General features: G+C 71.6%; 105 protein-coding genes and 3 tRNA genes (2 of these 108 only partly in view). 59 read left to right on the top strand and 49 right to left on the bottom strand.

Translation table 11 applies throughout. From position 1 onward, the window contains the following. The 5 genes from R2D22_RS18440 to trxA form a co-directional block, all read left to right on the top strand. Nucleotides 1–1673, top strand: partial view of a protein kinase family protein gene (locus tag R2D22_RS18440; RefSeq protein WP_318104903.1) — the 3' portion only. Its footprint begins 28 nt before the window's first position; only the last 1673 of its 1701 coding nucleotides appear in the window; its start codon lies beyond the left edge, outside the window; the stop codon is at nt 1671–1673. 25 nt (nt 1674–1698) lie between these two features. Next, nucleotides 1699–2397, top strand: a complete 699-nt coding sequence (gene sigM / locus R2D22_RS18435) for an RNA polymerase sigma factor SigM (protein ID WP_318104902.1) — start codon at nt 1699–1701, stop codon at nt 2395–2397. Further along, the gene (locus tag R2D22_RS18430; RefSeq protein ID WP_318104901.1) at nt 2394–3326 is read left to right on the top strand and encodes an anti-sigma factor; all 933 of its coding nucleotides are present in this window, start codon (nt 2394–2396) and stop codon (nt 3324–3326) included. Before sigM ends, R2D22_RS18430 begins: the two co-directional genes overlap by 4 nt. 125 nt (nt 3327–3451) lie before the next feature. Beyond that, complete coding sequence (gene trxB / locus R2D22_RS18425; protein WP_318104900.1) at nt 3452–4426, top strand: thioredoxin-disulfide reductase; 975 nt, start codon at nt 3452–3454, stop codon at nt 4424–4426. 46 nt (nt 4427–4472) lie between these two features. Continuing rightward, complete coding sequence (trxA, locus tag R2D22_RS18420; protein WP_318104898.1) at nt 4473–4817, top strand: thioredoxin; 345 nt, start codon at nt 4473–4475, stop codon at nt 4815–4817. Nucleotides 4818–4892: 75 nt separating this feature from the next. On the opposite strand, the gene R2D22_RS18415 is transcribed toward trxA, so the two are convergent. The 9 genes from R2D22_RS18415 to rpmH all read right to left on the bottom strand — a co-directional run bounded on the left by R2D22_RS18415 (nt 4893) and on the right by rpmH (nt 11719). Next, a complete protein-coding gene (locus R2D22_RS18415; protein ID WP_318104897.1) occupies nt 4893–5510 on the bottom strand; it encodes a GNAT family N-acetyltransferase in 618 nt (205 codons plus the stop codon). A 299-nt stretch (nt 5511–5809) separates the two neighbouring features. Further along, nucleotides 5810–6916 (bottom strand): ParB/RepB/Spo0J family partition protein, encoded by a 1107-nt coding sequence (locus R2D22_RS18410; RefSeq protein WP_318104896.1) that lies wholly within the window; start codon nt 6914–6916, stop codon nt 5810–5812. Then, entirely contained in the window at nt 6913–7989 is a 1077-nt protein-coding gene (locus R2D22_RS18405; protein ID WP_318104895.1) for a ParA family protein, read from the bottom strand. The genes R2D22_RS18410 and R2D22_RS18405 overlap by 4 nt, the downstream gene beginning before the upstream one ends. A 267-nt stretch (nt 7990–8256) precedes the next feature. Beyond that, complete coding sequence (rsmG, locus tag R2D22_RS18400) at nt 8257–8973, bottom strand: 16S rRNA (guanine(527)-N(7))-methyltransferase RsmG (RefSeq protein ID WP_318104893.1); 717 nt, start codon at nt 8971–8973, stop codon at nt 8257–8259. A gap of 108 nt (nt 8974–9081) precedes the next feature. Further along, nucleotides 9082–9594, bottom strand: a complete 513-nt coding sequence (locus R2D22_RS18395) for a Jag family protein (RefSeq protein ID WP_318104892.1) — start codon at nt 9592–9594, stop codon at nt 9082–9084. A gap of 14 nt (nt 9595–9608) precedes the next feature. Further along, nucleotides 9609–10862 carry a membrane protein insertase YidC gene (gene yidC / locus R2D22_RS18390; RefSeq protein WP_318104890.1) on the bottom strand — a complete coding sequence of 418 codons (1254 nt, stop codon included), beginning with the start codon at nt 10860–10862 and terminating at the stop codon, nt 9609–9611. A 3-nt stretch (nt 10863–10865) separates the two neighbouring features. Then, on the bottom strand, nt 10866–11192 hold the full coding sequence (gene yidD, locus R2D22_RS18385; protein WP_318104888.1) for a membrane protein insertion efficiency factor YidD: 327 nt from the start codon (nt 11190–11192) through the stop codon (nt 10866–10868). Continuing rightward, a complete protein-coding gene (gene rnpA / locus R2D22_RS18380) occupies nt 11189–11560 on the bottom strand; it encodes a ribonuclease P protein component (RefSeq protein WP_318104887.1) in 372 nt (123 codons plus the stop codon). Before rnpA ends, yidD begins: the two co-directional genes overlap by 4 nt. Before the next feature lie 21 nt (nt 11561–11581). Continuing rightward, complete coding sequence (rpmH, locus tag R2D22_RS18375) at nt 11582–11719, bottom strand: 50S ribosomal protein L34 (protein WP_046908686.1); 138 nt, start codon at nt 11717–11719, stop codon at nt 11582–11584. 392 nt (nt 11720–12111) lie between these two features. Between rpmH and dnaA the strand changes: the two genes are divergently transcribed. From dnaA to R2D22_RS18320, 11 genes are all read left to right on the top strand, one after another. Then, a complete protein-coding gene (dnaA, locus tag R2D22_RS18370) occupies nt 12112–13893 on the top strand; it encodes a chromosomal replication initiator protein DnaA (protein ID WP_318104882.1) in 1782 nt (593 codons plus the stop codon). Nucleotides 13894–14712: 819 nt separating this feature from the next. Beyond that, nucleotides 14713–15843 (top strand): DNA polymerase III subunit beta, encoded by a 1131-nt coding sequence (dnaN, locus tag R2D22_RS18365; RefSeq protein ID WP_318104881.1) that lies wholly within the window; start codon nt 14713–14715, stop codon nt 15841–15843. Nucleotides 15844–15953: 110 nt separating this feature from the next. Next, nucleotides 15954–16832, top strand: coding sequence for a phosphogluconate dehydrogenase (NAD(+)-dependent, decarboxylating) (gene gnd, locus R2D22_RS18360; RefSeq protein WP_318104880.1), 879 nt, complete (start codon nt 15954–15956; stop codon nt 16830–16832). 56 nt (nt 16833–16888) lie between these two features. Beyond that, complete coding sequence (recF, locus tag R2D22_RS18355; protein ID WP_318104879.1) at nt 16889–18010, top strand: DNA replication/repair protein RecF; 1122 nt, start codon at nt 16889–16891, stop codon at nt 18008–18010. A 5-nt stretch (nt 18011–18015) separates the two neighbouring features. Then, nucleotides 18016–18582: a DciA family protein gene (locus tag R2D22_RS18350; protein WP_318104876.1), complete on the top strand. Its 567-nt coding sequence runs from the start codon at nt 18016–18018 to the stop codon at nt 18580–18582. Nucleotides 18583–18995: 413 nt separating this feature from the next. Next, nucleotides 18996–21044, top strand: a complete 2049-nt coding sequence (gyrB, locus tag R2D22_RS18345) for a DNA topoisomerase (ATP-hydrolyzing) subunit B (protein ID WP_318104874.1) — start codon at nt 18996–18998, stop codon at nt 21042–21044. 41 nt (nt 21045–21085) lie between these two features. Then, entirely contained in the window at nt 21086–23704 is a 2619-nt protein-coding gene (gyrA, locus tag R2D22_RS18340) for a DNA gyrase subunit A (RefSeq protein ID WP_318104872.1), read from the top strand. Nucleotides 23705–23719: 15 nt separating this feature from the next. Further along, nucleotides 23720–24352 carry a DUF3566 domain-containing protein gene (locus tag R2D22_RS18335; RefSeq protein ID WP_411977147.1) on the top strand — a complete coding sequence of 211 codons (633 nt, stop codon included), beginning with the start codon at nt 23720–23722 and terminating at the stop codon, nt 24350–24352. A 99-nt stretch (nt 24353–24451) separates the two neighbouring features. After that, a tRNA-Ile gene (locus tag R2D22_RS18330) sits at nt 24452–24525 on the top strand. Nucleotides 24526–24693: 168 nt separating this feature from the next. Further along, complete coding sequence (locus R2D22_RS18325; protein WP_003958712.1) at nt 24694–24828, top strand: DLW-39 family protein; 135 nt, start codon at nt 24694–24696, stop codon at nt 24826–24828. 435 nt (nt 24829–25263) lie between these two features. After that, nucleotides 25264–26574 (top strand): hypothetical protein, encoded by a 1311-nt coding sequence (locus tag R2D22_RS18320; protein WP_318109851.1) that lies wholly within the window; start codon nt 25264–25266, stop codon nt 26572–26574. A gap of 78 nt (nt 26575–26652) precedes the next feature. On the opposite strand, the gene R2D22_RS18315 is transcribed toward R2D22_RS18320, so the two are convergent. Then, the gene (locus R2D22_RS18315; RefSeq protein ID WP_318104870.1) at nt 26653–27981 is read right to left on the bottom strand and encodes a serine/threonine-protein kinase; all 1329 of its coding nucleotides are present in this window, start codon (nt 27979–27981) and stop codon (nt 26653–26655) included. 49 nt (nt 27982–28030) lie between these two features. Beyond that, entirely contained in the window at nt 28031–28579 is a 549-nt protein-coding gene (locus R2D22_RS18310; RefSeq protein WP_318104869.1) for a helix-turn-helix domain-containing protein, read from the bottom strand. A gap of 167 nt (nt 28580–28746) precedes the next feature. On the opposite strand from R2D22_RS18310, the gene R2D22_RS18305 reads away from it, so the two are divergent. After that, nucleotides 28747–28819 (top strand) — tRNA-Ala (locus R2D22_RS18305). A 98-nt stretch (nt 28820–28917) separates the two neighbouring features. Here the strand turns inward: R2D22_RS18305 and R2D22_RS18300 are convergent. Both R2D22_RS18300 and R2D22_RS18295 read right to left on the bottom strand, forming a co-directional pair. Continuing rightward, a complete protein-coding gene (locus R2D22_RS18300; RefSeq protein ID WP_318104866.1) occupies nt 28918–30096 on the bottom strand; it encodes an NAD(P)/FAD-dependent oxidoreductase in 1179 nt (392 codons plus the stop codon). Nucleotides 30097–30316: 220 nt separating this feature from the next. Continuing rightward, on the bottom strand, nt 30317–32785 hold the full coding sequence (locus R2D22_RS18295) for a tetratricopeptide repeat protein (RefSeq protein ID WP_318104865.1): 2469 nt from the start codon (nt 32783–32785) through the stop codon (nt 30317–30319). A 180-nt stretch (nt 32786–32965) separates the two neighbouring features. Between R2D22_RS18295 and R2D22_RS18290 the strand changes: the two genes are divergently transcribed. Both R2D22_RS18290 and R2D22_RS18285 read left to right on the top strand, forming a co-directional pair. After that, the gene (locus R2D22_RS18290) at nt 32966–33421 is read left to right on the top strand and encodes a carboxymuconolactone decarboxylase family protein (protein ID WP_318104864.1); all 456 of its coding nucleotides are present in this window, start codon (nt 32966–32968) and stop codon (nt 33419–33421) included. Nucleotides 33422–33472: 51 nt separating this feature from the next. After that, the gene (locus tag R2D22_RS18285) at nt 33473–33955 is read left to right on the top strand and encodes an iron chaperone (RefSeq protein ID WP_318104862.1); all 483 of its coding nucleotides are present in this window, start codon (nt 33473–33475) and stop codon (nt 33953–33955) included. Between the two features lie 158 nt (nt 33956–34113). Here the strand turns inward: R2D22_RS18285 and R2D22_RS18280 are convergent, their stop codons facing one another. Beyond that, entirely contained in the window at nt 34114–34485 is a 372-nt protein-coding gene (locus R2D22_RS18280; RefSeq protein ID WP_318104861.1) for an STAS domain-containing protein, read from the bottom strand. 297 nt (nt 34486–34782) lie between these two features. Here R2D22_RS18280 and R2D22_RS18275 point away from each other — a divergent pair, with 297 nt between their 5' ends. Further along, on the top strand, nt 34783–35220 hold the full coding sequence (locus R2D22_RS18275; RefSeq protein WP_318104860.1) for a DUF6344 domain-containing protein: 438 nt from the start codon (nt 34783–34785) through the stop codon (nt 35218–35220). Between the two features lie 42 nt (nt 35221–35262). Here R2D22_RS18275 and R2D22_RS18270 read toward each other — a convergent pair whose 3' ends face one another. Then, complete coding sequence (locus R2D22_RS18270; RefSeq protein WP_318104858.1) at nt 35263–35964, bottom strand: DUF5324 family protein; 702 nt, start codon at nt 35962–35964, stop codon at nt 35263–35265. 218 nt (nt 35965–36182) lie between these two features. Here R2D22_RS18270 and R2D22_RS18265 point away from each other — a divergent pair, with 218 nt between their 5' ends. Both R2D22_RS18265 and R2D22_RS18260 read left to right on the top strand, forming a co-directional pair. Continuing rightward, the gene (locus R2D22_RS18265) at nt 36183–36707 is read left to right on the top strand and encodes a peptidylprolyl isomerase (RefSeq protein ID WP_318104857.1); all 525 of its coding nucleotides are present in this window, start codon (nt 36183–36185) and stop codon (nt 36705–36707) included. Nucleotides 36708–36825: 118 nt separating this feature from the next. Beyond that, nucleotides 36826–37686, top strand: a complete 861-nt coding sequence (locus R2D22_RS18260) for a rhomboid family intramembrane serine protease (RefSeq protein WP_318104856.1) — start codon at nt 36826–36828, stop codon at nt 37684–37686. Nucleotides 37687–37972: 286 nt separating this feature from the next. On the opposite strand, the gene crgA is transcribed toward R2D22_RS18260, so the two are convergent. Then, entirely contained in the window at nt 37973–38227 is a 255-nt protein-coding gene (gene crgA / locus R2D22_RS18255) for a cell division protein CrgA (protein WP_318104854.1), read from the bottom strand. A 137-nt stretch (nt 38228–38364) separates the two neighbouring features. On the opposite strand from crgA, the gene R2D22_RS18250 reads away from it, so the two are divergent. The 6 genes from R2D22_RS18250 (at nt 38365) to R2D22_RS18225 (ending at nt 42577) form a co-directional block, all read left to right on the top strand. Then, nucleotides 38365–39132, top strand: a complete 768-nt coding sequence (locus R2D22_RS18250; protein ID WP_318104853.1) for a DUF881 domain-containing protein — start codon at nt 38365–38367, stop codon at nt 39130–39132. Between the two features lie 43 nt (nt 39133–39175). Further along, the gene (locus R2D22_RS18245; protein WP_318109850.1) at nt 39176–39880 is read left to right on the top strand and encodes a class E sortase; all 705 of its coding nucleotides are present in this window, start codon (nt 39176–39178) and stop codon (nt 39878–39880) included. Nucleotides 39881–39972: 92 nt separating this feature from the next. Next, the gene (locus tag R2D22_RS18240; protein WP_318104851.1) at nt 39973–40134 is read left to right on the top strand and encodes a hypothetical protein; all 162 of its coding nucleotides are present in this window, start codon (nt 39973–39975) and stop codon (nt 40132–40134) included. Continuing rightward, entirely contained in the window at nt 40131–40769 is a 639-nt protein-coding gene (locus R2D22_RS18235) for an aminodeoxychorismate/anthranilate synthase component II (RefSeq protein WP_318104849.1), read from the top strand. The genes R2D22_RS18240 and R2D22_RS18235 overlap by 4 nt, the downstream gene beginning before the upstream one ends. After that, entirely contained in the window at nt 40766–41887 is a 1122-nt protein-coding gene (locus tag R2D22_RS18230; protein ID WP_318104847.1) for a class E sortase, read from the top strand. The genes R2D22_RS18235 and R2D22_RS18230 overlap by 4 nt, the downstream gene beginning before the upstream one ends. A 15-nt stretch (nt 41888–41902) precedes the next feature. Further along, nucleotides 41903–42577, top strand: a complete 675-nt coding sequence (locus R2D22_RS18225; RefSeq protein ID WP_318104845.1) for a class E sortase — start codon at nt 41903–41905, stop codon at nt 42575–42577. Nucleotides 42578–42679: 102 nt separating this feature from the next. Here R2D22_RS18225 and pknB read toward each other — a convergent pair whose 3' ends face one another. The 6 genes from pknB to R2D22_RS18195 all read right to left on the bottom strand — a co-directional run bounded on the left by pknB (nt 42680) and on the right by R2D22_RS18195 (nt 50744). Beyond that, nucleotides 42680–44695 carry a Stk1 family PASTA domain-containing Ser/Thr kinase gene (gene pknB / locus R2D22_RS18220; protein ID WP_318104843.1) on the bottom strand — a complete coding sequence of 672 codons (2016 nt, stop codon included), beginning with the start codon at nt 44693–44695 and terminating at the stop codon, nt 42680–42682. A 152-nt stretch (nt 44696–44847) separates the two neighbouring features. Further along, nucleotides 44848–46314 (bottom strand): peptidoglycan D,D-transpeptidase FtsI family protein, encoded by a 1467-nt coding sequence (locus R2D22_RS18215; RefSeq protein WP_318104842.1) that lies wholly within the window; start codon nt 46312–46314, stop codon nt 44848–44850. After that, entirely contained in the window at nt 46311–47741 is a 1431-nt protein-coding gene (locus R2D22_RS18210) for an FtsW/RodA/SpoVE family cell cycle protein (protein WP_318104841.1), read from the bottom strand. The genes R2D22_RS18215 and R2D22_RS18210 overlap by 4 nt, the downstream gene beginning before the upstream one ends. A gap of 27 nt (nt 47742–47768) precedes the next feature. Beyond that, nucleotides 47769–49247: a Stp1/IreP family PP2C-type Ser/Thr phosphatase gene (locus R2D22_RS18205; RefSeq protein WP_318104839.1), complete on the bottom strand. Its 1479-nt coding sequence runs from the start codon at nt 49245–49247 to the stop codon at nt 47769–47771. A gap of 116 nt (nt 49248–49363) precedes the next feature. Further along, on the bottom strand, nt 49364–49876 hold the full coding sequence (locus R2D22_RS18200) for an FHA domain-containing protein FhaB/FipA (protein ID WP_318104838.1): 513 nt from the start codon (nt 49874–49876) through the stop codon (nt 49364–49366). A gap of 10 nt (nt 49877–49886) precedes the next feature. Beyond that, nucleotides 49887–50744 carry an FhaA domain-containing protein gene (locus R2D22_RS18195; protein ID WP_318104837.1) on the bottom strand — a complete coding sequence of 286 codons (858 nt, stop codon included), beginning with the start codon at nt 50742–50744 and terminating at the stop codon, nt 49887–49889. 290 nt (nt 50745–51034) lie between these two features. Between R2D22_RS18195 and R2D22_RS18190 the strand changes: the two genes are divergently transcribed. From R2D22_RS18190 to R2D22_RS18180, 3 genes are all read left to right on the top strand, one after another. Then, nucleotides 51035–51121 (top strand) — tRNA-Leu (locus R2D22_RS18190). 135 nt (nt 51122–51256) lie between these two features. Next, nucleotides 51257–53017: a sensor histidine kinase gene (locus R2D22_RS18185; RefSeq protein WP_318104836.1), complete on the top strand. Its 1761-nt coding sequence runs from the start codon at nt 51257–51259 to the stop codon at nt 53015–53017. Nucleotides 53018–53041: 24 nt separating this feature from the next. Continuing rightward, a complete protein-coding gene (locus R2D22_RS18180) occupies nt 53042–53701 on the top strand; it encodes a response regulator transcription factor (RefSeq protein ID WP_318104834.1) in 660 nt (219 codons plus the stop codon). Nucleotides 53702–53798: 97 nt separating this feature from the next. Here the strand turns inward: R2D22_RS18180 and R2D22_RS18175 are convergent, their stop codons facing one another. Further along, entirely contained in the window at nt 53799–54263 is a 465-nt protein-coding gene (locus R2D22_RS18175; RefSeq protein ID WP_318104832.1) for a MarR family winged helix-turn-helix transcriptional regulator, read from the bottom strand. 188 nt (nt 54264–54451) lie between these two features. On the opposite strand from R2D22_RS18175, the gene R2D22_RS18170 reads away from it, so the two are divergent. The 4 genes from R2D22_RS18170 (at nt 54452) to R2D22_RS18155 (ending at nt 58456) form a co-directional block, all read left to right on the top strand. Beyond that, on the top strand, nt 54452–55567 hold the full coding sequence (locus R2D22_RS18170) for a hypothetical protein (protein ID WP_318104830.1): 1116 nt from the start codon (nt 54452–54454) through the stop codon (nt 55565–55567). Nucleotides 55568–55699: 132 nt separating this feature from the next. Next, the gene (locus R2D22_RS18165) at nt 55700–57160 is read left to right on the top strand and encodes a DUF2252 domain-containing protein (protein ID WP_318104828.1); all 1461 of its coding nucleotides are present in this window, start codon (nt 55700–55702) and stop codon (nt 57158–57160) included. Nucleotides 57161–57245: 85 nt separating this feature from the next. After that, complete coding sequence (locus R2D22_RS18160) at nt 57246–58073, top strand: J domain-containing protein (protein WP_318104826.1); 828 nt, start codon at nt 57246–57248, stop codon at nt 58071–58073. Between the two features lie 38 nt (nt 58074–58111). Further along, entirely contained in the window at nt 58112–58456 is a 345-nt protein-coding gene (locus R2D22_RS18155) for a rhodanese-like domain-containing protein (RefSeq protein WP_318104825.1), read from the top strand. Nucleotides 58457–58490: 34 nt separating this feature from the next. Here R2D22_RS18155 and R2D22_RS18150 read toward each other — a convergent pair whose 3' ends face one another. From R2D22_RS18150 to paaA, 6 genes are all read right to left on the bottom strand, one after another. Next, the gene (locus tag R2D22_RS18150; protein ID WP_318104823.1) at nt 58491–59636 is read right to left on the bottom strand and encodes an acyl-CoA dehydrogenase family protein; all 1146 of its coding nucleotides are present in this window, start codon (nt 59634–59636) and stop codon (nt 58491–58493) included. Nucleotides 59637–59711: 75 nt separating this feature from the next. After that, nucleotides 59712–60800, bottom strand: a complete 1089-nt coding sequence (locus tag R2D22_RS18145; RefSeq protein WP_318104822.1) for a 2Fe-2S iron-sulfur cluster-binding protein — start codon at nt 60798–60800, stop codon at nt 59712–59714. Next, nucleotides 60801–61301: a 1,2-phenylacetyl-CoA epoxidase subunit PaaD gene (gene paaD, locus R2D22_RS18140; RefSeq protein WP_318104820.1), complete on the bottom strand. Its 501-nt coding sequence runs from the start codon at nt 61299–61301 to the stop codon at nt 60801–60803. Further along, the gene (gene paaC / locus R2D22_RS18135; RefSeq protein WP_318109847.1) at nt 61295–62023 is read right to left on the bottom strand and encodes a 1,2-phenylacetyl-CoA epoxidase subunit PaaC; all 729 of its coding nucleotides are present in this window, start codon (nt 62021–62023) and stop codon (nt 61295–61297) included. The genes paaD and paaC overlap by 7 nt, the downstream gene beginning before the upstream one ends. 38 nt (nt 62024–62061) lie before the next feature. Continuing rightward, nucleotides 62062–62349, bottom strand: a complete 288-nt coding sequence (gene paaB / locus R2D22_RS18130; RefSeq protein WP_318104818.1) for a 1,2-phenylacetyl-CoA epoxidase subunit PaaB — start codon at nt 62347–62349, stop codon at nt 62062–62064. Continuing rightward, entirely contained in the window at nt 62346–63332 is a 987-nt protein-coding gene (paaA, locus tag R2D22_RS18125) for a 1,2-phenylacetyl-CoA epoxidase subunit PaaA (protein ID WP_318104816.1), read from the bottom strand. Before paaA ends, paaB begins: the two co-directional genes overlap by 4 nt. 136 nt (nt 63333–63468) lie before the next feature. On the opposite strand from paaA, the gene R2D22_RS18120 reads away from it, so the two are divergent. Genes R2D22_RS18120 through R2D22_RS18110 form a run of 3 tightly spaced genes read left to right on the top strand, consistent with a single transcriptional unit; the run spans nt 63469 to nt 66196 of the window. Beyond that, the gene (locus tag R2D22_RS18120) at nt 63469–64218 is read left to right on the top strand and encodes a DUF5819 family protein (RefSeq protein WP_318104815.1); all 750 of its coding nucleotides are present in this window, start codon (nt 63469–63471) and stop codon (nt 64216–64218) included. After that, entirely contained in the window at nt 64215–65486 is a 1272-nt protein-coding gene (locus R2D22_RS18115) for an HTTM domain-containing protein (RefSeq protein ID WP_318104812.1), read from the top strand. Before R2D22_RS18120 ends, R2D22_RS18115 begins: the two co-directional genes overlap by 4 nt. Next, entirely contained in the window at nt 65483–66196 is a 714-nt protein-coding gene (locus R2D22_RS18110; protein ID WP_318104810.1) for a TrmH family RNA methyltransferase, read from the top strand. Before R2D22_RS18115 ends, R2D22_RS18110 begins: the two co-directional genes overlap by 4 nt. Before the next feature lie 49 nt (nt 66197–66245). Here R2D22_RS18110 and paaN read toward each other — a convergent pair whose 3' ends face one another. Beyond that, complete coding sequence (paaN, locus tag R2D22_RS18105) at nt 66246–67943, bottom strand: phenylacetic acid degradation protein PaaN (RefSeq protein WP_318104809.1); 1698 nt, start codon at nt 67941–67943, stop codon at nt 66246–66248. A 124-nt stretch (nt 67944–68067) separates the two neighbouring features. On the opposite strand from paaN, the gene R2D22_RS18100 reads away from it, so the two are divergent. Continuing rightward, entirely contained in the window at nt 68068–69573 is a 1506-nt protein-coding gene (locus R2D22_RS18100; RefSeq protein WP_318104807.1) for a 3-hydroxyacyl-CoA dehydrogenase, read from the top strand. Between the two features lie 2 nt (nt 69574–69575). Then, a complete protein-coding gene (locus R2D22_RS18095; RefSeq protein ID WP_318109845.1) occupies nt 69576–70169 on the top strand; it encodes a TetR/AcrR family transcriptional regulator in 594 nt (197 codons plus the stop codon). A 25-nt stretch (nt 70170–70194) separates the two neighbouring features. Here R2D22_RS18095 and R2D22_RS18090 read toward each other — a convergent pair whose 3' ends face one another. Further along, complete coding sequence (locus tag R2D22_RS18090) at nt 70195–70704, bottom strand: Lrp/AsnC family transcriptional regulator (RefSeq protein ID WP_411977040.1); 510 nt, start codon at nt 70702–70704, stop codon at nt 70195–70197. 186 nt (nt 70705–70890) lie between these two features. Between R2D22_RS18090 and pdhA (R2D22_RS18085) the strand changes: the two genes are divergently transcribed. The 7 genes from pdhA (R2D22_RS18085) (at nt 70891) to R2D22_RS18055 (ending at nt 78961) form a co-directional block, all read left to right on the top strand. Then, nucleotides 70891–72039, top strand: coding sequence for a pyruvate dehydrogenase (acetyl-transferring) E1 component subunit alpha (gene pdhA / locus R2D22_RS18085; protein WP_411977146.1), 1149 nt, complete (start codon nt 70891–70893; stop codon nt 72037–72039). Then, nucleotides 72039–73070 carry an alpha-ketoacid dehydrogenase subunit beta gene (locus tag R2D22_RS18080; RefSeq protein ID WP_318104806.1) on the top strand — a complete coding sequence of 344 codons (1032 nt, stop codon included), beginning with the start codon at nt 72039–72041 and terminating at the stop codon, nt 73068–73070. Before pdhA (R2D22_RS18085) ends, R2D22_RS18080 begins: the two co-directional genes overlap by 1 nt. Further along, nucleotides 73070–74452, top strand: a complete 1383-nt coding sequence (locus tag R2D22_RS18075) for a dihydrolipoamide acetyltransferase family protein (protein ID WP_318104803.1) — start codon at nt 73070–73072, stop codon at nt 74450–74452. Before R2D22_RS18080 ends, R2D22_RS18075 begins: the two co-directional genes overlap by 1 nt. Before the next feature lie 154 nt (nt 74453–74606). Next, a complete protein-coding gene (locus R2D22_RS18070) occupies nt 74607–75482 on the top strand; it encodes an NTP transferase domain-containing protein (RefSeq protein ID WP_318104802.1) in 876 nt (291 codons plus the stop codon). Beyond that, nucleotides 75479–76888 (top strand): molybdopterin molybdotransferase MoeA, encoded by a 1410-nt coding sequence (locus R2D22_RS18065; RefSeq protein ID WP_318104801.1) that lies wholly within the window; start codon nt 75479–75481, stop codon nt 76886–76888. The genes R2D22_RS18070 and R2D22_RS18065 overlap by 4 nt, the downstream gene beginning before the upstream one ends. Next, nucleotides 76885–77961 carry a potassium channel family protein gene (locus R2D22_RS18060; protein ID WP_318104799.1) on the top strand — a complete coding sequence of 359 codons (1077 nt, stop codon included), beginning with the start codon at nt 76885–76887 and terminating at the stop codon, nt 77959–77961. Before R2D22_RS18065 ends, R2D22_RS18060 begins: the two co-directional genes overlap by 4 nt. 10 nt (nt 77962–77971) lie before the next feature. After that, a complete protein-coding gene (locus tag R2D22_RS18055; protein ID WP_318104798.1) occupies nt 77972–78961 on the top strand; it encodes an NAD(P)H-quinone oxidoreductase in 990 nt (329 codons plus the stop codon). A 56-nt stretch (nt 78962–79017) separates the two neighbouring features. On the opposite strand, the gene R2D22_RS18050 is transcribed toward R2D22_RS18055, so the two are convergent. From R2D22_RS18050 to R2D22_RS18025, 6 genes are all read right to left on the bottom strand, one after another. After that, a complete protein-coding gene (locus R2D22_RS18050) occupies nt 79018–79557 on the bottom strand; it encodes a bacterial proteasome activator family protein (RefSeq protein ID WP_318104796.1) in 540 nt (179 codons plus the stop codon). Between the two features lie 119 nt (nt 79558–79676). Beyond that, nucleotides 79677–82535, bottom strand: coding sequence for an FtsX-like permease family protein (locus R2D22_RS18045; protein WP_318104794.1), 2859 nt, complete (start codon nt 82533–82535; stop codon nt 79677–79679). Next, complete coding sequence (locus R2D22_RS18040) at nt 82532–83284, bottom strand: ABC transporter ATP-binding protein (protein WP_318104793.1); 753 nt, start codon at nt 83282–83284, stop codon at nt 82532–82534. Before R2D22_RS18040 ends, R2D22_RS18045 begins: the two co-directional genes overlap by 4 nt. A 168-nt stretch (nt 83285–83452) precedes the next feature. Further along, the gene (locus R2D22_RS18035) at nt 83453–84145 is read right to left on the bottom strand and encodes a PadR family transcriptional regulator (RefSeq protein WP_318104791.1); all 693 of its coding nucleotides are present in this window, start codon (nt 84143–84145) and stop codon (nt 83453–83455) included. Nucleotides 84146–84253: 108 nt separating this feature from the next. Beyond that, nucleotides 84254–84670 (bottom strand): hypothetical protein, encoded by a 417-nt coding sequence (locus R2D22_RS18030; RefSeq protein WP_318104789.1) that lies wholly within the window; start codon nt 84668–84670, stop codon nt 84254–84256. 575 nt (nt 84671–85245) lie between these two features. After that, the gene (locus R2D22_RS18025; protein ID WP_318104787.1) at nt 85246–86865 is read right to left on the bottom strand and encodes a protein kinase domain-containing protein; all 1620 of its coding nucleotides are present in this window, start codon (nt 86863–86865) and stop codon (nt 85246–85248) included. Between the two features lie 293 nt (nt 86866–87158). Here R2D22_RS18025 and R2D22_RS18020 point away from each other — a divergent pair, with 293 nt between their 5' ends. Next, nucleotides 87159–88775 carry a protein kinase domain-containing protein gene (locus tag R2D22_RS18020; RefSeq protein WP_318104785.1) on the top strand — a complete coding sequence of 539 codons (1617 nt, stop codon included), beginning with the start codon at nt 87159–87161 and terminating at the stop codon, nt 88773–88775. A 52-nt stretch (nt 88776–88827) separates the two neighbouring features. On the opposite strand, the gene R2D22_RS18015 is transcribed toward R2D22_RS18020, so the two are convergent. From R2D22_RS18015 to R2D22_RS18005, 3 genes are all read right to left on the bottom strand, one after another. Next, nucleotides 88828–89844 (bottom strand): phosphotransferase, encoded by a 1017-nt coding sequence (locus tag R2D22_RS18015; RefSeq protein WP_318104783.1) that lies wholly within the window; start codon nt 89842–89844, stop codon nt 88828–88830. Between the two features lie 15 nt (nt 89845–89859). Then, on the bottom strand, nt 89860–90282 hold the full coding sequence (locus tag R2D22_RS18010) for a pyridoxamine 5'-phosphate oxidase family protein (RefSeq protein ID WP_318104782.1): 423 nt from the start codon (nt 90280–90282) through the stop codon (nt 89860–89862). A 130-nt stretch (nt 90283–90412) separates the two neighbouring features. Further along, nucleotides 90413–91072, bottom strand: a complete 660-nt coding sequence (locus R2D22_RS18005) for a response regulator (RefSeq protein ID WP_318104780.1) — start codon at nt 91070–91072, stop codon at nt 90413–90415. A 315-nt stretch (nt 91073–91387) separates the two neighbouring features. On the opposite strand from R2D22_RS18005, the gene pdhA (R2D22_RS18000) reads away from it, so the two are divergent. The 5 genes from pdhA (R2D22_RS18000) to R2D22_RS17980 all read left to right on the top strand — a co-directional run bounded on the left by pdhA (R2D22_RS18000) (nt 91388) and on the right by R2D22_RS17980 (nt 97052). Next, the gene (gene pdhA / locus R2D22_RS18000) at nt 91388–92563 is read left to right on the top strand and encodes a pyruvate dehydrogenase (acetyl-transferring) E1 component subunit alpha (RefSeq protein WP_318104778.1); all 1176 of its coding nucleotides are present in this window, start codon (nt 91388–91390) and stop codon (nt 92561–92563) included. A 2-nt stretch (nt 92564–92565) separates the two neighbouring features. Further along, a complete protein-coding gene (locus R2D22_RS17995) occupies nt 92566–93546 on the top strand; it encodes an alpha-ketoacid dehydrogenase subunit beta (protein WP_318104777.1) in 981 nt (326 codons plus the stop codon). A 32-nt stretch (nt 93547–93578) separates the two neighbouring features. Next, nucleotides 93579–94973 carry a dihydrolipoamide acetyltransferase family protein gene (locus tag R2D22_RS17990; protein WP_318109839.1) on the top strand — a complete coding sequence of 465 codons (1395 nt, stop codon included), beginning with the start codon at nt 93579–93581 and terminating at the stop codon, nt 94971–94973. 100 nt (nt 94974–95073) lie between these two features. Beyond that, nucleotides 95074–95736, top strand: a complete 663-nt coding sequence (locus R2D22_RS17985; protein ID WP_318104776.1) for a GntR family transcriptional regulator — start codon at nt 95074–95076, stop codon at nt 95734–95736. Then, the gene (locus tag R2D22_RS17980) at nt 95733–97052 is read left to right on the top strand and encodes an MFS transporter (RefSeq protein ID WP_318104775.1); all 1320 of its coding nucleotides are present in this window, start codon (nt 95733–95735) and stop codon (nt 97050–97052) included. The genes R2D22_RS17985 and R2D22_RS17980 overlap by 4 nt, the downstream gene beginning before the upstream one ends. 25 nt (nt 97053–97077) lie before the next feature. Here R2D22_RS17980 and R2D22_RS17975 read toward each other — a convergent pair whose 3' ends face one another. After that, nucleotides 97078–97902, bottom strand: a complete 825-nt coding sequence (locus tag R2D22_RS17975; RefSeq protein WP_318104773.1) for a maleylpyruvate isomerase family mycothiol-dependent enzyme — start codon at nt 97900–97902, stop codon at nt 97078–97080. Between the two features lie 154 nt (nt 97903–98056). On the opposite strand from R2D22_RS17975, the gene R2D22_RS17970 reads away from it, so the two are divergent. Next, nucleotides 98057–98848 carry a carbon-nitrogen family hydrolase gene (locus R2D22_RS17970; RefSeq protein ID WP_318104771.1) on the top strand — a complete coding sequence of 264 codons (792 nt, stop codon included), beginning with the start codon at nt 98057–98059 and terminating at the stop codon, nt 98846–98848. Between the two features lie 116 nt (nt 98849–98964). On the opposite strand, the gene R2D22_RS17965 is transcribed toward R2D22_RS17970, so the two are convergent. Continuing rightward, nucleotides 98965–100521, bottom strand: coding sequence for an aminotransferase-like domain-containing protein (locus tag R2D22_RS17965; protein ID WP_318104769.1), 1557 nt, complete (start codon nt 100519–100521; stop codon nt 98965–98967). A 74-nt stretch (nt 100522–100595) separates the two neighbouring features. On the opposite strand from R2D22_RS17965, the gene R2D22_RS17960 reads away from it, so the two are divergent. Further along, nucleotides 100596–101840 carry a trans-sulfuration enzyme family protein gene (locus R2D22_RS17960; protein WP_318104767.1) on the top strand — a complete coding sequence of 415 codons (1245 nt, stop codon included), beginning with the start codon at nt 100596–100598 and terminating at the stop codon, nt 101838–101840. A 110-nt stretch (nt 101841–101950) separates the two neighbouring features. On the opposite strand, the gene R2D22_RS17955 is transcribed toward R2D22_RS17960, so the two are convergent. From R2D22_RS17955 to R2D22_RS17945, 3 genes are read right to left on the bottom strand one after another with little or no spacing between them, the layout of a single operon-like run. Then, nucleotides 101951–102442 (bottom strand): LURP-one-related/scramblase family protein, encoded by a 492-nt coding sequence (locus tag R2D22_RS17955; protein WP_318104766.1) that lies wholly within the window; start codon nt 102440–102442, stop codon nt 101951–101953. Then, nucleotides 102439–103203, bottom strand: a complete 765-nt coding sequence (locus R2D22_RS17950; RefSeq protein ID WP_318104765.1) for a bestrophin-like domain — start codon at nt 103201–103203, stop codon at nt 102439–102441. The genes R2D22_RS17955 and R2D22_RS17950 overlap by 4 nt, the downstream gene beginning before the upstream one ends. A gap of 27 nt (nt 103204–103230) precedes the next feature. Next, nucleotides 103231–104607: a hypothetical protein gene (locus R2D22_RS17945; RefSeq protein ID WP_318104764.1), complete on the bottom strand. Its 1377-nt coding sequence runs from the start codon at nt 104605–104607 to the stop codon at nt 103231–103233. A 177-nt stretch (nt 104608–104784) separates the two neighbouring features. On the opposite strand from R2D22_RS17945, the gene R2D22_RS17940 reads away from it, so the two are divergent. Then, entirely contained in the window at nt 104785–106602 is a 1818-nt protein-coding gene (locus R2D22_RS17940; RefSeq protein ID WP_318104763.1) for an NHL domain-containing thioredoxin family protein, read from the top strand. Nucleotides 106603–106903: 301 nt separating this feature from the next. Here R2D22_RS17940 and R2D22_RS17935 read toward each other — a convergent pair whose 3' ends face one another. Together R2D22_RS17935 and R2D22_RS17930 are read right to left on the bottom strand one after the other, a co-directional pair. Next, entirely contained in the window at nt 106904–108211 is a 1308-nt protein-coding gene (locus tag R2D22_RS17935; RefSeq protein WP_318104761.1) for a M18 family aminopeptidase, read from the bottom strand. Between the two features lie 166 nt (nt 108212–108377). After that, on the bottom strand, nt 108378–110207 hold the full coding sequence (locus R2D22_RS17930) for an acyl-CoA dehydrogenase (protein WP_318104759.1): 1830 nt from the start codon (nt 110205–110207) through the stop codon (nt 108378–108380). A 142-nt stretch (nt 110208–110349) separates the two neighbouring features. On the opposite strand from R2D22_RS17930, the gene R2D22_RS17925 reads away from it, so the two are divergent. From R2D22_RS17925 to R2D22_RS17915, 3 genes are all read left to right on the top strand, one after another. After that, nucleotides 110350–110853: an SseB family protein gene (locus tag R2D22_RS17925; protein ID WP_318104756.1), complete on the top strand. Its 504-nt coding sequence runs from the start codon at nt 110350–110352 to the stop codon at nt 110851–110853. A 114-nt stretch (nt 110854–110967) separates the two neighbouring features. After that, nucleotides 110968–111930, top strand: coding sequence for a pirin family protein (locus R2D22_RS17920; RefSeq protein ID WP_318104755.1), 963 nt, complete (start codon nt 110968–110970; stop codon nt 111928–111930). 142 nt (nt 111931–112072) lie between these two features. Next, nucleotides 112073–113143, top strand: coding sequence for an AI-2E family transporter (locus R2D22_RS17915; protein ID WP_318104752.1), 1071 nt, complete (start codon nt 112073–112075; stop codon nt 113141–113143). Nucleotides 113144–113172: 29 nt separating this feature from the next. Here the strand turns inward: R2D22_RS17915 and R2D22_RS17910 are convergent, their stop codons facing one another. Then, nucleotides 113173–113985 (bottom strand): oxygen-binding di-iron domain-containing protein, encoded by an 813-nt coding sequence (locus R2D22_RS17910; RefSeq protein WP_318104750.1) that lies wholly within the window; start codon nt 113983–113985, stop codon nt 113173–113175. A 103-nt stretch (nt 113986–114088) separates the two neighbouring features. Beyond that, a protein-coding gene (locus tag R2D22_RS17905) for a SpoIIE family protein phosphatase (RefSeq protein WP_318104749.1) crosses the window boundary here: on the bottom strand, nt 114089–115343 show its 3' portion. 830 nt of this gene lie beyond the right edge of the window; only the last 1255 of its 2085 coding nucleotides appear in the window; the start codon falls outside the window, past its right edge; its stop codon occupies nt 114089–114091.

Below are 115343 nucleotides of genomic sequence, written 5' to 3'. Positions count from 1 at the left end.
ACGTGGCCGACAACAGCGGTGATGACCCGCTGACCGCCAAGGCGGACACGGTCGCGACCGACGGGGTGGCGGAAGCGCAGGACACGGCGGAGCAGGGCGCGCCGGAGGCGGACAGCGGCGACGACGGGAAGAAGAGCGAGGCGAAACCCACCGTCGAGACGCCCGAGCTCCACAGCGGCCACAAGTTGGCCAGACGCTACCGGCTGGAGGAGTGCGTCACTCGTCTGGACGGTTTCAGCAGTTGGCGTGCCGTCGACGAGAAGCTCCGCCGAGCCGTCGGGGTGCACCTGCTGCCGGCCGACCACCCGCGCGCCCGGACGGTGCTCGCCGCGGCACGGTCCGCCGCGCTGCTCGGCGACCCCCGGTTCGTGCAGGTCCTCGACGCCGTCGAGGAGAACGACCTCGTCTACGTCGTGCACGAATGGCTGCCGGACTCCACCGAGCTGACCGCCCTGCTGGCAGCGGGCCCGATGGAACCCCACGACGCCTACCAGCTCGTCTCCCAGGTCTCCCAGGCCATGGCCGCCGCCCACCGCGAGGGGCTGGCCCACCTGCGGCTCACCCCCAGCGCCGTACTGCGCAGCTCCACGGGCCAGTACCGGATCCGCGGGCTCGCCGTGAACGCCGCCCTGCGCGGCATCAGCGCCGAACGCCCCCAGCGCACCGACACGGAGGCCATCGGCGCCCTGCTGTACGCCGCGCTCACCCAGCGCTGGCCCTACGACAGCGACGCCTACGGCCTGACCGGACTGCCCAAGGACGTCGGGCTGATCGCCCCCGACCAGGTCCGGGCCGGCGTGCACCGCGGCCTCTCCGAGATCGCCATGCGCGCCCTGGCCAACGACGGCGCCACCGCCTCGCGCCAGGAACCGCCCTGCACCACGCCCGACGAGCTGGCCAAGGCCGTCGCCGCGATGCCCCGGATCCGCCCGCCGGAGCCCGAGTTCCCGACCCCGTCGGAATACCAGCGCACCACCTACCAGCAGGGCACGTACGGCCGTCAGCAGGCACGGCCCGCGGTCACCCAGCCCGTGCCTGCGCCGCCCGCCCCACTGGCGAGCCGTACCGGCAAGGCCCTGAAGTGGGCCGTGTCCGCGCTGCTCATCGCCGCGCTCGGCCTGGGCAGCTGGCAGGTTGCGGACAAGCTCCTGGACAGGAACAAGAAGCAGGAGACCCCCCGGACCACGCAGCCCGAGACCACCGACAACAAGCAGCCGGCCGGCTCCGGCAAGCCGGTCGCCATCGTCGACGCCCACGACTTCGACCCGCTCGGCGACGGGTCGGAGAACGCCTCACAGATAAAGAGCGCCTACGACGGCAACCCCAGCACCTCGTGGCCGACCAGCAACTACCGCGGCTACGCGAAGTTCGGCAACCTCAAGGAGGGCGTGGGCATCGTCCTGGACCTGGGACGAGTCCAGCAGGTCGGCAAGGTGGAGATCGCCTTCCACGGCACGACCTCGGTCCAGCTGCGCACGGCTCCCGAGGACGCCTCGTCCATGCCGGTCGCGCCGGGCGACTACACCACCCAGGCATCGGAAACGGGTTCCCGGGTCGCGCTCTCTCCCGGCAAGCCGGTGAAGACGCGCTACGTCCTCGTCTGGCTGACCGAGCTGCCGAGCGCCGACGGCGGTTACCGGGGCCAGATCTCGGACATCACGATCACAAGCTGACGTCACAGGGGAGGGGGGCTCACCGGTGGACGAACAGAGCGTTCTCAGCGACCAGGAACTCCTGGCACGCCATGTGGCGGGAGATCCGAACGCCTTCGGTGAGCTCGTACGCCGTCACCGGGACCGGCTGTGGGCGGTCGCCCTGCGCACGCTGGGAGACCGCGAGGAGGCCGCGGACGCCGTCCAGGACGCCCTCGTATCCGCCTTCCGGGCCGCCCACACCTTCAGGGGCCAGTCGGCCGTCACGACCTGGCTCCACCGCATCACCGTGAACGCCTGCCTCGACCGGGCCCGCAAGGCCGCCTCGCGCAAGACCTCGCCCGTCGACGACACCACCCGTCTGGAACAGCTCCTCGAACCGCACGAGTCCGCCGAGGCGCCCGCCGAGCGCCAGGACCTGCACCGTGAACTGTTCGCCGCGCTCGCCAAACTTCCCGCCGACCAGCGCGCCGCGCTCGTCCTCGTGGACATGCAGGGATACCCCGTGGCCGAGGCTGCCCGCATCCTCGATGTCCCCTCCGGAACGGTCAAAAGCCGGTGCGCACGCGGCCGGGCCCGCCTGCTGCCGCTGCTCACTCATCTGCGCGCGGACACAGGGGGTAACGAAGGCCCTGGTGGGGGAAGGAACCGGACGCCGGGGACATCCGTCCCACCGGTGTCGAGGCGAACGGATACGGGACCGAACGGTCCAGCTGCTGTGAAGGGCGGAGGTGGGCGCGCGTGACTTCCACGACCGGCAGGGCCGACACGACACAGCACCCGGACGTCTCGGAGATCTCCGACCTCACCGAAGGCCTGCTCCCACCGGCCCGGACCGCCGCCGTACGCAGGCATGTCGACGGCTGCGCCCTCTGCGCGGACGTACGCGCCTCCCTGGAGGAGATCCGCGGACTGCTGGGCACCCTGCCCGGCCCGGTCCGGATGCCCGCCGAGATCGCCGGTCGGATCGACGCCGCGCTCGCCGCCGAAGCCCTCCTCAGCGCCACCACACCCGACGACGCGACGGCTCATGTTTCACGTGAAACACCGTCCGACGCTCCCGAGGCTCTCCCCGCCGCCGAGGACTCCCCCGATCCCGCCGGCGCCGCAGACCGTCCCGCAGGCCGCCCCAGGGCGGCCACCGGTCCGGGACGCCCGACCGGCAGGCGCCGCCGCCGTGTCGCCGTTCTCGGCGGCATCCTCGGTGCCGCGGCCCTCGGCCTGGGTACCTTCCTGCTCCTGCCCGGCACGCTGCAGAACGCCGCCGACAGCAGCGGTGACAAGAAGTCCGACGTCGCCGCGAGCGCCGCGGACACCCCCTTCTCCGACGAGGGCATCGACCAGCGCGTCCAGGAACTCCTGCGCGCCGACGGCACCCGCAAGGCACCCAAGGACGCCCCGGAGTCCCTGACCGCCGAGAACGACGGCAACACACCGCTGCGGAGCGCTGACGCGACACTGCCGAACTGCGTCCGCGCCGGCACCGACCGCACCGACCCCGTCCTCGCCTTCCAGCCCGGCGACTACCAGGGCTCACGGGCGTACCTCGTCGTCCTGCCGCACGCCACGGACCCGTCCAAGGTGCAGGCCTACGTCCTCGACGCCTCCTGCACCGAGGGCGGCGGCAGCGCCAAGGCGGACGTCCTGTTGACCCACGTCTACCCTCGCCCCTGACGCTACGCCGTGCCGCGAGGCGGTTCCGGGAATGCTTCACCCTTAGGATCCGTTGGGTGGGGTGAGAGTCACCGATCGACCGCCCCGTAGGCAGTAGGCAGTCTGCAGAGACGAGGAAGAAACCCGTGAGCGACGTCCGTAACGTGATCATCATCGGCTCCGGGCCCGCGGGGTACACCGCCGCGCTCTACACGGCGCGCGCGTCGCTGAAGCCGCTGGTCTTCGAAGGTGCCGTCACCGCCGGTGGCGCGCTGATGAACACGACCGACGTGGAGAACTTCCCCGGCTTCCGCGACGGCATCATGGGCCCGGACCTGATGGACAACATGCGCGCCCAGGCCGAGCGCTTCGGCGCTGAGCTGATCCCGGACGACGTCGTGGCCGTCGACCTCACCGGTGACATCAAGACCGTCACCGACACCGCCGGCACTGTGCACCGCGCCAAGGCCGTCATCGTGACGACCGGCTCGCAGCACCGCAAGCTGGGCCTGCCCAACGAGGACGCTCTCTCCGGCCGCGGTGTCTCCTGGTGCGCCACCTGCGACGGCTTCTTCTTCAAGGACCAGGACATCGCCGTCATCGGCGGCGGCGACACCGCGATGGAGGAGGCCACCTTCCTCTCGCGCTTCGCCAAGACGGTCACGATCGTCCACCGCCGCGACTCGCTGCGCGCGTCGAAGGCCATGCAGGAGCGCGCCTTCGCCGACCCGAAGATCAAGTTCGCCTGGGACAGTGAGGTCGCCGAGATCCACGGCGAGCAGAAGCTCTCCGGTCTGACCCTGCGCAACACCAAGACCGGCGAGACCAGCGAGCTGCCCGTCACCGGCCTGTTCATCGCCGTCGGCCACGACCCGCGCACCGAGCTGTTCAAGGGTCAGCTGGACCTGGACGAGGAGGGCTACCTCAAGGTGGACGCCCCCTCGACCCGCACCAACCTGACCGGTGTCTTCGGCGCCGGCGACGTCGTCGACCACACCTACCGCCAGGCGATCACCGCCGCGGGCACCGGTTGCTCCGCCGCCCTGGACGCCGAGCGCTTCCTGGCCGCTCTCGCCGACGGCGAGAAGGCCGCGGAGCCGGCGAAGACCTCCGCGGTCTGACTCTCCCCGCCTCACCCCCACACCCCGCGAAGTTAAGGAGGCCGCCGTGGCCGATCTGAAGAACGTGACTGACGCTACCTTCGATGAGGACGTCCTCAAGAGCGACAAGCCCGTCCTGGTGGACTTCTGGGCGGCCTGGTGCGGCCCGTGCCGTCAGATCGCGCCGTCGCTCGAGGCCATCGCCAAGGAGCACGGTGACAAGATCGAGATCGTCAAGCTCAACATCGACGAGAACCCGGCCACGGCTGCCAAGTACGGTGTGATGTCGATCCCGACGCTGAACGTCTACCAGAACGGCGAGGTCGCCAAGACCATCGTCGGCGCCAAGCCGAAGGCCGCCATCGAGCGCGATCTCGCGGACTTCATCGCCGAGGACATCACGAAGGCCTGACGCCTCCGCTGTTTCACGTGAAACACGAACGGCCCGCCCCCACTCGGGGCGGGCCGTTCGTCGTACCCGGCACCGCTACAGCGGCCGCAGGGCGGGCTCCTTCTGCACAGCGCCCAGCAGCCGGTCCAGCGCCAACTCCACGTCTTCCTTCCAGGAGAGCGTCGTCCTCAGCTCCAGCCGCAGCCTCGGATGCACCGGATGCGGGCGCACCGTCTTGAAGCCCACCGCGAGCAGATGGTCCGCCGGCAGCACGCAGGCCGGCTCCTTCCACCGCGCGTCGCCGAACGCCTCGATCGCACGGAAGCCCCGCCGCAGCAGATCCTTCGCGACCGTCTGCACCATCACCCGGCCCAGCCCCTGCCCCTGATAGCCCGGCATGATCCAGGCCGTCATCAGCTGGACCGAGTCCGCCGACACCGGGCTGGTGGGAAAGGCCATCGACCGCGGCACATAGGCGGGGGGAGCGTAGAGAACGAACCCGACCGGGACCTCATCGACGTAGACCACCCGGCCGCACGAGCCCCACTCGAGGAGCACCGCGGAGATCCAGGCCTCCTTCTCCAGCTCAGGCCGCCCGGCCTTTACCGCTGCCTCTCCACTGACCGGATCGAGCTCCCAGAAGACACACGACCGACAGCGCTTGGGAAGGTCCGGAAGGTTGTCCAGGGTGAGCGGTACGAGTCGACGCCCCACGGGTCCTCACTTCCCTCAACTGCCGCACCACGGGCCTGCGCCAGCGCACTGCGCTCCAGGAGCAGGCTGCCGATGAACCCGCCGACCGCGCCCACGCCCAGACCCGCCGTCACCCATCGGCCGCGGCTCACTTCTCGCATGGCTTCCGCCCCTCTCTGAGCCGGATCACGGTGGATGTGCCATACCTGAACGCATCGTATCCATCGGACACTCGGGCGGATACCGCGCTCAAGCAAAGGGCGGACCGTGTTCCGGCCAACGCCGGTACACGGTCCGCCCCGAAGACGGGAACGCGGGCCTCAGCCCTCGCCGTCCTCCTCGCTCGGCTCGGAGTTGGCCCGATCCATCACCTTTCCCTCGCCCGGAGCAAGGGTGCCCAGGATCCGGTCCAGATCCTCCATCGAGGCGAACTCGACGACGATCTTGCCCTTCTTCTGCCCGAGGTCGACCTTTACCCGGGTCTCGAAGCGGTCCGACAGCCGGGACGCCAGATCCGTCAGCGCCGGGGAGACCCGGGCGCCGGCCCGCGGCCCCTTCGGCTTCACCGCCGCCTCCGGCTCCGAACCCATCACATGGACGATCTCCTCGACCGCACGCACCGAGAGGCCCTCGGCCACGATCCGGTACGCCAGCTTGTCCTGGGTCTCCGGGTCGTCCACAGAGAGCAGCGCCCGAGCATGGCCGGCTGACAGCACTCCGGCCGCGACCCGGCGCTGAACCGGCGGCGACAGCCGCAGCAGACGCAGCGTGTTCGACACCTGCGGGCGGGAACGCCCGATCCGGTCGGCCAGCTGATCATGCGTGCAGTTGAAGTCCTTCAGCAGCTGGTCGTACGCCGCGGCCTCCTCCAGCGGGTTCAGCTGAGCCCGGTGCAGGTTCTCCAGGAGGGCGTCCAGCAGGAGCTTCTCGTCGTCCGTCGCACGGACGATCGCAGGGATCCGCTCCAGGCCCGCCTCACGGCAGGCCCGCCAGCGACGCTCACCCATGATGAGCTCGTAGCGCTCGGTCCCCAGCTGACGCACGACGACCGGCTGCAGCAGGCCGACCTCCTTGATGGAGGTGACCAGCTCCGCCAGCGCGTCCTCGTCGAACACCTCACGCGGCTGGCGCGGGTTCGGGGTGATCGCGTCCAGCGGCAGCTCCGCGAAGTGCGCCCCCGCCGGGGACTCCGGCACGGGCACGATCTCGCGCTCGGCCGACGTGATGACCTCGTCCGGCGCAGGAGCGCTCGCCGGCAGCGTCGCCAGCTTCGCAGCGGTCACACCCCGCTCCGCCGTCAGCGAGGGAATCGCTCCGGGCGAAGCCGTCCCCGGGGCCACCCCCACCGGCGGCGCCTGCCGCTCCTGGGGAGCGGCAGGAATCAGCGCACCGAGCCCACGCCCCAACCCCCTACGTCGCTCGCTCACTGGATCCCCTCCGACATGCTTGGCTGGCTGTTCTGGTTGCCCACATGGGCGTGCTGGGGGTCGTAGTGCAGACCGACGCCCCGCATCGCGATCTCACGGGCCGCCTCCAGGTACGACAGCGAGCCACTGGAGCCCGGGTCGTAGGTGAGCACGGTCTGCCCGTAGCTCGGCGCCTCGGAGATACGCACCGATCGCGGAATGCTGGTCCGCAGGACCTCTTCACCGAAGTGACTGCGCACCTCGTCGGCGACCTGCGAGGCGAGCCTCGTCCGGCCGTCGTACATGGTGAGCAGAATCGTCGACACATGCAGCGCGGGGTTCAGGTGCCCGCGCACGAGATCGACGTTCCGCAGGAGCTGGCCCAGGCCCTCCAGCGCGTAGTACTCGCACTGGATAGGGATCAGCACCTCGGCCCCCGCCACGAGGGCGTTGACCGTCAGCAGGCCCAGCGACGGCGGGCAGTCGATCAGGATGTAGTCCAGCGGCTGCTCGTACGCCTGGATCGCCCGCTGCAGCCGGCTCTCACGCGCCACCAGCGACACCAGCTCGATCTCCGCGCCGGCGAGATCGATGGTGGCGGGGGCGCAGAAGAGGCCCTCGACATCCGCGACGGGCTGCACCACATCGGAGAGCGGCTTGCTGTCCACCAGGACGTCGTAGATCGAGGGCACCTCGGCGTGGTGGTCGATCCCCAGCGCCGTGGAGGCGTTGCCCTGCGGGTCGAGGTCGATCACCAGAACACGGGCGCCGTGCAGCGCCAGCGACGCGGCAAGGTTGACCGTCGTGGTCGTCTTGCCCACGCCGCCCTTCTGGTTGGCGACCACCATCACGCGCGTCTGCGCCGGCCGGGGAAGACCTTCTCCGGCACGACCCAGAGCCTCCACTGCCAGTTGGGCAGCACGGCCGATGGGGGTGTCGTCCATAGGGGGCGATGTTTCACGTGAAACATCGGACCCCACCGATTCGGTTCGGGGACCGGGGACCGGATCGGTCATCGGTCCCGCGATGTTGGCGTCGGACCGCAAGGATTCACTCTCCTCGGCTTCAGGCTCGCGATGAACAGAGCCTGCCATGCTTTCGGGGTCGTGAACCAGCGAGGCCCGTGGTTCTGTGGACGAATCCACCTCTGTGGACAACTCCGTAACCCTCACGGGGGGCTTCGTCGGGGGCTTGCGGTCTCGGGGTGAGGCGGCCGCGCGGCCGCGGCTGATGATCCCCTGCAGCAGTGAGCGACGTTTCACGTGAAACACGATGCACGCGCCGCCGAGCCACAACCGCTCGACACTCCGAAATAGGTACGTACAGGTACTTCTGGGACTCGATGGCGCCGAGTCCCAGGCTCAGCGGCGCCGGCGGGTGCGGCTGGGACGGGCTGCCTTGGCGCGCTTCGCGGCGAACCGCACACCGCCGGGGCTCTCACCGACCTCCACCCGCACCACGGTCGACAGCGGGTCCACGATGCCCTCACCGACGTGCAGCACCGAGGTCTCCACCACACCGAGCTTCGACAGCGCCGACCGCGCCCCGTCCAGCTCCTCCTGGGCGGTGTCGCCCTTGAGGGCCAGCATCTCGCCGTAGGGCCGCAGCAGCGGCACGCCCCAGCCCGCCAGCCGGTCCAGCGGCGCCACGGCGCGCGCCGTGACGACGTGCACCGGAGTCAGCTTTCCGAGAACCTCCTCGGCACGGCCACGGACCACCGTCACATGATCCAGACCCAGCAGCTCGACGACCTCCTGCAGGAAGTTCGTCCGCCGCAGCAGCGGCTCCAACAGCGTGATCTTCAGATCCGGCCGCACCAGCGCCAGCGGAATGCCGGGCAGACCCGCACCCGAGCCCACGTCGCAGACCGTGACACCCTCCGGAACCACCTCGGAGAGCACCGCACAGTTCAGCAGATGCCGCTCCCACAGCCGCGGCACCTCGCGCGGGCCGATCAGCCCGCGCTTCACTCCCGCGTCCGCGAGCAGCTCCGCGTACCGGACGGCCTCCGGGAAGTACTCGCCGAAAACCGTCCGCGCCTGCTCCGGCGCCTGGGGGAGCTCCGCTGACTCCGTCACGGGAACCGTCCTTCCGTACCGCGCCACCGCGCTGGGGTTGGCTGACTATCAGGCTGACAAAGATCGGCCCCGCCTGCGAACAGACGGGGCCGACACAACAAGAAGGGATCAGGCAGGGAGAACGACGACGAAGCGCTGCGGCTCCTCGCCCTCGGACTCGCTGCGCAGCCCGGCGGCGGCGACCGCGTCGTGCACGACCTTGCGCTCGAACGGCGTCATCGGGTCCAGCTTCACCGGCTGCTTGGTGGCCTTCACCTGCTCCGCGGCCTTCGCACCCAGCTCGGCGAGCTCGGTGCGCTTCTGGGCGCGGAAGCCGGCGATGTCCAGCATCAGGCGGCTGCGGTCACCAGTTTCGCGGTGCACGGCCAGACGCGTGAGCTCCTGGAGCGCCTCCAGCACCTCGCCGTCGCGGCCCACGAGCTTCTGCAGGTCGCGGCTGCCCGAGTCACTGATGATCGAGACCGCGGCCCGGTCCGCCTCGACGTCCATGTCGATGTCGCCGTCCAGGTCGGCGATGTCGAGCAGACCCTCGAGGTAGTCCGCTGCGATCTCACCCTCCTGCTCCAGGCGGGTCAGGGTGTCGCCACCCTCGGCGGCGGCGGAGGTGGTGCCTTCCGTCACGGATGGACTCCTTCTTACTTCTTGGAGGACGGGTGCTTGGGCCGCTGCTGGCCCTTGCGCTGTCCGGACTTGGCCTGGCGGGTGGTGCCGGAGTTCGCCCGGCTCGGCGCCTGGGGCTTGGACTCCGTGGTCGAGTCCTGCGGCTTCTTCTCCAGCGAGGTGGTCGCCTCGGCGGAGTCCTCGGCCTTGTGCCCGCCCGACTGACGCTGGGCCTTGCTCTGACGCTTCGGCTGCTGCCGCTTCACGGTGGCCGCGCCCTCGGCCTCGGCCGCGACGGTGTCGCTCTTCACCACGGTGCCGTCCGCCTGGGCCGCGAAACCGGCCTTCGACAGACCCGTGAAGAAGCGGCGCTCGTTGTCGTTGCGGTCGCTGCCCTTGGCCACGATCAGCTTGACGATGTTCTTCCGCCGGCGACCGCGGACCTCACCGTGGTGCGTGACGCTCTTCAGCAGGCGCTGCAGGTACGCGTCCTGGGCCTTGCTTCCCGGAGTCGGGTTCTGGTTGATCACGTACATCTGCTGGCCCATGGTCCACACGTTGGTGGTCAGCCAGTAGACGAGGACACCGACGGGGAAGTTGATGCCCATGACGGCGAAGATCAGCGGGAAGATGTACATGAGCATCTTCTGCTGCTGCATGTACGGCGTCTTGACCGAGAGGTCGACGTTCTTCGTCATCAGCTGGCGCTGCGTGAAGAACTGCGAGGCCGACATCAGGACGATCATGATCGCGGTGACGATGCGGACCGAGGTGAGCGACGCGTCGAGCGCGGCGACCTCAGCGGCGCTGTCCGTGAACTTCGAGGCCAGCGGAGCGCCGAAGATGTGCGCCTGACGGGCGCTCGCCAGCAGCGACTCGTTGATGACACCGATGGTCTTGCCCTCGGCGATGTGCGACAGCACCGAGTACAGAGCGAAGAAGAACGGCGACTGCGCCAGGATGGGAAGGCACGAGGAGAGCGGGTTGGTACCCGTCTCCTTGTACAGCTTCATCATCTCTTCGGACTGACGCTGCTTGTCGCTCTTGTAGCGCTCCTGGATCGCCTTCATCTTCGGCTGGAGCGCGGCCATGTTCCGGGTCGACTTGATCTGCTTGACGAACAGCGGGATCAGGCAGATCCGGATCAGCACCACCAGGGACACGATGGACAGGCCCCAGGCCCAACCCGTGTCAGGGCCGAAGATCGCCCCGTACATCGTGTGGAACTGGACGATCACCCATGAGACAGGTGTGGTGATGAAGCTGAACAGATTGGCAATCGTGTCCACTAATCAGGCTCCTTGAGCATTGGGCGAGGTCTCTGCGGCCGGGCTCTTCTCGGCGGAGGACCCGCCCTTGTCGCCGCGCAGGGCGTTCCGCAGCAGTTCGTGCCAGCGCGGACGCTTGCGCGGGGGTACATGGTCCACACCGCCCGGCGACCACGGATTGCACCGCAGGATGCGCCAGGCGGTCAGGGCCGTGCCCTTGATCGCACCGTGCCGGTCGATGGCCGTGAATCCGTAGTGGGAACACGACGGGTAGTACCGGCACACCGGACCCAGCAGCGGGCTGATCGTCCATTGGTACAGCTTGATCAGAGCCAGCAGCGGGTACTTCATCGCGTGCCCCCTCCCAGCAACCGCTGGAGAGCGGCGTCCAGGTCTCGGGCCAGCTGCGTGTGATCGGCGTCGCCCGCTCCGGGCAGCGCCCGTACAACCACCAGGCTACCGGGGGGCAGCTCGGCCAGCCGGGCGCGGACCAGATGGCGAAGACGTCGCTTCACCTGGTTGCGGACGACCGCACCACCCACTGCCTTGCTCACGACGAAACCCGCACGCGTCGGGGGAGCGCTCTCCCCAGGCGCGTGCGGGTCCGTTGCACCGCTGCGTAGATGGACGACGAGGAACGGGCGGCCGGCCCGGCGTCCTCGGCGTACCGCGGTCGCGAAGTCCTCGCGCCGCCTCAGCCGATTCTCGGAAGGCAGCACGTCATGACCTGTTAAGGCAGATCAGGCGGACAGCTCTGCGCGACCCTTGGCACGGCGGTTCGCCAGGATGGCGCGGCCGGCACGGGTACGCATGCGCAGGCGGAAGCCGTGGGTCTTCGCGCGACGACGGTTGTTCGGCTGGAAGGTGCGCTTGCTCACTCGGGGGCTCCAGAAATGATTCGTTGGTGGCGGGACATCGCCTGGCTGTCACCGTGCGCCCACGAGTAGCTCGCAATACGCCCGAGTGCACCGCTACACGATCACTGACCGTGATCTTTGCCCATCGGAGGCAGGCGGCAGCAGCCATCGACAACTCGACCTGGTTACGGTACGCGCGGCTACGCCATCCGGTCAAACCGGCCCCACGGCGGGGCCCGATATGCACAGGCTGTGGACAACAACTTGAACCACGTCAGCCGCCCCGACTACCGTGGCTGAACTCCTGAATCTTTTTCCGTTCTGTCCTTACCTGTCCTGACGGACACCGGACGGACCCCTACCTACCGTCCCGAGAACCACACATTCGTGGGACCAACGAGGAAGCGTGCCCCGTGGCTGACGTACCTGCTGATCTTGCCGCAGTGTGGCCACGCGTGCTCGAGCAGCTCCTCGGAGAAGGCCAGCAGGGCATCGAGCCCAAGGACAAGCAGTGGATCGAGCGGTGCCAGCCTCTCGCACTCGTGGCCGACACCGCACTTCTCGCCGTCCCCAACGAATGGGGCAAGCGAGTTCTCGAGGGCCGGCTCGCGCCGCTGATCAGCGACACCCTGAGCCGTGAATGCGGCCGGCCGATCCGGATCGCGATCACCGTCGACGACTCCGCCGGCGAACCGTCCGGCCCGCCGGCCCCGCCCGTCCAGCAGCCCCAGCACCCCCGCTACGACGACCGCGGGACCACCGAGCCGTACGACAAGTACGACGGCGGCTACGGACACCGGCCCTCCGGCGACGACGGACTGCCGTCCGTGCGCCCGGCCTACCCGGACTACCAGCAGCAGCGCCCCGACCCGGGCTCCTGGCCGCGCACCCAGGAGGACCTCTCCTGGCAGCAGCCGCGGCTCGGCGGCTTCCCGGAGCGCGAGGCCCCGGCGGAGCAGTGGCACGAGCCCTACGGCAGCCGCGCCCCGCAGCCCCAGGCGCCGCGCTACGACGAGCGGCCCGCGCCGTACGAGCAGCCGCGGCCGGAGCGCGCCGACCTGCCCGAGCCGCACGGCCCCGGACAGCCCCAGGCGCAGCCCGGCCAGGGCCCGCGGCACGGCGGCGGATCCGGCGGCGGCCAGCCTGGCCCGGCCGGAGAGCAGCACGCGCGGCTGAACCCCCGGTACCTCTTCGACACCTTCGTCATCGGTTCCTCGAACCGCTTCGCCCACGCCGCCGCGGTCGCGGTCGCCGAGGCGCCGGCGAAGGCGTACAACCCGCTCTTCATCTATGGGGAGTCGGGACTCGGAAAGACCCACCTGCTGCACGCGATCGGGCACTACGCCCGCAGCCTCTACCCGGGCACCCGGGTGCGGTACGTGAGCTCGGAGGAGTTCACGAACGAGTTCATCAACTCGATCCGCGACGGCAAGGGCGACGCCTTCCGCAAGCGCTACCGCGATGTGGACATCCTGCTCGTCGACGACATCCAGTTCCTCGCGAGCAAGGAGTCGACGCAGGAGGAGTTCTTCCACACCTTCAACACGCTCCACAACGCGAACAAGCAGATCGTCCTCTCCTCCGACCGGCCGCCCCGGCAGCTGGTGACCCTGGAGGACCGGCTGCGCAACCGCTTCGAGTGGGGCCTGACCACCGACGTGCAGCCGCCGGAGCTGGAGACGCGGATCGCCATCCTCCGCAAGAAGGCGGTGCAGGAGCAGCTGAACGCCCCGCCGGAGGTGCTGGAGTTCATCGCCTCGCGGATCTCACGGAACATCCGTGAGCTGGAGGGCGCACTGATCCGGGTGACCGCGTTCGCGTCGCTCAACCGGCAGCCGGTGGACCTCGGGCTGACCGAGATCGTCCTCAAGGACCTGATCCCCGGCGGCGAGGACTCGGCACCGGAGATCACCGCGACCGCCATCATGGCGGCGACGGCCGACTACTTCGGGCTGACGGTGGAGGACCTCTGCGGATCCTCGCGCAGCCGGGTGCTGGTGACGGCGCGCCAGATCGCCATGTACCTCTGCCGGGAGCTGACCGACCTCTCGCTGCCGAAGATCGGCGCGCAGTTCGGCGGCCGCGACCACACGACCGTCATGCACGCGGACCGGAAGATCCGGGCTCTGATGGCGGAGCGGCGCTCGATCTACAACCAGGTCACGGAGCTCACCAACCGCATCAAGAACGGCTGACGCCGGCCGTCTGTACGGCTCTCAGGGCGCCTCGGGACACCGTCCCGGGGCGCCCTTCCGTATGCCCGGTCGACGCGTGGCACCTGTGTACGAAACCGGGCTGTTCGAATACGGGGCGCTGGGGCAAGGTTCTCCACAGAAGTGGGGACGATCTTCCGTCCACAGCCTGGGGACTGCCAAGTTGTCCAGATTATGTCCACAGGTCCGGTGGGGGAAAGATCATCGCAGCAGGTCAGGTGGCTGTGGATTTGTGATCAACCAGGTTCCACAGACTGTGGACGAATCTTCCGTCCACAGGAGGCTCGTCGAGTTGTCCACCGGCAGCCCACAGGCCGGGCCAGCTTGTCCCCAGGTTTCCCACACCTCTGTCCACTGTTCGGCAAGGAAACACCCGTCATCACCGGGTCGAGTGAAAGCCGTCACATCGAGGGAGACGGTTTGGCTGTGGGGAACGTGGGGAAAGCTGGGGACAGCGCTGGGGAGAAGTCCATGCCGCCTGTGCATGGGGTGTGCAGAACTTTCGGGTGTCCACAGAACCCCCTAGTTGTCCACCGGTGTCACCCACAGGGGCAGTGGACAAAAAACCGGGTCTGACCTGCGTGGATGGCGTTATCCACGGTTTCCACAGGCCCTACTACTACTCCCACTTAGAGTTACCGGGAAATCCGCTTCGAAGTGGGTGCTGTGCACAACTCGACGCCGGACCGCCGGGTGCCGCTTGTCGCGACTTGACCCCGAGCCGCACCGAGTGTCGGTGGCGTACGTCAGACTGGTTCCCGCCAGTCGACGAAGAGCCAGCAACAGCAGGAGGCGGTTCCGGTGAAGATCCGGGTGGAGCGCGATGTACTCGCGGAGGCGGTGGCCTGGGTGGCCCGGAGCCTCCCGGCCCGTCCGCCGGCGCCCGTACTCGCTGGCCTTCTGCTGAAGGCCGAGGACGGCGCGCTGAGCTTCTCGAGCTTCGACTACGAGGTCTCGGCCCGTGTCTCCGTGGAGGCCGAGGTCGAGGAGGACGGAACCGTCCTGGTCTCCGGCCGCCTGCTCGCCGACATCTGCCGCGCCCTCCCCAACCGTCCCGTGGAGATCTCCACAGACGGTGTACGGGCGACCGTGGTCTGCGGCTCCTCCCGCTTCACCCTCCACACACTGCCTGTGGAGGAGTACCCGGCGCTGCCGCAGATGCCGACGGCCACGGGCACCGTCCCCGGTGAGGTCTTCGCCTCCGCCGCGCAGCAGGTGGCCATCGCCGCCGGCCGCGACGACACGCTGCCCGTCCTGACCGGTGTGCGCATCGAGATCGAGGGCGACACCGTCACGCTGGCCTCCACCGACCGCTACCGCTTCGCGGTCCGCGAGTTCCTGTGGAAGCCGGAGTCCCCGGACGCCTCCGCGGTCGCCCTGGTGCCCGCGAAGACCCTGCTGGACACGGCCAAGGCGCTGACCAGCGGCGACACGGTCACCCTGGCGCTCTCCGGCTCCGGTGCGGGCGAGGGCCTGATCGGCTTCGAGGGCGCGGGCCGGCGCACCACCACCCGCCTCCTGGAGGGCGACCTCCCGAAGTACCGCACGCTCTTCCCGACCGAGTTCAACTCCGTCGCGGTGATCGAGACCGCCCCGTTCGTCGAGGCCGTCAAGCGTGTGGCCCTGGTCGCCGAGCGGAACACGCCGGTGCGGCTGAGCTTCGAGCAGGGCGTGCTGATCCTGGAGGCCGGCTCCAGCGACGACGCACAGGCTGTGGAGCGCGTCGACGCGCAGCTGGAGGGCGACGACATCTCGATCGCCTTCAACCCGACCTTCCTGCTGGACGGCCTGAGCGCGATCGACTCCCCGGTCGCCCAGCTGTCGTTCACCACGTCCACCAAGCCCGCGCTGCTGAGCGGCAAGCCGGCCGTGGACGCGGAGGCGGACGAGGCGTACAAGTACCTGATCATGCCGGTGCGGCTGAGCGGCTGACGCCGCTGACCGGGGCGTCGACTGAGCGGCTGACCCCACAGGTGTGCACGCGGGTCCGGGCGTAGGCTCGGACCCGGGTACAACCGCACACGACGCTTAAGGAATCTCTGATGGAGCTCGGTCTCGTCGGTCTCGGCAAGATGGGCGGCAACATGCGTGAGCGCATTCGCCGCGCAGGTCACACCGTCGTCGGATACGACCGCAATCCGGACCTCGCGGATGTCCACAGCCTGGAAGAGCTTGTGGGCAAGCTCAAGGGTCCGCGCGTCGTGTGGGTCATGGTCCCGGCCGGTGCCGCGACCCAGTCCACCATCGACGAGCTGGCCGAGCTGCTCTCCCCCGGCGACATCGTCGTGGACGGCGGCAACTCCCGCTGGACCGACGACGAGAAGCACGCCGAGGAGCTCGCCGCCAAGGGCATCGGCTTCGTCGACTGCGGCGTGTCCGGCGGCGTCTGGGGCCTGGAGAACGGCTACGCGCTGATGTACGGCGGCGACGCCGAGCATGTGGCGAAGGTCCAGCCGATCTTCGACGCGCTCAAGCCCGAGGGCGAGTTCGGCTCGGTCCACGCGGGCAAGGTCGGCGCGGGCCACTTCGCGAAGATGGTCCACAACGGCATCGAGTACGCGATGATGCAGGCCTACGCCGAGGGCTGGGAGCTCCTGGAGAAGGTCGACTCGGTCACCGACGTGCGCGAGGTCTTCCGGTCCTGGCAGGAGGGCACGGTCATCCGTTCCTGGCTGCTGGACCTGGCGGTCAACGCGCTGGACGAGGACGAGCACCTGGACAAGCTGCGCGGCTACGCGGAGGACTCCGGCGAGGGCCGGTGGACCGTCGAGGCCGCCATCGACAACGCGGTGCCGCTGCCGGCGATCACCGCCTCGCTGTTCGCGCGGTTCGCCTCGCGTCAGGACGACTCCCCGCAGATGAAGATGATCGCCGCGCTGCGCAACCAGTTCGGCGGCCACGCGGTCGAGACGAAGAAGTAGTCCACAGGCTGTGCACCCGGCGGTGCACAGCAGCCGGGGGAAGGTCGGCGCACACCATGCACGTCACGCATCTGTCGCTGGCCGACTTCCGCTCGTACGCCCGGGTCGAGGTTCCGCTCGATCCGGGCGTCACCGCGTTCGTGGGAGCGAACGGGCAGGGCAAGACGAATCTCGTCGAGGCCGTCGGCTATCTCGCCACGCTCGGCAGCCACCGGGTCGCCTCGGACGCGCCGTTGGTGCGGATGGGGGCGGACCGGGCGATCATCCGGGCCGCCGTGACCCAGGGCGAGCGGTCGCAGCTGGTCGAGCTGGAGCTCAACCCGGGGCGCGCCAACCGCGCCCGGATCAACAGGTCCTCGCAGGTCAAGCCGCGTGACGTGCTCGGGATTGTACGGACGGTGCTGTTCGCGCCGGAGGACCTGGCACTGGTGAAGGGCGATCCCGGGGAGCGCCGGCGCTTCCTGGACGAGCTGATCACGGCTCGTTCGCCGCGTATGGCGGGCGTGCGGTCCGACTACGAGCGGGTGCTCAAGCAGCGGAACACGCTGCTGAAGTCCGCGGCGATGGCCCGGCGGCACGGTGGGCGGTCCATGGACCTGTCCACCCTCGACGTGTGGGACCAGCACCTGGCCCGGGCCGGCGCGGAGCTGCTCGCCCAGCGGCTGGACCTGATCGCCACGCTGCAGCCGCTGGCGGACAAGGCGTACGAGCAGCTGGCGCCGGGCGGCGGACCGATCCTGCTGGAGTACCGGCCCTCAGCGCCCGGCTCCGGGCACACCCGCGAGGAGCTGTACGGGCAGCTGATCGCCGCGCTGGCGGACGTGCGCAAGCAGGAGATCGAGCGCGGCGTCACGCTGGCCGGGCCGCACCGCGACGAGCTGCTGCTCAAGCTGGGCGACCTGCCGGCGAAGGGCTACGCGAGCCACGGCGAGTCCTGGTCGTACGCGCTGGCGCTGCGGCTGGCCTCGTACGACCTGCTGCGGGCGGAGGGCAACGAGCCGGTGCTCGTCCTCGACGACGTGTTCGCCGAGCTGGACGCGCGGCGGCGCGAGCGGCTGGCGGAGCTGGTGGCGCCGGGCGAGCAGGTGCTGGTGACGGCGGCGGTGGACGACGACGTGCCGGGGGTACTGGCCGGGACGCGGTACGCCGTGGCCGGCGGAGCCGTGGAACGGGTGTGACGGTCATGACGGGTCCGAACGACGAGACTTCCCCACAGCCTGTGGACAGCCCCGCGGCCCCCGAGCCCTCTGGTGTGGATCTCGCCCGGGTCGCGCTGCGCGCCGCGAAGGAGCAGGCGAGGGCGCGGGGCGCGGCGGCGCAGCAGAAGAAGCAGGCCCGGCGCGGCGGTGGGCTGCGTTCCGGCGCGCACGCGGACGGACGCGACCCGATGGCGCTCGGTTCGGCGATCAACCGGCTGATCACCGAGCGGGGCTGGGAGACGCCGGCGGCGGTCGGCGGGGTCATGGGGCGCTGGCCGCAGATCGTCGGCGAGGACCTCGCGAAGCACTGTGTGCCGCTCCGGTACGACGAGGAGCCGGACGCGCGGGAGCTGACGGTGCAGTGCGACTCGACGGCGTGGGCGACGCAGCTGCGGCTGCTCGCGCCGCGGCTGGTGGCGCGGCTGAACGAGGACCTGGGGCACGGGACGGTGCGGGTGATCAAGGTGCTCGGGCCTTCGGCCGGGCCGCGGCGGGGGTACGGGGCGTTTCGGGCGCCGGGGTCCGTGGGGCCGGGGGACACGTACGGGTAGGGCGCGGTCGGCCGGGCTTTTCAAGTGCGGCGCCGTCATGGTGCCGGTTCTGGCAGCTGGGGCGGAGGCGCCCGCGAAGGCGCCGTTCCGTTGTGCCCACCCTCCCCCAAGCTCTCGGCTTCGCTCGAGCAGGGGCCCCCATCGCCCCAGCGGAACGTATGCCCACAACGGCGGAAGCAACCGCCCACAACGGGGGGTCACGCTCCGAAGCGCTCGGTGGCCGTCAGGGGCCTCTGGAGCCCCTTCCCGTATATGGGGAGTCGTCTCGCTCCCGCTCAGGGCGGCACATGCGCATTCAGGTACCGGCAAACCCCCATGACTGTCCGTGGTACCGGTAGACTGGAAGACAATCCCGCCACCCAGCGGAACATGTCGAACGACGCAGCCGCTCCCGTATGCCCGGAGAACGGCCTGTGCTGTGCCAGAAAGGGCGCTTCGTGGCCGATTCCGGCAACCCCAACGAGAACACTCCGTCCGCCAACGCTGCGTCGTACGACGCCAGCGCGATCACCGTCCTCGAGGGTCTGGACGCAGTCCGCAAGCGCCCCGGCATGTACATCGGCTCGACCGGTGAGCGGGGACTGCACCACATGGTGCAGGAGGTCGTCGACAACTCCGTCGACGAGGCCCTGGCAGGGCACGCGGACACCATCGACGTGACGATCCTCGCCGACGGCGGCGTACGGGTCGTCGACAACGGCCGAGGCATCCCGGTGGGCATCGTCCCGTCCGAGGGCAAGCCGGCCGTCGAGGTCGTGCTGACCGTGCTGCACGCGGGCGGCAAGTTCGGCGGCGGCGGCTACGCGGTCTCCGGTGGTCTGCACGGCGTCGGCGTCTCCGTCGTGAACGCCCTGTCCACCAAGGTCGCCGTCGAGGTGAAGACCGACGGCTACCGCTGGACGCAGGACTACAAGATGGGCGCCCCGACCGCGCCCCTCGCCAAGCACGAGGCCACGGAGGAGACCGGCACCTCGGTCACCTTCTGGTCCGACCCGGACATCTTCGAGACGACCGAGTACTCCTTCGAGACGCTCTCGCGCCGTTTCCAGGAGATGGCCTTCCTCAACAAGGGCCTGACGATCGTCCTCACCGACGAGCGCGAGTCCGCGAAGGCCACGGTCGGCGCCGACGACCCGGACGCCGAGGCGGCCGCCGAGCCCGCCGCCCGCACGGTGAAGTACCACTACGAGGGCGGCATCGTCGACTTCGTGAAGTACCTCAACTCGCGCAAGGGCGACCTGATCCACCCCACCGTCATCGACGTCGAGGCCGAGGACAAGGAGCGCATGCTCTCGGTCGAGATCGCGATGCAGTGGAATTCGTCGTACTCCGAGGGCGTGTACTCGTTCGCGAACACGATCCACACCCACGAGGGCGGTACGCACGAGGAGGGCTTCCGCGCCGCGCTGACGACGCTCGTCAACAAGTACGCGCGCGACAAGAAGCTGCTCCGCGAGAAGGACGACAACCTCACGGGCGACGACATCCGCGAGGGTCTGACGGCGATCATCTCGATCAAGCTCGGCGAGCCGCAGTTCGAGGGTCAGACGAAGACGAAGCTCGGCAACACCGAGGCGAAGACCTTCGTCCAGAAGGTCGTCCACGAGCACCTCACGGACTGGTTCGACCGGAACCCGAACGAGGCCGCGGACATCATCCGCAAGGCCATCACGGCCGCCACCGCGCGCGTCGCGGCCCGCAAGGCCCGTGACCTGACCCGCCGCAAGGGTCTGCTGGAGTCGGCGTCCCTGCCGGGCAAGCTGAGCGACTGCCAGTCGAACGACCCGACGAAGTGCGAGATCTTCATCGTCGAGGGTGACTCCGCCGGCGGCTCGGCCAAGTCGGGCCGGAACCCGATGTACCAGGCCATCCTGCCGATCCGCGGCAAGATCCTGAACGTCGAGAAGGCGCGGATCGACAAGATCCTGCAGAACACCGAGGTCCAGGCGCTGATCTCGGCCTTCGGCACCGGTGTGCACGAGGACTTCGACATCGAGAAGCTCCGCTATCACAAGATCATCCTGATGGCGGACGCCGACGTCGACGGCCAGCACATCAACACCCTGCTGCTGACGTTCCTGTTCCGCTTCATGCGGCCGCTGGTCGAGGCGGGCCACGTCTACCTGTCCCGTCCGCCGCTGTACAAGATCAAGTGGGGCCGGGACGACTTCGAGTACGCGTACTCGGACCGCGAGCGCGACGCGCTGGTCGAGCTGGGCAAGCAGAACGGCAAGCGGATCCGCGAGGACTCGATCCAGCGCTTCAAGGGTCTGGGCGAGATGAACGCCGAGGAGCTGCGCGTCACCACGATGGACGTCGAGCACCGGGTGCTCGGCCAGGTCACCCTGGACGACGCGGCCCAGGCCGACGACCTGTTCTCGGTGCTGATGGGCGAGGACGTCGAGGCGCGTCGCTCGTTCATCCAGCGCAACGCCAAGGACGTTCGCTTCCTCGACATCTGAGTCGGTCTCAGCTGACCGTACGAAAGGACTGACGACCAGCAATGGCCGACGAAAACACCCCGACCGGGACCACCGAAGAAGAAGAGCCGGTGCTGCGGATCGAGCCCGTCGGGCTCGAGACCGAGATGCAGCGCTCGTACCTCGACTACGCGATGTCCGTCATCGTGTCCCGCGCGCTGCCCGACGTACGGGACGGCCTCAAGCCGGTCCACCGGCGCGTGCTGTACGCGATGTACGACGGCGGCTACCGGCCCGAGAAGGGCTTCTACAAGTGCGCCCGCGTCGTCGGCGACGTCATGGGTACGTACCACCCGCACGGCGACTCCTCGATCTACGACGCGCTCGTCCGCCTCGCCCAGCCGTGGTCGATGCGGATGCCGCTGGTCGACTCCAACGGCAACTTCGGCTCCCCGGGCAACGACCCGGCGGCCGCCATGCGCTACACCGAGTGCAAGATGGCGCCGCTGTCGATGGAGATGCTCCGCGACATCGACGAGGAGACCGTCGACTTCACGGACAACTACGACGGCCGGAACCAGGAGCCGACGGTCCTGCCGGCGCGCTTCCCGAACCTGCTGGTGAACGGCTCGGCCGGTATCGCCGTCGGTATGGCCACCAACATCCCGCCGCACAACCTGCGCGAGGTCGCGGCCGGCGCCCAGTGGGCGCTGGAGCACCCGGAGGCCACGCACGAGGAGCTGCTCGACGCGCTCATCGAGCGGATCAAGGGCCCGGACTTCCCGACCGGCGCGCTGGTCGTGGGCCGCAAGGGCATCGAGGAGGCGTACCGCACCGGTCGCGGCTCCATCACGATGCGCGCGGTGGTCGAGGTCGAGGAGATCCAGAACCGCCAGTGCCTGGTGGTCACGGAGCTTCCGTACCAGACCAACCCGGACAACCTGGCGCAGAAGATCGCCGACCTGGTGAAGGACGGCAAGATCGGCGGCATCGCCGACGTCCGTGACGAGACCTCCTCGCGGACCGGTCAGCGCCTGGTCATCGTCCTCAAGCGGGACGCGGTCGCCAAGGTCGTCCTCAACAACCTGTACAAGCACACCGACCTGCAGACGAACTTCGGCGCGAACATGCTGGCGCTCGTCGACGGCGTGCCGCGCACCCTCTCGCTGGACGCGTTCATCCGCCACTGGGTGACGCACCAGATCGAGGTCATCGTCCGCCGGACGAAGTTCCGGCTGCGCAAGGCCGAGGAGCGCGCCCACATCCTGCGCGGTCTGCTCAAGGCGCTGGACGCGATCGACGAGGTCATCGCGCTCATCCGGCGCAGTGACACGGTCGAGGTCGCGCGCGAGGGCCTGATGGGCCTGCTGGAGATCGACGAGATCCAGGCCAACGCGATCCTGGAGATGCAGCTCCGCCGGCTCGCCGCCCTGGAGCGCCAGAAGATCATCGCCGAGCACGACGAGCTCCAGGCGAAGATCAACGAGTACAACGCGATCCTGGCCTCGCCGGAGAAGCAGCGGACCATCGTCAGCGAGGAACTGGCGGCCCTGGTCGACAAGTTCGGCGACGACCGCCGTTCGAAGCTGGTGCCGTTCGACGGCGACATGTCCATCGAGGACCTGATCGCCGAGGAGGACATCGTCGTCACCATCACGCGGGGCGGCTATGTGAAGCGGACGAAGACCGAGGACTACCGCTCGCAGAAGCGCGGCGGCAAGGGCGTGCGCGGGACGAAGCTGAAGCAGGACGACATCGTCGACCACTTCTTCGTCTCGACGACGCACCACTGGCTGCTGTTCTTCACGAACAAGGGCCGGGTCTACCGGGCCAAGGCGTACGAGCTGCCGGACGCCGGCCGGGACGCGCGCGGTCAGCACGTCGCGAACCTGCTGGCATTCCAGCCGGACGAGCAGATCGCCGAGATCCTCGCGATCCGCGACTACGAGGCGGCGCCGTACCTGGTGCTCGCCACGAAGGCCGGTCTGGTGAAGAAGACGGCGCTGAAGGACTACGACTCGCCGCGCTCCGGCGGCGTCATCGCAATCAACCTGCGCGAGCGGGAGGACGGCAGCGACGACGAGCTGATCGGCGCGGAGCTGGTCTCGTCCGAGGACGACCTGCTGCTGGTCAGCCGGAAGGCGCAGTCGATCCGCTTCACCGCCACGGACGACGCGCTGCGGCCGATGGGCCGGGCCACGTCGGGCGTGAAGGGCATGAGTTTCCGCGAGGACGACGAACTGCTCTCGATGAACGTCGTCAGGCCGGGTACTTTCGTCTTCACCGCCACCGACGGCGGGTACGCGAAGCGGACCCCCGTCGACGAGTACCGCGTCCAGGGTCGCGGTGGCCTCGGTATCAAGGCCGCCAAGATCGTGGAGGACCGCGGTTCGCTCGTGGGCGCGCTGGTGGTCGAGGAGACGGACGAGATTCTCGCCATCACGCTGTCGGGCGGTGTCATTCGTACGCGCGTCAATGAAGTCAGGGAGACCGGCCGTGACACCATGGGCGTCCAGCTGATCAACCTGGGCAAGAAGGATGCCGTGGTCGGCATCGCTCGCAATGCCGAGGCGGGCAGCGAGGCCGACGCGGTCGACGGCGAGGACGCCGAGGGCGTCGAGGCCGCGGACGGTGTCGAGACCGCTGGCGCGGTCGAGGCCGCCGAGGGCACGGAGTCCTCGGCCGGGGAGCACGAGGAGTAGAGCGTGAGTGGAGCCATGGGCGCCGGGCCGGCCGCTGCCGGAGCTGCCGCTGGAGCGAACGGCGCCCGTGGCCCCGCCACGGACTCTCAGGGGGTCGGTGTGTCATACGGCAACAACGGGCCGCTGCCCGGTGAGCGGGCGGCCGCGCCGGCGGCGCAGCCGTACCACCCGCCGCAGGCGTACGCGGGCCAGGAGGGCCAGCAGGGCCCGCAGAGCCAGGGCGGTACCTCGGGTTCGGGTGTGCGGGTGCCGCGCACCGGGGCGCGCACGACGCCCCGTACGCGCAAGGCACGGCTGCGGGTGGCCAAGGCCGATCCGTGGTCGGTGATGAAGGTGAGCTTCCTGCTCTCCATCGCGCTGGGCATCTGCACGGTCGTCGCGGCGTCGGTGCTGTGGATGGTCATGGACGCCATGGGCGTCTTCTCCACGGTCGGCGGGACGATCAGCGAGGCGACCGGCTCCAACGAGTCGAACGGCTTCGACCTGCAGTCGTTCCTGTCGCTGCCGCGGGTGCTGGTGTTCACCTCGGTGATCGCCGTGATCGACGTGGTGCTGGCCACGGCGCTGGCGACGCTGGGCGCATTCATCTACAACCTGTCGGCCGGCTTCGTCGGCGGCGTCGAGCTGACGCTGGCGGAGGACGAGTAGTCGCCGGTGGGGGCCCTCCCGGAACCGATTTTGGGACTGGCCCCCACGTGCGCTAATCTTCAGGAGTCAGCGCGCGGGACACACACCGCAAAGCGCGGCGGGGCTATAGCTCAGTTGGTTAGAGCGCATCCCTGATAAGGATGAGGCCACAGGTTCAAATCCTGTTAGCCCCACAGACAATGATCGGCCCGGACGGAACTTACCGTCCGGGCCGATCGTTTTACCGCCGTGAGCCCAACGGGCTCCGCCCGGCTCTCAGGTAGGTCACCGATCGGTATCGGTCGGTGTGTATAGTCGGGCGCCAGAAGTCCTCATACGTCAAGGAAAGACGAGGTCGCGCGGTGAAGAAGCTTCTCCTGGTCGCACTGGCCGCCATCGGCGGGCTCCTCGTGTACCGCCAGATCCAGGCGGATCGCGCCGAGCAGGATCTGTGGACGGAGGCGACCGACTCCGTGCCCGCAGGTTCGGGTGTGTGAGACGCGCACAGTCTGCCGACGGAACCCCGGCCGCTCTTTTCGAGCGGCCGGGGTTCCGCTGTTTCAGGACCGTGACAGCGATCCCCTTGAGTTCGCCTACGCAAATGATTAGCTTGCAGGGGCAAAGTTGCGTGGTCACGGTCAAGGGGGACACGAGTGGGACCGGGGCGGGCAGCTGCGTTCCGAAGCGGAGTTCGCCGACGAGCCGACCCCGACTGATCGGGACGATTCGCCCGGCCGCGCAGACAGCGGAGGGACGGGCGGGGCAGGATGGACCGGCACCGCGGCCGCCGCTGTCGCGGGCGGCGCGGTCTTCCTGATCGCGGGAGCGGTGCTCGTACTGGTACGGCGCAGAACGGCGAACCGGACGACGGCCCGGACGACGATCACGGAGACGACGAGGAGAAGCGCGTGAGGACGCAGCGCACCCGGGGAATGCGCGGCACGGGCCGCACGGCCGTGGCCGCGGTGGCGGCACTGTGCGCGGTCGCCGGGCTGCCCGCCCAGGCCCGGGCGGCCGAGAGCCCGTACACGTACGACAACGCCGCCCAGCGGGTGAAGGGCGCGGCGACGACGACGGACTCGGCGCAGCTGAAGCCGGGGTCGGTGTACCGGGACACCATCAAGAAGGACGGCAAGGTCTACTACCGCGTCGATCTCGACGGCGAGCACAACGCCTACGTGTCGGTCGTCGTGGTGCCGCCGCCCGGCGGCAAGGCCGAGTACGGCGACGGGGTCAAGGTGAGCCTGCAGGACGGCTCCGGCTCCCAGTGCAGTTACGAGGACGCGCAGTTCGGCTCGGCCGGCTACACGCGGCCGATCACCGCGTACGTGGAGCGGGCCATCGACCCCGACGGCGGCAGCAGCTGTCAGTCGCCCGGCGCGTACTACGTGCTGGTCGAGCGGACCAGCAAGTCCACGTCCACGCCCCAGGACTGGGGCCTGGAGATCCGCCATCTCACCGAGCCGCGCCTGAAGGCCGCCGGCCCGACCAAGGCACCCGAGAGCTGGCCGTCCGCCTCGCCCCAGCCGCCCGCCGGCGGCCCGAAGAAGCGTGCCGGCGGCACCAGCTACTACGACGCCCCCGCTCTGCGCGAGGGCGAGTGGCGCGACGACATCAAGCCCGGCCAGACGCTCTTCTACCGGGTGCCGGTCGACTGGGGCCAGCAGATCTTCGCCACCGCCGAGTTGGGCAGCGCCACGGCGGGCGACGAGTACGTCGGCAACGCGCTCGTGCTGTCGCTCGACAACCCGGCCCGCGGGCACGTGTCCGAGCAGACGCTGGGCTACTCCGGGAAGCAGGCGACGCTGGCGCTGGAGCCGCAGCCGCCGGTCACGTACGAGAACCGTTTCGACTCCGACACCAGCACCAGCGCGATGCGGTTCGCCGGCTGGTACTACCTGTCGGCCACGCTCAGCCCGGAGGTGGTGGCGGAGTACGGCGACAAGCCCGTGCCGCTGACGCTGCGGGTGAACGTCACCGGGCAGGCGAACGAAGGCCCCGGGTACGACGGGGACGCCGGGCCGTTCGCGGTGACCGACGACGACCAGGACGCTGCCGCCAGCGGGCAGAGCGGCTCGGACGCGGACGCCACGAGCGGGACGATGAAGCTGGTCGCGGCGGCCGGGATCGGCGTCGGGGTCGTGCTGCTGCTGGGCCTCGGCGGCTGGACGCTCGTCGCGCGGCGGCGGGCGTCGCGGACGCCGGCGGAGCCGGCACAGTACGGGCCGCCGAACTCCTGGTAGCCCAGGGCCGGCCACACGGCAGCCGGCCCGGGCTCGAGCCACCCGGGCTCAGGCCACCCGGGCTCGGGCCACCCGGGCTCAGGCCTGGGTGAGGGCCCAGATGCCGACGGCCAGGCAGACCAGCGCGACGATCAGCACCGGGATCGCCACCTTCGGGGGCGGTCCCGGTCGTGTTGCCGGGGTCGCCGCCGGCACAGGCACGGGGGCCGCGCTCTGGGCGGGCACGACGGGGGCGTGCGCCGTGTACTGGCGCGTCGGGGGCTGCATCGACGGCACGGCGGACGTCGGGGCCTGGGCGAAGTCGGGCGCGGCTGCATGGGGGGAGAGCGGGTGCGCGGGGGACGGCGCCGAGAGCTGGGTGGGGGCGGACGCGGGCGCCGCGTAGGGGGACGTGGGAGCCGTCTGGGCGGAATGGGGCTGAAGCTGCGGCTGCTGCGCGGGCGGCGGCGGCAGGTGGAAGCTGCCCGTCTCGGACGGGTCAGGCGCGGTGTCCGGCGCGGGGGCGGCGTCCGGTACGGGCGCGGCGGCGGCCGGGCCCTCCGGGCCGAAGCCGGCGGGCAGCGGACCGATCTGGTCGAAGACCTCGACCGGCTCCTCGTCCGGACCGGCGTCCGGCAGCATCTCGACCGCCGTGGTCAGCGCCTTGCGGGCGCCGGTGGCGGACCGGAACCTGGCCTGCGGGTCGGGCTGGAGCAACCCCGCGAGCACCTGCCACAGCGGCTCCGGGATGCCCTGCGGGGCGCCGGGCGTGCCGTGCGTCAGGAAGTAGTCGACGAGGGCCTGGGAGTCGGGCTTGGTGCCCTGGAGGAGGTAGAGGGCCACCAGGCCCACCGCGAACAGGTCCGCGGTGAAGTCCGGCTCCGCGCCCATCATCTGCTCGGGAGCGAAGTAACCGGGCGTCCCCACCACGTAGTTCGTCTCGGTGAGCCGCGGCTCGCCCTTGCGCATGGAGATGCCGAAATCGGACAGCCGCAGATGCGGCCGCCCGGTTCCGGTGGCCTCCAGCAGGATGTTCGCCGGCTTGATGTCGCGGTGCACGACCCCCTCCGCGTGCACCGCGGCCAGACCGGACAGCAGCTGGTCGAGCAGGACACAGACGAAGCGCGGCGGCAGCGGGCCGTAGTCGCCGATGACGTGCGCCAGCGACCCGCCGCTCACCAGATCCATGGTGAACAGCACCTTGTCGTCGTCCGCGGCCCAGCTGGCGGGGGCGAGGACGTGCGGGTGGTCGATCCTCAGTGCCTGCTCGCGGACGAAACGCAGTAGCGTGTGCGCGTCGCTCTGCTGGAGCACCTTCGCGGCCACGTAGCGGCGCCGCCGGTGATCCCAGGCACGCCACACCGCGCCGACGCCACCGCGTCCGATCGGGTCGATCAGCTCGTACCGACCAGCGAAGACCTCACCCATTGCGCTGCGCCCGCTCCCGTCGTGCCGTCGTCTCGGTTGTCGTGCCGTCTCAGTTCTGGTGCGACTCGTAGTGCGAGACCGCGTCCGACGTCCGGCCGGCCCCGTACACCCGGAGGAACTCTGCCAGCTCGGGGTGTGTCGGGGCGAGGGAGTCCGCGGCATCGATGATGTCGCCGGCCGCCGCGACGGAGCGGAGCAGCGACTGGATCTCGCGGACCACGCGGCGCACGGTCGGCGCGCCTGAGCTGTTCGTCGTCTGGCTGGTGCCGGTCAGGACCGAGCCGCCCTGCGACTTCTTGATCTCGTCCATCCGGTCGGTGGCCTCGGCGGCGCTCACGCTGCCGTCGGCGACCTGGCCGGCGAGCTCCTGCAGGGCCTGGACCCGCTGGACGACGGCAGGGTTGCCGATCTTCGCCCGCTGGCCGCTCATGAGCTGGGACAGCATGGGCGCGGAGAGTCCGAGTACGGCCGCCAGCCGGGCCTGGTTCAGCCCGAGGTCGTCGATCAGCCGGCGGAAGAGCGCCCCCAGCGGCTCTCCGTACCAACTGCGCTGAAGCTCTCTGGCTCTTGCCGTGGCTTCCTGCTGCGCTGCATCCATTGCTTCTCCCCATCCCTGCGGTTCGCCACTGCGAACCTCGCAAGCATCTTACGGAGAGTGGTCGCACACCGGGAGCCCCAATCCTTTTGCGGGATACCGGGGGTGACCCGGTACTCTGGTCTGCGGCGCCGCCCGGTACACCTGACCGAGCGGACGTCATCCCTTTCGGGGCCTTAGCTCAGTTGGTAGAGCGCTGTCTTTGCATGGCAGATGTCAGGGGTTCGACTCCCCTAGGCTCCACTTCTTACACCCCTCCCGACCTGCGGAAACGCGGTCCGGAGGGGTGTTTTCGTGTGGCTGCGCCACCCCCCGGCCCACCGCGCGGCGGGCAGGGGCCTTCACGCGGCGGGCCGGGGGGTGGCGCTGCCGCGCTTGGAGACGAACGTGGTCATGTTCATGCGCTTGCTGTAGCGGTAGGTCGTCAGGGGGCTGCCGCTGACCAGCTCCTTGTACCAGGCGGCGCTGCGGCCGGTGAGGCGCAGGCGGGACGGGGTGAAGTCGGCCTTGGTGAACTGGATGACGGCGTCCTTGCGGCCGAGGCTGAGCGGCTGGTGGAAGTAGCCGAAGCGGAACGGTTTGACGTTCTTGCCGTGCACGAGGCGTGCGATGGTGTCGGCGGTGTACTGGGCGGTGGGCAGTCCGCTCTGGCAGGAGCCGTGGAGCTGTCCGAAGTCCATGGTGATCGCGGCGGCGTCGCCGACGGCGTGGATGTCCGGGTGGGACACCGAGCGGAGCGTGGTGTCGGTGAGGATGAGGCCGCGCTGGTCGGTGGCGATGCCGGCGTCGGCGGCGAGGGGGGAGACCCGGACGCCGGTGGTCCACAGGCAGGCGTCGGAGCGCAGTACCCGGCCGTCGGCGAGTTCGACGGCGTCGGGGAGCACCTTCGCGACCCGGACGCCGGTCTCCCGTGTGATGCGGAGGCGGTCCAGTACCCGGTGCAGGTACGCGCGGGCCTTGTCGCCCATCATCGCGCCGGGCTCCTGCGTGCTGATCAGGGTGATGTCCAGGCCCGGGTGGGCCTCGGCGATCTCGGTGGCCGCCTCGATGCCGGTCAGGCCGCCGCCGCAGACGGTGACCGTGCCGCCGGCCGCGGCGAGCTCGGTGAGCCGTGCGGCGAACCGGCCGGCGGTCTCCGGGCTGTTCAGGGTGAAGGCGTGCGCGTCGGCGCCGGGGGCGTTGCCGGTGTCGGTCGAGCTGCCGAGCGCGTAGACGAGGGTGTCGTAGGCGAGGGGTGTGGTGCCGTCGACGGTGATGCGCCGGGCCTCGGGGTCGATGGCGGTGGCGGCGCCCTGGACGAACGTGACGCCGGTGCCGTCGAGCAGGTCGGCGATCCGGTGGCGGGGCAGCTCCTGCCCGGCGGCGATCTGGTGCATCCGCAGCCGCTCGACGAACCGGCCGGACGGGTTGACCAGGGTGATCTCCACGCCGGTCCGGCGGGTGCGGTGGGCCAGTCGGATCGCGCTGAACATCCCCGTGTAGCCGGCGCCGAGAACGACGATGCGGTGGCCGGTGCTCATATCGGTCTCCCTGGGTCGGGCACCGGCCTCGGTGCCGGTGACGCCCATGGGACAAGCGACCCCCGCCGGACGTGACATGCCCTGATGTGTCCTGCGTCACATCGGGGCGGGTCGCGTTCTCCGCGGCTCGTCCGTCCCACGCCTCAGGGCGCCGGCCGCGAGGACCCTTCCACGGACCGTCTGAGGCCCATGGCACCGGCCGGTCGGTGGCCTGCGGGGATCACCGGCCCGCGCCGACGAGTTCCCGGCGGGCGGCCCGGCCCGCCTCGCGGTGCTCGGCGGCCGTGGCGGGGTCCGTGGCGTCCAGCACGGTCGCGATGCCCTCGTGGGCCAGCGCCTCCTCGTACCGGTAGCCGAGACCGGGGGCCAGCTCCAGCGCCTGCCGGTGCAGCCGCAGCGCCTCCTCCGGCAGGCCCGCGAGCCGACAGGTCTCGCCGTAGCCGTTGAGGAAACGGATCTTCCAGTGCTCCTCGAACAGCTCGTCGAGGAGCGCGAACGCCTCCCGGTGGCTGGCCAGGGCCTCTTCGTACCGGCCCATCCGGCGCAGCGCGACCCCCTGGCAGTTGAGGCCCCACGCCTGGTTGTGCAGGTGACCGTCGTCGCGGGACAGCTCCAGCGCCTGCCGCAGGTGCTCCGCCGCCTCTTCCGGCTCCTCGTCGGCCACGGCCACGCCGAGGGTGATCCGGGCCGTCAGCCGGGGCGGCCAGGCCGGGTCGGCGTGCGGGACGGCGAGGACCTCGCGGGCCAGCCGCGCCGCCTCCTCGCGCTGCCCCAGCTGGAGCAGCGCCCAGGCCTCCGCCGCGGCCGCGTACGCCGCGCCCGTGGGGCTCCCGGCCTCCCCGTACAGCTCCCCCGCGCGCCGGAACAGCGCGAGGGGCTCGTCGACGTGACCCGTGTCCCAGCTCAGATAGCCGCGGCGCAGGGCCAGTTCGGCCTCCGCCTGCCGGTCGCCCGCCTCGGAAACCCCTACGCCGGCCGCCTCGTACAGCGCCGCGGCCTCCTCGGTCCGGCCCGCGTTGTAGCGCGCGAAGCCCAGGTCGCTGTGCGCCTCGGCCAGTTGCAGCGGATCGCCCAGCCGCTCGGCGGCGGCCAGCGACCGCTCGAACAGGAAGTTGAGATGGGTCGTGCCGCAGCGCCGCGCGAAGTACGCCCGCAGGAAACGCGGCAGTTCGCACACGTGCGCGTCCGCGCCGACCGCCGCCGCCGTCTCGAACGCGGCGATCAGGTTCCCGTACTCGGCGACGAACCAGGACAGCGCCGCGTTCTTGTCCGCGAACCGCGGCAGCGCGGCCGGTACCGGACCCGCGGACGCCGCCCGGCCGGGCGAGACGAACGGCATCGCCGCGTCGGCGGCCGACGCCGCGTGCACGTAGTAGTCGAGCACCCGGACCAGGGCCCGCTCCCGCTCGGCCGCCGAGTCCTGCTCCGCCGCGGCCCGGCGCGCGTGCTGGTGCACCAGGTCGTGCAGCCGGTAGCGGTCAGGCGTCGGCTGCTGGACGAGGTGCGCGTCGAGCAGGTCCTCCAGCATCTCCTGGGCGGTGTGCAGCGGTACGTCCGCCAGCGCCGCCACCACGTACTCGTCGAACGACGCGCCGGGCAGCAGGCCCAGCATCCGGAACAGGCGGGCCTGGGCGCGGTTCAGCTGCCGGACCGACATGGCCAGCGCCGCGCCGAACTCGGCGTCGAACGCGGCCCCGCCCTGCGTCATCCGCTCGACGAGGATGCCCACCGTCCAGCCCGGCCGGTGCCGCAGCCGGGCCGCCGCGAGCCGCAGGGCCAGCGGCAGCCGGCCGCACAGGCGCAGCACCTCGGCGGCGGACTCCGGCTCGCGGCCCAGCCGGCCGTCCGGGCCGCCGGGGTCGCCGCTGGCCCGGGCCAGCAGTTCCGCGCTCTCCTCGGGGCCGAGGACGTCCAGTGAGACCGGAGGCACCTCGTCCAGGCCGAGGAGCCGGTTGCGGCTGGTGATCAGGGCGACGGACGGGCCGGCGCCGGGCAGCAGCGGCCTGACCTGTTCGGCGTCCGCGGCGTTGTCGAGGACCACGACGACCTTGCGGCGGGCCAGCTCCGACCGCCAGCAGGCGGCCAGTTGCTCCACCCCCTCCTGCGGGACCCGCTCGGACGGGACGCCGAGCGCCCCGAGCAGCATCCGCAGCGCGGAATCGGGGTCGAGCGGGGGCCTGCCGTCGGTGAACCCGTGCAGGTCCACATAGAGCCGGCCGTCCGGGTAGGCGTCGGCGAGCCGGTGCGCGGCGTGCACCGCCAGACAGGTCTTGCCGACGCCCGCCATGCCGTCCACCGACACCGCGCCGTGGGTCTCGACCGTGGCGAGGACGGCCGCGAGCTCGGCCTCGCGGCCGGTGAAGTCGGCCGCGTCCCGCGGCAGGTCGTTGCGCGGCACCGGCGGGACCACCCGGCTGCTCTTCGGGGGCGCCGGCAGCGGGTTCGAGGTCCGCTCCCACAGGGGGCGCAGCGGGCGCGGGTCCCGCTTGACCAGGCGGCACAGGGCGATCACCGCGGGCCACGGCGGCACGGTCTGCCCGCCGAGGTAGCGCGAGAGCGACGAGGAGCTGAGTCCCGTCTCCCGCGCGAGGGCCCGGACCCCGAGCCCGGACAGTTCCTGGAGCAGACGCAGCCGTGCCGCGAGCTCCTCCTGAGGGCCGCTCCGCGGCGCCCGTTCCTCGTTCCCCACTGTTCCCCCGTCTCCCCGTCCCGCTCTCGCGGAAATCTTGCGAGCCAAGTAGCCACTGGTCAAGGCCTGTTCAGCTGTCCCACGGTGTCCCACGGCCGTGGTCCGGGGGCGCCGGTGCGGCTGTTATGGAGTCACGCCCCGACGGAACGGGGCACCGAACAGACAGAGGAGAAAATCGAGATGCAGTCCCGTATGCAGAACCCCGCCGTTGTCCTGTCCGACGCCATGCAGCCCATCCAGCAGCTCTTCAAGGCCGTGCACTCCGGCGGCGTGGACGCCCAGACGCTCGAGCTGGTGCACCTGCGGGTCAGCCAGATCAACGGCTGCAGCGCCTGCGTCGACGGCGGCGCCAAGTCGGCCCGCAAGGCCGGCGTGAGCGACGAGCGGCTGCACGCGGTCGCCGCCTGGCGGGAGGCCCCGTACTTCACCGAGGAGGAGCGGGCCGCCCTGGCGCTGGCCGAGGCCGCGACCCGGCTGGCCGACCGTCCCGACCCGGTGACCGACGAGGTCTGGGACACGGCCGCCACCTACTTCGACGAGAAGCAGCTCGCCGCGATCGTCCTGATGACCGGCGTCACCAACCTGTTCAACCGGCTCAACGCCGCCACCCGCCAGATCGCCGGCGCCTGGGGCTGACAGGCGACCACGCCCGATCGTTCGTAGATTCGTAGCCGAGGAGGAACCACCATGACGGACGCACAGAAGACCACGCAGGCCGGCCGGACCACCGAGAGCACTTCCTCTGCCGCCTTCACCGCCGAGGAGCGCGCCGCGATGAAGGAGCGCGCCAAGGAGGTCAAGGCGTCCCGCACCCGGGCGACACGGGCCGAGAAGGCGGCGGCGGAAGAGGCCGCCGTGCTCGAGAAGATCGCCGAGATGCAGGACTCGGACCGGGTCATGGCCGAACGCATCCACGCCGTGATCAGGGACAACGCCCCGCACCTCGCGCCCAAGCTCTGGTACGGCATGCCTGCCTACGCCAAGGACGGCAAGGTCCTCTGTTTCTTCCAGAGCGCGGAGAAGTTCAACGCGCGGTACGCGACCTTCGGCTTCAACGACATCGCGAGTCTGGACGACGGCACCATGTGGCCGACGGCCTTCGCCCTGACGCGGCTGACGGCCGCCGACGAGACGCGGATCGGCGCGCTGGTGAAGCAGGCGGCGAGCTGAGGGGGGCCGGACGGGCGGGGCGAAGGGCCCCGCCGCCCCTCAGTGATCCGGCGGCGCGGCCGCATCCTGGACCGCCTCCTCGGGGGCGGCCCCGGATGCGGCCGCGCCGCGTTGTCGCGCGGTGACCGGCAGCAGCTCCGGGGCCAGGGCCCGCTACCTCAGGATTCCGTGCCGGGCCATTCGTCGCTGCGCCATTCGCGCTGCTCAGCGCCTCCGCCGCGGTGCGCGGCGAGCGCGGCCGGCAGATCGGTGTGCACCGGGATCGGCGGGCAGTCGTCGTCGGGGGCCGCGGCCAGTTCCAGGCTCCGCCCCTCCGCCGTCAGCCGGGCCGCCGCCTCGGATATCGCCGCGCGGCCGCCGTCCGACCAGCCCCGCAGGCTCGTCAGGTCGAGGATGACCGGCCCGGTGCCGCGGGCCACCGCCCAGCCCACCGCGCCCGCGAAGCGGCCCACGGCGTCCGCGCCGAGGTACCCGGCCAGGGACAGCACGCCCAGATCCGGCTGGATGGTGTATCGCCACTCGATGGTCATGGCCACTCTCTCGTCGGGGGACGGTCCGTGGGGGACCGACATTATGCAATTCCCCTTGTGAGAGGCCCTGTGATCGTCCACACCCTGGTCCGGGGGACCACGGTCGACTGAGCCGCACGGGTGGTGTTCATCGGAATAACTGCGCGCGAGCGGCGTCGCTCCTGGGATTCCTCCCGGGCGTACACATCATGAGAAAGGTATGTAGATCGCGCAACCCGAAATGCATCACCACAGAGCCGGACGAACGACCCGCAGAGCCGGACGAACGACCCGCAGTACTACCGAAAGCGAGGAGCCATGGCCGCCGTCAAGGTCAAGCAGTTCTGGACCGCCTTCATCTCCGTACTCGTCGCCCTCCTGGGCGCCCTCGGTCTGGCGACCCCCGCCTCGGCCGCCCAGCAGCCCGCCGTGAGCCGTCCGGAGGAGCCGGCCGCCGACGCCGCCGCCGCGCGTGTGCTCGCGACGGTGCCCGCGCAGGCGAACCGGAGGTCACCGGCACGGGACCGGTCCCTGCCGCCCACCATCAAGCAGCGCATCCGCGCCGAGGCGCACGGCGCCACGCCCTCCGTACGCCACCTGCCCGCCGCCGGCACTCCTGAGGCCGACCCGGCCGACCTGACCGAGCGCACGGACCGGACCGTCCCGGCCGACTCCGCCGCCCCGGCCGAGCGCGCCGAGAGCACCGCTCCGGCCGACCGCGCCCTCGCCGGAGCCGTGACGGCCGCAGCGGCCTAGACGCCGGGAGCGACAAGTCTCCCGGCGTCCGGACCACGATCCTCAACGGCGCTCGTCACGATCGGCATCGGCATCGGCCTGCTTGGCCTCCACCTCGGCATCGAGGGAGCCACTGCCGTCGACGGACGACAACGGGGAACGGCCGGAGTCCTCGGAACCCTCCGAGACCTCGGTAGGAGCGGGCGGCTCGACCAGCCAGTCGGGATTGGCCTGCTTGTCCCACCACTTCCACGCGGCGAAGGCCACACCGGCCAGCACGACCACGAGGGCGAGCCCCTTCGCGGCGCGCCCGGCCCTGGCCCGACGCTCGTGCTTCTTGACGATCTTCTGGATTTCCTTCGGCGTCACCTGACCGCGCAGCGCGGCCCAGGCGGCGGTGGAACGCGACCCGGCCTCCTCCAGGACGGGACCGGTCGCGGCAACCGCGTGTTCGACACGCGGCACGGTGTAGTCGGTCGCCGCACGGGCGGCCTTGCGGGTACGGTCCGCCGCGAGCTGCGCGGCCGCGTCCACCCGCGGCGGTACATGCGGTGCGACATGGGCGTCGTACTGCACACGAGCTTGAACACGGGCCTGCTGTGCGGCCTTCGAGACCTTCGGTCCGAGTTTGACGCGTGCCTCATGCGCATAGAGCGCGGCATGCTCCTTGGCCGAGCTCGCGTAAGGCGCCACCACTTCCGCGGCGTGCTGCACGCTGTCCTTCGCCGAACCGGTCGCGGCGCGCACGCTGTCCATGCGGGTCACGGGATCCTCCTCCTCGGTGGCGTTTGCGGTTCGGGACGTACCGGCGGACGGCAGCTCCCGAACAGGGCACAGAGTTCGCATATCCGCCCTTCGCGAAATCATGCCCGCAGTTCCGCGGTCCGGCATGCGGGGGCGGGCATCCGGGTCGTGCTTCTGCCTGCCCACCGCTTCCATGACAGGATCGGTGGACGTCAGCGAAGACTTACGGAAGGCAGATCGTGGCCGAGCAGCTTTACGCCACCCTGAAGACCAACCACGGCGACATCACGGTGAAGCTCCTGCCGAACCACGCCCCGAAGACGGTCAAGAACTTCGTCGAGCTCGCCCGGGGCGAGCGCGAGTGGACCCACCCCGCGACCGGCAAGCGATCCACCGACAAGCTGTACGACGGTACGGTCTTCCACCGGGTGATCAGCGGCTTCATGATCCAGGGCGGTGACCCGCTGGGCAACGGCATGGGCGGCCCCGGGTACGAGTTCGCGGACGAGTTCCACCCGGAGCTCTCCTTCAACAAGCCGTACCTGCTCGCCATGGCGAACGCCGGCCCGGGCACCAACGGCTCCCAGTTCTTCATCACCGTGTCGCCGACCCCGCACCTGAACCGCCGCCACACCATCTTCGGCGAGGTCGAGGACGCGGCGAGCCAGAAGGTCGTCGACTCCATCGCGACCACGGCCACCGGCCGCAACGACCGCCCGGCCCAGGACGTGGTCATCGAGTCCGTCGTGATCGAGAAGCGCTAGCGCCGGCCGTACGGCTCCTCCCCCGCAGGGGGAACCTTTTCGCCCCGCCCGTCCGTATGGATGGGCGGGGCGGTGCGTTGCGCTCCCCACACCAGCCATGTCCTCGGGAGGGACCTCCATGGAGTCCGGTCTTTCGCGCTGCTACCGCCACCCGGACGTGGAGACCGGCATCCGCTGCACCCGGTGCGAGAAGCCGATCTGCCCCGAGTGCATGATCAGCGCCTCCGTCGGCTTCCAGTGCCCCGACTGTGTCCGAACCGGCTCCGGCACCGGGCACGCCGCCGGGGCCAACCAGCCGCGCACGATCGCCGGCGGCAGGGTCGCGGCCGACGGCCGCTTCGTCACCAAGATCCTCATCGGGATCAACCTGGCGCTGTTCATCGCCGTGCTGGTGGCCGGGGACCGGCTGGTCGACGAGCTGGCACTGATCGGGTACGCGTACAGCCCGGCGCTCGGCGAGGTCGTCGGTGTCGCGGACGGCGAGTACTACCGGCTGCTCACCTCCACGGTGCTGCACCAGGAGATCCCCCACTTCGTCTTCAACATGCTGGGCCTGTGGATCATCGGCGGGCAGGTCGAGCCCGAGCTGGGCCGCCGCCGCTTCGCCTTCCTCTGCCTGATCTCCGGCCTGTCCGGCTCCACGCTGGCCTATCTGGTCGCCGCGCCGAACCAGCCCTCGCTGGGCGCGTCCGGCATCGTCTTCGGCCTGATCGGCGCGTTCGCGGTGCTGGCCCGGCGGCGCAGGTACGACATGCGGCCGGTGGCGCTCTTCGTGGGCCTGGCGCTGCTGCTGACCTTCACCCGGGAGGGGATCTCCTGGGAAGCGCACGTGGGCGGTCTGGTCGGCGGTGCGCTGGTGACCTTCGCCCTGGTGCACGCGCCGAGGGAGCGGCGCCGGCTGGTGCAGTACGGGTCGTGCGTCCTGATCCTGGCGCTGGACCTGGGGATCGTGCTGGCCCGGTCCGCCGCGCTCGTCTGAGAACCGGGGCCTTCCGGTGAGCCCCGTGGAAAGCTTTCCCCAGAGTTGTCCACAGCGTGTACCGGATCTTGTGCACGGGGTGGGAAAAAGCCGCGCCCCTCGCCTCTGACCTGGTGTTTCCAGGTCCGGGCGAGGGGCGTGCGAGGTATCCGGCGGCGTATCCCCAGTCACATCGGCGTCAACCCGATGTGAGTTATCCACAGATGGTCGTAACTTTGTCCCCAGCAGTGTGGACAACTCTGTGGATAAGTTCAGGGCTGAGGTTGACGCCGCTGTGGGCGAACCGCTACTTCCACTGCGTCGAGACGCCGAACCCGGCCGCGATGAACCCGAAGCCCACCACGATGTTCCAGTTCCTGAGGGACTTGATGGGCAGGGTGCCGTCGGTGACGTAGAAGACGACGATCCACACCAGGCCGATCAGGAAGAGGGCCAGCATCACCGGCGCCACCCAGCTGCTGCTGGTCAGCTTGATGCTGGTCGCCTGCTTCGCCGGCGGCGGCGTGAAGTCGGCCTTCTTGCGGATACGTGACTTCGGCACGAGGGACTCTCCTGTCGATGCGCTGCGTGACCGCGCAGGGAACGGGGGCTGGCGCCGGGAGGGGTGGGAGGCCCACCGGCCCCCCGGGGCGTCAGTTAGCGTAGTGGTTCCGCGGCACCGAAGGGGATCAGGGTACGTTGAGCAATTCCGCCGACTCTTCCGGCGGACCGGGGCGCAGCCCACGCTGGAGCCCGGTCCGCGTGCTGACGGCTGCCGTCTTCGCGCTCGCCGGTCTGATCTTCGTCACGAGTTTCAACACCGCCAAGGGCACCAACATCCGCACGGACGCCTCGCTGCTGCGCCTGTCCGACCTGATCGAGGAGCGCAGCCACCGCAACGGGGAGCTCGACGAGTCGACCGCCGCCGTACGCGACCAGGTCGACGCCCTCGCCCGCCGCGACGACGGCTCCACCACGGCCGAGGACGCGAAGCTGCACGCCCTGGAGGCCGCGGCCGGCACCACGAAGGTCACCGGCCCGGGCCTGACCGTCACGCTCGACGACGCCCCGCCGAACGCCCAGGCGGCCCCCGGCTACCCGGAACCCCAGGCCAACGACCTGGTCATCCACCAGCAGGACCTCCAGGCCGTCGTGAACGCCCTGTGGAAGGGCGGCGCCACCGGCGTCAAGGTCATGGACCAGCGGCTCATCTCGACCAGCGCCGTGCGCTGCGTCGGCAACACCCTGATCCTCCAGGGCCGCGTCTACTCGCCCCCGTACAAGATCACCGCCGTGGGCGACCGGGCCGCGCTCGACAAGGCGCTGAACGCCTCCCCTGCGCTGCAGAACTACCAGCTGTACGTGAAGGCCTACGGCCTCGGCTGGAAAGTCGACGAGCACGAGACGGTGACTCTGCCGGGCTACTCCGGCACAGTGGATCTCCACTACGCCAAGCCGAGCCGCTGACGCGAGGCCGCTCGGGCGCGCATCCCCTGGGGGTCCGGTGGTGCTGTCGGTACGACTGATCGTGAGGACCTTCAGCGAGCTGTGCATCACCGCCGGGACGGTGATCGTCCTCTTCGTCTGCTACCTGATGTTCTGGACCGGCGTGAAGGCCGAGGCGGCCATGGACGGCCAGATCCGGCTCCTGCAGGACGAATGGGTCGGCCGCGAGGCCGTGCTCCCCCCGGTGCCCACCGCCGGAAGCCCCCGGGCGCCCGCGACCCCGCCGCCGCCCGCGTACCGTGACGGCAAGGGCCTCGCCGTCATGTACGTCCCCCGCTTCGGGGCGGACTGGGACTGGCCGGTCCTGGAGGGCACGAAGGCCGGCACGCTCAAGAAGGGCCTCGGCCACTACACCGGCTCCGCCCGCCTCGGCGACACCGGCAACTTCGCGGTCGCCGGCCACCGCCGCACGTACGGGGACCCCTTCAAGGACGTCCCGAAGCTCCGCACCGGGGACGCGGTCGTCCTGACGGACGGGACGACCTGGTTCACGTACCGGATCACGAAGAAGCCGTACCGCACCGTGCCCACCGACACCGGCGTGATCGACCCGGTGCCGCGCAAGTCCGGATTCGACGGCCCCGGCCGCTACCTGACACTGACGACCTGCGAGCCCGAGTGGGGCAGCAGCCACCGGCTGATCGTCTGGGCCCATCTCGACGCCACCCAGCCTGTGACGAAGGGCAGACCCGCGGCTTTGAACAGCTGACCCAACCGGGCGCCTTCGCCCTTTACCCTGGTGCCGTCGAGGACCATCGGGACCACAGCACCACAGAACTCACGGAAGGACCGGCAGACGTCATGTACGGCTGGATCTGGCGGCATCTGCCGGGCAATGCGTGGGTGCGGGCGATCATCTCGCTCGTACTGATCCTCGCGGCGGTCTACGTGCTCTTCCAGTACGTGTTCCCCTGGGCGGAGCCGCTGCTTCCGTTCAACGATGTGACGGTGGACGGCCAGTGAGCGCACGGATTCTCGTCGTCGACAACTACGACAGCTTCGTCTTCAACCTCGTCCAGTACCTGTACCAGCTCGGCGCGGAGTGCGAGGTTCTCCGCAACGACGAGGTGGCCCTGGAGCACGCCCAGGACGGCTTCGACGGCGTCCTGCTGTCCCCCGGCCCGGGCGCGCCGGAGCAGGCCGGGGTCTGCATCGACATGGTGCGGCACTGCGCCGCGACGGGCGTGCCGGTGTTCGGCGTCTGCCTGGGCATGCAGTCGATGGCGGTCGCGTACGGCGGCGTCGTGGACCGGGCCCCCGAGCTGCTGCACGGCAAGACCTCCCCGGTCACGCACGAGGGCAAGGGCGTCTTCGCGGGCCTGCCGTCGCCGTTCACGGCGACCCGGTACCACTCGCTGGCGGCGGAGCCGGCGGACCTGCCGGCCGAGCTGGAGGTCACGGCGCGCACCGAGGACGGCATCATCATGGGCCTGCGGCACCGCGAATTCGCGGTGGAGGGCGTGCAGTTCCACCCGGAGTCGGTGCTGACCGAGCACGGCCATCTGATGCTCGCCAACTGGCTGGCGCAGTGCGGCGACGAAGGCGCGGTGGGCCGCTCGGCCGGGCTCGCGCCGGTGGTGGGCAAGGCCGTCGCGTGACGACGGGCTCGCCCTGGTTCCGGGCGACGAACCCGTCGGGCCCGGAAGCGGAGCGGGCTCACGAGCAGCCGTACGGGGACGGCGGCGGGTACGCGGACGGCGGCGGGTACGCGGACCCGTACGGGTACCCGCAGGAGCCGGCGCCGCCGGCGGCGCCGTACGAGCCGATACCGGCCGAGGACCCGTACACGTACGAACCGGCGTACGTCCCCGAGCCGGACCCCGCCGCGTACGTCCCCGAGGGCGTGCGGGACGACGAGACCGTCGCGCTGCGGACCGTCGAGCCCCCGCTGCCGCCCCCCTCGGACCCAGGTCCCGGCCGGGCCGAGCGCCGCAGGGCGGCGAAGGGACGCGGCCGGCGGGCCGCAACGGCCGCTCCAGCGGCCGCGCAGGAGCCCGGCCGCCCGATGTCCCGGGTGGAGGCCCGCAGGGCCGCACGCGCCCGCAAGGACAGCGTGGGCGTCGTCGCCAGCCGGGTCGTGGGCGAGCTGTTCATCACCTTCGGCGTCGTGATGCTGCTGTTCGTCACGTACCAGCTGTGGTGGACCAACGTCCGGGCCGGGCAGGAGGCCGACACCGCGAAGAACCGGATCGCGGACGACTGGGCGAAGGGCCGCAAGCCGGACGCGTTCGAACCGGGCCAGGGCTTCGCCATCATGTACATCCCCAAGCTCGACGTCGTCGTGCCGATCGCCGAGGGCATCAGCAAGCCGAAGGTCCTGGACCGCGGCATGGTCGGCCACTACGGCGAGGGCAGGCTCAAGACGGCCATGCCGTCGGACAAGCAGGGCAACTTCGCGGTGGCCGGCCACCGGAACACGCACGGCGAGCCGTTCCGGTACATCAACCGGCTGGAGCCCGGCGATCCGATCGTCGTGGAGACCCAGGACGCGTACTACACGTACGAGATGGCGAGCGTCCTGCCGCAGACCTCGCCGTCGAACGTCTCCGTGATCGAACCCGTTCCGCGGGGGTCGGGGTTCACCAGGCCGGGCCGATACATCACACTGACCACCTGCACCCCCGAGTTCACGAGCACCTACCGGATGATCGTGTGGGGGAAGATGGTCGAGGAACGCCCGCGCAGCAAGGGGAAACCGGACGCGCTCGTAGGCTGAGAGGAAGACGACACAGTGTCACGTGCGCGCGACCGGATTGCCGGCGCCATCAGTGTCTTCGGTGAACTGCTCATCACGGGCGGGGTGTTGCTCGGCCTGTTCGTCGTCTACTCGCTGTGGTGGACGAACGTGCTCGCCGACCAGGCGGCCGACAAGGACGCCTCCCACGTCCGCGACCGCTGGGCCGGCGGCCCTGGCGCGCTGGACACCAAGGACGGCATCGGCTTCCTGCACGTCCCGGCGATGGGCAACGGCGAGATACTCGTCAAGCAGGGCACGGCCACCAAGACCCTGAACAACGGCGTCGCCGGCTACTACACCGACCCGGTCAAGTCGGCCCTCCCGCAGGACAAGCAGGGCAACTTCACGCTCGCCGCGCACCGCGACGGCCACGGCGCGAAGTTCCACAACATCCACAAGCTGAAGACCGGGGACTCGATCGTCTTCGAGTCGAAGGACACCTGGTACGTCTACAAGGTCTTCAAGACCATGCCGCAGACGACCAAGTACAACGTCGAGGTCCTCCAGCCCGTCCCCAAACAGTCCGGCAAGAAGAAGCCCGGCCGCTACATCACCCTGACGACCTGCACCCCGATGTACACCTCGGACTACCGCTTCATCGTCTGGGGCGAACTCGAGCGCACCGAGAAGGTCGACAACACGCGGACACCCCCGGCGGAGCTCCGCTGACGGCACGCGCGAAGCGGAGTTCCGCCGACGGCACGCACGAACGCGTAGGGCCCGCCTCCCGGAGGAGGCGGGCCCTACGCGTGGTGTCCGTGACCGCGGGTGCTAGCCGCGGGCGCCGCCGAAGAAGCCGCCGCCGTCGTCGCCGCCCACCGTGAGGAGGGTGACGGTCTGGCCCGGCGTCACCGGGGAGCCGGCGGGCGGGTTGCTGTTGACGACCGTGGCGTTGTCCTTGTCGGACGAGCCCGGGGCGAGCTGGACGACGAGGCCCATGTCCTCCAGCTGCTTCCTCGCGTCCTTCAGCTTCTTGCCCCCGATGTCACCGGGGATGGTCAGCTGCTGGGCCGGTCCCTTGGAGACCCTCAGGGTGATCTGCGTTCCCTCGGCCGCCTTTGAGTTGCCCTTCGGGTCCTGGTCGACCACCGTGCCGGCCGGCTGGTCCGACTCGACGTCGACCCGGGCGACGGTGAACTTGAGGGTCTCGAGCTGGGCCTTGGCCTGGTCGAACTGGTTGCCCACGACGGGCGGGACCGTCTTCTGGTTCTGCTTCGCGACCGTGATCGTGACCTCGGAGTTCTTCTCCGCCTTGGAGCCGCCGGGCGGGTTCTGCTTGATGACCGTGCCCGGGTCCTCGTCGGACTCCTCCTCCTCGACCTTGACCTTGAAGCCCTTGTTCTCGAGCTGCGTCGTCGCGCTCTCCCGGGACTTCTCGGTGACGTCGGGGACCTCCTGGAGGGGGGAGCCCTCGGAGACCTGGACGGTGATCGTCTCGCCCTTGGTCATCTGCGCGCCGCTCGTCGCCTCGGGGGACTGGCTGCAGATGGAGCCCTTGGGCTGGTCGCAGCGGGCGGTGCCACCCTGCTGGAGTTTCACGCCCACGTTCGTGGCGGAGCCCTCGGCCTCCTGCAGGGTCTTGCCGACCAGCTGCGGCACCGGGATCTTGTCGGATCCGTTGTCGTTGTTGAACAGCGCCTGGCCGATCAGGATCGCGCCGACGAGGACCAGGATGCCCGCCACGACGAGCAGGATCGTCGCGGTGTTCGACTTCTTCTGGCGGTTCTGGCGGCGGCCGCCGGGGCGGTCGTCGTAGCCGTAGCCGCCGTCGTCCGGGTTCATCGGCGGGAGCATGGACGTCTGCCCGGCCGGGTCCGCCTGGCGCAGCGCGGTCGTCGGCTGGTCGTCGGCGCCGCCGTACCCGCCGTAGCCGCCCGCGGCGCCGTACGCCGCCGCGCCCATCGCCGCGGTCGCGGCGACCGGCTGGCCGTCGAGGCAGGCCTCGATGTCCGCGCGCATCTCGTCGGCGGACTGGTAGCGGTAGTCGGGGTCCTTGACCAGGGCCTTGAGGACGATGGCGTCCATCTCGGGCGTGATCTCGGGGTCGTACGTGCTCGGCGGCTGCGGCTCCTCGCGCACGTGCTGGTACGCGACGGCGACCGGGGAGTCGCCGACGAACGGCGGCCGCACGGTCAGCAGCTCGTAGAGCAGGCAGCCGGTGGAGTACAGGTCGGAGCGGGCGTCGACCTGCTCGCCCTTGGCCTGCTCCGGGGAGAGGTACTGGGCCGTGCCGATGACCGCGGCGGTCTGGGTCATGGTCATGCCCGAGTCGCCCATGGCGCGCGCGATGCCGAAGTCCATGACCTTGACCTGGCCGGTGCGCGTCAGCATGACGTTGGCCGGCTTGATGTCGCGGTGCACGATGCCGGCGCGGTGCGAGTACTCCAGCGCCTGCAGGATGCCCACGGTCATCTCGAGCGTGCGCTCCGGCAGCAGCTTGCGGCCGGAGTGAAGAAGCTCACGGAGGGTGGAGCCGTCGACGTACTCCATCACGATGTACGGGATGGAGACCCCGGAGCCCGCGCCGGCGCCGCCGTCGTACACCATGTCCTCGCCGGTGTCGTAGACGGCGACGATCGCCGGGTGGTTCAGCGAGGCGGCGGACTGGGCCTCCCGGCGGAACCGGGCCTGGAAGGACGGGTCACGGGCGAGATCCGCCCGCAGCGTCTTCACGGCGACGGTGCGGCCGAGCCGGGTGTCGTGGGCGAGGTAGACCTCGGCCATGCCACCACGGCCGAGCACCGAGCCCAGCTCGTACCGGCCGCCGAGGCGACGCGGCTCTTCCATAGCTATTCCAGCCCTCTCCGTCTGTCCCGACCGCACCCGTGCGTGGTCCGGCGGTATAGCTGTTCGCGCATACGGTACCGGCCATGGGAAGGCGTTCCGCCCGTGTCCGGCACCTGATACCTGACCGGTATCCGACCGTGCCCGGCCTGCGGTCAGCTTCTGCTCTTCAGAACCGCCTTCATCACATCTCGGGCGATCGGAGCCGCGAGGCCGCCGCCGCTGATGTCCTCACGGTCGGTGCCGGCGTCGTCCTCGACGATGACGGCGACGGCGACCGGGGAGCCGGAGTCGGTCTTCGCGTACGAGATGAACCAGGCGTAGGGACGGGCCTTGTTCTTCTCGCCGTGCTGGGCGGTACCCGTCTTGCCGCCGACCCGCACGCCCGGCATGTTCACGTCGGCCTTGGAGCCGGTGCCGTTCGTGACGACGCTCTCCATCATCGCCTGGAGCAGCTGGGCGTTCTCCGCCGAGACCGGCCGGCTCAGCTCCTCCGGCTCGTTCTGGGTGACGATGTCCACATTCGGGGCGCGCAGCTGGTCGATCATGTACGGCTTCATGAGCTTGCCGTCGTTGGCGATGCCGGCCGCGACCATGGCCATCTGGAGCGGGGTGGTCGCCGTGTTGAACTGACCGATCGACGAGAGCGCGTTTCCGCCGCGGTCCATGTTCTTGTCGTAGACGGAGGAGACTGCGCGGACCGGGATGAACTGCTCCTTGTTGAAGCCGAACTTCTCGGCCATCTCGACCATCTTGTCCCGGCCGACCTCGTCGCCGAGCTTGGCGAACACGGAGTTGCAGGAGACCTCGAGAGCCCGCTTCAGGCTGGCGTCCTTGCAGCCGGAGGCGTGGTTCTTCATGTTCTTCGTGGACAGCGGGATCTTGTACGGCTCGGGGGTTTCTGTGGCCGCGTCGATGTCGGTGACCTTGCCGTTCTCCAGCGCGGCGGCGGCGGTGACGACCTTGAACACGGAGCCGGGCGGGTAGATCTCGCGCAGGGCGCGGTTCAGCTTCGGCTTGTCCGGGTCCTCCTCCAGGTCGTTCCAGGCCTTGGAGTCCTTGTCGTGGTAGCCGGCGAAGGACGACGGGTCGTACGACGGGGTGGAGGCGAGCGCGAGGATCTTGCCGGTCTGCGGGTCGATCGCGGCGACGGCGCCCTTCTTGTCGCCCAGGCCCTCGTAGGCGGCCCGCTGGGCGGCGCCGTTCAGGGTGGTGATGACGTCGCCGCCGGTCTTCTTCTCACCGGTGAACATCGACAGGGTGCGGTCGAAGAACAGCCGGTCGTCGTTGCCGGTGAGGATGCCGTCCTCGATGGACTCGATCTGCGTGGCGCCGAAGGCCTGCGAGGCGTAGCCGGTGACCGGGGCCCACATGGGGCCGTCGGTGTACGTCCGCTTGAACGCGTAGTACGGGTCCTTGGTGTCGACGGAGCCGGTGATCGGCTTGCCGTCGACGATGATGTTGCCGCGCTCGTGCGCGTACCGCTCGATGGTGACCCGCTTGTTCTTCGGGTGCGTGTTCAGCTCTTCGGCGCGGACGTACTGGAGCCAGTTGTCGCGGATGAGCAGCGCGAGGACCAGGAGGCCGCAGAAGATCGCGACCCGGCGCAGGGGCTTGTTCACGGTCGGACCACCTGGGTCATCTCGGCGTCGGGGGACGGGGCGGGGGCGGGCGCCGGGCGGCGGGCGGTGTCGCTGATGCGGATCAGCACACCGATCAGCGCCCAGTTCGCGATCACGGAGGAACCGCCGTACGCGAGGAACGGCATGGTCATACCGGTGAGCGGGATGAGGCCCATGACACCGCCGGCGACGACGAAGATCTGCAGCGCGAAGGCGCCGGACAGGCCCATCGCGAGCAGCTTGCCGAACGGGTCGCGGGCGGCCAGGGCCGTGCGCACGCCGCGCTCGATGATCAGGCCGTAGAGGAGCAGGAAGGCCATCACACCGGCGAGGCCGAGCTCCTCGCCGACGGTGGCGAAGATGAAGTCGGAGTTGGCGGCGAAGCCGATGAGGTCGGAGTTGCCCTGGCCGAGGCCGGTACCGAGGATGCCGCCGGAACCGAAGGACATCAGGACCTGCGTCATCTGGTCGCAGGCGGCCGCCATGTTCGAGCCCTCGGGGGCCGTCTTCAGACAGCCGAAGGGGTCGAGCCAGGCGGCGACACGGGACTGCACGTGGCTGGCCGTGGAGCCGACGACGACCGCGCCCGCGGTGGACATCAGCAGACCCATGACGACCCAGCTGGTCCGCTCGGTGGCCACGTACAGCATGATCACGAACATGCCGAAGAACAGCAGCGAGGTTCCGAGGTCGTTCTCGAAGACCAGGATCAGCAGGCTGACGGCCCAGATGGTCAGGATCGGACCGAGGTCGCGGCCGCGCGGCAGGTAGAGGCCCATGAAGCGGCGGCTGGCCAGCGCCAGCGCGTCCCGTTTCACCATGAGATAGCCGGAGAAGAACACGGCCAGGACGAGTTTGGCGAACTCACCGGGCTGAATGGAGAAGCCGCCGATGTTGATCCAGATCTTGGCGCCGAAGACGTCGGCGCCCAGGCCCGGCACGAGCGGCAGCAGCAGCAGGACCAGGGCCGCCGCCATGGAGATGTACGTGTAGCGCTGCAGGACACGGTGGTCCTTCAGCAGCAGCATCACGCCCACGAACATCGCGACGCCGATCGCCGAGTACATCATCTGCTTGGGCGCGTCCGGCGTGAACGTGTCGTACCGGGCGATGATGCGCGGCGACTGGTCCAGGCGCCAGATCAGCACCAGGCCCAGGCCGTTCAGCAGCGTCGCGAGCGGCAGCAGCAGCGGGTCCGCGTACGGGGCGAACTTGCGCACCACGAGATGGGCCACACCCGCCAGCAGGGCCAGCCCCGCTCCGTAGCCGAGCATGCCCGGCGGCATCTTGCCGTCGATGGCCAGGCCGACGTTGAGGTAGGCGAACACCGGGATGGCGACGGCGAAGCCGAGCAGCCACAGCTCGGTGTTGCGGCGGCTCGGCGCCTCGATGGCGCCGATGGTGGTCGTGTTGGTGACAACGCTCATGGTGGTGAAAGGCCCCCCTACGGGCGCTTACTGCTTGCCGCAGTTCGAGGCCAGCTTCTGCTCCTCCTCCGAGAGGGTGGGGCCCGGGGAGGGAGCTGCTGTGGTGGGCTTGGTTGCGGGGGTGGTGCCGTCGGAGGGCGGCGGGGTGGTCGCCTTGTCGGTCGCCGCGTCGGCGGCCGCCTTGCGCTGTTCCTGCTTCTTGCACGCCGAGGCCTGCGTCGCCAGCTGCTCGATCTTGGCCTGCGCCTTGCCGAGGCTGCCGCCCGCGATGGTCTCCTCGACCTGCTTGCGCTGGTACTGCGGCAGGTACTTGAGTTCGATCTCGGGGTGGTCCTTCTCGACGTCCGAGAGTTTCACCCACGCCAGGTCCTGGCTGATGCCGCGGTACAGCGCCACGTGCTCGTCCTTGGAGCCGACGTAGTACTGCGTCTGCGTCCAGCGGTGGCCGCCGTACAGGGCGCCGCCGACGACGCCGACGGCCAGGATGAGGAAGAACGAGCGCTTGAGCCACTTCCGGCCGGTGCGCGGCTTGGCGAAGTCGTCGTCCGTGTAGGCGCCGAACGAGCCCTGCGGCGGCATGCCGCCGTAGCCGTGGTCGTCGCCGCTGCCGGGCGGGCCGAAGCCCCCGGCGGGCGGCTGGACCTGCGGCGGACGGCCGAGGCTGGACGCACGGCCGGCCGGGGTCTGCATGGCCCCGCCGTCGCCGAGCGGCGCCTGGTTCTCCGCGACCGCGCCCACGACGACCGGGGTGTCGCTCAGCCGGCCGGCGAGGGTGTCGCCGGAGTCGGTGTCGAGGACGTCGGCGACGATGCAGGTGATGTTGTCCGGGCCGCCGCCACGCAGCGCGAGCTGGATCAGCTCCTGCACGGTCTCCTGCGGGCCCTGGTAGCTGGCGAGGGTGTCCTCCAGGGTCTGGTGGGACACCACGCCGGACAGGCCGTCGGAGCAGATCAGGTACCGGTCGCCGGCACGGACCTCGCGGATCGAGAGATCGGGCTCGACGTGGTCGCCACTGCCCAGCGCCCGCATGAGGAGCGACCTCTGCGGGTGGGTGGTGGCCTCCTCCTCGGTGATGCGGCCCTCGTCGACGAGCCGCTGCACCCAGGTGTGGTCCTGCGTGATCTGCGTCAGCACACCGTCGCGCAGCAGGTACGCGCGGGAGTCGCCGACGTGCACGAGGCCGAGGCGCTGACCGGTCCACAGCAGGGCGGTGAGCGTGGTGCCCATGCCCTCCAGCTGCGGGTCCTCCTCGACCATCATGCGCAGCTGGTCGTTGGCCCGCTGCACGGCGGTGCCGAGCGAGGTCAGGGGGTCGGAGCCGGGGACGTCGTCGTCGAGCTGGACGAGCGTCGAGATCACCTCCGAGGAGGCGACCTCACCGGCGGCCTGGCCACCCATGCCGTCGGCGATGGCGAGCAGCCGGGGCCCGGCGTAGCCGGAGTCCTCGTTGCCCTCGCGGATCATGCCCTTGTGCGAGCCCGCGGCGAAGCGCAGTGACAGTGTCATGCCGACCTGCCCTGTCGATGCTGCCTCGGGGTACAGCCGGTCTCGAGCCACACTGCCCACCCTCCGGTCGGGAGCCCGTCCCGCTCGCTCCGCTCGCGCCTATTCATGATGTAGCACTACTTCCGCAGCTCGATGACGGTCTTGCCGATGCGGATCGGCGCGCCCAGCGGAATCGGTGTGGGGGTGGTGAGGCGGGTCCGGTCGAGATACGTGCCGTTGGTGGACCCGAGATCCTCGACGATCCACTGACCGTCCCGGTCCGGGTAGATCCTGGCGTGCCTGCTGGAGGCGTAGTCGTCGTCCAGCACGATCGTGGAGTCGTGCGCACGGCCCAGGGTGATGGTCTGGCCCTGCAGCGCGACGGTGGTGCCGGTGAGCGTGCCCTCGGACACGACCAGCTTCGTGGGGGCGCCACGGCGCTGGCGGCCGCCGGCCTGCTGGCCGCGCTGCTGCGGCGGCGCGGACTGGCGGGCGGCCTGCTGCGGCCGCGCGTTCTCCCTGCGGGAGCCGCGCTGCGTGACACGCGTGCCGAACAGGTCGCTGCGGATGACCTGCACGGCCACGATCACGAACAGCCACAGAACGGCCAGGAAACCCAGCCGCATGACCGTGAGGGTCAGCTCTGACATTGCCCCCGCTTCACCCTTCGGCTTGCCGGTAAACGATGGTGGTGCTGCCCACGACGATCCGCGAGCCGTCGCGGAGCGTAGCGCGGGTGGTGTGCTGCCCGTCTACCACGATGCCGTTGGTAGACCCGAGATCCTGGATCGTCGAGGGCGTTCCGGTCCGGATCTCACAGTGCCGGCGCGAGACGCCGGGGTCGTCGATCCGCACGTCGGCGTCGGTGCTGCGGCCCAGCACCAGCGTCGGGCGGGAGATCTGATGGCGGGTGCCGTTGATCTCGATCCAGCGTCGTACCTGTGCGCCGGGCAGCGGTCCGGGACCGGCCGCGGGCCGGCCCGCGCCGGGCCCGCCGGGCGCCGGGCGGGCGCCCGGCGGCGGACCGGCAGGCATCGGAGGCGCGCCGGCCGGCGGGTAGCCGTAGCCGCCGCGAGCCTGCTGCTGGCCGCCGAGCGGGGCCTGGCCCTGGCCCGGTCCGCCCTGCGGCTGCTGCTGTGACGCACTCGACGCCAGGGTACGGCTGCGCACCCGGTACAGGCCGGTGTCCAGGTCGTCGGCCTTCTCCAGGTGGACCTTGATGGGGCCCATGAAGGTGTACCGCTGCTGCTTGGCGTAGTCGCGGACCAGGCCGGAGAGCTCGTCGCCGAGCTGGCCGGAGTACGGGCTGAGCCGCTCGTAGTCCGGCGTGCTCAGTTCCACGATGAAGTCGTTGGGGACGACCGTCCGCTCGCGGTTCCAGATCGTCGCGTTGTTGTCGCACTCGCGCTGGAGGGCGCCGGCGATCTCGACGGGCTGGACCTCGGACTTGAACACCTTGGCGAAGGTGCCGTTGACCAGACCTTCGAGTCGCTGCTCGAAACGCTTCAGGACTCCCATGGGGCACCTCCTCCGTCGTTGCCGTCCTGGTACTGCTTACTGATCGTATCCACGCGTCGGGAAATCGGCTGGTTCCCCTTCTCTGCCCTGTGGACGAGTGTCACCTCTCACACGGATCGTAGAGGCGGCCTCAGGACAGTGTCCCGCAGCCCCTCCTGAGCCTGGTCCTGTTCGCCGGAGACCGAGTCCAAACAAACGGATGTGAATCCACGGTCTGCGACGTGCTAATCTTCAGATGTCGCCAGGGAGACCGGCCGGAAAAACCCGGAAGCCCAGGAGACACACCCAATGCGCGGGTGGCGGAATAGGCAGACGCGCTGGATTCAGGTTCCAGTGCCCGCAAGGGCGTGGGGGTTCAACTCCCCCCTCGCGCACCAGACGGAAGCCCCGTAGGTCGGAAGACCTACGGGGCTTCCGCGTTTGTGCGTGCTGTGAGATGAGCGACCTTCGTCGCGCCGGAGCGGGACGAAAGTGGGACGCGTCCGGTACGGGCCGCTGCCTATCGTGCGGGCGTGGAAGCGTCATCGAAGATCAGGGGCGGGGCGGGCGCCGCATGGCGGTGGCTCGTGGGCCCGGAGCCGTGGACCCGGCGGCGGACCGCGGGCGAGGCGGTGCTGGCGCTGCTCATGGCCGTGCTCGCTGCCGGCACCGAGGAGATACTCGGCGGGGACGGCTGGCGGCCCGCCGCGGTCGCGGCGAGCGCCACGGTCCTGTCCCTGCTGCGCCGCCGGTTCCCCGCCTCCGTCCTGGTCGTCACCGGATGCCTCGGGCCGCTGCTGCCCGGGTACGTGGTCCTTCTCATGCTGGTCGGCTGGTCGGCGGGACGGCACATCGGCGAGGCGGGGCGGGCGCTTGCCGCGTTCACGGCCTCGTACGTGCTCTACGTCGGCACGACGCTGCTGAACACCTGGGACTGGCAGGCCGCGCTGCGGCTGGCGTTCGTGTCCACCCTCTACTTCCTCGCGACGACCGTCGTCCCGGGCCTCGCCCACCGGTACTGGATCCAGCGGCGGACGCTGCTGCACGCCCTGCAGGACCGCAACAGCCGGCTGCTGCGGGAACGGTCGATGGTCGCGCTGCAGGCCCGGCTGCGGGAACGGCAGCGGATCGCGCAGGACATGCACGACAGCCTCGGCCACCAACTGGCGCTGATCTCCGTGCACACCGGCGCGCTGGAGGTGGACCCCGAGCTGACCGGCCGCCAGCGCGAGGCGGTCGGCGTGCTGCGCAACGCGTCGGTGGCGGCCATGCACGAACTGCGCCAGGTCGTCGGCATCCTGCGCGACGGGACCGAGGCGCCCGTGGCGCCCGGGCCGGCGGGCACCGGCGCCGTGGACGAGTCCCGGCGGGGGACGGCCGGCATCGAGGCGCTGGTGGAGGCCGGGCGGGCCGCCGGGAAGGAAGTGGAGCTGCGGCGGGCCGGGGAGGGCCCGCCGCTGATGGCGGCGGCCGACCACGCGGCGTACCGGATCGTGCAGGAGGCGCTGACCAACGCGTACAAGCACGCGCCGGGTGCGCCGATCGGCGTGGAACTCCGCCACGAGCCCGACGCCTTCGTCGTCGAGATCGTCAACGGGCCCCCCGCGGGGCCCGCCGGGGACGTGGTGAGCGGCGGGCAGGGGCTGACGGGGCTGCACGAGCGGGCCCGGCTGGTCGGCGGAATGGTGCACGCCGGGCCGGTGGACGGCGGCGGGTTCAGGGTCGCCGGGGTGCTGCCGTACGGGGCGGTGGAAGCCGCGCCTTTGGTCGATGCCGCCGACGACTTCCGGCAGCAGTCGACGAGCCTCCCGCCGCGCGAAGGTGATCCCGTCATGAACTGGCAGGCGGACCCGCTGTCCGACCTGAGCCTCACGGAACGGGAGCTGACGATGGCACTGCGCGAGGGTGGGACCCCCAGGAGCAGGACGGGCGGCGTGGCGCTGGGCTGCGGCATAGCCGCCGCGGCGCTGGTGCTGCTGGTGATCGCGGGAGGCTTCGGGATCTTCTTCCTGATGAGCGCGGTGGACAAGGCGATGATCGACCCGCAGCAGTACGAGGCGATCACGGTCGGCACGGCCGAGCAGGACGTCCGGAACCAGCTGCCCAGCGGCGACTCGGTCGCCACCTCGGGGCTGCACGGCAAGGGGCCGGCGGAGCCGGAGGGGTCCCAATGCCTGGTGCTGATGTCCTCGGACGTCCCGGACGACATCACCGTCGAGACGGAGCCGGTTTTCCGGTTCTGCTTCAAGGACGGCAAGCTGATCGAGAAGAAGGCGTACGACGTCAGGCGCTAGCCGGGACGGGGGAAGGGGGTGGCCGTGACAGCGCGCCGCATCAGGGTGGTGGTCGCCGACGACGAGCCGCTGATCAGGGCCGGGATCCGGATGATCCTCACCTCCGACCCGGAGATCGAGGTCGTCGCGGAGGCGGCGAACGGCCGGGAGGCGGTCGAGGCGGCCCGGACGCACGCGGCGGACGTGGTGCTCCTCGACATCCAGATGCCGGTCCTCGACGGGCTCGCGGCGCTGCCGGAGCTGCGGCGGGCGGTGCCGGCGGCGCGGGTCATCGTGCTGACGACGTTCGGCGAGCGGGAGAACGTGCTGCGGGCGCTGGAGCACGGCAGCGTCGGTTTCCTGCTGAAGGACACCGCGCCGGCCGAGCTGATCCGCGCCGTGCGGGCGACGGCGGCGGGGGACGCGTACCTCTCGCCGGCGGCGACCCGGCACGTCGTGGACCGGCTGGCGTCCGGGCGGGAGGCGGCACGGGCCGAGGAGGCGCGGGGGCGGGTCGCCGGGCTGAGCGACCGGGAGCGGGCGGTGCTCGCGCTCCTCGGCGAGGGCCTGTCCAACGCGGACGCGGGCAGACGGCTGCACATGAGCGAGGGCACCGTGAAGACGTACGTGAGCCGCATCCTGGCCAAACTCGACTGCGAGAACCGGGTGCAGGCTGCGCTGCTCGCGCGGGACGCGGGGCTCTGAGGAAGGGCACGGGACGCGGTGCTCTGAGGAAGCGCACGGGACGCGGTGCTCCGCGGCGGCGGCCCGCGGGGGCCGAGCCGGTTGCTTCGCCCGGGCTTCAGCGGGTGGAGGGGCCGCCGGGGGTGGGGAGGCCGGCGGTACCGGCGGCGTTGTAGCGGAGCAGCAGGGCGGCGAAACGGTCGAGGTCGTCGGAGGACCAGTCCTTGAGCCGTTCCTGGTAGGCGGCCAGGCGGCTGGCCTGCGCGGCGGCGAGCATCGCGCTGCCCGCTTCGGTGGGGTGCAGGACCTGCACACGGTGGTCGTCCGGGTCGGGGCGGCGCTCGACCAGGCCCATCTTCTCCAGGGCGGCGATCTGGCGGCTGACGGTGGACTTGTCCAGGAGGTAGTGCGCGGCGAGGTCCGTCGCCCGGCAGCCCTGCTGGTCCTCGATGTGGGAGAGCAGCGTGTAGGAGACGAGCGACAGCTCCGGGTGGACCCGCGCGGCGGCCGCGCGGGCGCGGCGGGCGAACGCCGTCAGCTCACGCTGGATGATGTCGACGGATGCGTCGCGCGCGCCTGGCATGGTGCGCTCCTTCTGTCTGCGGCTGTCCCTCTATTACTTCTACCTCGCCCGTTGTACCCCGCCCGCCGCTTCCGGGCAGGGGCGGGGCGGGCTCCGCGTTCAGTTGTATAACACAACATTTTGAGTGTATAGTGCAACGGTTATTCGGTTGTAAAAGCCAACCATCGATCCTCGTGGAGGTCCTCCCCATGCCCGCAGGGACACCAACGGCATCCGCAACGCCCGGCGCGCCCGGCACCGCCGGGGCACTGCGGCACGTGCTCGGACACCTGATCACCCCGCTGCTGATGTGCGTCGGCATGGGCCTGGCCTACCTCGGCGCCTTCCACGCCCCCCAGCCGCACGACCTGCGCGTCGACGTCGTCGGCTCCGGCCCCAGCGCCCAGGTCCTCGCCCAGACCCTGCACGACAAGGGCGCCGGCGCCCTCGACGTACGGACCGTCCCGGACCGCGACCGGGCGGTCGACGCACTGCGGGACCGGACCAGCTTCGGCGCCTACATACCCGGGGACCGCCCCGAGCTGCTGGTCGCCTCGGCCTCCTCCGACACCAGCGCGATGGCCGTGGAGAAGGTGTTCACCAAGGTCGCCGCCGGCCAGGGCGAACCACTGAAGGTGACCGACGTCGCCCCCGTCTCCGAAGGCGACCCCACCGGCCAGGGCATCTTCTTCCTGCTGGTCGCGGTGAGCATCGGCTCGTACGCCTCCGTCGCCGTGATCGGCGGCGCCGGCGCCGTCCTGCCGCTGAGGATCAGGGCCCTGCTGGCCGCCGGCATGTCCCTCGTCGTCAGCCTGATCGGAGCGGCCTTCGCCGGGCCCGTGTTCCACCTCGTCGACCAGGGCCTCGCCGGACTGTGGGCGATCTCCTGGCTGTACGCGGCCGGCATCCTGTTCATCGGCGTCGGACTGCACACCTTCCTGAAGCGATGGACGACGCTCGGCGTGATGGTGCTGTTCGTGATGCTCAACTTCACCAGCTCCGGCGGGATCTACCGGCCCGAACTGCAGCCCGGCTTCTTCGGCTCGCTGCACGCCTTTTGGAACGGCGCCGGATTCGTCGAGGGCCTGCGCGGCCACGTGTACTTCGACGGGCAGGGGCTCGGCCGGAACGTGGCCGTCCTCGCCGCCTGGCTGCTCGTCGGTGTGGCGGTCATGGCCGTCGCGGGCCGGGCCGAGGTCGCCCGTCGCACCCGAGCCGCAGTCCCGGCTGTCGTCCCGACCGTCGACGCCGCTCCGGCCGCCGCCTCGGCGCCCCCGTCGGCCGCCGAGGCGGAGGAGGAGATGGAGGAGACCGTCGCCGTGTGAGTGACGGAGATGTCCCCAACGGACCCGCTGTCCACAGGGGGAGACGGGTGATCGACACCGCCGGTACGGTCTGGGCAGTTGATGTTGCGCGGCGTCTTCGCGCGACCTGTACGAGAGCGGGGAGGGCGTCCCATGGGCGAGATCCGGGCGGCGGTGCCGGAGCAGCGAAGTGCCGCGGGAGGCGGGCGCGTTCCCGTCGTCCCCGGCTTCGCGCGGCGGGACGACGCGGCGGCGGGAGCGGGCGACTCCCCCAAGGAGCGCGGCAAGCGGCTGCGCGAGCGCGTACCGCGCTCCACGCACGACGCGCTGGTCCTCGCCGACGACCGGCCGGACGCCGTGCGGGCCGTCGAGGAGTCGAGCCGCGGCCGGGTCCCCGAACTCGCGCCGATACGCGTCGGCCGGATGGCCGCCACCCCGTTCGCGTTCCTGCGCGGCGCCGCCGGGCTGATGGGCCACGACCTCGCCGGCTCGCCCGTCACCGGTGTCCCCGCGCAGATATGCGGCGACGCGCACGCCGCGAACTTCGGGCTCTACGGCGACGCCCGCGGCCGGCTCGTCATCGACCTCAACGACTTCGACGAGACCGTCGTCGGGCCCTGGGAGTGGGACGTGAAGCGGCTCGCCGCCTCCCTCGTCCTCGCCGGACGGGTGGCCGGCGCCGACGAGGACACCTGCCGCGCCGCCGCGTTCGACACCGTCGGCGCGTACCGGAGGACGATGCGGCTGCTGGCCAAGCTGCCCGCCCTGGACGCCTGGAACGCCATCGCGGACGAGGAACTCGTCTCCCACACCGACGCCCGGGACCTGCTCGGCACCCTGGAACGGGTCTCGGAGAAGGCCCGCAACAACACCAGCGCCCGGTTCGCCGCCAAGTCGACCGAGGCCGTCACGGACGCCGACGGCACGAAGGGCCGCCGCTTCGTCGACGCCCCGCCCGTGCTGCGCCGGGTCTCCGACGAGGAGGCGTCCGCCGTCGCCGCCTCGCTCGGCGAGTACCTCGGCACCGTCTCGGAGGACCGACTGCCGCTGCTCGCCCGGTACGCGATACACGACGTGGCGTTCCGTGTCGTCGGCACCGGCAGCGTCGGCACCCGCTCGTACGTGGTGCTGCTCCTCGACCACCGGGGCGAGCCGCTCGTGCTCCAGGTGAAGGAGGCCCGGCCGTCGGCGCTGCTGCCGTACCTGCCCGCCGCCGGGTTCGCCGTCACCGACGCCGGCCACGAGGGACGGCGCGTGGTGCTGGGGCAGAAGCGGATGCAGGTGGTCAGCGACATCCTGCTCGGCTGGACGACCGTGGAGGGCCGGCCGTACCAGGTCCGGCAGTTCCGGAACCGGAAGGGCAGCGTCGATCCGGCCGCGCTCGCCGCGGACCAGGTCGACGACTACGGCCGCATGACCGGCGCGCTGCTGGCCCGGGCGCACGCGCACAGCGTCGACCCGCGGCTGCTCGCCGGCTACTGCGGAAAGAGCGAGGAGCTCGACGAGGCCGTGGCCTCCTTCGCGGTCGCCTATGCCGACCGCACGGAGGCCGACCACGCCGACCTCCTGACGGCTGTCCGCAACGGCCGCATAGCGGCCGAACTGGGCGTTTAGCCGACCGGGGGCGGGAGGGCAGGGGGAGGGGGCGGGGGGAGGGAGGGGGGAGCCCCCCTCCCCGGATCGCCCGTAGGCTGGGTGGGTGACGAGTCGGAGCGACGGCGTGGACGTGAGCGACGTGAACGAGGAACGGCCCGAGGCCAGGCTGGAGCGGGCCGTGCGCGCCGCCGAGCAGGCGCTCATCGAGTTCGAGATCGCGGTCGAGACCTTCCGCGTCGAGGTCGAGAACTTCTCCCGGCTGCACCACCAGAAGCTCGGCCCGATGTACGCGCGGCTCGACGAGCTGGATGCGCTGATCGCCGAGGCCCGGGCCGCCCGGAGCGGCGACCCGGAGGACCTGCGCAGGGCCCGGGAGGCGCGGGCGGCCGTGATGCCGATGCCCGGCGTCGACGAGCTCTTCCACGACTGGCTCGACTCCGACGGGCTGTCCCCCGAGGCCGCCGCGATGCTGACCGGCCGGCCCGTGCAGCCGCCGAAGCGCGTCCGGCCCAGCGAGGAGGCCCGGAAGCTGTACCGCGAGCTCGCCAGGCAGGTGCACCCCGACCTTGCCCGGGACGAGACGGAACGGGTCCGGCGCGAGGAGTTCATCACGCGGGTCAACGCCGCCTACGGGCGCGGTGACGTGGCGCTGCTGCGCGAGCTGTCGGAGGAATGGGCCGCAGGGCCCGTGACGGAGAGCGAGCGGCCGAGCGAGAGCGAGGAGCTGTACGCGCGCCTCGACTGGCTGGCCCGGCGCAAGGAGCTGCTGACCGTGGTCGCCCGGGAACTGGAGGAGAGCGCCATCGGCGCGATGCTCAAGATGGCCCCGGACGACCCGGACCGGCTCCTGGAGGAGATCGCCGAGCAGCTGCTCGCGCAGGTCGCGGAGCGCGAGGTGGAGCTTTCCGCGCTGACCCCGCCGGTGCAGTAGGTTTTCCGTACCCGTACCGACGAGAGAAGGCCTGACCCATGAACTTCGCCCCGCTGCCCTCGGTGGACGTCGCCTCCGTGCCGGCGGACGCCCTGGTGGTCGACGTCCGTGAGGACGACGAGTGGGCGGCCGGTCATGTCGAGGGCGCGCTGCACGTGCCGATGAGCGACTTCGTGGCGCGGTTCGGCGAGGTGACCGAGGCGGTGGCCGAAGGACGTCGCGCCTATGTGATGTGCCGGGTCGGCGGCCGCTCGGCGCAGGTCACCCAGTACCTCGTGCAGCAGGGCATCGACGCGGTGAACGTCGACGGCGGCATGCTCGCCTGGGACGGCGCGAACCGTCCCATGGTCAGCGACGCCGGCGGCGCCGCGTACGTCCTCTGACGGCCGCGACTGCCCGGCTTCCGGCTCCTGCGGCTCAGCCGAGGGGGTGTGCGGCCAGCAGGTCGCCCAGGGTCTGCTCGTGCGCCGCGGCGGGGCCGAGCGACAGCTCCAGGTGCTTGGCCCAGGCGTGGAAGCGGTGCAGCGGGTAGTCCGTGTCCGCGCCGAAGCCGCCGTGGAGGTGCTGCGCGGTCTGCACGACCCGGCGGACGCCTTCCGAGGCCCAGATCTTCGCCACCGCGATGTCTCCGTCGACGGGCAGTGCTCCGCCCGCCCCGGTGCTGATCCGCCAGGCCGCCTGCCACAGGGTGACCTCCATGGCGCGCAGGTCGATGTAGCGGTCGGCGGCCTGCACGGCGACGGCCTGGAAGGTGGCCACGGGGTGGCCGAACTGTTCCCGCTTCCCGGTGTACTGGCTGGTCATCGCGAGCACGCTCTCGCCGAGGCCGAGGGCGAGCGCGCAGGTTCCGGTGGCGAGGACGCCCCGGAGCCATTCCCAGGCGCCGTCGGCGTCGATGACCCGGTCGCCGTCGAGCCGTACCGCGTCGAGGCGTGCCTCGGCGAGCAGTTCGCCGTTGGTGGAGTACTGCTCGGCGAGGGTGAGCCCGTCCTGGTCGCGGGGGACGAGGGCGAGGACGGCGCGGCCGTCGGGGGTGTGCGCGGGTAGGGCGAGCAGGTCGGCGGAGTGGGCCCAGGGGACGGCGGAGTGCAGTCCGTCGAGGATCCAGGCGGCGCTGTCGCCGTCGCCGTCGCGGCGGGCGGTGACGGCGAGTTCGGCGGGGTCGTGGCCGGTGCGGCCCTGGGAGCCGCAGGTGAGGACGAGTTCGCCGCGGCCGGCGCGGGGAAGGAGTTCGGCGGCGAGCGCGGGGCTGCCGTACCGGTCGATGGCCATGGCGACGGCGGAGTGTTCCAGCAGGGGTACGCGGGCCAGGACGCGCGCGGACTCCCGCAGGACGAGGCAGAGCGCGAGCACGTCCAGTCCGGCGCCGCCGTGCCGCGGGTCGAGGACGAGGCCGAGCAGGTCGGTGTCGGCGAGGCCGGCCCAGAGCGGCCGGTCGAACTCGTCGGACACCGCGCCCGGCGTGAGGGCCGGGCTCGGCACCCGGTCGGGTGTGACGTCCGTGAAGACGCCCCGGGCCGCCTCGACGGCCGCCTGCTGCTCCTCGGTGAAGGTGAAGTCCACAGCCCTGCCCTCCTGTCACTGCCCTGACGGAGCGTCAAGATAGAACAGGTTCTAGGGGAAGGGAATGGCCGCGCGTCAGCGGTCGAAGTCCAACTCCACTTCGGCCGTGGCCGGATGGGACTGGCAGGCCAGTACATAACCGGCGTCGGTCTCCTCGGGCTCCAGCGCGAAGTTGCGGTCCATCCGTACCTCGCCCTGCACCAGGAACGCCCGGCACGTGCCGCACACCCCGCCCTTGCAGGCGTACGGGGCGTCGGCGCGGGCCCGCAGCACCGTCTCCAGGAGCGTCTCGCCCTCCTGGACCGGCCAGTTGCCGGACCGGCCGTGCAGCGTGGCGGTCAGCGTCGCGTGCACGGGGGTGCCGGCCGCCGGGGTGGGTGCGGGCGCCGAGCCGTCGTCGACGTGGAAGATTTCCTGGTGGATCCGGCCGCGCTGGACGCCGAGTCCGCGCAGCGCCCGCTCCGCGCCCTGGACCAGGCCGAACGGGCCGCACAGGAACCAGCCGTCGATCTCGCCGACCGGCAGCAGCGCGGGCAGCAGGGTCGCGAGCCGCTCCTCGTCGAGTCGACCGGACGGCAGGCCGGCCTGCTGCTCCTCCCGGGACAGCGCGGTGACCAGCTGGAACCGGTCGGGGAAGCGGTCCTTCAGGTCCGCGACCTCGTCCAGGAACATCGTGGAGGCGGCGGTGCGGTCGCTGCGTATCAGGCAGAACCGGGCCTCGGGCTCCCGGGCGAGCAGGGTGGCCGCCATGGAGAGCACGGGGGTGATGCCGCTGCCGCCGACGACGGCCGCGAAGTGTCCGGGCCGCGGTTCGAGGACGAAGCGGCCCATCGGCTCCATGACCTCGACCGTGTCGCCCACGGTCAGTTCCTTCAGCGCGTACGTGGAGAACTCGCCGCCGTCCACGAGCCGGATGCCCACCCGCAGCACCGGGGCCTCGCCGGCCGGTACGGCCGGGGCGCAGATGGAGTACGTGCGCCGGATCTCCTCGCCGTTCTGCGCGGTGCGGCGCAGGGCGAGGTGCTGGCCGGGGGTGTGCCGGTAGGTGTCGTGCAGCTCGGGCGGGACGGCGAAGGTGACGGCCACCGCGTCGTCCGTGAGCTGCTCGACCGCGCTCACCCGGAGCGGACGGAATCCGGCCCGGCCGGCACCTGAGGTCAGCATCTACAGCTCCTTGAAGTGGTCGAACGGTTCGCGGCAGGCCGCGCAGCGGCGCAGTGCCTTGCACGCGGTGGAGGAGAACCGGCTGAGCAGCTCGGTGTCGGTCGAGCCGCAGTTCGGGCAGCGGATCGCGAGCGTCAGCGGAACGGGTCCGCCGGCCGTCGCCGTCTGCGGGCGCGGCGGGGCTATGCCGAATTCGGCGAGCTTGCGCCTGCCCTCCTCGCTGATGTCGTCCGTCGACCAGGCGGGGGAGAGGACGGTCACCACGGAGACCTCGGGGACGCCGTGCGCGTGCAGGGCCTGCTCGATGTCCGAGGACATCGCCTCGATCGCCGGGCAGCCGGTGTACGTGGGGGTGAGCTCGACCTCGACCTTGCCGGGCGCGAGGTAGTGCACGCCGCGCAGGACGCCGAGCTCCTCCAGGGTCAGTACCGGCAGCTCGGGGTCGGGAACGGCGCCGGCGATCCGGCTCAGTTCCTCCTCGAGGGCCGTCATGGTCACCACGACGCCCCCGGGTGGCTGCGATGCAGGTGCTGCATCTCGGCGAGCATCCGGCCGAACGGTTCGGTGTGCAGGCCCTGGCGGCCCGCGCCCGCGCTCCACGCGCCGGTGCGGGGGCCTTCGGGAACGGTCAGCGTCGCGCGGCGCAGCACGGCGGTGACGGAGTCCAGCCAGGCGGCCTCCATCGCCTCCCGGTCCAGGTCCAGGCCGTCGACCGGCTGGAACAGCTCGCCGGTGTACTTCCACAGCGCGTCGCAGGCGCGCTGCATCCGCTCGTGGCTCTCGGTGGTGCCGTCGCCGAGCCGGAGCGTCCAGTGCTCGGCGTGGTCCTGGTGGTACGCGACCTCCTTGACGGCCTTGGCGGCGAGGCCGGCCAGCGGGCTGTCGGAGGCGGCCAGCTGTGCGTACAGCAGGCGCTGGTAGGTGGAGAAGTACAGCTGGCGGGCGATGGTGTGCGCGAAGTCGCCGTTGGGCTGCTCGACCAGCTGTGCGTTGCGGAAGGCACGCTCCTCGCGGAGGTACGCCAGTTCGTCCTCGTCGCCGGCCATGGAGAGCAGGACGCGGGCCTGGCCGAGCAGGTCGAGCGCGATGTTCGCGAGGGCGACCTCCTCCTCCAGGACCGGGGCGCTGCCCGCCCACTCCCCCAGCCGGTGGGAGAGCACGAGGGCGTCGTCGCCGAGGGCGAGCACGGCCGCGACGGGCACGGCGGCGGGTGCGGCGGACACGGCGGTTTCGGTGGTGCCGGCGGTGTCGGTGTGGGCGGTCACAGGTGCTTCACCCCCTCAGGGATCTCGTAGAAGGTCGGGTGGCGGTAGGGCTTGTCGGCCGACGGCTCGAAGAACGGGTCCTTCTCGTCGGGCGAGGACGCGGTGATCGAGGCGGACGGGACCACCCAGATCGAGACGCCCTCGTTGCGCCGGGTGTACAGGTCGCGGGCGTTGCGCAGGGCCATCTCGGCGTCCGGCGCGTGCAGGCTGCCCGCGTGGGTGTGGGACAGTCCGCGGCGCGAGCGCACGAACACCTCCCACAGCGGCCATCCGTCGGTGCTCATCCCTGCGCCTCCCCGTGGTTCCCGTGCTTCTCGTGCTTCCCGGCGTACGCCGCCGCTGCTTCCCTGACCCAGGCGCCGTCCTCGTGGGCCTGGCGCCGCTTGCTCAGCCGCTGCTCGTTGCAGGGGCCGTTGCCCTTCAGGACCTCCCAGAACTCCGTCCAGTCGATCGCCCCGAAGTCGTAGTGCCCGCGCTCCTCGTTCCACCGGAGGTCCGGGTCGGGGAGGCTCAGGCCGAGGGCCTCGGCCTGCGGGACGGCGATGTCGACGAAGCGCTGGCGCAGCTCGTCGTTCGAGTGGCGCTTGATCTTCCAGGCCATCGACTGGGCGGAGTGGGCCGACTCGTCGTCCGGCGGGCCGAACATCATGAGCGAGGGCCACCACCAGCGGTCCACCGCGTCCTGCGCCATGGCGTGCTGCTCGTCGGTGCCCTTCGACAGGGCGAGCAGTGCCTCGTAGCCCTGGCGCTGGTGGAAGGACTCCTCCTTGCAGACCCGGACCATGGCGCGTGCGTACGGACCGTACGAGCAGCGGCACAGCGGGACCTGGTTGGTGATCGCGGCGCCGTCCACGAGCCAGCCGATGGCGCCGACGTCGGCCCAGGTCAGCGTGGGGTAGTTGAAGATCGAGGAGTACTTCTGGCGGCCGGAGTGGAGCTTGTCGAGCAGTTCGTCCCGGCTGGTTCCGAGGGTCTCGGCGGCGCTGTAGAGGTACAGGCCGTGGCCCGCCTCGTCCTGCACCTTGGCCATGAGGATCGCCTTGCGCCGCAGCGAGGGGGCGCGGGTGATCCAGTTGGCCTCGGGCTGCATGCCGATGATCTCGGAGTGGGCGTGCTGCGCGATCTGGCGGACCAGCGAGGCGCGGTAGGCGTCCGGCATCCAGTCCCGCGGCTCGATGCGCTCGTCTGCCGCGACCGCGGCGTCGAACACCGCCTCGTGGGCGGCGTCGTCCACTGTCACTGCTGTCGCTGACGTCCCTGCGGTCATCGGACCCCCTACCGACCGATCGTTCGGTTGAATGACTTCAATGGTGGGTCGGCGGCCCGTAAGGTGTCAACCCTGTGGATAACTGACGGGGCCGAACGGGCAGCCGAATCGTGCTGCCGAACGGGATCGGGGCGGGATGGACTCGTACGACGAGGAGGGCGTGCGCGCCGGGCGCGCCGGGCCGCCTCCCGCGCCCGGTGAGGGCCCGGCGGAACCGTCCGCGCCCGGTGGCATAGCCGGCCTGTCCCTGCCCGGCCAGGTCGTGGCCGCCGTGGCCCTGGCCGTGATCGCGGTCCTGGCCTGCGTCCATCTGGCCATGGTCTTCCTGCACGTCGCGCCGTCCAACACGCTGACGAAGCAGAACGGCGCGGCGGTGGACGAATGGATCTACCCCGAGTTCGAGCAGAACTGGAAGCTCTTCGCTCCCAATCCGCTGCAGCAGAACATCGCCGTCCAGGTCCGCGCCGTCGTCGTCTCGCGGGACGGCGACCGGCGGACCACCGACTGGATCGACCTCTCCGCGCAGGACGCCGAGCAGATCCGAGGCAACCCGCTGCCCAGCCACGCGTTCCAGAACGAGCTCCGCCGGGGCTGGGACTTCTTTGTGAACTCGCACAACGCCGACAACGAGCCGAACGGCATGCGCGGTGAGCTCTCCGAGCGCTACGTCCGTCGCATGGTGATGCTCCGCCTCGGCGAGGACCGGGTCGGCGGCCGGGTCGAGCGGATCCAGGTCCGCTCCGAGACCCGCTGGGTCGCGGCCCCGCCGTGGAGTGCTGAGAAGAACTCCAAGGACATCGTGCACCGCACCCTGCCGTGGTGGACGGTGACCGCCGCCGACCTGCCCCGGGGCGCGCGCGACGACCGTACGGAGGCAGCGCGGTGACCGGCGACCAGCCCGTCGAGAACGTCCGGTCCGTCGAGCCGGCCCAGCCTGCCAAGCCCGCTCAGCCGCTCGACCGGCGCCTCGCGCGCGCCGTCCAGCGCGTCACGAGCACCGCCCTCGGCCCGTACCAGACCGCGGTCGTCCGCATCGGCTTCTCGCTGACCTGGCTGCTCTTCCTGCTGCGCGAGCTGCCCCATCGCCACGAGCTGTACGGTCCGGACGGCCCCTGGGCCTGGGACATGGGCCGGCGGCTCATCGCCGACAACGGATCGTTCACGGCCCTGATGTGGTCCGACAGCGGCCTCTGGTTCGAGATCGTCTACGGCCTCGCCGTGCTCTCCAGCGCCCTGCTGCTGCTCGGCTGGCGTACCCGCGCCACGTCCGTGGTCTTCATGGCCGGTGTGCTGTCGCTGCAGAATCGCTCCGTCTTCATGGGTGACGGTGGCGACAACGTCGTGCACATCATGGCGATCTACCTGGTCCTGACCCGCTGCTCGCAGGTCTGGTCCCTGGACGCCCGGCGGGCCGCCCGCGCCGAGGACGCGCTGCGGCGCGGAGACCTGCCGCGCGGGGACGTCGTCGGGCCGCTGCTGTGGACGGTGCTCGGCGGGTTCCTGCTCGCCGCCACGTACTACTCCGGCCGCACCGGCGAGGGCTGGCTGCTGGGGCTGCTGTGGCTGCTCTGGTCGGCCCAGGCGCTGTGGTGGATGGTGTGCCGGTACGGCCCGGGCGAGCCGCGCACGCTGCTCGACGTGCTGGCGAACCTCGTGCACAACGCGACGCTGCTCGTGATCATGGTCGAGGTGTGTCTGATCTACGCCACGGCCGGCTGGTACAAGATCCAGGGCTCGCGCTGGCAGGACGGCACCGCCCTGTACTACCCGCTCAAGCTGGACTACTTCACTCCGTGGCCCGCGCTGTCCGACCTGCTGGCCTCGGGCGGCGTGATGGTGATGCTGCTGACCTACGGCACCGTCCTGGTACAGGTCGCGTTCCCCTTCACGCTCTTCAACCGCAAGGTCAAGAACGTGCTTCTGGCCGCCATGATGCTGGAGCACGCGGGGATCGCGGTGCTGCTCGGACTGCCGTTCTTCTCGCTCGCGATGATCGCGGCGGACGCGGTGTTCCTGCCGACCGTGTTCCTGGTGTGGCTGGGCGCGCGGGCGGCGGGCGGCCGGGACCGGGCCCTTGCGCGGCTGGGCCGCGGCGCGGTGCCCGGGCAGCGGCCCGCCGAGACCGAGGGCGCCCCCCGTACCCTCGTCGGGTGAGCACCAGCACCGCCGAAGCGCCGAACGGGCCCGAAGAGCCGAGCCGGCCCGACGAGCCGATCCAGTACGACGAGGGGTACGCCCCCGAGGTCGGCGTGGGGCCGCACCCCGAGCCGTGGCCGCGGGGCGAGCGGTACGACCCGGAGCTGCTGGCCGGCGGCGACCGGCGCAACGTCGTCGACGAGTACCGCTACTGGACGCGGGAGGCGATCGTCGCCGACCTGGACACCCGGCGGCACGACTTCCACGTGGCGGTGGAGAACTGGGGCCACGACTTCAACATCGGATCGGTGGTGCGGACCGCGAACGCGTTCCTGGCCAAGGAGGTCCACATCGTGGGGCGGCGGCGCTGGAACCGGCGCGGGGCGATGGTCACCGACCGGTACCAGCATGTGCGCCATCACCCCGACACGGAGTCGCTGACCGCCTGGGCGGCGGCCGAGGACCTGCCGGTGATCGGGATCGACAACCTGCCGGGCGCGGTGCCGCTGGAGCGGACCGTGCTGCCGCGCCGTTGTGTGCTGCTGTTCGGCCAGGAGGGGCCGGGCCTCACCGAGGAGGCCCGGAAGCACGCGGCGATGGTGTGCTCGATCGCCCAGTTCGGCTCCACGCGGTCGATCAACGCGGGCGCGGCGGCTGCGATAGCGATGCACGCGTGGGTCCAGCGATACGCCGAGATCGCCGGGACCACGGACGGCCCCCGGGCCTAGGGGCCGCCCGTACGTCGCCCGGATGCCGGGCCGTGCGTCGGGTCCTGCGTCAGGCCTGGCGGCGGACCTCGACGACGCGGAAGCGGTTGGCGACGAACGCGCCGTCGCACAGCGCCGCGTTGGCCGCCGGGTTGCCGCCGGAGCCGTGGAAGTCGGAGAACGCCGCCGTCTGGTTGACGTAGACGCCGCCGGTCAGGTTCAGCGAGAGCTGCGCCGACTCCTCCAGGCAGACCTCCTCGACGGCCCGCTCGACGTCCGGGGACGTCGTGTACGCGCCGACGGTCATCGCGCCCTTCTCCCGCACGGTGCGGCGCAGCAGCTCCACCGCGTCGTCCGTGGAGTCGACCCGGACGGCGAAGGAGACCGGGCCGAAGCACTCGGAGAAGTACGCGGCCTGCGCCTCGGGCTTGGAGCCGTCCAGCTTCACGATGACCGGGGTGCGGACGACCGCGCCGGGGAAGTCCGGGTTCGCGACCTCGCGCGACTCCAGGGCGACCTCGCCGAGCCCGGCGGCCGCCTCCAGGCGGGCCTTCACATCCGGGTTGACCAGGGCGCCGAGCAGCGCGTTGGCCCGGGCGTCGTCACCGAGCAGACCGCCGACGGCCGCCGCGAGATCGGTGACGACCTCGTCGTACGACTTGGGGCCCGCGTCGGTGGCGATGCCGTCGCGCGGGATCAGCAGGTTCTGCGGGGTGGTGCACATCTGGCCGCTGTAGAGGGAGAGCGAGAAGGCCAGGTTGGAGAGCATGCCCTTGTAGTTGTCGGTGGAGTCGACGACGACCGTGTTGACGCCGGCCTTCTCCGTGTAGACCTGGGCCTGCCGGGCGTTCTCCTCCAGCCAGTCACCGAAGGCGGTGGAGCCGGTGTAGTCGATGATCTTGATCTCGGGGCGGACCGCGAGGGTCTTCGCGATGCCCTCGCCGGGCCGCTCGACGGCCAGCGCGACCAGGTTCGGGTCGAACCCGGCCTCGGCGAGCACCTCGCGGGCGACCCGCACGGTGAGCGCCAGCGGGAGGACGGCCCGCGGGTGCGGCTTGACCAGGACCGGGTTGCCGGTGGCGAGGGAGGCGAACAGGCCCGGGTAGCCGTTCCAGGTCGGGAAGGTGTTGCAGCCGATCATCAGCGCGATGCCGCGGGCGACCGGGGTGAAGGACTTGGTCAGCTCCAGCGGGTCCCGCTTGCCCTGCGGCTTGGACCACGCGGCCTCGCCGGCCGGGGTGCGGGTCTGCTCGGCGTACGCGTACGCGACGGCCTCCAGGCCGCGGTCCTGGGCGTGCGGGCCGCCGGCCTGGAACGCCATCATGAACGCCTGGCCGCTGGTGTGCATGACGGCGTGGGCGAACTCGTGGGTGCGGGCGGAGATCCGGGCGAGGATCTCCAGGCAGACCAGCGCGCGGGTCTCGGCGCCGGCCTCGCGCCAGGCGGCCGTCCCGGCGCGCATCGCGGGCAGCAGCACGTCGATGTCGGCGTGCGGGTACTCGACGCCGAGCACCGGGCCGTACGGCGAGATCTCGCCGCCGGTCCAGCCGTCGGTGCCGGGCTGGTCGAGCTCGAAGCGGCCGTCCAGCAGTCCCTGGTACGCGGCGAGGCCCTCGGCGGCGCCCAGCGAGCCGTGCTCCCCGTACGCCTTGGGGTGCTCGGGGTGCGGGGACCAGTAGGCGCGGGTGCGGATGGTGTCGAGTGCCTGGTCGAGCGTCGGCCGGTGCCTCTCGGCCAGGGTGTCGGTGGTCAGCTGAGCGGCGGCCATCAAGGACCAACTCCTCGGTGAGCTGGGCAGGAAGGGGCGGACAGAGCTAGAGTAACCGAACGATCGGTCGGTACAAGGGGGTCCGCAGAACCTGTGGATAACCGAGTAGGGGAGGATCACCGGCATGACCGCCATCGAGCACAGCCGAACCGTCTCCGTCGTCGGCACCGGCACCATGGGCCAGGGAATCGCCCAGGTCGCGCTGGTCGCGGGCCACCCGGTCCGGCTCCACGACACCGTTCCCGGTCGGGCCGAGGCAGCCGCCGCGGCGATCGCCGCCCGTCTGGACCGTCTGGTCGAGAAGGGCAAGCTGGACGCGGACGCGCGCGCCGCCGCCGTCGCCCGCCTGCACCCGGCCGAGCGGCTCGACGAGCTCGCCGACAGCGCGCTCGTCGTCGAGGCAGTCGTCGAGCGCCTGGACGTCAAGCAGGAGCTCTTCACGGAGCTGGAGAAGGTCGTCGACGACACCTGCCTGCTCGCGACGAACACCTCCTCGCTCTCCGTCACGGCCGTCGCCGGAGCGCTGCGGGTGCCGGAGCGATTCGTCGGCCTGCACTTCTTCAACCCGGCGCCGCTGCTGCCGCTGGTCGAGGTGGTCAGCGGGCACGCCACCGCCGACACGGTGGCCACCGCCGCCTACGAGACGGCGAAGGCCTGGGGGAAGACCCCGGTGCGCTGCGCCGACACCCCCGGCTTCATCGTCAACCGGATCGCTCGCCCCTTCTACGCCGAGGCGCTGAGGGTGTACGAGGAGCGCGGTGCGGACCCGGCCACCATCGACGCCGTGCTGCGCGAGTGCGGCGGCTTCCGGATGGGCCCGTTCGAGCTGACCGACCTGATCGGCCAGGACGTGAACGAGGCGGTCACCCGGTCCGTCTGGGAGTCCTTCTACCAGGACCCGAAGTTCACTCCTTCGCTCGCCCAGCGCCGGCTGGTCGAGTCCGGCCGCCTGGGCCGCAAGTCGGGCCGGGGCTGGTACGCGTACGAGGACGGCGCGACCGCCCCCGAGCCGCACACCGCGCCGCCGACCGAGCCGCCGGCCGAGATCACCGTCGAGGGTGGTGATCTGGGTCCGGCGCAGGAGCTGCTCGCGATGGTCCGCGAGGCCGGGATCACGGTCCACGAGGTCGAGGAGGACCGCGGCACCCGCATCGTGCTGCCGAGCGGCGGGCAGCTGGCGCTCGCGGACGGCCAGACCTCGATCGAGTTCCGCGACGTCGTCTTCTACGACCTGGCGCTCGACTACCGCAAGGCCACCCGGATCGCGCTGTCGGCCTCGGAGGACACCTCGGGGGAGACGCTGCGCGAGGCGATAGGCCTGTTCCAGGCGCTCGGCAAGAAGGTCAGCGTCATAGCCGACGTCCCCGGCATGATCGTCGCGCGGACCGTGGCGATGCTGATCGACCTCGCCACCGACGCCGTCGCCAAGGGGGTCGCCTCCGCCGAGGACGTCGACACCGCCATGCGGCTGGGCGTCAACTACCCGCTCGGGCCCGTCGAATGGGGCCGCCGCCTCGGCGCCGGCTGGGCGCACGAGCTGCTCGAGGAGCTGGACAAGCGGACCCCCGGCAGCCGCTACGCGCCCTCTCTGGCGCTGTACCGCAAGGCGTACGCCGAGGGGGGCGAGTGACCGTGACGACGGCGAAGCGTGACACGTACACCCCGGAGACGCTGCTCTCGGTCGCGGTGCGGGTCTTCAACGAGCGCGGTTACGACGGCACGTCCATGGAGCACCTGTCCAAGGCGGCCGGCATCTCCAAGTCCTCGATCTACCACCATGTGGCCGGCAAGGAGGAGCTGCTGCGGCGCGCGGTGAGCCGGGCGCTCGACGGGCTCTTCGGGATCCTGGAGGAGCCCGGGGCGCAGCGCGGCCGGGCCGTCGAGCGGGTCGAGTACGTGACGCGGCGGACGGTCGAGGTGCTGACGGCGGAGCTGCCGTACGTGACGCTGCTGCTGCGGGTGCGCGGCAACACCAAGACCGAGCGGTGGGCGCTGGAGCGGCGCCGCGAGTTCGACCACCGGGTGGCGGAGCTGCTGAAGGCGGCCGTCGCCGACGGGGACCTGCGGGCGGACGTGGACATCCGGCTCGCGACCCGTCTGCTGTTCGGCATGGTGAACTCGCTGGTGGAGTGGTACCGCCCGCATCCGGGCGCCGACACGGACCGCGAGCAGCTGGCGGACACCGTCGTGCACCTCGCGTTCGACGGGCTGCGCACCGCGCGCTGAGCCGTGTTTCCGCCCCCGGCCGCCCTCAGGGCCGGTCGGGGGCGGCCCGGTCCGGATCCAGATCCGTCTCCTCGAAGACCAGCAGGGTGCGGGTGGACAGCACCTCGGGGATCGACTGGATCTTCGTCAGGACGAGCTCGCGCAGCGTCCTGTTGTCCGGCGTGTGCACCAGCAGCAGCACGTCGAAATCGCCGCTGACCAGGGCGATGTGCGCGGCTCCCGGCAGGGCCTGGAGCTGTTCGCGAACCGTGCGCCAGGAGTTCTGGACGATCTTGAGAGTGATGTACGCGGACGCGCCGTGCCCGGCCCGTTCGTGGTTCAGGCGTGCGCTGAAACCGCGGATCACGCCGTCGTCGATCAGCCGGTTGATCCGAGCGTAGGCGTTGGCCCGCGAGACGTGGACCCGTTCGGCCACGGAGCGTATCGAGGCGCGCCCGTCCGTCTGCAGGATGCGCAGAATGGCCTTGTCGATGGCGTCGAGCGGGCGCGGCGCGAGCGCGTGCTCCCCGCCCTCGGCCATTTGTTCATCCGCCATGTCCCCCCGCCTCTCTCCCATGGACGACCTGCTTCCATCCCAAGCCGTGGAGAACCGATTGTCCACAGGCTGAGGGTGCCTGTAGCCAAAATGCGTCCACGACCGAACAATCGGTAGGTGAGGCGCGCCACACCCGCGCCACCCGCCTTCGGGTCTTATGCCCGCTCCCACGAGGAGGTGGACTCGTTGCAACAGCGCAGTTCGACAGTCCAAGCGCCGCCCGCCGCCGTCGCCAACCGGCCCGCCCCGCCGCCGGCGTGGCAGCCGCGCGTCGACCCGGCGCCGCTGCTCCCCGACGCCACGCCCTTCCGGGTGATCGGCACGGACGCCATGGCCGACGCCGACCCCGAGCTGCTGCTCCGGCTGTACGCCGAGCTGGTGCGCGGCCGGCGGTACAACGCACAGGCCACCGCCCTGACCAAGCAGGGCCGGCTCGCCGTCTACCCCTCCACCACCGGCCAGGAGGCGTGCGAGGTCGCCGCCGCGATGGCCCTGGAGGAGCGCGACTGGCTCTTCCCGTCGTACCGGGACACCCTCGCCGCCGTGGCCCGCGGGCTCGACCCCGTGCAGGCCCTGACGCTGCTGCGCGGCGACTGGCACACCGGGTACGACCCGCACGAGCACCGCATAGCCCCGCTGAGCACCCCGCTGGCCACCCAGCTGCCGCACGCCGTGGGTCTGGCGCACGCCGCCCGGCTCAAGGGTGACGACGTGGTCGCGCTGGCCATGGTCGGCGACGGCGGCACCAGCGAGGGCGACTTCCACGAGGCGCTGAACTTCGCGGCCGTGTGGCAGGCCCCCGTGGTCTTCCTGGTGCAGAACAACGGCTTCGCCATCTCCGTGCCGCTCGCCAAGCAGACCGCCGCCCCGTCCCTGGCCCACAAGGCCGTCGGCTACGGGATGCCGGGCCGGCTGGTCGACGGCAACGACGCGGTGGCCGTGCACCAGGTCCTCACCGAGGCGGTGGCCCGTGCCCGGCGCGGCGGCGGCCCGACCCTCGTCGAGGCGATCACCTACCGGATCGATGCCCACACCAACGCCGACGACGCCACCCGCTACCGCGGGGAGAGCGAGGTCGAGGCGTGGCGCGAGCACGATCCCATCCGGATTCTGGAGCGGGACCTGACGGAGCGCGGAGTGCTCGGCGAGGACGGCGTACGGGAGGCGGCCGAGGCCGCGGAGACGATGGCGGCGGCGCTGCGCGAGCGGATGAACGCCGACCCGGTGCTCGACCCGATGGACCTGTTCGCGCACGTGTACGCGGAACAGACGGCACAGCTGCGTGAGCAGGCGGCGCAGCTGCGGGCCGAGCTCGACGCCGAGAGCGAGGCGTGATGACGAGGGCGACGACGGTGGCGAAGACGGTGGCGGCGAAGCCGCGCCCGGCCACCATGGCGCAGGCGCTGCAGCGCGCCATGCGGGACGCGATGGCCGAGGACCCGACGGTCCACGTGCTCGGCGAGGACGTCGGCACGCTCGGCGGCGTCTTCCGCGTCACCGACGGGCTGCAGAAGGAGTTCGGCGAGGACCGTGTCACGGACACGCCGCTCGCGGAGGCCGGCATCCTCGGCACCGCGGTCGGCATGGCGATGTACGGGCTGCGGCCGGTCGTCGAGATGCAGTTCGACGCCTTCGCCTACCCGGCGTTCGAGCAGCTGATCAGCCATGTGTCCCGGATGCGCAACCGCACGCGCGGCGCCATGCCGATGCCGCTGGTGGTGCGGGTGCCGTACGGCGGTGGAATCGGCGGGGTCGAGCACCACAGCGACTCCTCCGAGGCGTACTACATCGCCACCCCGGGCCTGCATGTCGTCGCCCCGTCGACGGTGGAGGACGCGTACGGGTTGCTGCGGGCGGCGATCGCCTCCGACGACCCGGTGATCTTCCTGGAGCCCAAGCGGCTCTACTGGTCGAAGGCGGACTGGTCGCCCGAGTCGCCGGCGGCGGTCGAGCCGATCGGCAAGGCCGTCGTACGCCGCCGGGGCACCAGCGCCACGCTCATCACGTACGGCCCCTCGGTGCCGGTCTGCCTGGAGGCCGCCGAGGCCGCGCAGGCCGAGGGCTGGGACCTGGAGGTCGTCGACCTGCGCTCCCTGGTGCCGTTCGACGACGAGACGGTCTGCGCGTCGGTGCGGCGCACCGGCCGGGCGGTCGTCGTCCACGAGTCGACCGGCTTCGGCGGTCCCGGCGGTGAGATCGCGGCCCGGGTCTCCGAGCGCTGCTTCCACCACCTGGAGGCGCCGGTGCTGCGCGTCGCCGGGTTCGACATCCCGTACCCGCCGCCCATGCTGGAGCGGCACCACCTGCCGGGCGTCGACCGGATCCTCGACGCGGTGGCGCGGCTGCAGTGGGAGGCGGGGAGCTGATGGCTCAGGTGCTCGAGTTCAAGCTGCCCGACCTCGGTGAGGGACTGACCGAGGCGGAGATCGTGCGCTGGCTGGTCGCGGTCGGCGACGTGGTCGCCATCGACCAGCCGGTCGTCGAGGTCGAGACGGCCAAGGCGATGGTCGAGGTGCCGTGCCCGTACGGGGGCGTGGTCACCGCTCGCTTCGGCGAGGAGGGGACCGAACTTCCGGTCGGCGCGCCGCTGCTGACGGTCGCCGTGGGGGAGCCGGCCGACGGGGCCGTCGCTCCGGCCGCCCCGCAGAAGGCCGAGGCGAAGGACGCGGAGTCCTCGGAGTACTCCGGGAACGTGCTGGTCGGCTACGGCACGGCGGGCCCCGCGGCCCGGCGACGCCGTGTCCGCCGGGACGGTCCGGTGACCGCTCCGGCGACCGCGGCCGTTGCCGCGCCTGCCGCCGCCCCGGTCTCCGCGCCCGCCCCGGCCGTGGTCGACGGACCGGTTCCGGTCATCTCGCCGCTGGTGCGCAAGCTCGCCCGTGAGAAGGGCCTGGACCTGCGGACGCTGCGCGGATCGGGACCCGACGGCCTGATCCTGCGGGCCGATGTCGAGAACGCGGTACGGGCCGCGGAGGCGCCGGCCCCCGCTCCTGCTCCCCAGCCCGTCACGGCCCCCGCAGGGGCCGAGCGAAGCGAGATGGGGGCGCCCCCGGCCGAAGGCTGGGGGAGAGTCCCGCTGCGCGGGATCCGGGGCGCGGTCGCGGACAAGCTGTCCCGCAGCCGTACCGAGATCCCGGACGCGACCTGCTGGGTCGACGCGGACGCGACGGAGTTGATGGCGGCGCGCGCCGCGATGAACGCGGCGGGCGGCCCGAAGATCTCCGTGCTCGCGCTGCTCGCCCGGATCTGCACGGCCGGGCTCGCGCGGTTCCCGGAGCTGAACTCGACCGTGGACACGGCCGCGCGGGAGATCGTGCGGCTGCCGTCGGTGCACCTCGGCTTCGCCGCGCAGACCGACCGCGGGCTCGTCGTCCCGGTGGTCCGCGACGCGCACACCCGCACGGCGGAGTCCCTCACCGCCGAGTTCGCGCGGCTGACGGAATCCGCCCGGCAGGGCACGCTGACGCCGGCGGACCTGACCGGCGGCACGTTCACGCTGAACAACTACGGGGTGTTCGGGGTCGACGGCTCCACGCCGATCATCAACCACCCCGAGGCGGCCATGCTGGGCGTGGGCCGGATCATCCCCAAGCCCTGGGTCCACCAGGGCGAGTTGGCGGTCCGTCAGGTCGTGCAGCTCTCCCTCACGTTCGACCACCGGGTCTGCGACGGCGGCACGGCGGGCGGCTTCCTGCGCTACGTGGCGGACTGTGTGGAGAACCCGGCCGTGCTGCTCCGCACCCTCTGACCGGACACGACTCACGGGACCCGACGCCCGGACCGAGGCTCTTCCCCTGCCTCGGTCCGGGCGCTCTCGTGCGCGGGCGGTGTCCACGTCTTCGTCCGTGAGACGTGCCGCACGAAAAGGCCTGGCAGGCGGGCCGGCGGATCATACTGCTGGGGTGACGACCTCGTATGACGCCATCGTGCTCGCCGGGGGCGCCGCGCGGCGGCTCGGCGGTGTGGACAAGCCCGCGGTGACCGTGGGCGGGCGCCCGCTGCTCGACCGGGTCCTGGGGGCGTGCAGGCACGCCGGCCGGACCGTCGTCGTCGGCGACCCGCGGAGCACCTCGCGGCCCGTGCGGTGGACGCGGGAGGAGCAGCCCGGTGGCGGCCCGCTGCCGGGCATCGACGCCGGCCTCCGGCACGTCGAGGCCGAAGTCGTGCTCGTCCTCTCCGCGGACCTGCCGTTCCTCGGGGAGGCCACCGTGCGGCGGCTCGTCGAGGCCGTGGACGTCGGGGACGCCGCCGACGGGACGGACCGCGAGGCCGCTGTCGTCGTCGACGCCGAGGGGCGCGAGCAGTTGCTCGTGGCCGCGTACCGGACGGCGTCCCTGCGGCGCGAGCTGTCCCGCATGCTGCACGACCGTCGCGATCTCGCGCACCTGCCGGTGCGCCTTCTCACCAAGGGGCTTCGGACCGCCCGGATCGACGCGGACCCCTTGGACTCCTTCGACTGCGACACCTGGGAGGACATCGCCGCGGCCCGGGCACGGATCAGGGAGCATGGGAACGTGCTGGACGAATGGATCACCGCAGTCAAGGACGAGCTGGGCATCGAACTCGACGTCGACACCGGCGTCCTGCTCGACCTGGCGCGCGACGCCGCGCACGGGGTCGCCCGCCCCGCCGCCCCCCTGACCACCTTCCTGGTCGGATACGCGGCGGCACGGGCCGGCGCGGACGGCGGCCCCGAGGCCGTCGCCGAAGCGGCCCGCAAGGCCGCCGCGCTCGCCAACCGCTGGGCGGCGGAGTCGGAGCAGGGCGACGCCGGATGACGCCGCAGGACACCGCGGCCGGCGGGCCGCCCGCCGAGGACCCGGACGGTCTCGCGGACGCCCTCGCCCTCCAGGCCCCGCCCCCACGCGGGCACGACGCCGAGAACCGCACCGAGCACCCCTCCGAACACCACGGAGGGCGCCACGGCGGACACCACGGCAAGGACCGCGAGCGGCATCGCGCGACCCCCTGGCCGGAGGCCCGGGAGACGGCCCGGAAGGCCGGTGCGGCGCTCCGCCCGGAGCCCCGCCGGGTCCCGCTCGCGGACGCGATCGGCCGGGTGCTCGCCGAGCCGCTCGCCGCGCTCACCGACCTGCCGTCCTTCGACAGCTCCGCCATGGACGGCTGGGCCGTCGCCGGCCCCGGTCCCTGGCGGATCGCCGAGGAGGCCGCCGTACTTGCCGGGCATGCCCCGTCCGCCACGCTGGCCGACGGCACGGCCGTACGGATCGCCACCGGCGCCCGGGTCCCGTCCGGGGCCACCGCCGTGATCCGCAGCGAGCACGCACGTACCGACGCCGGCGGGCGGCTGCACGCCGAGCGCGCGGTCGTCCCGGGCCAGGACATCCGCCCCCGCGCCCAGGAGTGCCGCACCGGCGAGCCGCTGCTGCCCGCCGGCACGCCGGTCACGCCGGTCGTCCTCGGCCTCGCCGCCGCCGCCGGGTACGACGACCTGCTCGTCCTGCCCCGTCCCCGGGTCGAGGTCCTGATCCTCGGCGACGAGCTGTTGACCGAGGGTCTCCCTCACGAGGGTCTGATCCGCGACGCCCTCGGCCCCATGCTCGGCCCCTGGCTGCAGGCGCTCGGCGTCGATGTCCTCGCCACCCGGAGGGTCGGCGACGACGCCGACGCCCTCCACGCCGCCGTCACCGCGTCCGCCGCGGACCTGGTGATCACCACGGGCGGCACTGCCGCCGGGCCTGTCGACCACGTCCACCCCGTGCTCGCCAAGGCTGACGCCGACCTCCTGGTGGACGGCGTGAAGGTGCGTCCGGGGCACCCGATGCTGCTGGCCCGGCTCGGCCCGGGCCGTCACCTCGTCGGCCTCCCCGGCAATCCGCTCGCGGCCGTCTCCGGCCTGCTCACGCTCGCCGAGCCGCTGCTGCGCGCCCTTGCCGGCCGGCCGGCGGCGGAGCCGTACCGGGCGGCCGTACGCGACGAGGTGCACGGCCATCCGTACGACACCCGGCTCGTCCCCGTGGTCCACCGGGGCGACCGCGCCGTGCCGCTGCACTACAACGGCCCGGCCATGCTCCGCGGCATCGCCGCCGCGGACGGGATGGCCGTCGTGCCGCCGGGCGGCGCACGGCCCGGCGACACCCTGGACATCCTCGATCTGCCCTGGTCGGCGCCCGCGGCGCAGTCGGTGACGGCAGCCGCGGCCCAAGGAGCGTGTTTCACGTGAAACTTCCCGGACAGGACGCCATGGCCCGCAAGGCCGACGAGAACGCGCGGGTGAAACTGCCCCGCAGGGTCGTCGAGAAGCCTCTGCGCCAGGTCGGCAAGCGACTCCTGATGGCCCTCGGGGTGCTCGTGCTGACCGTGCTCATCGTCTACATCGACCGGGCCGGCTACCACGACAACGCCGACGACACGGTCGACCTGCTCGACGCCGCCTACTACTCGACGGTGACCCTCTCCACCACGGGGTACGGCGACATCGTCCCGCACAGCGACAGCGCGCGGCTCACCAACATCCTGCTGATCACGCCGCTGCGCGTGCTGTTCCTGATCATCCTGGTCGGCACCACTCTCGAGGTCCTCACCACGCGGACCCGGGAGGAGTGGCGACTGAACCGCTGGAGGAGCGCCTTGCGCGACCACACCGTCATCGTCGGATTCGGTACCAAGGGGCGGTCGGCGATCCAGACGCTCTGCGCGACCGGGCTGCGCAAGGAGCAGATCGTCGTCGTCGACCCCTCCAGCAAGGTGATCGAGGCGGCGAACGCGGACGGGTTCGTCGGCGTGATAGGCGACGCGACCCGCAGCGACGTGCTGCTCCGGGCCGAGCTGCAGAAGGCCCGGCAGGTCGTCATCGCCACCCAGAGGGACGACACCGCCGTGCTCGTCGCGCTGACGGCCCGGCAGCTCAACCGGGGCGCCAAGATCGTGGCGGCGGTCCGCGAGGAGGAGAACGCTCCCCTGCTGCGTCAGTCCGGTGCCGACGCGGTGATCACCAGCGCCAGTGCCGCCGGACGGCTGCTCGGCCTGTCCGTGCTCAGCCCCAGCGCGGGCGCGGTCATGGAGGACCTGATCCAGCAGGGCTCGGGCCTCGATCTGGTCGAACGCCCCGTCACCAAGGCCGAGGCGGGCAGGAACGTCCGCGACACCGACGACCTGGTGGTGAGCGTGCTGCGCGGCCACCGGCTGCTCGGGTACGACGATCCGCAGGCCAGCCCGCTGCAGTTGACGGACCGTCTGATCACCATCGTGCGGGCGGCTCCCGTCGCCCCGTTGACCACCCCGACGCCGGAGTAGCCTCGCCGACATGCATGCGATCACGATTCCGGAACCCGGCGGACCCGAGGCCCTCGTCTGGGCCGAGGTGCCCGATCCCGTGCCGGCCGAGGGCGAGGTCCTCGTCGAGGTGGTGGCGAGCGCGGTCAACCGCGCCGACCTGTTGCAGCGGCAGGGCTTCTACAACCCGCCGCCCGGCTCCTCCCCCTACCCGGGCCTGGAGTGCTCCGGCCGGATCACGGCGCTCGGCCCGGGGGTGTCCGGCTGGTCCGTCGGCGACGAGGTCTGCGCGCTGCTGGTCGGCGGCGGGTACGCGGAGAAGGTCGCCGTCCCCGTCGGGCAGTTGCTGCCCGTGCCGGAGGGCGTGGACCTGGTGACGGCGGCGGCGCTGCCGGAGGCGATCTGCACGGTCTGGTCGAACGTGTTCATGATCGCCCACCTGCGGCCGGGCGAGACGCTGCTGGTGCACGGCGGCGCGAGCGGGATCGGCACCACGGCGATCCAGCTGGCCAAGGCGGTCGGCGCGAAGGTCGCGGTCACCGCGGGCGGCCCGGAGAAGCTGGCACGCTGCGCCGAGCTGGGCGCGGACATCCTGATCGACTACCGCGAGCAGGACTTCGTCGAGGAGTTGCACAAGGCCACCGACGGCGCGGGCGCGGACGTGATCCTCGACATCGTCGGCGCGAAGTACCTGGAGCGCAACGTGAACGCGCTCGCGGTCAACGGCCGTCTCGCGATCATCGGCCTCCAGGGCGGCGTGAAGGGCGAGTTGAACCTGGCCGCGCTGCTGGGCAAGCGGGCCGCGATCACCGCGACGACGCTGCGCAGCCGGCCGCTGCACGAGAAGGCGGCGATCGTCGCGGCGGTGCGCGAGCACGTCTGGCCACTGATCTCCGAGGGCACGATCCGTCCGGTGATCCACACGACGGTGCCGATGGAGGACGCCGCCGAGGGCCACCGGGCGCTCGACTCCGGCAGCCACGTCGGCAAGGTGCTGCTGCTCGCACCGCAGAGGGACTGACACGAAGAGACGGAAGGCCCGGCACCACAAGGTGCCGGGCCTTCCGCATGCATGGTCTACAGGTACGGTCCCGAGCGCGCGCCGCCGTGGCCGCGCTCCTCGTCGTCGTCGTGCGAAGCGCCCGGCGGGAGCGCCCGGCGCATCTGCTCCAACTGGGCGCGGGCCGCCATCTGCTGGGCGAACAGCGCCGTCTGGATGCCGTGGAACAGACCCTCCAGCCAGCCCACCAACTGCGCCTGCGCGATCCGCAGTTCCGCTTCGGAGGGAATGGCCTCGTCGGTGAACGGCAGCGAGAGCCGCTCCAGTTCCTCGACGAGCTCGGGAGCGAGCCCGTCCTCCAGCTCCTTCACGGAGCTGGCGTGGATGTCCTTGAGCCTGACCCGGCTCGCCTCGTCCAGAGGAGCCGCGCGGACTTCCTCAAGGAGCTGCTTGATCATGCTGCCGATCCGCATGACCTTTGCCGGTTGTTCGACCATGTCCGTCACGGGAACCTCGCGCGACTCGTCGTCCGCGCCGCCGATCGCCGTCCCGTCCTGGCCTACCACCAGGATGGGAGTGCTCTCCTGCGACGACCGTTCACTCCTCGGCATCTCCATGCCGCCCATTCTCTCGCACACGTCCTTCCAGACACGGTGTGCCCCCGGAGGAGGGTGATCCACCCTCCTCCGGGGGCACGGTCGGGCAACGCCCGCGTCAGGTCGCCGTGGCGCCCGCGTCAGGTCGCCGCGCGGCGGGCCAGTGCGCCGCGGGAGCGCGTCACGAGGGCCGCGAGCACCGCGGCACCGGTCGGCACGACGATCAGCAGCGTGGCGAGGGTCGCCCACGGGATGACGATCGGCACGTACGGGGCCGGGCCGCCGTCGCCGAAGCCCTGCGCCAGCGCCTCCTCGTACCAGCGCTGCCGCTCGCGGCCCTCGGTGAGCCGCAGGCCCATGGCGGGCAGCACGCCCGCCGCCGATCCGAGGACCACACCCATCGCCGCGACCACCCCGCACTGGAAACCGCTCAGGGTGCGGCGGACGCGCGGCGGTGCGCCGACCGCGGAGAGGGTTTTCAGGTCGGCCTCGGCATCGGCCTGGGCCAGGCCGGTGGCGATGCCGGCGGCGCCGATGGTGACGAGACCGGCGAAGACGGTCAGCGCGAGCAGGACGATGCCGTTCTCGCTGACGTAGCCCTCCTCCACGTGCAGCTGGACGCCGCTGCCGAGCCTGGCGAGCTCGGCGTCGAGCTTCTGCCGCTGTTCGGAGCCGGGCATCCGGTCGGTGCTGAACAGGGCTCCGTACGGGACGGTGGTCAGCCCGGCGGCCTTGGCGGCCGCGGGGGTGAGGAGCGCCTTCACGCCGTACGTCCGGGGCTCGCCGGTCGCCAGGTGGGCGGGCAGGGACACGACCTTTCCGGGCGGCTCGGTGCCCTTCATCCTCGCCTCGTCCGCCTTGTCCGGGTCGGTGATGAGCCGGATGCCGACCTTGCCCGTGGTGTCGACCGGGGGCTTGGTGAAGGTGACCAGCTTGCCCGCGGCCAGGGCCTGCTCGGCGGCGGCGTCCTTGATGCCGAGGACCTTCAGGACCTTGGCGTCGCCGATGAGCAGGCCGCCCTCGACGTAGACGCCATTGTCGTCCGACTCCTTGCAGCGCCAGTCCTTCGAGAGCTTGCGGATCTCCTCGGGGGAGAGTTTGGCCAGGGGGTCCGGGTTCTCCTCGGTGGAGATCCACAGCGGGCACTCGTGGGCCTTCGGGATCACCAGCTCGTACAGGCCGCAGCCGCTGCCGCGGCTGTACACCGAGCAGCCGGTCCGGCCGACGGAGACCCGATCGACGTCCGCGCGGAGGTCGATGGGCAGCAGGCGCTGCACCGCGTCGCGGACCGCCGGGACGTCCCGGCCGCCGTCCTCCTCGATGAACGCGGAGACCGCGCCGTGCGGCAGCGACGCCCGGTACTCGGCGCGCCGCTGGGCCTCCTCGCTGGCCCCGTAGGTGGCGACGGCGACGGTGCCGGCGACCGCGGCGAGCACGGCGGCGACGGCGGGGGCCGTACGGCCCCGGTTGCGCACCGCGTCCCGCAGGGCGAGGCGGGGCGAGAGCGGCAGCCAGCGGCCGGTGCGGCCGAACATGCCGACCAGGGCCGGCGTCATGGCGACCACGCCCAGCTCGGCGATGGCGCTGCCGCCCGCGACGACGACGAACTGGTCGGAGATCACCGACCCGTACAGGGCGATCGCCGCGCCGAGCAGCACCGCGCCCAGGCCGACCAGGGGAAGCACCCGGTTGCTGCGGCGGACGCCGCGGCGGCCGGTGAGCGAGGCGAGCACGGACTGCCGGGAGGAGGTGATCGCCGGCACGATCGCCGCGAACAGGCCGGTCAGAACGGCGAGCAGTGCGATGCCCAGGAGTTCCAGCGGGCGGATGTCGAAGCTGCCGAACCGCCGTCCGATGTAGTCCTCCAGGACGGGCCGCAGCGCGTACGTGAGGATCAGGCCGAGTGCCGTGCCGACGACGGCCGCGGCGGCGCCGATGACCAGGCCGCCGGAGAGGACGATGGCGCGGATGTGGCGCCGGTCGCCGCCGTTGGCGCCGACCAGGCCGAGCTGTCGGCGCGAGCGGCGGGCGCCGACGGCGAACGCGGGGCCGGCGAGCAGGCAGATCTCCAGCATCGCCAGGCCGACGACGGTGCCGACGGCGGCGAGCGCGGCGGCGCGGGCGCCCGGGCTCTCCTCGTACGGGTCCCAGCCCTCCTTCTGATAGAGCGGGATCTCGGACCGGGCGGGCGGGTCGAGCGCCACGGCCCGGGAGACGACCACGACGCCCTTGGTGTTGGCCTCCTTGACCATGTTCCACGTGAAACCACCCGAGAGCTTCAGCAGGTGGGTGGTGGAGACGTTGGGCCGCTGCAGGCCGGCCTTGTCGGCCGCCTTCTTGTACGCGCCGAGGAACGCGCCCGGCAGGGCGTTGACCTGGTCGGTCGTCAGTTCGCCGGGGAGCTCGTACACGCCGGTGATCCGGTACGTGCGTTCGAACCCGCGGGCCGTGACGGAGGAGCCGACCCGCAGGCCACTGGTCTCCAGGAAGTGTTCGGTGACGGCGACCTCGTCGGCCTTCTGCGGGAACCTGCCGTCGAGCAGGGTGAGCATCCCGCGGGCCATCGGGTCGTCGGCCTTGAGCTCACGGACCTCCGTCTGCAGCAGGCCGTACTCCGTGGTCAGCTTGGCCGTGCCGGTGCTGTCGGTCAGGACCGAGGCTCCGGCGGGTATGGCCTTGGTGACGTCCGTGCCGCCGTCGGGGAACGGCTTGTCGTCGTCCTCGGCGGCCGGGGCGCTCGTCCCTCCCGTGGGGTCCTGGAAGACCGGCACGCTGCCGTATCCGGACTCCGTCAGGCGCGCGTCGGCGGCGCCGAGAGAGCGGGCCAGGGACTCCTCGGTGGAGAGCTCGGAGCTGCGCAGGGTCAGGTCGGCGGCGCTGACGCCCAGGATGGGCAGGGCGATCATGGCGAGGACGAGGAAGCTGCGTCCCTTGTAGCGCCAGGCGTCGCGGCGGGCGATGCGCACCGCGGCGCGCCAGGAGTGGAACCAGTTCGTCACCGCTGGGCCGCCCGGCCGGACAGGAGCGAGTCGGCCTCGCTGCGGACGGTCTGGTCGACGACGGCGCCGTCGCGCAGGAACACCACGCGGTCCGCCCACGCGGCGAACCGCGGCTCGTGGGTGACCAGGACACCGGCGGCGCCCGCGTCGCAGCGGCTGCGCAGCAGGGCCAGGACGGCCTCGCCGGTCTCGGAGTCGAGCGCGCCGGTCGGCTCGTCGGCGAGCACCAGACGGCGGTCGCCGACGAGGGCACGGGCGAGGGCGATCCGCTGCTGTTGGCCGCCGGACATCTCGTCCGGGAAGCGGTCCGCGAGGTGCGCCAGCTCCATCTCCTCCAGGGCAGCGAGGGCCTCGACGCGGGCCTTGCGGGCGGAGACGCCGTCGAGCTCGCGGGGCAGCGAGACGTTCTCGGCGGCGGTGAGCGCGGGGATGAGGTTGTAGTCCTGGAAGACGTAGCCGATGCTGCGGCGGCGCAGGGCGGCCAGCCGCTTGCGGTCGGCGGTGGTGATGTCGGTGCCCTCGACGATGACGTGCCCGGATGTGGGGGTGTCGAGGCCGCCGGCGATGGTGAGCAGCGTGGACTTGCCGGAGCCCGACGGCCCCATGACGGCGACGAGTTCGCCCGGGAAGACCTCGAGGTCGATGCCGCGCAGGGCGTGCACCTCGGTGGCGCCCGAGCCGTGGACCCGGGTCAGGTTCTGCAGTTGCAGCACGGGCTGCGACGAACGGTCGGGTGTGGAAGCGGACATGGAGTGGGGTCCCCCCTCGGGCGTACGCGCTCGGGCGCGCACGGAGCGGATGAGCGGTTCGGCGCTGCGGCGGTGCGGGGTGGCAGCGGCGCGGAAGCAGGCGCTGCGCGTGGCAGCGGTGCGGTGGTGCTGCGACGCCGCGGCGCTGGTCGCGCCGTGGGGCGTGGGTCAGCGGGTGGTGGGCGGTACCGGGGGACGCGCGGTCAGGGCGGCCTCCGGTGCGGCGGGAACGGTCGTGGCCTGCGTGCCCGGACCGGCGTGCGGGCCGGGCGCCGTACTCGGCCCGGGACCGGGGTCCTGGGCCGCCGTGGCGGAGAGCCGGATCAGCCGGGCCTCGCAGTGGTCCAGCCACCGCGCCTCCGCCTCGGTCTGGAAGATGAGCTGTTCCAGCACGAGCAGCCAGGCGATGTCGTCCCGCTCCCCCGCCGGTCCGCCCTTGACGGCCTCCACGGCCTCGACGGCCTGGCGCTTGAGCCGGGTGTAGTCCTGCATGGCCTTCACGGTGTGGCGGCGCTGCGACTGGATGACGGCGCGGATGTCGACGCCGGGCGCGCCGACGGCCATGGCGAGCTTGATGGCCAGTTCGTCCCGGGCCGGGCTGGTCCGGTCGACGGGCTTCTCGAACCAGGACTTCAGCTCGTCCCGGCCGGCGTCGGTGATGGTCCACAGGGCGTGTCCGGCGTCGTCCTCGCCGCCCTGCCCGACGAGGCCGTCCCGCTCCAGGCGGTTCAGGGTCGTGTAGACCTGACCGACGTTGAGCGGCCAGGTCTGGCCGGTGCGGGACTCGAACTCCGTACGGAGCTGGGACCCGTAGCGCGGGCCGCGTTCGAGAAGGGCGAGCAGCCCGTGGCGGATCGACATACTCAGTATGTATACCGAGTATGTCGCCGCCCACAAGGGACCTGAGACGGAATGAAGGTGTCCGTCGCAAGGGGGACGACGGGTCGTGAGGCGGAGCCGGAAGCGGGGTCAGCGGCGCCGGATCCGTACCCCGAGGAAGCCGAGCCCGAGCCCCACGAGGGCCAGCCCGATGCCCAGGGTGAGGACGGGAATCTGCTGGTCGACGGGGGTGGCGGCGGCCTGCGGGGCGGGCAGCCGGACGGCCTCGGCGGGGGTGCCGACGGGCGGGGTCGGCGAGGGGACGACGTCCTCCTCGGGTACCGCCTCGGCCTCCGTGTCGTCCTCGGCGGGCTCCTCCTCGTCTGTTGCCGTTCTGGTACGAGAAGGGCTCGGCGAGGCGTCCGAAGCGGGGCTCCCGGCGTCCGAGGGGCTCGCGGAGTCGGGCGTCTCGCGCCGCCCGGGCCGCTCGCGCCCCTCCGCGGCGGGCCGCCCGGCCAGCGTCGCGGCCGGGCTGGCCTCCTCGGCCTCGGTCGGCCCGGCGGCCACGGGCGGCTGGTCGGCGGACGGGGACGAGGCCGGGGCCGGAGGCGGCGCCGGCGACGGCGCGGACGGCGGCCCGGCCGCAGGGCTCTCCTCGGCCCAGGCCGACGGAGCCGGGGCCCGGGCAGGCCCCCGGGCAGGCTCCTGGGCGGGACCCCAGGCAGTTCGGTCGGGTACGGAAACGGCAGGCTCGGGCGCCGGTGGCCCACCATGTACCCCGTACGCGCCCCGTGTCCCGTACGACACCGGCGCCCCGTACACGACCGGCGCGGTGGCCGTCAGCAGCGAGCACGCGGCCGTCAGTGAGCAGGCGGCCGTCAACGAGCACGTGAAGAAAGGCCCGCGGACCCAGGTCCGCGCCCTGTGGAGCACCGGAGTCACCGGGTGACCCCCCTCCCGTGCCGAGCCGCCGAGTTGTTCAACTCAGCGTCACATGACGGGACGCAACCGGCATCCCGGACGAAATCGTCCGGGCGACGGACCAAGGACTAAGGACCAAGGAGCAGAGACCAGGGACCACGAGCAAGGACCAAGGACTACGGTCTTCGGCCACCCGAAGGGAACGCGGCCGGAGCCGGTGGCTACTGCGGCGGGTTGCCGGTCGAGATCTCCAGCGTCAGCTCCACGTCTTCCTTCTTCACCTCGGAGCCCGCCGGCGGGTACTGGCTCATGACCGTGCCCTCGCCGTAGGCGTTCTCGTCGAGCGGCTGCTGCTTCATGATCTTCCAACCCGCGGCCTGTACACAGGCCTGAACCGACTGAAAGTTCTTGTAGCGGAAGTCGGGCAGCTCGAACTTCTCCGGGTCGTCGCTCGACTCGGTCGGTTCGGTGCACTCCTTCGTCTCGATCGTCTTGCTGAGGTCCGGACCCTTGTGGCCGGCCACCGGCGGGGCGCTCTGGCCGCCCGTGCCGCCCGTCGAGCCCGGGTCGTCGTCGCCGCTGAGCTGGATCGCGGTGATCACACCGCCGATGACGACCAGCGCCGCCACGGCCGCGCCCACGATCACCGTCATGTTCCGCTTGCCACCGCCGCCACCGGTGCCGCCCGACGCGGGCTGCGGCGTCATCGTGTACGGCTGCGGCGTCTGGTACGCCGGAGCGGGCGGCGGGGTCTGGGCCTGCTGGGGGTAGCCGTACGACGGGGCCGGGGCCGGCGTCGGCGGGCCGTACGGGCCGGGCTGCGGCGTGTGCGGCGCCTGGTACGGCGTCTGCACGCTCTGCGGCGCCGGGGTCTGCTGGCCGATCGGCGGGAACACCGCCGAGCCCACGCCCGAACCGCTGCTCACCTGACCCCCCGCGACGATCACCGGCGCGCCGGTCTGGCCCGCGGACAGCACCCGCAGGCACTCGTCGCGCATCGCCGCGGCGCTCGGGAAGCGCTCGTTCGGGTTCTTCTTCAGCGCCCGCGCCACCAGCGCGTCCATCGCCGGGGTGACCGAGCGGTTGATGGAGGACGGCGCGACCGGCTCCTCCTGGACGTGCGCGTACGCGATCGCCAGCGGGGAGTCCGCCTCGAACGGCAGCCGGCCGGTCAGCAGCTGGAACAGCATGATGCCGACCGAGTACAGGTCGGAGCGGGCGTCCACGCCGCGTCCCAGCGCCTGCTCGGGGGAGAGGTACTGCGGGGTGCCGACGACCATGCCGGTCTGCGTCATCGAGGTGACGCCGGACTGCATGGCCCGCGCGATGCCGAAGTCCATGACCTTGACCACGCCGCGCTTGGTCATCATCACGTTGCCGGGCTTGATGTCGCGGTGGACCAGGCCCATCTCGTGGCTGGTCTCCAGCGCGGCGAGCACGTCGGAGGTGACCTTCAGCGCCTTGTCGGCCGGCATCGCGCCGTACTGCTGGACGTCGGCGGCGAGCACCGAGCCGAGCGGCTGGCCCTCCACGTACTCCATGACGATGTACGGCATGAGAGCGCCGTCCAGCGCGTCCTCGCCGGTGTCGAAGACGGAGACGATGTTGGTGTGCGACAACTTCGCAACAGCCTGCGCCTCACGCCGGAACCGCTCGCGGAACGATTGTTCGCGCCCCAGTTCGGTGTGAAGGGTCTTGATGGCGACCTGGCGGTCCAGCGCACTGTCGTACGCGAGATACACCGAGGCCATGCCGCCTTCGCCGAGCAGGTCGCGCAGCTGGTACCGGCCGCCCGCCACCGAACCGCCCGCATAACGGCCCTGTGCGCCGTCCTGGCTCATTTCTGACTCCCCCGTACGCGCGCGTCACATCGGCGATGATCCGGAATTTACTGGCCAAGTCTGCCCGAGGGCTCGGACACGTCAAGCCGGGTGCCCGTTCCGTGACACTCAGCACAAGAAGCGTCTCGGAAGCGTTACCGGAACAGCACGGAATTTGCATCGGTGTACGCGGAAGCGGTTGGATGGCCGGTCCATCTCGGACCGAGGTGTCCGAGGAAGCCTGTAGCGTGACGTGGCAGAGAACGTCACGGCGACGCACGGCATCACACGGCAACACACGACGGCGAGGACTGATGGCACCCGAACCCGAAACCGGCGGCAACGGAGTGTCGGACGCCGCCGCGGAGTCATGGGGCGTCGGCGGTCTCGTCGGTGACGGCCGTTACCGGCTGACGCACCGTCTCGGACGCGGCGGCATGGCCGAGGTGTTCGCGGCGGAGGACGTCAGGCTCGGCCGCACGGTCGCCGTCAAGCTGCTCCGCGCCGACCTCGCCGAGGACCCGGTCTCCAAGGCCCGCTTCACGCGCGAGGCGCAGTCCGTCGCGGGCCTCAACCACCATGCGATCGTCGCCGTGTACGACTCCGGCGAGGACGTGGTGAACGGCCAGTCCGTGCCGTACATCGTGATGGAGCTGGTCGAGGGCCGCACCATCCGCGACCTGTTGATCAGCGCCGAGGCCCCGGGCCCCGAGCAGGCGTTGATCATCGTCTCCGGTGTCCTGGAGGCGCTGGCCTACTCGCACCAGCACGGCATCGTGCACCGCGACATCAAGCCGGCGAACGTCATCATCACCAACACCGGTGCGGTGAAGGTGATGGACTTCGGCATCGCTCGCGCGCTGCACGGCGCGCAGTCGACGATGACCCAGACCGGCATGGTCATGGGAACCCCGCAGTACCTCTCCCCGGAGCAGGCGCTCGGCAAGGCCGTCGACCACCGCTCCGACCTGTACGCGACGGGCTGTCTCCTCTACGAACTGCTCGCGCTGCGGCCCCCGTTCACCGGCGAGACCCCGCTCTCGGTGGTCTACCAGCACGTACAGGACGCGCCGATCCCGCCGTCCGAGGTCGCCGACGGCGCGCCGCCGGAGCTCGACGGGCTGGTCATGCGCTCGCTCGCGAAGGACCCGGACGACCGGTTCCAGAGCGCCGAGGAGATGCGCGGACTCGCCCAGTACGCCCTGCAGATGCTCCAGCAGCAGGGCGGTCACACCGGCTCGTGGAACACCGGGCCGGTCGCCGTGTACGAGGGCGGCCCGGGCACGCCGAGCGGCGGCACCGCCGCGACGGCCGCGTTCGGCCACCCGGTGCAGGGCGACACCTCGCAGGGCCGGATACTGCCGCCGATGAACCCGGACGACGGTGGCGTCGGCGGGTACGACGGCGGCGGCCCGGGCGGCTACGGCAACGGCAGGAACGGGGGCGGGCGCGGCAAGGTGCTGCTGTTCGTCGCGTTCGCGCTGATCGCGATCGTGGCCGGCATCGTGTACGCGGTGGACCGGGCGAACCAGAAGGACGGCGGGACGACCGACAACCCGCCCGCCACGACCGCGCCGTCCACGCCGGAGACGTCGCCGGAGCCGACCGAGGAGCAGTCCGAGGAGACGGACGAGCCCGACACCTCGACCGGCGGCAACCAGGACACGTGGACGCCGACGCACGTCCCGTCGCAGAAGCCGAGCTTCACGCAGTCGCCGACGGACCAGCCGAGCAGCCCCGACCCGGGCACCGTCGACGGCGGGACCGACCAGGGCGGCACCGGCGAGCCGACGGACAAGCCGACGGAGCCCACGGAGCCCGCCGACGGCGGCGCGGACAACGGCGGCACCGACCCGGGCACGACCAACGGCGGCAGCACGGGCGATCCCGGCACCACCGGCGATCCCGCGGGTGGCGGCGGCGCGAACTGATCGCCCGTCAACTTCGTTGAAACCGGCCCTCGTCAACCGGCGAGGGCCCGGTTCACCCGGTGAAGGCGTCGCGTACCGCCTCGTACTCCCGGGTCCACCACACCACCAGGGCCGACACCGCGGGAAACTGCGGGTCGGCCCTTCGGTCGTCCAGCTGGTAGCGCCAGCGCAGTATCCAGAAGTCGTTGAGCCGCTCCCACCACACCCGGTGCACGGCGGCGGCGAGTTCGGCCGCGTCCGCGCCGGCGGCCCGACGGTAGGCGCGCGCGTACGCCCGCACCTTCGCCAGGGCCAGCTGCCCCGCCGGGCGGACGAAGAAGATCGCGGCGGCCCGGACCGCCTCCTCGGCGCGTGGCTGGACGCCCAGCCGGTCCCAGTCGACGATCGCGGCGGGTTCCGCGCCCCGGTAGAGCAGGTTCAGGGGGTGGAAGTCACCGTGCACCCAGCCGCCCGCGGCGGCGGGCGGGGGACGGCGGTGGGCGTGCTCGGCGAGCAGTTCGCGGCGCTCGGTGAGCCGGTGCTCGGCGAGTTCGTCGAAGCCGTCGCGGGGGCGGTGGGCGCGGGCGAGGCGCAGCAGCTCGTCGACGACCCGGACGGTCCGCTCGGGGTCGGCGCTCTCGTACGCGCGGCCCGCCGGCGGGGTCTCCATGACCTGCGCGAGGCAGGTGTGGACATGGCCGAGCAGCGCGCCCAGGCGGCGCGAGCCGCCGGCGGTGAGCTGCGCGCCGTCGCGGTGCCGGCCCTCGATCCAGGGGTGCAGGGCGTAGCAGCGGCCGCCGATGACGGCGACGGTGCGGCCGGCCGCGTCGGCGAGCGGCGGGGCGACGGGCAGGCCGAGGTCGTGCAGCCGCTGGGTGGCCAGGTGCTGGCGGGCGATGGTGTCCCGGTCGGCGGTGGGGGCGTCCAGGTGCTGCTTGAGGAAGTAGGCGCCGCGGGTGGTGGCGAGCCGGTAGCCGCGGTTGAGCAGGCCCTGGGTGACGGGTTCGCAGGAGAGCGGTTCGCCGGCTTCGCGATAGCGGCGCAGCAGGGCGCCGACGGGCGGAGCGAGCGTTGCAGATGAGCGCGGCACCCGTCAGATGTTAGATCACCCGGTGTGGTGAGTCCGTCGCTCTCCGGACAGCTGGTGCACGGTTGCGAAATGGGGCTCGATGCGCAGATAGACCGCCTCTTCGCGCTCCCCCTCCGCGAGCGCCGGCGCGGGCCCGAAGGCCGCGAGCTGGGCCTGGGTGGGCTCGACGAGCGCCGCGGTGCCGGTGAACTGCACGGACCAGGCCTCCGGCGCTCCGGAGCCCAGGTTGTCCGCCCCGTACACGACGACGCTGCCGTCGCATGCCTCGTGGTAGCCGAGGCTGCGGTGCAGCCGCAGCACGAGCCGGCCGTCGTCCACGACGTGCCGGGCGGGGGCGACGAAGGGTAGCGCCCGCATGCTGGTCGCGACCCGGCCGTACGCGACGCGGGTCAGCAGTTCGATGGCGCGCTGTTCGTCGGCGGATTCGTCGAAGGGCATGCCCTCCACTCTCCGCCGCCCGCCGGGCCCGCGGAAGGGGCCCCCGCCCCGCTCGGTCCGGGACCTAGGTCCCGAAGTCGGGCGCCGCGGCCGCTCCTCAGCAGCTGCTCGTCCGTGCCTCAGCAGCGCCTCAGCCGCGCTGGGCCTGCCGGCGGGCCACGTACGCGGCGGCCTGGGAGCGGCGCTCCATGCCCAGCTTCGACAGCAGGCTGGAGACGTAGTTCTTGATCGTCTTCTCGGCGAGGTGCAGCCGCTCGCCGATGGCCCGGTTGGTCAGGCCCTCGCCGATCAGGTCCAGGATCCGCCGTTCCTGGTCGGTCAGGCTGTCGAGCTTGTCGTCGCCCTTCGGGTTGTTCCCGTCGCGCAGCCGTTCCAGGACCCGGGCGGTCGCCACCGGGTCGAGCAGGGACTTGCCGGCCGCCACGTCCCGTACGGCCGAAAGCAGCTCATTGCCCCGGATCGCCTTGAGGACATAACCGGAGGCTCCGGCCATGATCGCGTCGAAGAGGGCCTCGTCGTCGGCGTACGAGGTGAGCATCAGGCACTTGACGTCCTGGTTCTGCGATCGGACCTCGCGGCAGACCTCGACACCGCTGCCGTCCGGCAGGCGCACGTCGAGCACGGCCACGTCCGGACGCGTCGCGGGGATCCTGACCAGGGCGTCCGCGGCGGTGCCGGCCTCGCCGACCACCTCGATGTCGGATTCCACGGAGAGCAGTTCGTGGACGCCGCGCCGCACGACTTCATGGTCGTCCAGCAGAAATACCGTGATTTTTCCATCTTCGCGCACGGGGCCAGTCTCACATATTGGCTCTTCCCGCGCCCGGGGTGCGCGGGATAACGTGCCGGTGTTCCGGCGGCCTGCAAGGCTGTTACCAGTGATTTCTCGATTTACTTGGAAATCCAAGCAAAATCGCAGGTCAAATGGGGTTTCGCAGTAATGCGCAGCTCTGGGTAACGTGCCTGTGACAGGGCGCTCGCCGGGGCACCTGTCACGCCCGACCCCTGCCGCGTCGCACCCACCCCGTGCGCGGGTACGGATAAGGCGAGCCGCACTGGCCTTGCCCGGCGAACCCGGGGGCCGGACCGACGGAGGAGCACGCACGTGACCGTGGAGAGCACTGCCGCGCGCAAGACGACGCGACGCAGCAGCGGCACCAAGCGCACCACCAGCGCGAGCGCGAAGAAGGCACAGGCATCCGAGAACACGGAGCCCGAGCTCATTCAGCTGCTGACGCCCGAAGGGGAGCGCGTCCAGCACCCCGAGTACGACATCGATCTGAGCGCCGAGGAGCTGCGCGGGCTCTACCGGGACATGGTCCTCACCCGCCGCTTCGACTCCGAGGCGACCTCGCTGCAGCGCCAGGGCGAGCTGGGCCTGTGGGCCTCGCTGCTGGGCCAGGAGGCCGCCCAGATCGGTTCGGGCCGCGCGCTGCGCGACGACGACTATGTCTTCCCGACCTACCGCGAGCACGGCGTCGCCTGGTGCCGCGGGGTCGACCCGACGAACCTGCTGGGCATGTTCCGCGGCGTGAACAACGGCGGCTGGGACCCCAACAGCAACAACTTCCACCTGTACACGATCGTCCTCGGCTCGCAGACCCTGCACGCCACCGGCTACGCCATGGGCATCGCCAAGGACGGTGCGGACTCCGCCGTGCTCGCGTACTTCGGTGACGGCGCCTCCAGCCAGGGCGACGTCAACGAGTCGTTCGTGTTCTCCGCGGTCTACAACGCCCCGGTCGTGTTCTTCTGCCAGAACAACCAGTGGGCGATCTCCGAGCCCACCGAGAAGCAGACCCGCGTCCCGCTGTACCAGCGTGCCCGCGGCTTCGGCTTCCCCGGCGTCCGCGTCGACGGCAACGACGTGCTGGCCTGCCTCGCGGTCACCCGCGCGGCGCTGGAGCGCGCCCGCCGCGGCGAGGGCCCCACGCTGGTGGAGGCGTTCACCTACCGCATGGCCGCCCACACCACCTCCGACGACCCGACCCGCTACCGCCGCGACGCGGAGCGCGAGGCATGGGAGGCCAAGGACCCGATCCTGCGCCTCAAGGCGTACCTGGAGCGCGAGGGGCACGCCGACGCGGCGTTCTTCGAGGAGCTCGAGGCGGAGAGCGAGGCGCTCGGCAAGCACGTCCGCGAGGTCGTCCGCGCCATGCCGGTCCCGGAGCACATGGCGATCTTCGACAACGTGTACGCGGACGGGCACGCGCTCGTCGACGAGGAGCGCGCGCAGTTCGCCGCCTACCAGGCGTCCTTCACGGGCGGAGAGGCCGAGTAATCATGGCTGTTCAGAAGCTTCCCCTCGCCAAGGCGCTCAACGAGTCGCTCCGCAAGGCCCTGGAGACCGACCCCAAGGTCGTCATCATGGGCCTCGACGTCGGCAAGCTCGGCGGTGTCTTCCGGATCACCGACGGCCTGCAGAAGGACTTCGGCGAGGACCGGGTCGTCGACACCCCGCTGGCCGAGTCCGGCATCGTCGGCACCGCGATCGGCCTCGCGCTGCGCGGCTACCGGCCGGTCGTGGAGATCCAGTTCGACGGCTTCGTCTTCCCCGCGTACGACCAGATCGTCACCCAGCTGGCGAAGATGCGGGCCCGTTCGCTCGGCACCGTGAAGATGCCGGTCGTCATCCGCATCCCGTACGGCGGCGGCATCGGCGCGGTCGAGCACCACTCCGAGTCCCCCGAGTCGCTCTTCGCGCACGTCGCGGGCCTCAAGGTGGTCACCCCGGCGAACTCCTCCGACGCCTACTGGATGCTCCAGCAGGCGATCCAGAGCGACGACCCGGTGATCTTCTTCGAGCCCAAGCGCCGCTACTGGGACAAGGGCGAGGTCGACACCGAGGCCATCCCGGGCGAGCTGCACAAGGCCCGCGTCGCCCGCGAGGGCACGGACCTCACGCTCGTCGCGTACGGCCCGATGGTGAAGACCTGCCTGGAGGCCGCCGCGGCCGCCGCCGAGGAGGGCCGCTCGATCGAGGTCGTGGACCTGCGCTCGATCTCCCCGCTCGACTTCGACACGATCCAGACCTCGGTCGAGAAGACCCGCAGGCTGGTCGTCGTCCACGAGGCCCCGGTCTTCTTCGGCTCCGGCGCGGAGATCGCCGCCCGGATCACCGAGCGCTGCTTCTACCACCTGGAGGCCCCGGTCCTGCGGGTCGGCGGCTACCACGCGCCGTATCCGCCGGCGCGCCTGGAGGAGGAGTACCTGCCGGGCCTGGACAGGGTGCTCGACGCCGTCGACCGCTCGCTGGCGTACTGAGGAGAGCCCCCGTGACCATCCGCGAATTCAAGATGCCCGACGTGGGCGAGGGCCTCACCGAGGCCGAGATCCTCAAGTGGTACGTCCAGCCCGGTGACACGGTCTCCGACGGCCAGGTCGTCTGCGAGGTCGAGACGGCCAAGGCTGCGGTCGAGCTGCCGATCCCGTTCGACGGCACCGTGCACGAGCTGCGCTTCGCCGAGGGCACGACGGTCGACGTCGGCGAGGTCATCATCTCGGTGAACGTCGGCGGCGCCGCGCCCGCCGAGGTCGCCGAGCAGGCCGCCGCCCCGGCTGCGGCTCCGGCCGCCGCCGCACCCGCCCCGGCTGCGGCTCCGGCCGCGGAGGCCGAGGCCGAGCCGGAGGGCCGCCAGCCCGTCCTGGTCGGCTACGGCGTCGCCGCGAGCTCGACCAAGCGTCGCCCCCGCAAGGGCACCGAGGGGGCGCCCGCCCAGGCCGCCGCGGCGGTCCAGGGCGAGCTCAACGGGCACGGCGGGGTCGCCACGGCCACCCGGCCGCTGGCCAAGCCCCCCGTGCGCAAGCTCGCCAAGGACCTCGGCGTCGACCTGGCCTCGGTCGTTCCGACCGGCCCCGACGGCATCATCACCCGCGAGGACGTCCACGCGGCCGCCGCACCGGCCCCGGCCGTCCCGGCGCCCGCCCCCGTGACCGAGGCCCCGGCCCCGGTGCCGGCCCCCGTGGCAGCCGCCGCGGTGGCCTCCGACGCCCGGGAGACCCGGGTGCCGATCAAGGGCGTGCGGAAGGCGACGGCGGCGGCGATGGTCGGCTCGGCCTTCACCGCGCCGCACGTCACCGAGTTCGTCACCTTCGACATCACGCGCACGATGAAGCTGGTCGAGGAGCTCAAGTCCGACAAGGACATGGCGGGCCTGCGCGTCAACCCGCTGCTCCTCATCGCCAAGGCCGTCCTGGTCGCCGCCAAGCGCAACCCGGAGATCAACGCGGCCTGGGACGAGGCGAACCAGGAGATCGTGCTCAAGCACTACGTGAACCTGGGCATCGCCGCGGCCACCCCGCGGGGCCTGATCGTGCCGAACATCAAGGACGCGCACGCCCAGACCCTGCCGGAGCTGTCGCGCTCCCTGAGCGAGCTGGTCGCCACCGCCCGCGAGGGCAAGACGACCCCGGCGGCCATGCAGGGCGGCACGTTCACCATCACCAACGTCGGCGTCTTCGGCGTCGACACCGGTACGCCGATCCTGAACCCGGGCGAGTCCGCGATCCTCGCGGTCGGTGCGATCAAGCTCCAGCCCTGGGTCCACAAGGGCAAGGTGAAGCCGCGTCAGGTCACCACCCTGGCGCTGTCCTTCGACCACCGCCTGGTCGACGGCGAGCTGGGCTCCAAGTTCCTGGCGGACGTCGCCGCGATCCTGGAGCAGCCGAAGCGGCTGATCACCTGGTCATAACATCCCAGACGTTCCAGTTGCGCCGTTTCACGTGAAACAGGCCCGTCCGCGATGCGGACGGGCCTGTTTCTTGTACCTCTGTTGTATCTATGCTGTGCGCATGCCATCAGCGCCCGCCGGGCCCGTCAAGCAGCCACCCGCTGCCGATCGGGTCTACATGCATGTCAAACAAGCTGTTCTGGACCGTCGTTACGAGGGCGGGACGCTGCTCACCGAGGGGGAGCTCGCGCAGGCCGTGGGGGTGTCGCGGACGCCCGTGCGGGAGGCCCTGCTCAAGCTGGAGATGGAGGGGCTGCTCAAGCTCTACCCCAAGAAGGGCGCGCTCGTCCTCGCCGTCTCCGCGCAGGAGATCGCCGACGTCGTCGAGACCCGGCTGCTGGTCGAGGAGTTCGCGGTCCGCCGGGCCGTGCCCGCGCCGCCCGCGCTGATCGACCGGCTCAAGGAGCTCCTGGAGGAGCAGAAGCGGCACGCGGACGCCGGGGACCTCGCCGAGGTCGCGGTCACCGACCGGTGCTTCCACGCCGAGATCGTCCGGTACGCCGGCAACCAGATCCTCGCCCGCCTCTACGACCAGCTGCGCGACCGTCAGCTGCGGATGGGCGTCGCCGTGATGCAGTCCCAGCCCGACCGCATCGCCAAGAACATCACCGAGCACGCCGAGATCCTGGAGCGGATCGAGGTGGGGGACGTCGAGGGCGCCGCCCACTGCGTCCGGCAGCACCTGAGCTGGGTCAAGGTCCTGGTCCGGGGCGAGGACCGGTGAGCGGCTCGCGCGGCCCCCGTGGCTCCGCGGCCGGCCTGCCCGGCGACCCGCCGGGCGGCCGGCGCGCCGCGCTCGTCTGGGGCGTCGGCGTCGCCGTCTACTTCGTCGCCGTCATCTTCCGTACCTCGCTGGGCGTCGCCGGCCTGGACGCCGCCGACCGCTTCGACGTCAACGCCTCCGCGCTCTCCACGTTCTCGATACTCCAGCTGCTGGTCTACGCCGGCATGCAGATACCCGTCGGCCTCATGGTCGACCGGCTCGGCACCAAGAAGGTCCTGACCCTCGGCGTGGTCCTGTTCACCGCCGGCCAGCTGGGCTTCGCGCTCTCCCCCTCGTACGGCACGGCGCTCGCCGCCCGCGCGCTGCTCGGCTGCGGCGACGCGATGACCTTCATCAGCGTGTTGCGGCTCGGCTCCCGCTGGTTCCCCGCCCGCCGCGGCCCGCTCATCGGCCAGGTCGCCGCGCTCTTCGGCATGGCGGGCAACCTGGTCTCCACGATCCTGATCTCGCGGATGCTGCACGGCCTCGGCTGGACCGCCACGTTCGCCGGCAGCGCCGCCGCGGGCGGGCTCGTCCTCGTCCTGCTGCTGCTCTTCCTCAAGGACCACCCCGAGGGCTACGAACCCGCGCCAGTCAGCCACGCCGGCAGCGCCTTCGTCCGCCGTCAGATCGCCGAGTCCTGGCGCGAACCCGGCACCCGGCTCGGCATGTGGGTGCACTTCACCACCCAGTTCCCCGCCATGGTGTTCCTGCTCCTGTGGGGCCTGCCGTTCCTCGTCGAGGCACAGGGCCTGTCCCGGGAGACCGCCGGCGGGCTGCTCACCCTCGTGGTGCTCTCCAACATGGTGATCGGCCTCGCGTACGGCCAGATCGTGGCCCGGCACCATGCCGCCCGTACCCCGCTGGCACTCGGCACGGTCGGCGCGACCGCGCTGATGTGGGCGGCCACCCTGGTGTACCCCGGTGACCATGCCCCGATGTGGCTGCTCGTCACACTGTGCCTGGTGCTGGGCGCCTGCGGGCCCGCGTCGATGATCGGCTTCGACTTCGCCCGGCCGGCCAACCCGCCCGAGCGTCAGGGCACCGCCTCGGGCATCGTCAACATGGGTGGTTTCGTCGCCTCGATGACGACGCTGCTCGCGGTCGGCATCCTGCTGGACGCCACCGGCGACGACTACCGGATCGCGTTCTCGTCCGTCTTCGTCCTGGAGGCACTGGGCCTCGCCCAGATCCTCCGGCTGCGCGGCCGCACCGCCCGCAGGGAACGGGAGCGGCTGGTCGCCAGCCGGGTCGAGGCCGTGCACGTCCCGGTCTGACGCCCGCGGGCCCCCGCGCCCGGGGTCAGGGGGTGACCGCGAAGTTGTCCAGGATCGCCTGCGCCAGCTCCGCGTCGCCCTCGACCTTGATCCGGTCCACGACCGCCGCGGGACGCACACGGCCGCAGGCCAGGCGCACGTACGTCTCCCAGTCCAGCGCCAGCGTCGCCGCCGGCCCCAGCGACGGCGCGCCGTCCACCGAGCCGCGGCCGTCCGCGTTCACCCGCACCGTCCGCAGGAACTCCACCGGACCGTGGACGTCGAACACCACGGCCGAGTTCGCGGGCGCGCCCGCGTCCTTGGCGACCACCTTCGGCAGCGCCTCCAGCAGGACGTCCCGGGCCACCAGCGCACCGGCCGAGTCCTGGTTGCCGGGCTTGTTCAGCGTGATCCGCAGGTCCTGCTCGTGCACCCACACGTCGAAGGCGCGCATCCGGTACGCCAGCTCCAGCGGCTGCTCGGCACCGAGCGGGGCACGGACCTTGTGGTCGGGCTGCCGGGACTCGTTGCGCAGCTGACGGGCCCGCCGGATCAGCACGTACTCCAGCTCGGAGGTCATCTCCGGCGCGGTGTGGTGCCGCCGCACATCGACCTGCATCTCCATGTAGCGGGCGAACTCACTGCGTACGTGGTAGAGATCACGCGGCAGGCTGTGGATCGGCCTCGGGTCGCCCAGCATCTCGCACTCCATGCCGATGACATGGGAGACGATGTCACGCACCGACCAGCCCGGGCAGGGCGTCGCCCGGTTCCACTCACCTTCCACGAGCGGCTGCACCAGCTCGGATATCGCTTCGATGGAGTGGGTCCAGGCGTCGGCGTAGGTCTGGAGGCTGGGATGGACGGTCACGGGACCCCTCGGCGGTTCTGCTGGTGCGCGGGCTGAAACAAGTCGGCGTGGGAGGTTCGGACGCTAAGTTACGCTGCCCGAAGGCACCCCGGCAGTGCTTTCGTGTGACGATCGTAGGCTGTGTCGACGGCTCGAATGCCAGGACGGTGGTAGTGTGCGCGCCTCGCTGATCCAGATCGCAGTAGACCCGGACGAACCGGTCGACGCGCGGAGGGCGCGCGCGGCCGATCTGGTAAGGGCGGAACGGGACGCCGATCTCGTCGTCCTGCCCGAGCTGTGGCCGATGGGCGCGTTCGCCTTCGACTCCTTCGCCGCCGAGTCCGAGCCCCTGGACGGACCCACGCACGAGGCCATGTCGGCCGCGGCCCGCGACGCCGGGGTCTGGCTGCACGCCGGCTCGATCGTCGAGGCGGCGGGCGGCGCGCTCTACAACACCTCGCTCGTGTACGACCCGGCCGGCGTCCGCGTCCGCACCTACCGGAAGATCCACCGCTTCGGCTTCGACAAGGGCGAGGCCGTGCTGATGGCCGCCGGCGACGAGCTGGTGACCGTGCCGCTGCCGGACCTCACCCTCGGCGTCGCCACCTGCTACGACCTGCGCTTCCCCGAGCTGTTCAGGGGCCTGGTCGACGCGGGCGCGCAGGCCCTGGTGATCCCGGCCGGCTGGCCGGCCCGCCGCCGCGCGCACTGGACGCTGCTGGCCCAGGCGCGGGCCGTGGAGAACCAGGCGTACGTCCTCGCCTGCGGCACCGCGGGCACGCACGCCGGGGTCGAGCAGGCCGGCCACTCGATCGTCGTCGACCCGTGGGGCGAGGTCCTCGCGGAGGCGGGCCCGGACGAAGAGGTGCTGCGGGCCGAACTCGACCCGGCGAAGGTCGCGACGACCCGGGAGCAGTTCCCCGCGCTCAAGGACCGGATGCTGGGACTCCCGGCGCCGGGGGCCTGAGCTTCGGGGGCTGAGCGTCGGCGGGGCCTGAGCTTCGTCGGGGAGCCCGGGCGTCGGCGGGGAGCCCGGGCGTCGGCGGGGAGCCCGGGCGTGCGCGTCGCCGCCGCGGGCTCCCGTCAGACCACGACGGGGCGGAGCGCAGGAGTGCCGACGGCGAAGTGCCCGCGCGGTGCCGGCACAGCCGCCCGCGCGCGCACGGCACGGGGCGCCGCCCCCGGCGCGTACTCCCGCCAGGCCGCCGCGAGCCGCCGCACCGCCTCCGTGAGGACCTCCGGCGGCAGCAGGAAGTGCAGCCGCAGGTACCGGACGCTGCCGCCCAGCGCGTCCATCGTCGACCCCGGCAGCACGGCCACCCCGTGCCGCAGCGCCACCTGAGCGAACGCGACCCCGTCGCCGTACGGGAGCCGGACCCACAGCGTCTGGCCGCCCGAGGTGGGCGCGGGTGTCCACGACGGCAGCAGCCGCGCCAGTTCGGCCACCAGGTGGTCGTGGCCCTCTCGCAGGTTTCGCAGCCGGTCCCGCAGGACCGGCGCGAAGCCGGCGAGCACCCGGACCGCGGCCAGTTGGCCGGGCAGGTCCGAGCCCAGGTCGTGGATCGCCTTCAGCCGGGCCAGCCGCGCGATCGTCGCCGCCGGGCCGCGCACCCAGCCGATCCGCAGACCGCCCCACACAGGTTTGCTCAGCGAGCCGACGGAAAGGACGTCGCCGTACGCGCAGAGCGTCACCCACGGCTTCTGCGCGGCGTCCTCCTCAAACCCCGGATCCACCCCCATTCCCGGATCCACCCCCACTCCCGGATCCGCCCCGAACCCCAGATCCGCGCGCGCCTCGTCGTCGATCAGCGGCACGCCCAGCCCGTTCGCCGCCTCCACCAGCCTGCGGCCGGACAGCGGCGGCAGCACGGCACCCGTCGGGTTCTGGAACCGGGACACGACATAGGCCAGCGCGGGCCGGTGACGCTCCATCATCCGGATCGCCTCCGCCACGTCCACCCCGTCCGGACCCACCCGCACCGGAAGCGGCACCGCCGCCGCCTCCCGGAACAGGTCCAGCGCCCCCGAGTACGTCGGCGCCTCCACCAGCACCCCGTCGCCGGGCGCGACCAGCAGCCGGGTCAGCAGCGAGAGCGCCTGCTGGGCGCCCGTGGTGACCAGGATCTGCGCGGGGTCCGTCGGCACGCCCCGTACCGCGTACTTCTCCGCGAGCGCCGCCCGCAGCGCCTCCAGGCCCGCCGGGTGGTATCCGAGGTCCGCTTCGGGCAGGACGAGCGAGCGGTACGCCTCCGTCAGCTCGGGCGGCGGCCCGAGCGGCGCCGCGCAGCTCAGCAGGATCACGCCGTCCGACGGCTCCAGCAGGTTCAGGAAGAGCGGGTTCGACGTCTCCCGCACCCGCGGGCCGGGCAGCAGCGCCGCCGCCGACGCCACCCGCGTCCCACTGCCCTGCCGCCGCACCACGCGCCCCTCCTGACGCAGTGCCTCGTACGCCGCGACCACCGTCGACCGCCCCACCGACAGCGCCGCGGCGAGCCGACGGTCAGCCGGCAGCGGGGTGTCGGGCGGCAGCAGCCCCTCGTCGATCAGCTGCCGGAAGCGGGCGGCGAGCAGCAGATACAGCGGTCCGCGGCCGGCGGACCAGCGGCCCAGCCGGGTCACGAGGGCGTCGATCGGTTCCATTGGCTCCATCGGCAGACCAATCTGCCGGTGATTGGCCCTGTGGGGCAACGGAATAGAGACGTTGACTGGACGACATGAGCGACGACTTCAGCGACCGCCCGACGCCCCCCTCCAGCGACCGCCCGACGCCCCCGCCCCTCCGTCCCGAGACCTTCGCCGTCCACCCGCCGCAGCCCGAGATCGTCGGCAGCCGCCCGCTCGGCGTCCCGCTCCACCAGGGCCACGTCTTCACCTTCGACAGCGCGGACGCGCTCGCCGACGCGTTCGAGAGCCCCGACGCCTTCCTCTACAGCCGGCACGGCAATCCCACCGTCCGCGCCCTGGAGCAGGCCGTCGCCCGCCTGGAGGGCGGGGCCGCCGCCCTCTCGTACGCCTCCGGCATGGGCGCGATCAACAGCGTGCTGCTCACCCTGCTCGGCTCCGGCGCCCACGTCGTCGCCCAGACCTGCGTGTACGGCGGCACCTACGCCGTCCTCACCGACCTCACGCGGCGCTGGGGCGTCGAGGTCACGTACGTCTCCGGCACCGACCCGGAGGAGGTGCGCGCCGCGCTCCGCCCCGAGACCCGGCTGCTGTACCTGGAGACCATCGCCAACCCGACCGCCCGCGTCTCCGACCTGGCCGCGCTCGCCGCCGTCGCCGCCGAGGCCGGCGTGCCGACCGCCGTCGACAACACCTTCGCCTCACCGCTGCTCTGCCGCCCGATCGAGCACGGCGCGGACATCGTCGTCCACTCGGCGACCAAGTACCTCGCCGGTCACGCGGACGTCCTCGGCGGCATCGCCGTCTTCAAGGACGCGGAGCTGTACGAGCAGGTCCGCCACTACGCCGTCGAACAGGGCGCGATCACCGACCCGTTCGCGGCCTGGCTGACCCTGCGCGGCATGCAGACGCTGCCGCTGCGCATCGAGCGACACTGCGCGAACGCTGCCGAGCTGGCCCGCCGCCTGGAGGCCCACCCCGCGGTGGCGGCCGTCCGCCACCCCTCGCTGCCCAGCCACCCGGACCACGCCGTCGCCGCGAAGCTGCTGCCGGCGGGCGGCGGCGGGGTGATCTCCTTCGACCTCGCGGGCGGCCGGGAGGCCGGGCGGACGCTGATGGAGGCGGTCCGGGTGGCCTCGCTGAGCGTCTCGCTCGGCGACGTACGGACCCTGGTCATGCACCCCGCCTCCACCTCGCACCGGCAGCTCGACGCGGCGGCGCTGGAGACGGCGGGCATCGGCCAGGGGACGGTCCGGCTGTCGGTCGGCGTCGAGCACGTAGAGGACCTCTGGGCGGACCTGGAGCAGGCGCTGGAGCGGGCGGCGAAGGCGGCCTGACCCGCCTCGCCGACGCGGGGCGGGTAGTCGGGGGCCGCGGGGCTCGGTGCGCGGAGGCCGTGGGGGCTCGGTGAGCGGGGCCGCGAGGGCTCGGTCCGCGCGGCCCCCGTTCAGTCCTCGCGCTCCCGCTCCGCCATCCGGATCACGCACACCGCGACCGCGATCATCAGGGCCGGGTCGGCGTCGTCCCGGACCACGTTCACGGCGTACGTGTCCCGGACCCGGAACCACTGGCGCGAGATGTGGGCGAGGAGTTCGCCGTCGTACTCGACGGTGAACTCCCGGTCCAGGATGCGTCCGCTGACGTCCAGTTCGGTGCCGTCGACGAGGCTGACCCGGAAGTGGTTGCGCAGCAGCGACAGCCGCTTGCGGCGGACGGACGCGAGCGGGCGGTCGCCCCGCTCGATCGTCATCGTGTCGCGCAGGCTGAACATCTTCTCCCGCAGCACGATCAGCACCTGGCCGGCCGGGTCCTTCAGCTCCAGGGTGTCGCGCAGCCGCAGGGCCTTGCCGTCGACGAGGAAGGCGTGCCGGCCCTGCTCGTCCTCGATCCAGTAGTCGTCGCCGATCGCGAAGATCTTGTCCCGTACGAGGTATTTCATGACCCTCCCAACGCGAAGTAGCGGGTGAACGGGTCGGCGGAGGCGCCGAACATCCCCCCGAAGGGGGAGTCCAGCTGGTGGATCAGCAGCACCGTGAACGCGATGAAGCCGGCCAGGCCCATCACCATGATCACGTGGGTGAAGCTCCGTCGGATGCCGAAGAGGAACATGAAGGCGAGCGTGAGGAAACCTCCGTTGATCAGGCCCACCCACAGGACGGGCGACAGGCGTTCCTCGGCCGCCGCCTCGCGGCCGCGGCGCGCGTCGTCGATGTATCCGAGCTGGGCGAGGACCTCCTGGGCCGCGATCTTCTGGGAGATGGTGCCGGAGTCCTCGACCTCGCTGACGACGCGAAGCCGGTCGAGCATGCTCCAGCCGGACCGGCCCAGGGACTCGCGGGCGGCCATCCGGGGCCACTCGACATCGACGACATGGACGGCGTACGAACGGGCCGCCTCCCGCAGCGGTGCGCGCCGGGGCTCCGGGAACGAGGCGGCCAGCAGGTACGTCTGGTGCAGGGCGCCCGCTTCGGCCTGGACGTGGTCCTGGGCGTCCGAGCGGTTGTCCCAGACGGACACCAGGCAGAGGCCCAGGACGACCGCGTACAGGACCGACACCATCATGGCGATGTACTCGGCGACGTCCTCGCGCGGAGGTTCGTCCTCCGGAATCGGAAAGAGGCGCTCCTTGAGCAGCACGATCGCCGCCGCGATCAGGGCGACGCCGATCATGACGCCGAGGGTTTCCAGCAGGTAGGGCATGAGGTCCGTCTCCGGGGGCGGATGGGGTCAGGGGCGGCGCGAGCCCAGCAGAGCGGCGGCGACGGCGGCGGGGATCAGGATCAGCAGGAGCGTCAGGGCGACGCTCATGTCGGCGAGTTCGCGGGATCGGCGCTGGACGCGGGCGAGGAGGCCGTCGTCGTCGGAGTCGTCGGTGGGGGGTCGGGCGGTGGGGACGTCGGCGAGGGCGGGCCTGTCGGCGGGGGGTTGGGCGGCGTTCGCGCCGATGCCGGCGGGCGGGGCCGCTCCGGGAGGCGGTACGACGGGAGGTGCGGCCGCGGCCCCCGCCCCGGCCCCTTCGGCCCCGACCCCATCGGCCCCGGCCGCCGCCCCTGGAGCAGCGGTCCCTGGAGCAGCAGCGGCCCCCGGAGCCACCGGACCCACCCCTTCCGCCGCACCGGGTCCCGGCGCGACGAGCAGCGGGAGAGCCGCGGCGTCCGACGCGGGCGGCACGGATGCATCAGCAGCCGCCGCAGGCGCGGGCGCGGCGCTCTGCGCGGCCGAGGCCGACGGGGCAGGCGTCCGCGCCGCCGTCCGGGCGGGCGAAGGCCGCGCCCCCGCAGGCGGCTGGGGCGGCCTCGCCACCGCCGCCGGCGCCGTGGCGGCGCCCCGCAGCGTGAACCGGGCGGTCGCGCGGGCCACGAGGAGCGGCGGGGCGACCGGCCCGCCCCCGGCCCCCAGCGTGGCGACCCGGTCGCTCCCGCTGGCCTCGCCGGTGCTGCGATGGACGCCCGGCGGGCGGTGGACGGTGGCCGTGCACCGCACCGAGCCGCCCGGCGGCAGCACCGGCACGCCTCCGGGCCGCCCCGCGCAGTCGATCCGCCCCGGCGCGAGCGCCCGGTCGGTGAGCCGTACGCCGTGCACGGGCCGGTTGCCCCGGTTGGCGACCGTGTACCCGACCACGGCGGATGGCAGCGAGTGCGGCGGCACGGTCCGTACGGTCTCGGTGAGCACCAGCACGCCGCCCACGCCCTCGTACCCGGAGCGCGAGGTCGCGGTCAGCGTCCGCCGCAGCGACGGGACGTCCCCCGAGGCCGTCGCGGCCGCCGCGTACCGCCCGGGCCGGGCCGCGAACCGCACCGAGCACTCGACGGAGGCGAGCGCGGCGAGCGTCCGCACCGGACAGGTCACCGACCCCGGGACGGACGGATCGACGACCCGGATCCGGTACAGATCCGCCTCACCGCGGTTGACCAGCCGGTACCGCTTCACGACGAGGCCGCCGACCCGCACGGCAGGCGGCGCGGCCGCCGTCCCGCCGCGCCCGTTGACCGTGACCGTCATCCGCAGGGCCCCCGCCCCCACCCCGCCGGCCACGGCGTCCGGGCCGGACCCCACGGGAAGCAGCACCCCCAGCACCAGGCCCGCCAGAAGCGGCACCGCCATGCGCCGACCGTTCATGGCACCCCTTGCCGTTCATCCGATGATCGTCCCGAGAACGCCCTGCCATGCTCACCAGTCCGCTGGCACATGCCACCGTCAAGACACGCCGCACCCCACCCCACCGCCCCCGTCTTTCACCCTCCCGGTGGCCACCCCCGCCCCGTACGGCACCCTTGAACCATGAACGAACCCGCCCCGGCGCCCACCCCCGCGCCCGCGCCCCGCCGTCGTGCCCGCGTCCGTGCCCCCGAGCTGATCGGCAAGGGCGGCTGGCTGAACACCGGCGGCGCAGATCTGACGCTGTCCGACCTGCGTGGAAAAGTCGTCATTCTGGACTTTTGGACGTTTTGCTGCATCAACTGCCTCCATGTCCTCGACGAGCTGCGTGAGCTGGAGGAGAAGCACCGGGCCACGCTCGTGATCGTCGGGGTGCACTCGCCCAAGTTCGTGCACGAGGCCGAGCATCAGGCCGTGGTGGACGCCGTCGAGCGGTACGAGGTGCATCACCCGGTGCTCGACGACCCGGAGCTGGCGACCTGGAAGCAGTACGCCGTGCGGGCCTGGCCGACGCTCGTCGTGATCGATCCGGAGGGGTACGTCGTCGCGCAGCACGCGGGCGAGGGGCATGCCAACGCGATCCGGACGCTCGTGGAGGAGCTGGAGGCCGAGCACGAGGCCAAGGGGACGCTGCGGCGCGGCGACGGGCCGTACGTGCCGCCGGAGCCGGTCGCGACCGACCTGCGGTTCCCCGGGAAGGCGATCCTGCTGGAGTCCGGGAACTTCCTGGTCTCCGACACCACCCGGCACCAGCTCGTCGAACTGGCCGCCGACGGGGAGACCGTCGTGCGGCGGATCGGGGACGGCGAGTTCCGTGAGCCGCAGGGGCTCGCGCTGCTGCCGGACGGCAAGGTCGTCGTCGCGGACACCGTGAACCACGCGCTGCGGACCTTCGACCCGGAGACCGGGGCCGTCGAGCTGATCGCCGGTACCGGCAGGCAGTGGTGGCAGGGGTCGCCGACCTCCGGGCCTGCGCTCGACGTCGACCTGTCCTCGCCGTGGGACGTGGCCTGGTGGCAGGGCAAGGTGTGGATCGCCATGGCCGGTGTCCACCAGCTGTGGGCGTACGACCCGGAGACGGGGACCGTCGAGGTCGCCGCCGGCACCACCAACGAGGGGCTCGTCGACGGGCCCGCCGCCGAGTCCTGGTTCGCGCAGCCGTCCGGGCTCGCGGCCACCGAGGACCGGCTGTGGGTCGCCGACTCCGAGACCAGCGCGCTGCGGTGGGTCGAGAAGGACGGCGACGGGTACGCCGTGCACACCGCCGTCGGCACCGGCCTGTTCGACTTCGGACACCGTGACGGCGCCGCCGACCAGGCCCTGTTCCAGCACCCGCTCGGCGTGACCGCGCTGCCCGACGGCTCGGTCGCGGTCTCCGACACGTACAACCACGCCCTGCGCCGTTTCGACCCCGCCACCGGCGAGGTCACCACGCTCGCCACCGATCTGCGCGAGCCCAGCGACGCGGTGCTGGTCGGCGACGAGATCGCGGTCGTCGAGTCGGCCCGGCACCGGCTGACCCGGCTGCGGCTGCCCGAGGAGGCCGTTCGGGTCGAGTCCGCCGCCTACCGGACCCAGCGCGAGGCCACCGAGGTCGCGCCCGGCCGGCTCCGCCTCGACGTCGTCTTCCAGGCGCCGACCGGGCAGAAGCTGGACGAGCGGTACGGGCCGTCCACCCGGCTGCTGGTCTCGTCCACCCCGCCGGAACTGCTGCTCTCCGGCGAGGGCACGGGGTCCGACCTCTTCCGCGAGCTGGAGCTGAACCCGGACCTCGCCGAGGGCGTGCTGCACGTCTCGGCGATGGCCGCGTCCTGCGACGACGACCCGGCCAACGAGTACCCGGCCTGCCACGTCCACCAGCAGGACTGGGGTGTTCCGGTGAAGGTCACCGGGTCCGGTGTCTCCCGGCTGCCGCTGATCCTCGCGGGGATGGACGGCTAGGCGGCGCGGAAGACCTTCACCAGCGGGCGGGCCGGGCGGAGGCGTCGGCAGACGTCCTCCGCCTCGGCGTGCAGTCTGCGGGCGTGGGCGGTCACGTCGAGCCGGTGGACGGCGCGTCCGTGCGGCTGTCGACAAGCCGCTCCAGGCGCTCGTCCGTCTCCCGGAGGGTGCGTGAGAGCGGGCCGCTCGTCACGCGTACGTGTGCTTCTTCCGCCCCCACGGCCACATGCGCGTGCCCCTCCCCTGTGCGTGCGGATCATGCACGGCAGGCATGACAGGGAAGGGGCAGGGGCGGGGCCGGTCAGCCCTGCAGGAACGCGACCAGTGCGTTCGCGAGCAGGTACGGGTCGTCGGCGCCGCAGAGTTCGCGGGCGCTGTGCATCGACAGGCAGGCGACGCCGATGTCGACGGTGCTGATGCCGTGGCGGGCCGCGGTGATCGGGCCGATCGTCGTGCCGCAGGGCATGTCGTTGTTGGAGACGAAGGACTGCCACGGCACGCCGGCCTTCTCGCAGGCGGCGGCGAACACGGCCCGGCCGCTGCCGTCGGTGGCGTAGCGCTGGTTGACGTTGACCTTGAGGATCGGGCCGCCGTTGGGGCGCGGGTGGTGGGTGGGGTCGTGGCGCTCGCTGTAGTTGGGGTGCACGGCGTGGCCGACGTCGGAGGAGAGGCAGACGGAGCCGGCGAAGGCGCGGGCGCGGTCCTCGTAGCCGCCGCCGCGGGCGTAGACCGAGCGCTCCAGGACGTTGCCGAGCAGCGGGCCGTGGGCGCCGGTGTCTGCCTCGGAGCCGTTCTCCTCGTGGTCGAAGGCGGCGAACACCGGGATGTACGGGAGGTCCGCGTGGCCCGCCACCGCGCTGAGCGCGGCGGTGCAGGCGTGCACGGAGATGAGGTTGTCCATGCGCGGGCCGGCCAGCAGCTCGCGGTCGCGGCCCAGGTAGGAGGGGGCTTCGACGGCGTGGACCATGAGGTCCCAGCCGGCCACGTCCTCGGCGTCGACGCCGGCCTCCTCCGCGACGAAGGCGAGCAGGTCGCCGTCGTGGGTGTCGCCGAGGCCCCAGACGGGTTGCATGTGGCGCTGGCGCTCCAGCTTCATGCCCTCGTTGACCTGCCGGTCGAGGTGGATGGCGAGCTGCGGGACGCGCAGCAGCGGGCGGTCCACGTTCACCAGGTGGTGGCTGCCGTCGCGCAGGGTGAGCCGGCCGGCGAGGCCGAGGTCGCGGTCGAGCCAGCTGTTGAGCAGCGGTCCGCCGTAGATCTCGACGGCGACCTGGCGCCAGCCCTCGCGGCCCATGTCGGGCTGCGGCTTGACGCGCAGGTTGGGGGAGTCGGTGTGGGCGCCGACGATCCGGAACGGGGTGTGCGGGCTCGCGCCCTCCGGGACGTACCAGGCGATGAGCGCGCCGCCGCGGATCACGTACTTCCCACCGGCTGTACCGTCCCAGGCGTCGGTCTCCTCGACCCGGTGGAAGCCGGCCTTCTCCAGCCGCTCGGCGGCGTTCGCCACGGCGTGGTACGGCGACGGGGAGGCCGCGAGGAAGGTCATGAGGTCGTCGGTGTGGCCGCGGTCGAAGGGTGCGGTCGCCGGGCTGGAGGGTGCGCTACTCATGGACTTCACCTTACGGGGGTCTCGACATGCGGACGTGGGGTGCCGGAGCCTCGCCCGCCCAAGGGGAGAAACCTTCCTGTACGGAGCAGCCGAGTTCTCCCGCGAACAGCGGAACGGCCCGCCCCCCTCCCCGGGAGCGAGCCGTTCCTCTTGGGCGGGGCGCGTCCTAGAACGCGGCCTCGTCCAGGTCCATCAGCGAGCCGTCGACGGCCTCGGCGAGCACGCGCTCGGCCGAGACGCCGGGCAGGACGTTGGCGGCGAAGAACTTCGCGGCCGCGATCTTGCCCTGGTAGAACGCGACGTCCTTGCCGGAGGCGCCCTCGGCCAGCTTCTCGGCGGCGACGGCCGCGCCGCGCAGCAGCAGGTAGCCGACGACGACGTCGCCGGAGGCAAGCAGCAGGCGGGTGGTGTTGAGGCCGACCTTGTAGATGTTCTTGACGTCCTCGCCGGTGGCGGTGAGGTCGGTGAGCATCGTGCCGACGATGCCCTCCAGGTCGACGGCGGCCTTGGCGAGCGCGTCGCGGGCGCCGGCCAGCTCCTCGCCGCCGGTGCCGACCGCGAGGAACTTCTTGATCTCCTCGGCCAGCGCGTTCAGGGACGCGCCCTGGTCGCGGACGATCTTGCGGAAGAAGAAGTCCTGGCCCTGGATGGCCGTGGTGCCCTCGTAGAGGGTGTCGATCTTGGCGTCCCGGATGTACTGCTCGATCGGGTACTCCTGCAGGAAGCCCGAGCCGCCGAAGGTCTGCAGCGACTGGGCGAGCTGCTCGTAGCCCTTCTCGGAGCCGTAGCCCTTGACGATCGGGAGCAGCAGGTCGTTCAGGCCGTGCAGGGCCTTCGCGTCCTCGCCGGCCGCTTCCTTGATCGCGATCTCGTCCTGCACGGAGGCCGTGTAGAGGACGAGGGTGCGCATGCCCTCGGCGTACGCCTTCTGCGTCATGAGCGAGCGGCGGACGTCGGGGTGGTGCGTGATGGTGACCTTGGGGGCGGCCTTGTCCATGAAGTTCGCCAGGTCGGTGCCCTGGACGCGCTCCTTGGCGTACTCGAGGGCGTTGAGGTAGCCCGTCGAGAGGGTGGAGATCGCCTTCGTGCCGACCATCATGCGGGCGAACTCGATGATGAGGAACATCTGGCGGATGCCCTCGTGCTTGTCGCCGATCAGCCAGCCCTTGGCGGGGTGCTTGTCGCCGAAGGTCATCTCGCACGTGTTGGAGGCCTTGAGGCCCATCTTGTGCTCGACGTTGGTGGCGTAGACGCCGTTGCGGGCGCCCAGCTCGCCGGTCTCCCAGTCGAACTCGTACTTCGGGACGAGGAAGAGGGAGAGGCCCTTGGTGCCGGGGCCGGCACCCTCGGGGCGGGCGAGGACGTAGTGGAGGATGTTCTCCTCCATGTCGTGCTCACCGGACGTGATGAAGCGCTTGACGCCCTCGATGTGCCAGGAGCCGTCCTCCTGCTGGACCGCCTTGGTGCGGCCGGCGCCGACGTCCGAGCCCGCGTCGGGCTCGGTGAGGACCATGGTGGAGCCCCAGCGCTTCTCGACGGCGATCTGCGCGACCTTCTTCTGCGCCTCGTTGCCCTCGTTGTAGAGGACGCCGGCGAACGCCGGGCCGGAGGAGTACATCCAGACGGCCGGGTTCGAGCCGAGCAGGAGCTCCGCGTAGGCCCAGACGAGCGAGCGCGGGGAGACGGTGCCGCCGATGCCCTCTGGGATGCCCAGACGCCAGTACTCGGAGTCCATGAAGGCCTTGTAGGACTTCTTGAAGGAGGCCGGGACGGGGGCGGTGTTGGTCTCCGGGTCGAAGACCGGCGGGTTGCGGTCGGCGTCGGCGAAGGAGTCGGCCAGCTCGTTCTCGGCGAGGCGGCGGATCTCGTCGAGGATGCTCTTGGCGGTCTCGACGTCCATCTCCTCGAACGGACCGCTGCCGTACACCTTGTCGCGGCCGAGGACCTCGAAGAGGTTGAACTCGATGTCGCGGAGATTCGACTTGTAGTGCCCCATGGCGACGGCTCCGTAAGGCTCGGGGAGGGAGGTTCCTCGTACACGTACCGGCAAGTAGCAAAACGCTCTCTACGATGATGCTACCCGTCGGTAATAAGAGCAACCCCTCTCCGGACATCTGTGACGCAGTAGGCTCGCCCCCATGTACGGCTACGAGCAGAATCCGGGTGCCCAGCAGCAGTACGCCCCGCCTCCGCAGCCCGGAGCGCAGCCGGGAATGCACGCCGGGATGGCCGGTGGCATGCAGGGCGGCTACGGGCAGCAGCCGCCGCTCTACCCGGAGCCGTCGCCGCCGACCCTGGCCGACGCCGTGCGGGCGTTCACGACCGGATCGATGGCCGCCGAGGACTTCCAGCAGGTCTTCGCGACGTCCAAGGTGTACTGCCCGCGCGGCGACACCCCGGGCTTCCTGGCGCTGCACAACACACAGCAGCCGGTGATCCCGATGTTCACCTCGCTGAAGGAGCTGCGCCGGTACGCCGGCAAGGAGTCGAAGTACTTCGTGATCACCGGGGCGGAGGTCATCGACCTGCTGCCGACCGGCTACGGCTTCGTCCTCGACATGGAGGGCGACCACCGGATGGTCTTCGACGCGAAGGCCGTGGAGCAGATGGTCGACTTCGCGATGCGCCGGATGTACGGCTGACGGAGGCTGGAGGCAAAGGAGAGCGCCCGGGAGGAATTCCTTCCGGGCGTTTCGCGTTCAGGGTGGCAAGAAGTTCAGTGTTCAACTAAACTGGTCGCACAAGGAGGTCCCGCCATGCCCGCTGTGACTGTGGAGAACCCGCTCACCCTGCCGCGCGTCGCGGCGCCGGCCGATGCCGCGCCGCGTCCCGTCCTCGCCGTGACCACGGCGCCTTCAGGCTTCGAGGGGGAGGGCTTCCCGGTGCGACGCGCGTTCGCCGGGATCAACTACCGCTACCTCGACCCGTTCATCATGATGGACCAGATGGGCGAGGTGGAGTATGCCCCGGGCGAGCCGAAGGGCACGCCCTGGCATCCCCACCGCGGCTTCGAGACCGTCACCTACATCATCGACGGCGTCTTCGACCACCAGGACTCCAACGGTGGCGGCGGCACCATCACCAACGGCGACACCCAGTGGATGACCGCCGGCTCCGGGCTGCTGCACATCGAGGCCCCGCCGGAGTCGCTGGTCGTCAGCGGCGGCCTGTTCCACGGGCTCCAGCTGTGGGTGAACCTGCCCGCGACCGACAAGATGATGGCCCCCCGCTACCAGGACATCCGCGGCGGGCAGGTCCAGCTGCTCACCTCCCCCGACGGCGGCGCGCTGTTCCGCGTCATCGCGGGCGAGCTCGACGGCCACGCCGGACCGGGCGTCACGCACACCCCGATCACGATGGTGCACGCGACGCTGCGCCCCGGCGCCGAGGTCACGCTGCCGTGGCGCGAGGACTTCAACGGCCTCGCGTACGTGCTCGCCGGCCGCGGCACCGTCGGCGCCGAGCGCCGGCCGGTCCACATGGGCCAGACCGCCGTCTTCGGCGACGGGGGCACGCTGACCGTCCGCGCGGACGAGAAGCAGGACGGCAACACGCCGGACCTGGAGGTCGTGCTCCTCGGCGGCCGGCCGATCCGCGAGCCGATGGCGCACTACGGGCCGTTCGTGATGAACACCCAGGCCGAACTCCGCCAGGCCTTCGAGGACTTCCAGGCGGGACGGCTCGGCACCATCCCGGCCGTGCACGGCATGGGCGAGTAGCCCGAACGGGATCCCGTGCGGAATCCCGTGAGGAATCCCGTACGGAGTCCCCGCGACCAGGGGCCGCGCCGGCTGACGCGACGTCACCCGGGCGGCCCCGCAGCGCAGGACGGCGCGCCGGAGGGCGTGGTCCGGTGGAGGGATGCAGACGACCAGACCGCTCCTCCCCGAGGCCGCTCGCCGCGTCGCCGCCTGGTGCGTGGTGTTCCTGCTGGTCGCGGGGGTCGCGGCGGTCGGGATCTGGCTCTGCGTCGTCTTCAAGACCGCCGTCACGCCCGTGCTGCTCGCGCTGCTCGGCACCGCGCTGCTCGGACCGCTCCACCGGCGGCTGTTGCGGATGAAGGTGCAGAAGTCCCTTGCTGCCGCACTGACCTGCGTCGCCGTGCTCGTGGTCGTCGGCGGGGCCACGTACATCGTCGTCGCGGCGCTGATCGACACGGGCGACCAGATCGTCGCCTCGCTGCGCCGCGCGGGCGAGGACATCGCCGCGCACCTGGGGGCGGCCGGCACCTCTCTCGACGACCTCGCCAAGAACGCCAAGCGACTGCTCGAGAAGTTCGGCGGGACGGCGGCCTCCGGAGTGATCTCCGGGCTGAGCGTCGTCGGCCAGGCGGCCGCCACGGCCGTGCTCGCGCTGCTGTTGATCTTCTTCTTCCTGCGGGACTCCGACCGGGCCGTCGGCACGCTGCGGTCGCTCGTCCCGCGGTCCGTCGGGGACACGGCCGAGGCCATGGGCCGGCGCGCGTTCGAAGCCGTCGAGGGGTTCATGCGCGGTACGACCTTCGTGGCCCTCGTCGACGCGGTCCTGATCGGCATCGGCCTGCTGGTCCTCGACGTGCCCGGCGCGGTCGGGCTCGCCGCGCTCGTCTTCGTCACCGCGTACATCCCCTACCTCGGCGCGTTCCTGTCCGGCGCGGTCGCCGTGCTGGTCGCCCTCGCCGACCGGGGGTTCGTCATCGCGCTGTGGGTGCTCGGGATCGTCCTCGCCGTGCAGGTCCTGGAGGGGAACGTGCTGCAGCCGATGGTGCAGAGCCGGACCGTGCAGATGCATCCGGTCGTCGTCCTGCTGGCGATCACGGCGGGCGCGTCCGTCGCCGGGATCCTCGGCATGCTGCTCGCCGTGCCCCTGACGGCCGCGTTCTTCGGGGTGATCGGCGAGCTGCGCAGCCGGTACCAGCCGCCCGGCGACGCGACGCCGGCGGACCCCGACTAGGCGAACTCCGACCAGCGGAGGGCCACGCGCTAGGCCGGTGCGCCGCCCGGCTCGAAGGTGGCCAGCATCTGCTCCAGGGCCGCCTGGTCCGGGCCGACGAACGGGTCCGCGTCCGGCGCCATCGTGATCGTGTCGATCATCAGGGAGGTCATCCGCACGGCCGGCGGCAGATGCGTCGAGAGCACGATCTCCGGGTTCATCGCCAGCAGCGGCTGGATGGTCGCCCGGTACTTCGCCGGATCCACGATGTGCACCCAGGGGCTGTCCACCGTCGCCCACAGCAGCTGCGCGGCGCGCAGGTCCTCCGGCTTGAGGTCGTTGGCGTGGCCGCTCTCGGCCAGTTCGGCGGTCGGCATCGGGCCGCCGAAGCAGTCCGAGCTGAAGCAGATCCGGGTCCGGTCGTCGTAGAAGCCGACGGTCGCCGGGTTGTCGAACAGCGGCGGCTTGAAGGCCCGCAGCATCCGGTCGCCCACGTCGAGGGACTGGCCGGGGTTGAGGAAGTACACCCGGTCCATCGGCAGCGGCCGCTCGGTGGTCATGATCCCGGCGCCGAGGAACGTGGTCACCACGCGGGCCTCGGGGGCCGCGTCGAGCAGCTCGAAGATTCCGCCGGTGTGGTCGCGGTCGGGGTGGGTGAGCCAGATCCAGCGGACGTCGGCCGGGTCCATCACCGAGCCGAGCGTGGCCACGAAGTCCCGGTCGGCGAGCGAGAGGCCGGTGTCCACGACGACCGGTTCACTGGCCGTGAGGACGTACGCGTTGACAGGGATGTGCCCGATTCCCGGTATGTCCAGGCTGTCCGCCAGGACCGTGGTGTCGCTGCCGACCTTGTGGGTGTCCATGTCGCGCTCCGTGGGGGTCCCCCGACGGCCGTGCTCCCACCAGTCTGCGCCGAGCCCCGGCGCCCCGCCCGTCGGGCGCAAGCCCCCGCGGCGCGCCGGGGAGCTACTCGCGGCAGCCCTGCCCCGAGGCCGGCTCACGCAGCTCGAACCAGATCGACTTGCCCTCGCCGCGCGGGTCCACGCCCCACGCGTGCGCCAGCATCTCCATCAGCAGCAGGCCGCGCCCCGAGGAGGCCATCTCCCCCGGGTGGCGCTTGTGCGGCAGCTCGTCGCTGCCGTCCGAGACCTCCACGCGCAGCCGGCGGGCGTCCTCGGCGCAGCCCACCTCGGCGACCAGCAGCGCGTCCCCGTCGGTGTGGATGAGCACGTTGGTGACCATCTCGGAGACCATCAGGACCGCCGCGTCGACCTGGTCCTCGTCCGTCCAGTCGTGCAGCAGCCGGCGCAGCTGCCTGCGGGCGTCGGCGATCCGCTCCGGCTCGGCCTGGGCGATGGTCATGACGGTGCGGCGCGGCGCCGGCAGGACCCTCAGGTCGCCGGTGCGGGCCAGCAGCAGGACGGCGATGTCGTCCTCGCGGCGGTCGGCGAGCGGGCCGATGGTGTGGTGCGAGCCGGGGCCGTGGACGGCCTCGACGAGCCGGTCGGCCAGCGTCTCCAGGGACTCCCCGTCGTGCTGCTCCATGAGGGTGCGGATGCGGTCCCAGCCGCTGTCCAAATCGTGCCCGCCGGTCTCCAGGAGGCCGTCGGTGCAGATCATCAGGGTCTCGCCGGGGTCCAGGCGGAGCCGGGTGGTCGGGTAGTCGCTGTCCGGGTCGATGCCCAGCGGCAGGCCGCCCGCGGTGGGCTGCAGCAGGACCGTGCCGTCGGAGGTGCGCACGGCCGGTTCGGGGTGCCCGGCCCGGGCGATGTCCAGGGCGCCGGTCGCCGGGTCGACCTCCAGGTACAGGCAGGTCGCGAACCGGGGGCCGCCGAGGTCGTCCGTGCCGTCGGTGATGCCGTGCAGGAACCGGGAGGCGCGGGACAGCACCGCGTCCGGGCGGTGGCCCTCGGAGGCGTACGCGCGCAGGGCGATCCGCAGCTGGCCCATCAGGCCGGCGGCCCGTACGTCGTGGCCCTGGACGTCGCCGATGACCAGGGCTATCCGGCCGCCGGGCAGCTGGATCATGTCGTACCAGTCGCCGCCGATCTCGAGACCGCCGCCGGTCGGCACGTACCGGGCGGCCACCGCGATCCCCGGGATGCCGGGCCCGAGGGCGGGCATCATCGTCCGCTGCAGGCCCAGCGACAGCTCGCGCTCGGACTCGGCGACGCCGGCCCGGGTGAGGGCCTGGGCGAGCATCCGGGCGACCGTGGTGAGG

The sequence above is a fragment of the Streptomyces sp. HUAS YS2 genome (assembly GCF_033343995.1).
GTDB lineage: Bacteria > Actinomycetota > Actinomycetes > Streptomycetales > Streptomycetaceae > Streptomyces > Streptomyces solicathayae.
Note: the sequence above shows the minus strand (reverse complement) of the source record. Positions and strands in the feature narration are given on the sequence as shown.

Excerpts from the sequence above, each read along its gene's own strand:
- R2D22_RS18405 (WP_318104895.1), bottom strand. The coding sequence starts at position 7,989 with ATGGCAGGCTCTGTTCATCGCGAGCCTGAAGCCGAGGAGAGTGAATCC.
- yidD (WP_318104888.1), bottom strand. The coding sequence starts at position 11,192 with ATGAAGTACCCGCTGCTGGCTCTGATCAAGCTGTACCAATGGACGATC.
- gnd (WP_318104880.1), top strand. The coding sequence starts at position 15,954 with ATGGAGCTCGGTCTCGTCGGTCTCGGCAAGATGGGCGGCAACATGCGT.
- recF (WP_318104879.1), top strand. The coding sequence starts at position 16,889 with ATGCACGTCACGCATCTGTCGCTGGCCGACTTCCGCTCGTACGCCCGG.
- R2D22_RS18350 (WP_318104876.1), top strand. The coding sequence starts at position 18,016 with ATGACGGGTCCGAACGACGAGACTTCCCCACAGCCTGTGGACAGCCCC.
- gyrA (WP_318104872.1), top strand. The coding sequence starts at position 21,086 with ATGGCCGACGAAAACACCCCGACCGGGACCACCGAAGAAGAAGAGCCG.
- R2D22_RS18335 (WP_411977147.1), top strand. The coding sequence starts at position 23,720 with ATGGGCGCCGGGCCGGCCGCTGCCGGAGCTGCCGCTGGAGCGAACGGC.
- R2D22_RS18320 (WP_318109851.1), top strand. The coding sequence starts at position 25,264 with ATGCGCGGCACGGGCCGCACGGCCGTGGCCGCGGTGGCGGCACTGTGC.
- R2D22_RS18315 (WP_318104870.1), bottom strand. The coding sequence starts at position 27,981 with ATGGGTGAGGTCTTCGCTGGTCGGTACGAGCTGATCGACCCGATCGGA.
- R2D22_RS18310 (WP_318104869.1), bottom strand. The coding sequence starts at position 28,579 with ATGGATGCAGCGCAGCAGGAAGCCACGGCAAGAGCCAGAGAGCTTCAG.
- R2D22_RS18300 (WP_318104866.1), bottom strand. The coding sequence starts at position 30,096 with ATGAGCACCGGCCACCGCATCGTCGTTCTCGGCGCCGGCTACACGGGG.
- R2D22_RS18290 (WP_318104864.1), top strand. The coding sequence starts at position 32,966 with ATGCAGTCCCGTATGCAGAACCCCGCCGTTGTCCTGTCCGACGCCATG.
- R2D22_RS18285 (WP_318104862.1), top strand. The coding sequence starts at position 33,473 with ATGACGGACGCACAGAAGACCACGCAGGCCGGCCGGACCACCGAGAGC.
- R2D22_RS18280 (WP_318104861.1), bottom strand. The coding sequence starts at position 34,485 with ATGACCATCGAGTGGCGATACACCATCCAGCCGGATCTGGGCGTGCTG.
- R2D22_RS18275 (WP_318104860.1), top strand. The coding sequence starts at position 34,783 with ATGGCCGCCGTCAAGGTCAAGCAGTTCTGGACCGCCTTCATCTCCGTA.
- R2D22_RS18260 (WP_318104856.1), top strand. The coding sequence starts at position 36,826 with ATGGAGTCCGGTCTTTCGCGCTGCTACCGCCACCCGGACGTGGAGACC.
- R2D22_RS18240 (WP_318104851.1), top strand. The coding sequence starts at position 39,973 with ATGTACGGCTGGATCTGGCGGCATCTGCCGGGCAATGCGTGGGTGCGG.
- pknB (WP_318104843.1), bottom strand. The coding sequence starts at position 44,695 with ATGGAAGAGCCGCGTCGCCTCGGCGGCCGGTACGAGCTGGGCTCGGTG.
- R2D22_RS18210 (WP_318104841.1), bottom strand. The coding sequence starts at position 47,741 with ATGAGCGTTGTCACCAACACGACCACCATCGGCGCCATCGAGGCGCCG.
- R2D22_RS18205 (WP_318104839.1), bottom strand. The coding sequence starts at position 49,247 with ATGACACTGTCACTGCGCTTCGCCGCGGGCTCGCACAAGGGCATGATC.
- R2D22_RS18200 (WP_318104838.1), bottom strand. The coding sequence starts at position 49,876 with ATGTCAGAGCTGACCCTCACGGTCATGCGGCTGGGTTTCCTGGCCGTT.
- R2D22_RS18195 (WP_318104837.1), bottom strand. The coding sequence starts at position 50,744 with ATGGGAGTCCTGAAGCGTTTCGAGCAGCGACTCGAAGGTCTGGTCAAC.
- R2D22_RS18175 (WP_318104832.1), bottom strand. The coding sequence starts at position 54,263 with ATGCCAGGCGCGCGCGACGCATCCGTCGACATCATCCAGCGTGAGCTG.
- R2D22_RS18170 (WP_318104830.1), top strand. The coding sequence starts at position 54,452 with ATGCCCGCAGGGACACCAACGGCATCCGCAACGCCCGGCGCGCCCGGC.
- R2D22_RS18165 (WP_318104828.1), top strand. The coding sequence starts at position 55,700 with ATGGGCGAGATCCGGGCGGCGGTGCCGGAGCAGCGAAGTGCCGCGGGA.
- R2D22_RS18155 (WP_318104825.1), top strand. The coding sequence starts at position 58,112 with ATGAACTTCGCCCCGCTGCCCTCGGTGGACGTCGCCTCCGTGCCGGCG.
- R2D22_RS18145 (WP_318104822.1), bottom strand. The coding sequence starts at position 60,800 with ATGCTGACCTCAGGTGCCGGCCGGGCCGGATTCCGTCCGCTCCGGGTG.
- paaB (WP_318104818.1), bottom strand. The coding sequence starts at position 62,349 with ATGAGCACCGACGGATGGCCGCTGTGGGAGGTGTTCGTGCGCTCGCGC.
- paaA (WP_318104816.1), bottom strand. The coding sequence starts at position 63,332 with ATGACCGCAGGGACGTCAGCGACAGCAGTGACAGTGGACGACGCCGCC.
- R2D22_RS18120 (WP_318104815.1), top strand. The coding sequence starts at position 63,469 with ATGGACTCGTACGACGAGGAGGGCGTGCGCGCCGGGCGCGCCGGGCCG.
- paaN (WP_318104809.1), bottom strand. The coding sequence starts at position 67,943 with ATGGCCGCCGCTCAGCTGACCACCGACACCCTGGCCGAGAGGCACCGG.
- R2D22_RS18100 (WP_318104807.1), top strand. The coding sequence starts at position 68,068 with ATGACCGCCATCGAGCACAGCCGAACCGTCTCCGTCGTCGGCACCGGC.
- R2D22_RS18090 (WP_411977040.1), bottom strand. The coding sequence starts at position 70,704 with ATGGCGGATGAACAAATGGCCGAGGGCGGGGAGCACGCGCTCGCGCCG.
- R2D22_RS18080 (WP_318104806.1), top strand. The coding sequence starts at position 72,039 with ATGACGAGGGCGACGACGGTGGCGAAGACGGTGGCGGCGAAGCCGCGC.
- R2D22_RS18075 (WP_318104803.1), top strand. The coding sequence starts at position 73,070 with ATGGCTCAGGTGCTCGAGTTCAAGCTGCCCGACCTCGGTGAGGGACTG.
- R2D22_RS18065 (WP_318104801.1), top strand. The coding sequence starts at position 75,479 with ATGACGCCGCAGGACACCGCGGCCGGCGGGCCGCCCGCCGAGGACCCG.
- R2D22_RS18055 (WP_318104798.1), top strand. The coding sequence starts at position 77,972 with ATGCATGCGATCACGATTCCGGAACCCGGCGGACCCGAGGCCCTCGTC.
- R2D22_RS18050 (WP_318104796.1), bottom strand. The coding sequence starts at position 79,557 with ATGGAGATGCCGAGGAGTGAACGGTCGTCGCAGGAGAGCACTCCCATC.
- R2D22_RS18040 (WP_318104793.1), bottom strand. The coding sequence starts at position 83,284 with ATGTCCGCTTCCACACCCGACCGTTCGTCGCAGCCCGTGCTGCAACTG.
- R2D22_RS18035 (WP_318104791.1), bottom strand. The coding sequence starts at position 84,145 with ATGTCGATCCGCCACGGGCTGCTCGCCCTTCTCGAACGCGGCCCGCGC.
- R2D22_RS18025 (WP_318104787.1), bottom strand. The coding sequence starts at position 86,865 with ATGAGCCAGGACGGCGCACAGGGCCGTTATGCGGGCGGTTCGGTGGCG.
- R2D22_RS18020 (WP_318104785.1), top strand. The coding sequence starts at position 87,159 with ATGGCACCCGAACCCGAAACCGGCGGCAACGGAGTGTCGGACGCCGCC.
- R2D22_RS18010 (WP_318104782.1), bottom strand. The coding sequence starts at position 90,282 with ATGCCCTTCGACGAATCCGCCGACGAACAGCGCGCCATCGAACTGCTG.
- R2D22_RS17995 (WP_318104777.1), top strand. The coding sequence starts at position 92,566 with ATGGCTGTTCAGAAGCTTCCCCTCGCCAAGGCGCTCAACGAGTCGCTC.
- R2D22_RS17990 (WP_318109839.1), top strand. The coding sequence starts at position 93,579 with ATGCCCGACGTGGGCGAGGGCCTCACCGAGGCCGAGATCCTCAAGTGG.
- R2D22_RS17985 (WP_318104776.1), top strand. The coding sequence starts at position 95,074 with ATGCCATCAGCGCCCGCCGGGCCCGTCAAGCAGCCACCCGCTGCCGAT.
- R2D22_RS17965 (WP_318104769.1), bottom strand. The coding sequence starts at position 100,521 with ATGGAACCGATCGACGCCCTCGTGACCCGGCTGGGCCGCTGGTCCGCC.
- R2D22_RS17960 (WP_318104767.1), top strand. The coding sequence starts at position 100,596 with ATGAGCGACGACTTCAGCGACCGCCCGACGCCCCCCTCCAGCGACCGC.
- R2D22_RS17955 (WP_318104766.1), bottom strand. The coding sequence starts at position 102,442 with ATGAAATACCTCGTACGGGACAAGATCTTCGCGATCGGCGACGACTAC.
- R2D22_RS17950 (WP_318104765.1), bottom strand. The coding sequence starts at position 103,203 with ATGCCCTACCTGCTGGAAACCCTCGGCGTCATGATCGGCGTCGCCCTG.
- R2D22_RS17945 (WP_318104764.1), bottom strand. The coding sequence starts at position 104,607 with ATGGCGGTGCCGCTTCTGGCGGGCCTGGTGCTGGGGGTGCTGCTTCCC.
- R2D22_RS17940 (WP_318104763.1), top strand. The coding sequence starts at position 104,785 with ATGAACGAACCCGCCCCGGCGCCCACCCCCGCGCCCGCGCCCCGCCGT.
- R2D22_RS17935 (WP_318104761.1), bottom strand. The coding sequence starts at position 108,211 with ATGAGTAGCGCACCCTCCAGCCCGGCGACCGCACCCTTCGACCGCGGC.
- R2D22_RS17930 (WP_318104759.1), bottom strand. The coding sequence starts at position 110,207 with ATGGGGCACTACAAGTCGAATCTCCGCGACATCGAGTTCAACCTCTTC.
- R2D22_RS17925 (WP_318104756.1), top strand. The coding sequence starts at position 110,350 with ATGTACGGCTACGAGCAGAATCCGGGTGCCCAGCAGCAGTACGCCCCG.
- R2D22_RS17920 (WP_318104755.1), top strand. The coding sequence starts at position 110,968 with ATGCCCGCTGTGACTGTGGAGAACCCGCTCACCCTGCCGCGCGTCGCG.
- R2D22_RS17915 (WP_318104752.1), top strand. The coding sequence starts at position 112,073 with ATGCAGACGACCAGACCGCTCCTCCCCGAGGCCGCTCGCCGCGTCGCC.
- R2D22_RS17910 (WP_318104750.1), bottom strand. The coding sequence starts at position 113,985 with ATGGACACCCACAAGGTCGGCAGCGACACCACGGTCCTGGCGGACAGC.